We start from the raw sequence: 115343 nt of genomic DNA on the forward strand, positions 1-115343 counted from the left end.
GTGCGCTGTCCGATTCGCGTGCGCTGTCCGATTCGCGTGCGCTGTCCGATTCGCGTGCGCTGTCCGATTCGCGGCCCTCGCGCATGGCGGCCTCCAGGCTCGAGATGACGTGACGGTAGTGCTCGCTGTCGCGCAGGAGCTCGGAATGGGTTCCGACGCGGACGATGCGGCCGTCCTGCAGCACCGCGACGCGGTCGGCCAGCGCCACGGTAGACGGGCGGTGGGCGACGATCAGTGCCGTGGTGGTCGCGAGGACGCGCCGGAGCGCTGCCTCGACGAGGGCTTCGGTGTCGACGTCGAGCGCGCTGAGCGGGTCGTCGAGCACGAGCACCGCGGGCCGAGCGGCGACCGCCCGGGCAAGGGCCAGGCGCTGGCGCTGCCCGCCGGAGAGGCTGAGTCCTTCTTCGCCGACCGTCGTGTCGACGCCGTCGGGGAGCTCGTAGGCGAAGTGCGCCTGCGCGATCTCGAGCGATTCGTGCAGGACCGCGTCACCCTCGGGGCTCCGCGGATCGAGGTCGTCACGGCCGAGCAGCACGTTATCGCGCACGCTCGCCGAGAACAGCGTCGCGTCTTCGAACGCCATCGAGATGTGACGGCGCAGTTCGTCCAGCCGCAGGTCGCGCACGTCGATGCCGTCGATCTCGACCGAGCCCTCGGTCACGTCGTAGAGGCGTGTGGGCAGCGTCGTGAGGGTCGTCTTGCCCGATCCGGTGAGCCCTACCAGGGCCATCGTCTCGCCCGGGCGCAGCACCAGATCGATGCCGTCGAGGAGGTCGCGCTCGGTGGCCGCAGCATCCTGATACCGGAAGTGGGCGCCTCGGAACGCGAGCTCTCCGCGTGGCTCCGCGAGCTCGACGGGATTCTCGGGATCGACGATGTCGTTCTGCTCGTCGAGCACCTCGAAGATGCGATCGGTCGCGGTGCGGGTGTCGATGAGGAACGAGAACAGGAAGCCGAGCGATTCGATCGGCCAGCGCAGCGCCGTCGCCATCGCGAAGAAGGCGAACAGCTCGCCGACCGACAGCTGGTTCTGGGTGGCGAGCCAGATACCGGCGAGCAGGCACAGCGCGAACGCGACCATCGGCACGACCTCGAGCCAGAACCACAGCACGCCGACCTCGCGGGCCTTCTGCAGCTCGGTGCCGCGCAGGGTCTCGACCTGCGCGCGGAACTTCTGCAGGGCGTGCTTGCCGCGGCCGAAGGCCTTGAGCACGCGGATGCCGTGCACGCTCTCCTCGACCGCGGTGGCGAGGTCGCCGGCCTGGTCTTGGCTCATGCGCGCGAGGGTCCCGTAGGTGCGCTCGAACCGATAGCCGAACCACCACAGCGGAATCGACACGACGAGGAAGATCACCCCGAGCAGCCAGTTCCATTGGAACAGCAGCACCGAGCCGATGAGGATCGTGAGCACGTTGACCACGAGCAGGATGCTGCCGAATGCCAGCCAGCGGCGGATCAGGTTGATGTCCTGCATCATGCGGCTGAGGAGCTGCCCCGACTGCCACCGGTCGTGGAACGAGACCGGCAGGCGCTGGAGGCGCCGGTAGAACTGCTGACGGATCTCGTACTCCACGCCCGTGGCGGGGGTCAGCACGAAGGCGCGGCGCAGGTACACGAACAGCGCCTCGAGCACGCCGAGGAGGAGCACTCCCACCGAGGCCCACACGATCAGGGCGATGTCGCCCGTGGCGATCGGCCCGTCGACGACGGCCTGCAGCACGAGCGGAATCATCAGGGTGACGAGCGCCGCGCCGAGCGCCGAGAAGAAGCCGAGGATGAGGCGGCCCATCACCGGACGGGCGAAGGGGATCAGACGCGCGAGCGCCTTCGGTGTGGACAGACGCTCGGAAGCGGAGGCAGTGGAAGTCATGATCCTTGTGGGATGTCTGGCGCAGATGGTGCGGAGGTGGTGCGAGCGAGGTGCGATGCGCGCGCAGGGGCGCGATGGGCGACGAAGACGATGGGCCGTCTGAAGAACGAGAACGCTGCGGACGCCGGCGATATGCCGGCGGAACTCAAGAGTGGAGTGCGCGCGTCTTGATCGGGAGGGCGGCGGAGACCGGCATACGGGCGACGATCGTGTGCATGGCATCCTCCTCTGAATGGCCTGCCGCGGTGCGCGGCCGACAGCCCTCCAGGCTATGCCCGCCCCGCGGGATCGTGCAAGTCCGCCGTGTCAGCTTTCGCTGGTCAATTCGTCGCCGACTCGCGCGCGAGCAGGCTGCGCTTGACCTCGAGGCCCCACGCAAAGCCGCCGAGACTCCCGTCGCCGCGCAGCACCCGATGGCACGGGACGAACAGCGCGGGCGCGTTGCGTGCGCAGATGGATGCCGCGGCCCGCACCGCGCGCGGAGCTCCGAGCTGAGCCGCGAACTCGGTGTAGCTGAGCGGCGCGCCCGGCGTGATCGTGCGCAGGGCGTCCCACCCGGCGTGCTGCATCGCCGTGCCGGGCTGCCACACCGGCACGGTGTCGATCGCCGAGATGTCGCCGGCGTAGTAGGCCAGGGCGGCGGTCGCAGCATCCGTGCGCCCTTCGTGCACCTCGGTCGGACGAGCCGCGGCGGGGATGCGCGCGAGGGCGACCTCGAGGTCGGCGGTCCAGCCCGACGCGAGCACCCTGCCCTGGGCGTCGGAGACGATCGTGAAAGGGCCGTCGGGGGTGTCGATGGTCTGGACGGTCGCTGCGTTGGTCATGGGTACTCCTGCGGGGTGTGTCATAACTCCGCCTTCGGGCGGGGCGAGGGTCGGTGGGTCAGCGTGACTGCGGGGCGGTGTCGGCCGGCGGGCGCCGGCGAGGCGGAGTTGTGACACGCGGGGGCACCGCGCGCCAGAGATGTGCGGTGAGGTACGAGCGCCAGGGGGCCGTGCGGGCAGCCCAGGCGGTGAGGGTGGTGGGTGCGGAGGGGATGCCGGTGGCCGCCGCCCCCGCGCGCACGGCGACGTCGCCCGGCAGGAACACGTCGGGATCGCCGAGCACGCGCATGCGCACATAGTCGGCTGTCCACGGCCCCACACCGGGAAGCGCCAGGAGCGCGGCGCGCTGGTCGGCTCCGTCGTCGCCGGTCGTGAGGGTGAGCGAGCCGTCGGCGAGCGCGGCGGCAGCCCCCGTGACGGCGCGGATCCGGGCGGCCGGGCCGCGCAGGACCTCGTGGCCGCGCTCGGCGATCGCCGCCATCGTGGGGAACAGCCGGTCGTCGCCGTCCGACCCCTCGACCGTCTCGCCGAGCTCATCGGTGAGCCGGGTGAGCGCGGTGCGGGCCGCGGCCACCGTGATCTGCTGGCCGATCATCGCCCGGATGAGCATCTCGTGCGGGTCGGCGGCGCCGGGCACCCGGATTCCCGGGACCGCGCCGACGAGCAGTGCCAGTTCGGGATGCTGCGCCAGCGCCTCGTCGACGGCGATCGGGTCGGCATCCAGATCGAAGAGCCGACGTGCGCGTGACACGAGCGTCGTGAGGTCACCGAGGTGCGGGAGCCGTGCGCTCAGGCGAACGCGGCCGGCCTGATCGAGCCGCAGCCGGAACCACGCGGGGCCGCCGGGAAGCCGAAGCATGCGCGCGAAGGACGAAGGCGTGGCGGTCTCGACGCCGGGGATCGCCCGCGCCGCCATCCACGCGAAGAGACCTTCGGCATCGAGCGGGCCGCGGTGGGGCAGCACGAGATCGATCGCGCCGGGTGCGTGCGCCTCCAGAGCGCGCGTCTCAAGGGCATGCCGGCGCGCCCGCAGCGCGAGCGGCGTCATCCCGAACACCTCGCGGATCGTGTCGTTGAACTGACGCACGCTGGCGAAGCCGGCCGAGAAGGCGACATCGGCGGCCGGCAGGTCGGTGCCGACCAGCAGCATGCGGGCGGTGTGCGCGCGCTGCGCGCGGCTCAGCGCGAGCGGGCCTGCCCCCAGCTCGGACGTGAGCAGCCGGGTGAGATGGCGCGGCGAGTAGCCCAGGCGGGCGGCGAGCCCGGGGACGCCCTCGCGCTCGACCACGCCATCGGCGATGAGCCGCATCGCGCGGCCCGCCGTGTCGCTGCGCAGATTCCACTCCGGCGAGCCAGGCGCGGCCTCGGGGAGGCATCGTTTGCACGCGCGGTACCCGGCCTCGTGTGCCGCGGCGCTCGTGGGGTAGAACGTCACGTTCGCGGGCTTGGGGGTGCGGGCGGGGCAGCTCGGTCGGCAGTAGATGCCGGTGGAGCGCACGGCGGTGACGAACTGGCCGTCGAAGCGCGCGTCGCGCGAATCGATCGCGCGGTAGCGCTCATCGAACGACATCTGCATGCTCATGACCCCCAGCCTGACACGACCCTGCGATGGTGGCTCGCGGAAATCGGACATCGCTGGGGCGCGCGATGCGGTGATCGAGCGAGCTTGCGAGTCCCCCTGCGGTGATCGAGTAGCGAGCTTGCGAGCGTATCGAGATCAGCCGGACTGACGTAGTACGCGGGCCCTGATCTCGATACGGCGCTGGCGCGCCTACTCGATCACCGCCGGGTGAGCTGGCGCGCCTACTCGATCACCGCCGAGTGCGCTGGCGCGCCTACTCGATCACCGCCGGGTGAACTGGCGCGCCTACTCGATCACCGCCGCGTGCGCTGGCGCGGATCAGTGGAAGAAGTGACGCTCCCCGGTGAAGAACATCGTCACGCCCGCCGCGCGGGCGGCGGCGATCACTTCGTCGTCGCGCACGGAACCGCCGGGCTGGATGATCGTCGTGATGCCGGCATCCAGCAGCACCTGCGGGCCGTCCGCGAACGGGAAGAAGGCATCGGATGCTGCGGTCGACCCCGCGGCGCGATCCCCCGCCCGCTCGACCGCGAGCCGGCACGAATCGACCCTGTTCACCTGGCCCATGCCGATCCCGACGGTGGCCGAGCCCTTCGCCAGCACGATCGCGTTCGACTTGACGGCGCGACAGGCCTTCCACGCGAAGGTCAGGTTGATCATCTCGTCGTCCTGTGGGCGCTCCCCCGACACGAGCTGCCAGTCCCTGGCCACCGACTCGATGTCGTCCGGGAAGCGATCGGCGTCCTGCAGGAGCAGGCCCCCCGAGACGAGGCGCACGTCCATGCGCTCCTGGCGCCAGTCGCCGGGCAGCTGCAGCACACGCAGGTTCTTCTTCAGGGCGAAGACCTCCAGCGCCGCCGGCTCGAAGTCGGGGGCCACGATCACCTCGGTGAAGATGTCGCGGAGGTTTTCGGCCATCTTCAGCGTGACGGTCCGGTTCGCGGCGATCACGCCGCCGAACGCGGAGACCGGGTCGCACTCGTGCGCGCGCAGGTGGGCGCTGGCGATCGGGTCGAGGGCGTTGGGGGCGGCCACCGCGATGCCGCACGGATTCGCGTGCTTGATGATCGCGACGGCCGGCTTGACCATGTCGAAAGCGGCGCGGAGGGCCGCATCGGCGTCGACGTAGTTGTTGTACGACATCTCCTTGCCCTGCAGCTGCGTCGCCTGCGCGATGCCGTGACCGCCGAGCCGCGTGTAGATCGCCGCGCGCTGGTGCGAGTTCTCGCCGTATCGCAGGGTGGCGAGTCGCTCGGCCTTCATGGTGAGGTGCTGGGGCAGGTCGGCGTCGGCGGTCAAGGTTCCCTCGGTGAACCAGGTGGCGACCGCGCGGTCGTACTCGCACGTGTGCGCGAACGCGCGGGCGGCCAGCTGCTTGCGCTGCGCGAGACTGGTTCCTCCGCTGCCGAGCGCCTCGATGATCCCCGGATACGACTCGGGCGAGACCACGATCGCCACGTTGGCGTAGTTCTTCGCGGAGGCGCGCACCATCGCAGGGCCGCCGATGTCGATCTGCTCGACGACGTCGTCGCCCTGGGCTCCCGAGGCCACGGTCTCGACGAACGGGTACAGGTTCACCACGACGAGCTCGAAGGGCTGGATGTCGAGATCGGCCAGCTGGCGGGCGTGGTCCTCGAGTCGCAGGTCGGCGAGGAGTCCGGCGTGCACGCCGGGGTGCAGCGTCTTGACCCGGCCGTCGAGCGACTCGGGGAAGCCCGTGATCGCCGACACGTCGGTCACGGCGAAGCCGGCGTCGCGCAGCATCCGTGCCGATCCGCCCGTCGAGACGATCTCGACATCGCTCGCGACGAGCGCCTCGGCCAGGCGCAGCAGATCGGTCTTGTCGCTGACCGAGATCAGCGCACGCCGCACCGGGACGAGATCGCGGTGACGGTACAGAGAGGGATCGTGGCTCGGTCCGGCCATGGGGGGCTCCTCGGGGTTCGGTCAGGATGACGTCGATGTCGCGGCAGCGAGGTCGAGCTCGCCGGTCGCGATGCGCCGGACGACGTCGATCAGGAGTCGCCGTTCGACGGGCTTGATGCGTTCGTGCAGTGCGTGCTCGTCGTCGCCCGGGAGCACGGGCACGCGCTCCTGGGCCAGGATCGGCCCGTCGTCGATGCCGTCGTCCACGACGATGATGCTCGCACCGGTCTGCGTCGCCCCTGCCGCCAGCGCGTCGCGCACGCCGTGCGCGCCGGGGAACTCGGGCAGATAGGCCGGGTGGGTGTTGATGATCCGCGGCGACCACGCCTCGACCACGCCGTGCGGCAGCAGGCGCATCAGCCCGCTGAGCACGACCAGGTCGGGCTGCCACACCTCCAGCTGCGCGGCGAGTTCCCTGCCCCAGTCATCGCGCGAGTCGAACTCGCGCCACGGGACGAGGAAGGTGGGGATGCCGTAGGCCTCCGCGTGCGCGAACCCGTCGGCCTCGCGATCGGCCCCGACCACGATGACCCGGGCGGGGTAATCGGCGGCGGCCGCAGCATCCAGAAGCGCCCGCAGATTGGAGCCCGCGCCCGAGATGAGGACGGCGACCGTGAGCACGCCGTCAGTCTATCGGCGGCAGACCGACCGGACGACGGGGCGGCGGCCCTGGGTGCCTCGTTCGATAGGGGCGGTCTGCGCGTCCTGGGCCATGTCCGCCGTGAGGGCCGGAGCGGGCTCCGACACCGGCTGCTGCGCCTGGAGTGGCCGAGGGGCGGGGCGATGCGGCCGGGGCGAGAGCAGCAGGATGCCGGCACCCAGGAGCACCTCCAGCCCGACCGCGAGCGCGACGGGCCCCGGCTGCGGGCCCACCTCGGCGAGCCGCCCCGGGCCGAGGGCGCCGGAGGCGAGCACGGAGAGGAGGGCTGCGCCTGCCGCCGACAGTGCGGCGATCGCGACCGCGAGGGTGAGCCGCACGGTGATCGGCTCGGCGCGCTCGGCCGCGCCGCGGTCGGCCGTGCCGCGCTCCCCGGCCCGAACCAGACCGGGCCGAACCAGACGCGAGCGGACGATCCATCCCGCGAAGGCACCGAGCGCGACCGGGATCAGAGCCAGCAGCAGGAGCCACGACGACACCGTGTCGGGGATCGCGCCGAGCAGCGGGATGCCGGGGACCACGCCGAGCTGGGTGCCGGCCGGCGACACGGAGGTGCCGACGCCGAGCGAGAACCCGGGCCCGGCGACGAAGGAGAGTCCCCAGACGACGACCGTCGGCAGGTACGCGAGCTGCGCGAGCGTGGTCATGGTCGCCCCGAGGGCCTCCATGTTGCCCGATTCGAAGAGCGCGATCACCTCGCCGCCGCGGAGCATCAGCGACACGGCGACCACGAGCGCGCCCGCACCGATGAGGCCGACGAGGACGGCGGTCGCCCCGCGGACGGTGAGCCCGGGCACATCGCCCCAGCCGTCGGCGCGCGCCTCGATGCGATCGCGCAGGTGCGCGACCGGGCCCGCGCTCGCCTCGCGCCATTCGACCACCAGGGCGCCGATGAGCGCGGCGACCACGAACACGAGCGTGGGGAAGAGCACGGCTTGCCAGAGGTGGATCGCCGCGATCGACGTGCGCGCGCTGAGGGCGACGAGTGCGGCGAGGGCGCCGAACACCAGCCCCCCAGCCACGACGCCCGTGAGCCAGGCATCGGCGCGCGACGCCCGCGCACCCGAGCGCGCGGCGAAGATGGCGGTGAAGGCCGCGAATCCGAGCGGGGCGAGAGAGATCCAGAAGGATGCTGCGGCCGGATCGATCCCCGTCACGGCCAGGTAGTCCGGCGGCAACGTGATCAGGACCGGCACGAGGTTGCCGAACTGCCAGATCGTCGCGCTCGCCGGCCAGAGCGCCGACCAGTCGGCCTGACCCAGGCCGATCACCCACAGCACGGTCAGCGGCGCGAGCACGACGGCGAGGCCGACGGCGACCGCGAGCGCGGCGTCGAAGGCCGCGAGGAACGCGACGAGAACCCGATTCATGCCTCCACGACACTACCCAGCGAGCCTCGCCGATCCCCGCCCCCACGCCCGTGTGGGCAAGGCTCCCCGTCAGGCGATGGGCTCGAGTACGAAGACCGCGATCAGCCGGTCGGTCTTCTTCTGGTAGTCGTCGTAGGCCGGCCAGACCGCGGTGGCATGACCCCACCACTCCGCGCGCTCGTCGCCGGAGACCTCGCGCGCGAGGTAGTCGCGCGTGACGGCACCGTCTTGGAGTTCGACGTGCGGGTTCTTGCGCATGTTGCCGCCCCAGCGCGGTTCGTCGGGCGCCCCGCCCTTCGAGGCGACGACCGCGTAGCTTCCGTCGTGCTCGACGCGCATGAGGGCGGTCTTTCGCAGCGCGCCGGTCTTCGCACCGACGGTGGTGAGCACGATGATCGGTTTACCGCGCATCTCGTTCGCCTCGGCGCCGCCGGACGCCTCGTACTGCTCGGCCTGCACGCGGGCCCACTCGGCGGTGCTCGGCTTGTATTCTCCGGTCAATGGCATGACTTCACCTTACGACCGACTGAGAGGCTCAGACCCGGCGACGGCGGCGAGCCACGAGCATCCCGCCCGCTGCGAGCAGCAGGATCGCGAAGGCGATGAGCATGGCCATCTCCGCCCCGCTCGATCCGGTCGCCGCAAGCGTGTCCCCCGAGGAGCCGTTGCCCGCGGGCTGGGCTCCGCCATTGTCCGGCACCGGCGGCGCGGGCGGGACGGGGGGATTCGGCGGAGTCGGCTCGAACGGTGTGAGGTTGATGTAGACGTTGCGGACGGGTGCGTGGTCGTAGAGGGGGTCGTCGCTGGAGATGACGTGACTCACGGTCTGCACCACCATGCCGGGGCCGACCTCGGCGGTGGGGGCGAGGGCGAAGATCGAGAAGGCGAGCGGCTCGACGGTCGGGATGAGCCGCACGATGACGGTCTTGGGTCCGGTCTGGCCCGCCTCGAAGATCAGGATCACCTGGTCGTGGAAGGTGAGTCCGCCGTCGATCGAGATCTCGGCGTACGGAGTGCCGCCACCGAATGCGCTCGAGATCGTGATGTAGACGCGTTCGGTCGGCGGGGTCGCCAGCGCGATGGTGTAGCTGTCGGTCTCCTTGACGCCGGGCACGAGCGTCGTGGAGCCGTCGGACTCGACCACGACCACGATGCCGGCGCCGTCCAGGCGCGGGGGCACGGCGATCACGAGGGGAAGCGCCGGCGCGAGGGTGTCGGTCTGCAGCCCCGTCGGTGTCGCGGGCACGAACGGGGCGGAGACGATGGTCGGAGCCCCGATGTTGTAGAGGTCGATGTCGAGCCCCGCACCGATGACCAGCCCCGTGCGCGCTACCGCGTTGATCTGGACCGCGATGTCGGTCACAGGCCCCGCGGCGCGCACCTCGACGGTGGAGAGGTCGGCCCCGCCATCCAATGACAGCAGGCCGTCGACGCGGTACGTGGCGTCCAGGAGCCGGACCGCAAGGATGCGGAACACGTCGTTGCCTGTCGTGGCCTCCACGCGCAGCTCGGCCGAATGCCCGTTGATGAGGAAGAGGTCATCGCCCGCCCCTCCGTACAGGACGGTCGGGAGAGAGACACCGGGGCTCTCGTAGCCGAACTCGGTCTGGAGCGTCGTGAACGCGTCGCCGGGCTGCACGTCGGGCTCGATCCGGGGCGTGGCGAAGAACTGCCCGACGACGAAGGTGTCGTCGCCGTCGCCGCCGTAGACGGTCGTCAGAGCGGAGTTGTCGTCGAAGACGAACACGTCGTCGCCGTCGTAGCCGTTGACGGTCAGGCGGGAGTTGATGCCTTCGTCGTAGACGATGCGCTCGACGGTGCCCGCCCCCGCGTCGACCGAGGCGACGATCGCCGGGCGCTTCGCGTCGGGCTGCTCGGCGATGGCGGCGATCGCACGGAACAGGAACACGTCCGCCGCATCCGTCCCGTCGATCGTGAGGTTGTTCTGCCCGCCCTGACGCACGCCACCGCCTCGGACGACGATGACGTAGTCGTGGCCGTCGGGATCGGGGTCGCCGGCGCCCCACGTCTGAATGGAGAAGGTGTTGTCGCCGCCCTGGCCGAACAGCACGAGGGCGTCGCGGACCTCGGTGCCGTCGAAATCGTCTCCCGGTGCGGCGATGTGCGTGCCGGTCATCGTCTGCAGGCGCGACACGAAGAACGAATCGTCGCCGTCATCGCCGGACGATATCGCGGACGCTCCTCCGTAGACGAGGGTGTGTCCGCCGAGGTACGTCTCGACGAAGACGAAGGTGTCGTCACCGCGGCCGCCGTAGATCTCGGTCGGGTGTCCGGTGAGGAGCCCGGTGATGTAGACGAAGTCGTCGCCGTCGCCGGTGCCGATCTCGACCGAGTCGAGCGCCACCACGATCCCGAGCAGAACGAGGACGTCGTCGCCCGCGTCGGAGAAGATGTGGATCGACCCACCGAGCACGAGCCCGGTGAAGAGGTACCCGTCGTCGCCGACGCCGCTGTCGATCACGATCGACTCGCCCGCGAGGACGGCGCCGCCGAAGAACAGGCCAGAGCCGCCGTCGGACGCCGAGGTCTGACCGAACGACGCGTGGATCGTGACGGTCGTGCCGGCGATGACCGTGTGAAGCGGCGCGACCACGTCCTGGCCGACGAGGAGGGTCACGTCGCCTCCGGCGAAGACGAGGCCGTCATCGACGATCGACTGAAGCCCGTCGATCGTCTCGCCGTCCGTGATCACGAACAGCGACTCGTCGACGCCGCCGGCGACGAAGGGCACGGTCAGGCGCACATCACCGGTGGACGCGGTGGCGCGCAGCACCGACAGCGATCCCGTCGCCTCTGCCACGAACACGCCCGTGGGCGGGACGGAGAGCACGGCCGGCGCGGGACTCGATTCCGCGAACAGCCGGCCGTCGACCGCGGTGTCGATCACGAGGTCGGCCGAGCGGTCAGGACTGTCGGCGCCGATGGTGCCCCCCACCGCGATGAGGTCGATGTCGTGCCCGATCACGCGTGTGGCGCCGTTCTCGACGTCGTCGAGGATGCCGCCGGAGCGGGTGCGCAGCGCGACATTCTCGTCGAGGCTGGCGGCCAATCCGACGTACAGGTCACCGGCGACCTGATCCAGAAGCACGTTGCCGGCGGCGAGGGCGATGACCCGCCCGCGTCCGGACAGCGACGAGCGGATCTCGAGGAAGTCGGGAGTCGCATCCGCCCCGCCGATGCGACCGCTCACGAGACCGGCGAGCAGGATGATCGTGCGGCCGCCGACGCGGAACGTTCCGTCGTCGATCAGCCCCGTGTCGAGGATGGATGCTGTCGCCTGATCGACCGCAGGGGTGACGTCGAGGCTGACGTCGTCGGTGGTGGAGGTGATCGTGCCGACCCGCAGGTCGCCGATTCTCTCGTGGTCGACGATGAAGCCGTTGGTGTACTCGGTGATCTCTCCGTCGCCGTCGCTCACGGAGTAGGGCTGCGTCGGAAAGCGCAGGCTGAACAGCGTCGCATCGACGTCCGAGGTGACCGTGAACGAGATGAGCGTCCGCAGCTCGGTGTGCAGGACGATGATGTCGTCGCCGGCGCTGAGATCGGGGAACGTGTACGCGGTGACCGGGGCGAACGAGTTGAGCGTTCCCCACGCGACGAGGACGGGGTCGCTGAAGCCGCCCCACGGCGCCGGGTCCGGGTGGAAGTAGGTGTGGTACTGGCCCGACGCACCCACCAGGGTCACGAGGTCGGGCGGGATGACGACGTTGACCTGCACGAGGTAGGAGACCATCGGCGGCACGTCAGAGCCCCGCAGCGAGTCGTGCACGACGATGTCGATGTCGCGGCCGGCGTGGATGGGCCCCAGGACCGGGCGGAAGGCGTCGGCGGCGTACGGCGAACCGACGGGCTGGCGCGCACTGTACGTGAGATCGAGCACGACATCGTCACGGGCATCGGCGACGAGCCCGACCGGTCGCGTCGGGTCGAGGTCGTCCACGATGAAGTCGCTCTGGACCAGCACGATCGGGATCGGCAGGCGGAACGAGAAGCCGAAGAACGTGAACTTCTGGCCGATGGTGCCTCGGTTGGCGTGCAGCTCGGCGATGTTGGTGCGCATGCTGCCGGTGCCGGTGGCGAGGATGTCGCCGTGCTCGTTGATGATGCGGGTGGTGCCGATCGGGTTGTCGATGTAGCCGTTGAGCGTGATGTCGGGCAGACCCGCGCCATCCCAGTTCGCGATGTCGACGAACGTCGGAGCGAAGATCGGCGTGCCGATCCGGAAGCGGAAAGCGGTGGAGATCTCGGCCTGGACGTCGACCGTCGCGCCGACGTGGTCGAGGTTGACGACGCTGATGCCGTTCACCCTCAGATCGCGGCTCGAGTAGTTGTGGATCCGCACCGCATCGAACGTGTTCTGGACCTGCAGGGTGCCCTGGTCGCCCGTGAGGGTTCCCGGAGGCGCCGAGCCGGACGTGTTGTTGATGAAGTACGTCGCCCGCCCGCCGCCGGTGTTCTCGATCGGGTCGACGATGATCGCCTGGCCGACAGGGACCACGTCGTTGAGGTTGTAGATCACATTGTTCGTGTCGCGCACGGTGACGCCGTACTTCTTGACGATCTTTCCGGCGGCATCCACGATCAGCGTGGGATCGGGCGCATGGAGCACCACGTCGGCGTTCCACTCGATCGTGCGGTAGCGGTAGTTGCCCTCGCCGCTGTCACTGCCGCCGAAGTCGATGAAGCCGCCGTCGGTGGAGGCGTCGTGGACGGTGTTGATGAGCTCGTGCACGGCGCGGACGAGCAGCGTGGCGGTGCGGATGCGGACCCCGGCCTGCGCGGTGACGCTCGAGGTCGCGTCGTACAGCATGTAGGCGTCGGCGTCACTGTCTCCGCCGAAGCAGCCGCATGATGCCCGGGCGTACGCCTTCACTTCGATACCGCGGTGCTGCGCGGTGATCGTGACCGTCTGCCAGCCGACGATCTTCGCGTGATCGTTGAGTTGGACGTGCACGAAGGAGTGCAGCCGCGCGTCGGACGAGGCATCCGAGTCTTCGAAGGCGCCGTCGCCGTTGGAGCGGTTCTCATCCAGCAGGTTGGAGGAGACGAACTCGGCGGTGAGCGTCACATTGTCAGCCTCGAGGTAGGCGCCACCGCCGACGGTGAGGCTCGTCTCGTGGTTGGTCGCGTCGAGGTGGCACTCGGTGTTGCCGCACTCCCCCGACGACGAGCTGCCGGCGAACGATCCACCCGACGCCGACGCACGCAGCTGGGCCAGCATGCCGCTGGTGGCGGCGGCCTCGATGTCGTTCCAGGCGATGATCGTGCCATCGAGGATCGTCTTGGCCGTGACGTCGATGCGTCCGAACGTCTCGGAGTCGACGCCGTGGCCGAAGCCGCCCGCCTGCGAACGGGCCGTCGCGTTCCCACTGGCGACCGTCTTCGGAGTGATGCGGACGCTGCCACCCGTTGAGCGGATGTCGGACCCGGCCTTGAGCCAGACGGTGGCGTTCGAGGTGGCACGCACTTCGGCGTGCGCGGCGCCGATCCCGACGAAGCCGAGACCCGCGGAGGAGCCGTCGGTGAAGGCCGCGGCGACGGAGGAGGAGGAGATGGAGATGTCGCCGCCCGCGGTGATGTGCACGCCCTCGTCGACGGTGAGCTCGAGGTTCGCCACGTAGTTCGTCGTCGGGTAGCCCTTGTCGGAGGCGATGAACCCGACGCCCTCGCCGTAGACCTTCGCCTCGCTGTAGACGCCGCCGTCCGGCAGGGTCGGGGTGAGGGGCTGCGAATGCAGCTGCTGCGAGCCCGTGCCGGTCGAGGTCAGATCGATCACGAGCTTGTGCGGCAGGTTGAAGGTGTTCGAGCCGAGGTCGACGACCGCAGGGACGAAGTGGCTCGTGCCGAAGCTGCCGTTGCCGGTGAGCGGGAGCACGCCGAGCGGGGCGAGGAAGCCGCTGAACAGTGAGACCTGGAACGACGTGGGGTTCGCGTCGTACACGTAGACGCGCTGGCCGTTCTGGATGCCGGCGACCGGCTGCTGGCCCGGCACGTAGAGGCCGTGCTGCACGCTCAGGCCGCCCGCCGAGAGGTCGGGGGCCAGCTCGCGCGCCTTCACCGCGATGGCGAAGCCGGGGTTGCCCGGGTCGGGGCAGGTGCCGACGGCCTCGCAGTACGTCGCGGCCAGCTGGATCTCGTTCGGGCCCACGACGATCACCCAGTAGTGCGTGTCATTGCTCAGGCCGTTCATGGCCGAGCCGTTGGCGCGGTACACGACCTCCTGGCCGGTCGTGAACGTGTGGGCGCGCAGCGCGATCCTGTTGTTGTCCTGCGTCACGTAGGCCGAGCCGGTGCCGCCGACGCGTTCGGGGGTGCCGTCGGCGCTCAGCACGATGTCGACGCGGTTGCTCGCGAAGGTCGCCTTGGCGTCGGGGGCGACGTACTGGAGCAGCTGACCGTCGGTGTAGCTGTTGGCGACGACGACCCTGCCGCCGATGATCGACAGGCCGGTGAAGTCGACAGGCGCCTGCGGCGTCGTGGAGTCGATGAGTTGGATGCGGAACTCGTCCAGCACGCGGACGATGTAGGTGCGACCGCTGACGAGCCCGGCGGCGGCGCCCCCTGCCAGGGGCGAGTAGATGACGCGCTGTCCGTCGGCGAAGTTGTGCGGCAGTGCGGTGAAGTCGCCTCCCACGGTGCGGCCGAACGTGATGATGTCGCTGTCGACATCGATGTGCTGGCCCTCGAAGGTCGACCCGAGCTGGATCGTGTCGGCGTCCACGACGATCACGTTGTAGCGGGCGCCGTCGGCGAGCCCGCCCACGGCGGTGTTGCCGTCGCCCTTGGAGTAGGCGACGCTGCCGCCGGTGTCGAGGTTGTGCGCGCCGTTCACGGTGATCGTCTCGTTGCCGCCGTCGACCCCGGTGACGGCGTCGAAAACGATGCCGGGCGGGATGACGGGAGTGGCGGAATTCTGGCGAGCATCGAGGGTGACGGTGCCGCCGGCGCCGATCGTGGTGTTCGGCACGATCCGCAGGCGCACCGTCGGGGTGGTGGTGGCGGTGGCGTGGTTGGTGCTGATCGACAGCGCGCCACCCGAGAACGTGCGGGCGTACGAGCGCGAGACCGGCTGCTCCTCGACACCGACCCAGACGTTGCCGCGTACGTAGATCGGTGCGCCGTTGCCCACCAGCGTCTCGGTCGTGGTGGCCACCGTCGCCCGCGCGCGGCCGGTCTCGATCGAGATCGTGCCGCCGGTGTAGTTGACCAGCGATGCGTCCGCCGCGTCGGTCGAGCTGGCCTTGACGGTGAGCGCGGCGGCACCGGCCGAGCCGGCGACGGCGCCCTGGATCGCGGCCTGCATGTGGGCGAAGGTCGATGCGTCGATCTGGGCGAGCGGCTCGGTGTTGGTGGCCGCCAGAAGCAGCCCGACGTTGATGCCGCCGCCCGCGGCGGTTGCGGCGTTGTGCGCGGTGGCGGTGACCGTCACCGCGGCATCCGGCGCATCTATCGTGGCGCCGGGGAGGATGCGGGCCTGCGTGAGGGCGGCGGAGGTGATGCGCGCCTCACCCGACGAGTGCGCGACCCCGATGAGCGAGAACGAGATCGCCCCCGACGTGGTGTTCGCCGTGCGGGTCGCGTCGGCATGAACCGTGACGGCGTTCCCGCCGAACTGCCGCGCGGAGGAGTCTGCCGTGACGGCGGAGGCGATCGTCGAGCTCGGGACCGTGACGCCCACGACGATCGCACCGCCGGAGGCCATGTCGGTCTCGGCCGTCGCGATGTCCGTCGCTGACGCGCCGACCTCGACCGCCCCGCTCGTGACGAGGAAGCCCGCGCCATAGCGAGCGGTCACGGCCGCGGCATCCGTGATCGCAGCCCTGACCGCGCTGCCGCTGATGCTGAGGAGTCCGATCGACAGGGCGGAGAGGTGGGTGGTGACCGTGGCTCCGCCGGCAGCGACCACGGCGACGGATCCGGAGCTGGTGACCGAGCCGTCGAACGCTGCGGTGACCGCAGCGCCGGTGACGGAGGTGGCGCCGAACAGTCCGGCATCCAGAAGTGCTCCCCCCGCGCTGTCGATGTCGGTCCGCACATGCGTGCCCGCACGGTTCTCGGCGCGCACCGACACGGCGCCGGACGCCGCGAGGCTGACTCCGCCGCCGACGATCGCCGTCGTGGCCGCGGAGTTCTCGATCGTCGCGGTCGCGATCGTGCCGCGGATCCCGGCGATCGAGAGTGAGAAGAGCTTCGCGGTCGCGTCGACCCCGTTCAGGGAGGAGGCGGCGACGGTGAACGACCCCGACGACGCGGGCCCCGAGTCGAACGCGGCCGAAGTGGCGGCGGAGACCGTCGCGACCGGCAGCAGACCGCCGATGGTGAAGGCGGAGACCTCGGTTTTCACCATCGTGGAGGTGGCGGTGTTGGCGGAGGTGGCGGTGACTGAGACGGCGCCGGGCGCGGCGTACACCTGTGCGGAGCCGGTGGCGACGATCGCACGGATCGCGGCGGCGTCGAGCACGAGCGCGTTCGCCCCGCCGATGCCGCCACTGATGAATCCGACCGAGACGTAGTCGACCTTCGTGGTCGCCGCGTTCGACCCGCTCGCATCGACGGTGAGTCCATTGCCGACCAGACCCGCGCGCAGCTCTGCGATCGTGCCGGCCCCGATGACAGCGCTCGGAAGCGTGACCCCGACGTTGAGGAGACCGACCGACGCCGCATCCGTGGTCGCATCCGCGGTGTTCGAGGCGTGCGCGCGGATCGTGGTGGCGCCGCTCGACCAGACGGATCCGAAGATGGAGGCGCGGGTCTGCGCGGATTCGCTCACCTCGGCATCGACGACGGATGCCGAGACGGTGAAGAGTCCGACGGTGGCGGCGCGGGACTGCGCGGCAGCCGCCGAACGACTGTCGGCGGTGGCCTCGATGGACCCGGAGCCACCCACGGTGCTGGACAGCTCGGCGGTCGTGGCTCCCTCGAGCAGCGCGCTGGCGACGTAGCTGCCGACAGCGACGAGTCCACCCGCGAATGCCTCGATCTTGGCGGTGGCGATGTTGCCGCCCGCGCCGTCGAGCAGTGTCACGGCGCGGACGGCGACGAGGCCGCGACTGAACACCGTGCCGGTCTCGATGAACGCCCGCACCGATGCCGAGGGGGCGACCTGCGCGTCGACGTTCACACCCTGGCCCGTGCCGAGGATGCCGATGCTCGCGACCAGCGCGTGGGCGGTGGCGCGGTTCTGCCCCTGGGCTTCGACGACGAGCGAACCGCTGTCGGCGACGTTGCCGCCGAAACGCGCCTCGGTCGCTCCGGTGACGTGCGCCTCGGGGTCCATCAGGAGCGCGGCGACGCCCGCGAAGCTGCCACCGATCATGTCGGCGTCGACGTGGTTGTGCGAAGTGGAGCGGAGCCCGATGCCCCCGCCGCTGGAAATCCACGCGCCGGGGGTCACCAGCGCGGTCGTCGCGCGCGAGATGTTCGAACGGGCGAAGGTGATGCCGACCGTCACCGCGCCGGCCTGTGCGTTGGCCGTCTCGGTTTCGACGGTGTTGGTCGCGTCGGCGACGATCGAGACGGCGCCGGCAACCCGGGCGGTACCGGAGTACTCCGTCGCGGTGCGACCGGACACCGTCGCGGTGGCGGCGGCGCCGTTGAGCGCGCCGGCGACGCCGAGGGCGACGGAGAACACCAGGACCGGCACGACGATCGTGGAGGTTGCGGCGATCGAGATCCCGCCGACGGGGGTGACGGATCCGAGGTCGGCCGCGCCGATGCGGGCGACTGTGTCGCCGGTGACGTCGGCGAAGGCCATCGCAGCCCCGCCGGTCGCGATCGCGAGCGTGATGCCGAACGCGGTAGGGGTGACCCGGCGGTCGGCGCCCGCGATGACCGCGATGGTGCCGCCCGCTGCGGGGATCGACGAGCCGTCGTCGATGTGCGCGCGCTGACGGGAGTCGGTGTTCAGCACGATGATCTGGCCGCCGATGGCGACGCCGGCCGCCTGCCCCGAGAACGCCCACGTCTCGCTGCGCTCGCGCGCCTGAGCCGAGACGGTCACGCCGCCACCCGCGCGGATCACCGCACCGGATTCGATGCCGGCATCCACGACCGTGTGGAGGTTCGCGACGATGAGCGAGAGCCCCACCGCGCCGATGCCGCCGCTGCCGGAACCGGCGAGCCCGAAGAAGCTGTCCCGCGCGACGCCGGTGACCGCGACATCCCCTCCGGCGACGAGGACTGCGCCCGCGCCGACCCGGCTGGTGGTGCCGCGGACCGCAGGGACCGCGAGACGGGAGGTGACCACGCCGGCACCGGGGCGGGCGCCGGCGACGCCGGCCTGGGCGCCGGAGAGTCCCTGCTGCTTGCGGTTCGCCGTGTTCGTGCCCGAGCTGTCCTGTGCGCCGCCGAGGATGGAGGCGTAGCCCGTGGATCCGTCGCCGGATGCGTACTGATCAGCCTGGTTCTGCGCGGTGCTGCCGCTGCCGGAGAGGCCGTCCTTCGCGCCGCCGCCGTCGTCGTACGAGCCGCTCGGGGCGACGCCGACGCTCCAGACCGATACCGAGCCGGCGACCCCGACGACGCCGGCTCCGAAGCTGAGGGCAAAAGTCTGGATGCTGCGGATCGAGATCGCCTGCACGCGGATGTCGTCGCTCGCCCAGACCTGGGCGCGATCGCCGATACCGGCCGCCACCGCCACGTCGAGGACGCCGATGTCGATGCCGCCGGCGACCCCGACGAATCCCACGCCGAGCCCGCCGCCGAGCGTGAAGGTGTCGGTGCGGTCTGCGGCCGAGACCGAGACGCCCTGTGCGCTGCCCGCGCCGGCACGAGCGGCGTTGACGACCGCATCGGCTTCGATGGTCGCAGTCGTGTCGCCGGTGAGCAACGTGACGTTGACGGCACCCGCGACACCGACGAATCCGCCGCCGGCGGCGATCGCCATCCCGAAGACGTCCTGCGAACTCGTGGCGACGACGGCCAGACCTCTCTGGGTGCCGACGGGGAAGGCGGAATCGGTTGCGGTGCCGAGCGGCACCCCGCTGATCGGCAGGCCGCCGGCGGCCCGGGCGTCGAGGATGTTGCCGGCCCCCACTGTTGCCCGGGTGCTCTTGGTGAGGACCACCATCGCGACCCCTGCGCCGCCGCCGACGAAGCCGACGCCGATGCCGCCCGACACCGTCGTCACCGAGGTCGCGTCATCGGCGCGCACCAGCACGTTGTTACCCGCATCGATGCGGACGCCCGCACCCGTGGTGGCCCAGGTGTGACTGTTCACCACGATCGCGGCGACGGCGACGCCGACTCCGGCCAGGCCCGCACCCGCCGATGCGGAGGCCGCCACGACCTCTTCGGTGCCACGGGCGCTGAGGGCGACATCTCCCGCCGCCCGCACGATCGCGCCGTCCTGGATCGTCGCGTCGACGGTGAGGTTCACGACATCCACCGCCGCGTTCACACCGATGCCGGCCATGCCGCCGCCGAGCGCCGCGGAGACCATCAGCTGGCGGAAGTCTCCGGAGGCTGCGACCGTCACGGACTGCCACGGCGCCGCGCCCGTGTTCACGTCGTTGACGCGCGCCGCACGGCCGATGAACGCATCGGTGTGGGCGGTGACGACGTTGACGTTGCCCGCCACCCCGACTCCGGCGGTCGCCGCGACGGCCGCGCTCGCACCCACGGCGAGGATCTCGTCGCTGTTGTTGGCGATCACCGCCACCCCGAACACCGCGCCGGGCGCCTGCGAGAGCACGCGCTTGCCGGTGATGCGGGCGGGGTCTCCCGGGGGCTGCATGCCCTGGCGCACGAAGCTGTGCGCCCGGCCGTGGGCGATCGAGGGGTCGAGGTCGATGGTGGTGACGCCACCGGTGGTGCAGCCGCTCGCCATCGGGTCGGCGTCGCACTTGGTCGCGGCGAGGCGGAAGCTGTGCGCACCGGTGACGATGACGTAATAGGTGCCACCGTCGACGAGCCCGCCGATCGGGGTGTCGCCGCCCGCGGTGTAGACCACGGCGTCGCCGGTCGCAAGCGGCGTAGGACCGTCGCTCGAGCTGCTCGAATCCGAGTCGCCCGCGGGGATGTCGTACGGGAGGTTCACGATGTTCGCGCCGCCGTCGACATCGGCGAGGGGCGTGAAGTACGGCGCCGGGCGCCCCGGCACCGTGGCCTCGTCGGTCGGATAGATGCGGTGCGACTGGCCGGGGCGGGCGGGCGAGGCGAGCGCGATCGCCGGGCCGCCCGAGGTGAGCGAGAGACGCAGGCGGGTCGGAGCGGAGGAATCGACGATCGCGTAATAGGTCGCGCCGGGGGCGAGACCGATGATCGACTGACCGCCGCCGTCGTCGTACGAGACGGCCTGACCGTTCTCGATGCCGTGGACGTAGCCGAGCTCGAGCTGATTGCCGCCGACGATCGCGGTCTGCGGGTTGAAGCGCGTGTCGATGTACGAGATCTGGAAGGCGCCCGCCGCGGCGAGCCCCGACCCGCCCCCGAGCGCGGTGACCCTCGACAGGTCGCCGATGAAGGCGGTGGTCGTCTTGTGGAGCACCGGAACCGCGGCGGTGAGTCCGACCGACGCGGTGCCGGAGGCGGCGACCGAGCCCGAGATGATGTCCATCGTGAGGATCTCGTTCGCCGCCACGCGGGCGCTCCCGCCGGCGACGATGACGGCACGGGATGCCGCGCACGCCGCCTCCGTCGCCGGCCCGGAGCAGACCTCCCCGACGAACGCCTTCGTCACGATCGTGTAGACCGAGACGGCGGCATTGGCCGAGACGGCCGCCGTACCGCCGACGCTCGCGCCGGCCGCGACACTCGTGACATCCTCGCCGGAAGTCGCGTCGATCGTGACATCGCCGCTGACCGCGACGAGTGCTTCGGGGGCGATCCACGCCTGGGTCGTCTTGTTCACGACCTCGACGTCGGCGCCGAGCCCGACGCCGGCGGTGCCGCCGATGGCCAGCTGCCCGGCGATGCCGCGGAGGATCGTGGTGTCGGTCGCGGCGAGGCGTGCACCCGCACTCCCGCCTGCGGCGACTCCGTCCAGTGTGACGCCGCGGTCGAGGTGGGCCTGGGTCGTGTTGTTCTGCACGCCGATGGTGGCCGCTCCCGCGATACCGGCCGTACCGCCCACGCCGCCGCCGACGGCGACGAGCCACTCGTCCTCACTCTGCGCGGCGGTCGCCGAGAAGCCCGTCCCGCCGCGCGCCCACAGCTCGGCCCGCTCGCCGACGCGCGCGTCGACGATGCCGGTGCGGACGAACACGACGGACGAGATGCCGATGCCGGCGGTGCTCGCGGCGCCGATCGCCCCCGCGAAGAGGGTCATCGTCATCGGGTCGGCGGCGGCGAGGGTGACCGCGCCGAGCGCCCGGACCGAGGTCGGCGACTGCGCGGTGCTGTCGATGTAGGCCCGGGTTCCGGCATCCGATCCCTGGTTCACGACTAGCACCACGAACGAGCCCGCGATGCCGGCGTCCGAGGCGGCCGCCCCGCCCGCGACGACCTCGGTGAACTTCTCGCCCGCGGTGGAGATCAGCCAGACGGACCCGCCGAGGTCGGCGTCGACGCCGAGGCCGATCCAGGCGCGGACGTCCTTGTTGTGCACTCCGACGATGAGGGCGAAGCCGATGCCGGCGCTACCGGTCGACAGGCCCAGCGCCCCCGCGACGTCCACGAAGGTGGTCTGATCGCCGGCGGTGAAGGAGAGGTCCTGCCCTGCGGGGTGTGCGACCCCCTGGTTGATGGAGGCGCCGTCGCCGATGCCGGCGTGCGTGATGCGGTCGATGACGTTGACGATGACCGACCCGCCGACGGCGACGTCGCCGTTGCCCGCGGCTGCGCCGAGGGCGACGCCGGTGAAGTCGCCGAGGCTGCCCAGCAGCGGGATCTCGGGGGCGGCGAGCGGGACGAGGGATGCCGTAGCCCGGCCGATGATCGCACCCCCGGCCGTGATCACGGTGGGCGCCGAGAAAGTCGACTCGATCACGGCGCGCGTCGTGGAGGTGCTGTACTGCACGACGATGCCGGCGCCGACGGCGTTGCCGTCGAGGGTGAGCGCTCCGGAGGCGGCGATCGCCGACATCCCCATCGGGTTGCTCGCATCCAGCGAGATGCCGCCGGTGACCCGCAGCGTCGTGCCGGCGCCGATGATGGCCTCGTTGGTGAGGAGCAGCACCTGAACGGCGACGGAGCCGGCGACGGAAGTGTCGCTCGTGCCGCCCGCCGCAGCGATCCCCCACGCCTGGAAGTCGTTGCGGGTTCCGGAGGGGGTGAGTCCGGTGACCGCGACGGAGCCCGCCGTGATGTCGGCGCCCGCGCCGACCGAGCCGCGGTCGGTGACCTTCACGACGTTGAGCGCGACAGCGGCGCCGATGTTCGAGCCGTTCTGGATCTTCGCGGCCGATCCGGTCGCCCGGGCGGTCGCATCCGTCTCGTTCGAGGCGAGGGCGGCGAACACCCCCGTGACGATCACGGTGAGGTCAGGAGCGAGCGTGGCGCTGCTGACCACAGTGACCCAGTTGACGCTGATGACCGCGGCGACGCCGACTCCGTCGCTGGACTGCCCGGACTGACCGCCGGCGGTGGTGTTGCCGGAGTCGACGTTGTCACTCGCGGACGGAAGCGTCGAGGAGCTGCTGCTGGTGGAGGGAGTGCCGTCGAGCTGGTGCTGCGCCTGCTGATCGGAGTCGCTCGCTCCGCCGGTCTTGGTGGGATCCGCTCCGCCCGCGCTCGCCGTGCCGATCGCGCTCGTATGCAATTCGTCTGCTGCCACCAGCCACAGCGAGGCGGCGGTGACGTTGCGGGCGACCCCGGCGCGCACGCCCACGTCGACCACATTGATGACGATGATCGCTCCGACGGCGTCCTGCCCCGCGGCATCCGCGTTTGCGGTGACCGAGACCGAACCGGCGTGAGTCGCCCGCACGATGACATCGCCGGTGGCGACGAAGGCGCGGGGTCCGGGCGTACCGATGCGGGCGAGGACGACGGGCAGCACGATGTTGATGCCCACGGCGGGAGCGATCGCGGTGCCGCCCTTCGCGCCGGCGGTGACCTCGCCCACGACCGTGTCGGTGTGGTCTGCGGTGACGGTGACGTTCGCGCCGCCCGCGACATCCGCGCCGTCTTCGATCTCTGCACGCGTGATGTCGGAGGCGACGACGTTGATCGCCACCGACGCCCCCACGCCGGTGGACGATCCGCCGCCCTTCGCATCGGCCTTCGCCTTGGCGGTGTCGGTGCGGAGGTTCTGGGCCGCGATGCGCACGTCGCCGGTGCCGAAGTCGACGACGGCCGACGACGGGATCCACGCCTCGGTGCGATCGGTGACGATGTTCAGCGCGAGCGCTCCGGCGACACCCACGTCTTCGGAGCCGGCGCCCGCGTTCGCGATCGCGGAGAAGTCATGGGTCGTGTCGGCGCCGACCGTCGTCTGCAGCGCGGCGGCGGTGAAGCCGTTGCCGGCGACGACTGTGTCATCGCCGACCCAGGCGCGGTTGGAGAGGAAGACGAGGTTCAGCGCGACCGCGACGCCGACCCCGGCATCCTTCTTCGCCAGCGCCGTGCCGTCAGCCTGCACGATGCCGTCGACCTGCGCAGATGAGGTCAGCCACACGTGGCCACCTGCGGTCAGCGCGAGACCGTCGGGCAGCCAGGCCTCGAAGCGCGTGTCGGCGATGTTCAGCGCGACCGCGCCGGCGACGGCGACGCCGCCGTCACTGGTCGAGGCCGAGGGGCTGCCGCTGTTGCGCACACCCGCGCCGCCCTGATCCTTGTTCGCGGTGTCGGCATATCCGCGCTGCTCGGCGACCTGACCGTCGACGCCGCCGGCCGGGGCGTCTCCGCTGCTCTTGCCCGGAGCGCCGCTGGCGGAGGCCTTCGCGGTCGCGCCGTTCAGCGACGAGCCCACCGCGCTGAGCGAGATCCAGCCGGCGGCGGTGATGCTGCGCAACGTCGTGGCCGTGACCGTGTCGAACGCGAAGTTGAGGGCGATCGCGACGCCGACCGCAGCATCCTTGCCCTCGCTCGCCACCGCACCGGCCGTGGTGTGCGCTGCGGTGTGCTGGATCGCCGCGATCAGCACATTGCGGGTGGCGACGATGGGCCCCGAGGCGAGAGAGCCGATGGATGCTGTCGTGGTGGCGTTGGAGAGCGTGATGGCGATGGCCGGGGTAACGGTGACGTCGCCGCCCTTGGCCCCCATGCTCGCCTCCGTCGTGGTGCGGCTGATCGTGGACGCGGCGATCTGGATGTCGCGGGCACCGGTGAGCGAGACCTCGTCGTCGAGTCCGGCGTGCGTGTCGACGGTGATGAAGGCGAGAGCGAAGGATGCCCCGACCCCGGCGTCGCCGGTCGCGACGACCCCCTCGCCCGCCGCGAGCGCCTTGACGGTCGAGTCGACGGCGACTCCTGCGGCGATGGTGGCGTCACCTCCGGTGAGGACCACGGTTCCGCGGACGGCCGCGAGCGTGTCGAACCATACGAGACCGAGAGCGACCGAGCCGGCCACCGACACCTTGCCGCCCCCCGCACCCGAGGAGGCGATGGCGCTGACCGTCGAGACGGCATCGGCGCCGTACTCGGTGATCTTCGCCGACACATCGAGGTCGTGCGCGGTGATCGTGACGGTCGCCGGAACGAGCGCGCGGTTCTGGACATCGACATACGTGATGGCGATGCCGACGCCGATCGCCGCGTCGCCGCCCTTGGACGCCGAGCCGTCGCCGCCCGAGGCCGCATCGGTGTTCTGCGACGAGGCGAGGGTGACGGTGCCGCCGGCGACGATCGTCGTGACCACTGACTCGAGGATCGTCCGGGCGCGGATCGGGGCGATGACGATGCCGACCGCGGCCGCGACATTCACCGGGCCCGAGCTCGTCTCGGCCTTCGGGGTCGACGTGGTCCCCGAGTTCTCCGAGCCGCCCTTTCCACCGCTGCCCGGGTGCTCCCCCGCGACGGCGTCACCGAACCCCCGCTGCCCGGTGACCTGCTGATCGACGCCGGTGCCCGGTGCGCCCCCCTCGGTCGCGGGGTCGCCCGTCCCGGCATCCGTGTCGTTCTCGGGTGCTCCGGCGGCCGACGCAGTGGCGAGGCCGCTGGAGGACGACCAGCTGAACGCCTGCAGCGTGAGGTCGCCTCCGGCCGTGGTGTTGCGGCCGAGCGCAGCGGTGACGGTGTGGTTGGCGATGGTGAGCGCGAGTGCGATGCCGATGGCGGCGTCGTCGGTGGCGATGGCCGCGGCCGACGCGGTCGTGGCCGCAGAGGCATGCTGCGTCGCGCGGATGGTGACATCGCCCGTGACCACCAGCACGCCGCTGCCGATGCGGGCGAGAGTCGTGATGTTCGACAGCACGATGGCGATGGCCGGGGCCACGGCGACGCCGCCGCCCTTGGCGCCCATCTTCGCGTCGGTGGTGGTGGCATCGCTCGCGGCGGCTTCGAGCTTCAGGGTGCGGGCGCCGGTGAGCGAGACCCCGTCGGCGATGAGCGCGGTCGTGCGGTGCGTGTCGAGGGTGAGGGCGACGGATGCCCCGATCCCGGCGTCACCCGTGCCGCTCGCGCCGGCGCCGACCGGCAGCGCGCTGACGGTGCCGACAACCGCGCTCTGCGCGGTCAGGGTCACATCGCCGCCGGTGAGGACGAGCGTGCCGTACACGGCGGCGAGCGTGTCGGTGGTGACGATCGCGATCGCCACGGAACCTGCGACCGAGACGTTGCCGCCCGCCGCGCCCGAGGACGCGGCGGCCCCGAACGACGCGACCTCGTCGCCGCCGTCGACGGTGGTGAGCGCGGTCAGGGTCACCGTGTGCGCGGTGACGGTGAGCGTGGCGGGGATCACGGCGCGGTTGCTCACTGTGGCGAGCGTCAGCGCGACGCCGGCGCCGATCGTGGCGTCGCCCTCGGCAGCTGCAGATCCGTCGCCGCCTGAGCGGGCGTCGGTGTTCGCGCTGGTGGCGAGCGTGACCGCATCCGTCGCGACGATCGAGGTGACGAGCGGGTCGAGCACTGTTTCGGCCACGACCGAGGCCACCACGATGCCGACGGCGGCGGCGACGCTCACCGGACCGTCGCTGGTCTCGGCGCTCGGGTTCGCCTCGTCGCCGGAGTCCGCTCCGCCGTTCGCGGTCGAGACGCCGTCGGCGTTGGTGCGCTCGTGCTGCGCGAGCTGGTCGACACCGTCGCCGCTCCCACCGCCGGCGCTGTCGTTGTCCGGTGCCCCGGCGGCCGAAGCGGTGGCCTTGGCGCCGGACACCGAGATGCTCGATGCCCCCAGGGCCACGCTCCCACCGGCAGTGACGTTGCGCGCGAGCGTCGAGGTCACGACGTGGTTCGCGAGAGTGAGGGCCAGCGCGACGCCGATCGCGGCATCCGTCGCATCCAGGGTCGCCGAATCCGCCACGGTGTCGGCTGAGGCCTTCTGCGTGGCCGCGAGCACGAGCGAACCGGTGACCAGCAGGACGCCCGTGCCGATGAAGGTCGTCGTCGTGACGTTCGAGAGGGTGATCGCCACCGCCGGAGCGAGCGCGACATCGCCGCCCTTCGCGCCCATCTTCGCCTCGGTGACGGCGGCATCCGTCGCGGTCGCGGTGAGGGTGACGTTGTTCGCCCCGGTCAGCGAGACGCCGTTCGCGATCTCAGCACTCGTGCTATCGGTGATGAGGTTGAGGGCGACGGATGCCCCGACCCCGGCGTCGCCGGTGGCGATCACGCCGTCGCCGTGGGGAAGTGCCCGGACGGTGCTGGCGACCGGGCTGAGGGCGGTGAGGTCGACATTCCCGCCGGTGAGGACGACCGTGCCCAGGGTCGCGGCGCGCGTGGTGATCTTCACGACGGCGAGCGCGAACGACCCGGCGACCGAGATCTTGCCGCCGCCGGCACCGGCGATCGACTGCGCGCCGATCGTCGAGGTGGAATCGAGCCCGTCGTGAGTGGCGGTGGCCGAGAGCGTGAGGTCGTGAGCGGTGATCGTGAGCGTCGCCGGGACCACGGCGAGGTTCTCGACGTTCGCCAGCGTGATCGCGACCGCCGCACCGATCGTGGCGTCACCGCCACCCGCGCCGCCCGCAGCGGAGCCGTCTGCGGAGGATGCGGCATCCGTGTTCGCGCTGGTCGCGAGGGTGACGCGCCCGCCGGCGACGATCGTCGGAGCCTGGTCGGTGACGATCGCCTCGGCCCGCACCGTGGCGAGGGTGATCGCGATCGCAGCCGCCACGTTGACCGACCCAGAGCTGGATTGCGCCTTCGGCGTCTTCTGCCCGTTCGTGCCCTCGCCGCCGTTGTCGCCCGACACCTTGCCCGCGTGGGTCAGCTCGTCGTCGGCCAGCGTATTGACGCCCTCGCCGGGCGCGCCGCCGGGGTGGGCGGCATCCGCCGAGTCGGCGGTGTTCTCCGGGGCGCCGGCCGCAGACGCGGTCGCCGCCGAGGAGGAGGTCGAGATGCTCGATGCGCCGAGCGACACGTCCGCACCTGCCGTGGTCGCACGGGCGAGGGTCGAGGTGGTGGTGTGGTTCGCGATGCTGAGCGCGAGGGCGACGCCGATCGCAGCATCCGTCGCTCCGAGCGTGGAAGAGGACGCGGTGGTGGCGGCGGACGCCGTCTGGGTGGCCGCCAGCACGAGCGAGCCGGTGACCGTGAGGATGCCGGTGCCGACGAACGTCCACGTCGTGACGTTCGAGAGGGTGATCGCGACCGCGGGAGCGAGTGCGACATCTCCGCCTTTGGCCCCCATCCGCGCCTCGGTCACGGCCGCGTCGGCCGCGATCGCCGTCAGCGAGACGTTGCGTGCGCCCGTGAGCGAGACGCCGTCCGTGATCTCGGCGCTCGTGCGATCGGTGATGAGGTTGAGAGCGACGGATGCCCCGAACCCGAGGTCGCCGGTGGAGGTGACCCCCTCGCCGGCCGGAAGCGCCTTCACCGTGCTCGCGACGGCGCTCCCCGCCGTGATCGTCGCATCGCCGCCGGTGAGGACGATCGTTCCCAGGACAGCGGCACGGGCGGTGTGGTTCACGACGGCCATCGCGAACGACCCGGCGACCGAGACCTTGCCGCCGCCTGCGCCGGCGATCGACTGGGCGCTGATGGTGGACGTCTCATCGGCGCCGTCCTGGCTCACCGTCGCCGTGATGGTCAGGTCGTGCGCGGTGAGGGTGAGCGTCGCGGGGACGACGGCGAGGTTCTCGACATTGGCCAGAGTGAGCGCGACCGCCGCGCCGATCGTCGCGTCCGAACCCTGCGAGGCCGAGCCGTCGGCGGACGACGCCGCGTCGGTGTTGGTGCTCGCGGCGAGGGTCACGCGGCCGCCGGCCGTGATGGTCGGGATGCCCGGTTCGACGATCGTCGCAGCCCGCACGGTGGCGAGGGTGATCGCGACGGCGGCTGCGGCGTTGACCTTGCCGCCCGACGATTCGGCCGACGGGGTGGCCGTGCCCGCGCTCGAGCCTGCGCCGTCTCCGCCGTTGGCGGCCGAAGCGGCGTTCGCGTGGGTGCGCTCGGTCGCGACCTGCGTGTCGAGTCCGGTACCGCCGCTGCCGCCTGCGCCGGCGTTCTCAGGGGCGCCGGCCGCCGAGGCGGATGCGGAGGCGGAGGATGCCGAGATGCTCGATGCCTGGAGGGTGATGTCCCCACCTGCCGCGACGATGCGGGCCAGCTCCGAGGTGACGGTGTGGTTCGCGATGGTGAGCGCGAGCGAGAGGCCGATCGCGGCATCCGTGGCTCCCACCGTCGCGGACGACGCGGTGCTCGTCGCCGACGCCTTCTGCGTCGCGATCAGCGAGAGACTGCCGCTCACGCTGAGGGTGCCGGCGCTGCCCAGGCGCGTCCGCGTGGTGATGTTCGAGAGCGTGACGGCGACCGCCGGGGCGAGCGCGACGTCGCCGCCGGCCGCACCCATCCGCGCCTCGGTCACGGCGACGTCTGTCGCGTCGGCGGTGAGGATCGCGTCGTGCGCACCGCTCAGGGTCGCACCATCGCCGAGCTCGGCGGCCGTCTTGTCGGTGACGAGGTTGAGAGCCACGGATGCCCCGAACCCGAGGTCGCCGGCGTCGGTCACCCCTGCACCGGCGGGCAGCGCCTTGACCGTGCTCGCCACGGCGCTCCTGGCCGTGACCGTCGCGTCGCCCCCGGTGAGGATGACGGTGCCGTCGATCGCGGCGCGGGTGGTGTGGTTGACGACGGCCAGGGCGAACGACCCGGCCACCGAGACCTTGCCGCCGCCTGCTCCCGCGACCGACTGGGCGCCGAATGTCGCGGTGTGGTCGGCGGGGCCGTTCGGGGTGACGGTCGAGGAGGCGAGGAGATCGTGGGCGTTGACCGTGACCGTCGCCGGGACGACAGCGGCGTTCGTGACGTTCGCGAGGGTGATGGCGACCGCCGCGCCGATGGTGGCATCGGCGCCCTGCGACGCCGACCCGTCGGCGGAGGACGCGGCATCCGTGTTCGCCGATGTGGTCAGGGCGACGGTGCCGGCCGCGGTCGCGACGATTCCGCCCGCGAGCTGCGTCTCGGCGCGGACCGTGGAGAGGGTGACGGCCACGGCAGCGGCCGCGTTCACTTTGCCCTGCGACGACTCAGCGCTCGGGATGGCCGACGCGGCGTGAGGATCGCCGCCGCCGTTCGCGGCCGACGAGGCATTCGCGTGGGTGCGCTCTTTCGCGATGGCGCTGTCGGGGTCGGTGCCGCCACCGGCGCCGCTGTCCTGCGGGGCACCGGCGGCCGACGCCGACGCCGTCGAGGTCGCGGCCGAGATGCTCGAGGCGCTCAGCCGCACGTCGACGCCCGCCGTGACGCTGCGCGAGAGCACGGCGGTGACGGTGTGGTCCGCGATGGTGAGCGCGAGCGAGAGGCCGATCGCGGCATCCGATGCGCCGAGGCTCGACGAGGATCCGGTGGAGGTCGCCGCAGCCTGCTGCGTCGCCGCGAGATCGAGCGTGCCCGAGAGCGTCAGCGCGATGCCGACGGCCGCCTGCGTCGTGACGTGGGAGAGGGTGACCGCGACGGCCGGCGACAGGGCGACATCGCCGCCGGAGGCACCCATCCGCGCCTCGGTCTCCGCCGTGTCGCTCGCGGTCGCGTCGAGCGTGACGTTGTGCGCTCCGGTGAGGATCGCCCCGTCGGCGAGGGCCGCGCTGGTCTCGTCGCTGATGAGGTTGAGGGCGACGGATGCCCCGAACCCGAGGTCGCCGGTCGAGGTGACACCCACGCCGGCCGGAAGCGCCTTCACGGTGGTGGCGACGGAGCTGGCCGCCCTGAGGGTCGCCTCGCCGCCGCTGAGTGCGACGGTGCCGAGGAGCGATGCGGCCGTGCTGTGGTTCACGACCGCGAGCGCGAACGACCCGGCCACCGAGACCTTGCCGCCGCCCGCCCCGGCGATCGACTGCGCGCCGAACGTGGAGGTGGAGTCGGCGCCGTTCGGGGTGACCGTGGCCGAGACGAGGAGATCGTGGGCGTTCACGGTGACCGTCGCCGGGACGACGGCGGCATTCGTGACGTTCGCGAGCGTGATCGCGACCGCCGCGCCGATGGTGGCGTCGGCGCCCTGCGAGGCCGAGCCGTCGGCGGAGGACGCTGCGTCCGTGTTCGCCGAGGTCTTCAGGGCGGCGGTGCCGGCCGCCGTCACGGCTATGTCGCCCGCGAGCTGCGTTTCGGCGCGGACGGTGGAGAGGGTCACCGCCACCGCTGCGGCGACATTGACCTTGCCCTGCGACGACTCGGCGGAGGGTGTGGCTGCCGTGTCCGCCCCGACCCCCGAGCCACCGGCAGCGACGGAGGCGTTGTTCGCGTGGGTGCGCTGGTCTTGGATCTGCCCATCGAGACCCGTGCCGCCACTGCCCCCGGAACCGCTGTTCTCGGGTGCGCCCGCGGCCGAGGCGGTCGCGGTCGAGGACGACGTCGACATCGAGACGGCCTGGAGGGTGAGGTCGCCGCCGGCCTGGATGCTCCGGGCCAGGGCTGCGGTGACCTCGTGGTTCGCGATCGTCAGGGCGAGCCCCACGCCGATGCCGGCGCTCGAGGCCGCCAGCACGATCGCCCCGGCGGTCGATGTGGCCGTGGCGGTCTGCGTCGCGGACTCGGCGATCGTGCCGGAGAGGACGATCGTCGCTCCGGTGCCGATGCGGCTCGAGGTCGTGACGTTCGAGAGGGTGACCGCGACCGCGGGCGACAGCCCGACCTTGCCGCCCTTGGCCCCCATGCGGGCCTCGCTGGTGGCGGTGTCGACCGCGCTCGCGGTGAGCGTCAGGCTGCCGGTGCCACCCACGGTGGCCCCGTCGGCGACCGCGGCAGACGTGCGGTCGGTGATGAGGGCGAGTGCGACGGATGCTCCGAACCCGAGGTCGCCGGTCGAGGTCACTCCCGGGCCGGACGGGAGGGCGGTGACCGTCGTGGCGACCGCACTGGCGGCGTCCACCGCGGCCGTGCCCCCGGTGAGGGTGACCGCGCCGCCGATGACGGCCTCGGTGTCGTGCGTGACGACCGCGAGGGCGAACGAACCGGCGACCGAGATCTTGCCGCCGCCGGCGCCGGCGACCGAACGGGCGCCGAACGTCGAGGTCAGGTCTGCGCCGTTCGGCGTGACGCCGGCCGTGACGGCGAGGTCGTGGGCGTGCACCGCCGCTCCGGGCGCCACCGCAGCGCGGTTCAGGACGTTCGCGAGGGTGATCGCGACGGCCGCGCCGATGGTGGCGTCGGCGCCCTGCGAGGCCGACCCGTCGGCCGAGGACGCGGCATCCGTGTTCGCGCTCGAAGCGAGGGTGACCCCGCCGCCTGCGGTGACGATCGCGGGCGCGGCGACCTCGACCGAGGCGCGCACGGTGGCCAGCGTGATGGCGACCGCCGCGGCCGCGTTGATCTTGCCCTGCGACGACTCGGCGCTGGGGGCGTGCGTGGTCGGGCCGGCCGCTCCACCGTTCACCGCCGAGGTGTCGGAGGCGTTCTTGCGCTCCTTCTCGACCTTCTCATCGATGCCCGGTCCCTCTCCTCCGCCGGGGTTGGCTGCATCGCCGGAGTCGGCGCCGTTCTCCGGAGCACCTGCGGTGGAGGCCGTGGCCGACGAGGTCGAGGTCGAGATGCCGGAGGCGCGGAGCACGACATCCGTCCCCGCCGTCACCGAACGCCCGAGGAGTGTCGAGACCGTGTGGTCGCTGATCGTAAGGGCGAGGCCCACGCCGATGCCGGCGCTCGTGGCGGCGAGCACGATCGCCCCGGCAGTCGAGGTGGCGACGGCCTTCTGGGTCGCCGCGGCCGACAGAGTGCGTCCGACCTGCAGCACGCCGCCGGCGCCGATGGTCACGGTGGTCGTGACGCTGGAGAGCGTGACCGCGACGGCCGGGGCGAGCGCCACCTTGCCGCCCTTGGCACCCATGCGCGCCTCACTGGTGGCGAGCGTGTCGGAGGTCGCGGCGAGCGTCACATCGCGGGCACCGGCGATCGAGACCGCGTCGCCGAGACTTGCGGTGGCGATGACCGTGAAGAGGTTGAGGGCGACGGATGCCCCGATCCCGAGGTCACCGGTGCTGGTGACGCCCGCACCGGCAGGAAGCGCGGCGACGCTCGAGTGCACCGCGTCGGTGGCGGTGACGGCGATGTCCCTGCCGTCGGCCGGACCGCCGTCGAGGACGACGGCCCCGTCGATCGCTGCGCGGGTGAGGTGGGTGATGATCGCGAGGGCGAACGAACCGGCGACCGACACCTTGCCGCCACCGGCGCCGGCGACCGAACGAGCGCCGATCGTCGAGGTGGTGTCGGCGCCGTTCGGCGTGACGCCCGCGGTGACGACGAGGTCGTGGGCGTGGATCGTGACGCCGCCCTGAACGACGGCCTGGTTCGTCACCTTCGCGAGGGTGATCGCGACGGCCGCGCCGATCGTGGCATCGGCGCCCTGCGACGCCGAGCCGTCGGCCGACGAGGCGGCATCCGTGTTCGCGTTCGATGCGAGGGTCACGGTACCCGCCGCTGTCAGGGTGGTGTTCGGCCCGAAGACGGTTTCGGCGCGCACGGTCGCGAGGGTGATCGCCACGGCCGCCGCCGCGTTGATCTTGCCCTGAGACGAGGAGGCGCTCGGGGTGGCCGCTCCTCCGGTACCTGCGCCGTGGTGCGCCGTCGACGCGGCATCCGCGTGCGCCCGCTCCTTCGTCACGGCATGGTCGACGCCGTCGCCCTCGGCGCCTCCGGGGTTCGCGGCATCGGCGGAGTCTGCGCCGTTCTCGGGTGCTCCGGCGGCCGAGGCGGTGGCGGTGGAGGTCGAGGACGAGACGCTCGTCGCACGCAGGGTCACGTCCCCTGTGGAGGTGAGGCTTCGCAGCAGCTCGGCCGTGACGACGTGGTTCGAGATGGTGAGTGCGAGGCCGAGGCCGATGCCGGCGTCGCCCGCCGCGAGGGTCTGCGACGAGGCGGTCGCCGTGGCAGTCGCCGTCTGCGTCGCGACGGACGACAGCGAGGTCACGGTGATGAGCGGGCCGTCGCCGATGCGCGTGAACGTCGTGACGTTCGACAGCGTGACGGCCACCGCGGGCGAGAGTGCGACGTCGCCGCCCCGTGCACCCATCCGCGCTTCGCTCGTCGCGGAGGTGGTCGACGTGGCGGCGAGGTCGATCCCACCGCCGGACACGGCCGCGGTGGCGCCGATCTCGGCGCTCGTGGTCTCGGTGAAGAGGTTCAGGGCGACCGAGGCGCCGAAGCCGAGATCGCCGGCCGTCGTGACGCCGACTCCGGCAGGCAGAGCGGCAACGCTCGAGACGACGGATGCTGCGGCCCCCACCGTCGCGAGACCCCCGGTCAGGGCGACCTCGCCGTCGACGGCGGCGCGGGTGAGGTGGCCGACGATGGCGAGCGCGAGCGATCCGGCGACCGAGACCTTGCCCCCGCCGGCCCCGGCCACCGAGCGCGCACCGAAGGTCGCGGTCGAGTCGGCGCCGTTCGGCGCGACGGCAGCCGACACCGTGAGCGCCTGGGCATTCACCCGCGTTCCGGCCGCGACGGTCGCACGGTTCTCCACGTCTGCGAGCGTGATCGCGACGGCCGCGCCGATCGTGGCATCGGTGCCCTGCGATGCCGAGCCGTCGGCCTGGGACGCAGCATCCGTGTTCGCAGCGCTCGCGATCGAGGCGGCACCGGTCATGTTGAGGACGGCGCTCCCGGTCAAGGATGCCGCGACCCGCACGGTCGTGATCGTCACGGCGACCGCCGCCGCCGCGTTGACCTCACCGTCGGACGACTCGGCGCTCGGGGTGGCCGCGGCGCCGCTGCCGGCGGCTCCCGGGTGCTCCGCCGCGACGTCGTCCGCGTGAGCGCGTTGACCGATGACCGCGCTGTTCACGCCGCCCGGACCGCCACCGGACCCGCTGTCTTCCGGGGCGCCGGCGGCGGAGGCCGTGGCGACGGAAGACGATGTGGAGATGCCGGTGGCGCTGATCGTCGCCGAGGCCGCCGTGACGCTGCGGCCGAGGTCGGCCGTCACGGCGTGGTTCGCAACGGTCAGCGCCAGCGCGATCCCCACGCCCGCGGTCGTGGCGCCGAGCGCCTGCGACGAAGCCGTGGCGGTCGCGGACGCGGTCTGGGCGGCCGTGAGCGCGAGGGCCCCGCTGAGGGTGATCAGCGCTCCTGCCGCGATGCGGGCGGTCGTGTCGATGCTCGACAGGGTGACGGCGAATGTGGGGGCGAGGGCGGCCTTGCCGCCCTGCGCGCCCATGCGCGCCTCAGCGGTGACTGCCGAGACCGTCGTCGCCTCCACGTCAAGAGTCGTCCCGCCCGTGAAGGTCGCGCCGCCGGCGATCTCAGCGGTGACCGAATCGGTGACCAGAGCGAGTGCGACCGACGCCCCGAAGCCGAGGTCTCCCGCCGAGGTCACGCCGATCCCGGCGGGCAGCGCCGTGACGACCGTCGTGCTGTCGCTGTGCGCAGCGATCGCGGTGGCGCCGGTGATGTTCGCCGTGCCGTCGACCGCCGCCCGAGTGGTCTGCGTCACGATCGCGATCGCGAGGGATCCGGCGACCGAGACCTTGCCGCCGCCCGCTCCGGCGACCGAGCGGGCGCCGAACGACGATTGCGTGTCTGCACCGTCGGCCGCGACATCCGCCACCAGCGTCAGCGCGGCCGCCGAGACGACCACCGTCGCGGGGATCGCGGCTTCGTTGCGCACGTCGGCGAGGTTGAGTGCCACCGCCGCGCCGATCGTCGCGTCCGATCCCTGCGACGCCGAGCCGTCCGCCGACGACGACGCGTCCGTGCCGGCTGAGCTCGAGAGGGCGACCGCTCCGCTCGCAGTGAGGGTGATCCCGCCCGCGAGGACGGCGCCCGATCGCACGGTCGCGATGGTGACCGCGACGGCGGCCGCGGCGTTGACCTGGCCCTCCGACGATGCTGCGCTCGGCGTCGCCGTCGTGCCCGAGCCCGCGCCGCCGTGGGCGACGGAGGTGGCATCGGCGTTGGTTCGCGCGGCGCCCACCTGAGCGTCGACGCCTCCTCCGGGTGCGCCGCCGGGGCTGGCCGCGTCGCCCGAGTCGGCGCCGTTCTCCGGCGCGCCCGCGGCCGAGGCCGTGGCGGTCGAGGTGCTGGTGGAGAGGCTGGTCGCGGTGAGGGCGACGGATGCCGCGCCGAGGCTCCGCGCCAGGCCCGCGGTCGTCGTGTGGGTGGCGATGGTGAGCGCGAGCGCGAAGCCGACCCCGGCGGTACCTGCTCCCACCGTGATCGCCCCCGCAGTGCTGGCGGCAGCCGCACGCTGCGTGGCGGTGAGGGCGACCGCCCCGGTGATGGTCGTCGAGCCGACGGCCCCCTCGAGCGTCGCGGTCGTGGCGACGGTCGAGAGCGCGACGGCGATGGCGGGTGTGACGGCGACCTTGCCGCCGGCGGCGCCCATGCGCGCGGTGGCGGTCGTGACGCTGTCTGTGGCGGCGGCGAGGGTCAGTCCGGTCGCCGAGACGAGCGTCGCCCCGCCCGCGACGGTCGCGGCGGTGCGGATCGTCACGAGCGCCAGGGCGACGGATGCCCCGATCCCGAGGTCGCCGGCCGAGGTGACGCCCGCGCCGGCCGGAAGGGCGGTGGCCGTGGTCGTCGCGGCGCTCGTGGCTGTGAGGGCGACAGTTCCGCCTCCGGCGTTGCCGGCCAGGGTGGCGGACGTGTCGCGGCCGGTGAGAGCGAGGGCGAACGACCCGGCCGCAGAGACCTTGCCGCCGCCCGCGCCGGCGGTCGAGGTCGCGGTGACGACGGAGCGCGTATCGGCGCCGTCGGCGGCGGTGGTCGCCGACACCGCGAGCGCGGGCGCGGTCACGGTCGCGCCGGTGGCGACCACCGCGTTGTTCGCCACCGTCGAGGCGGCGATCGCGACGGCTGCGCCGATCGTGGCGTCGGCTCCCTGCGAAGCCGTTCCCTCCGCATCCGCGGCGACATCCGTGTTCTCCGTCGCGGCGAGGGTCACCGCGCCCCCCGCGGTGACGACCACCCCCGCCGCGATGGAGGCCAGGATCGTGGCGTCGGACAGCGCGATGGCGATCGCCGCCGCGACGTTGATCTTGCCCTGCGAACTCGATGCGCTCGGAGTGGAGGGCCCTGTGGCGGCACCGGTGCCGCCGCCCGCTGTGGCGAGGCCGCCTGCAGTGCCGCGAGTCGTGGCGACGGTGTGGTCGACGCCCGGGCCTTCGGCGCCACCGGGGTTCGCAGCATCCCCGGAGTCTGCCGCGTTCTCGGGAGCGCCTGCGGCCGACGCTTCGGCGGTGGCGGACGTCGCCGAGATGCCGGTCGCCTGCAGGGTCACCGCACCTGCGGCGGTGACGCTGCGGCCCAGCACGGCGGTGACCGACGGATCCGCGATGGTGAGCGCGAGGCCTGCTCCGACGGCGGTGCCACCCGTGGTCCCGGTCGCGGCCTTCGCCTCGGAGGCTGCGACCGCGCGCTGTTCGGCGGCGAGAAGGAGCCCTCCGGCGATGGAGAGCGCGGGGCCCGCGACGATCTCGGCGCGCGTGTGCGCGTGGGCGAGCGTCACTGCGGTGAACGGCGCGATCGCGGTGGAGCCGCCGCGGGCCGAACCCTGTGCCAGGCTGCGCGCAGCATCCGTCGTCTTCGCCGTCAGCGACAGCGCCGCCGCCCCGGTGAGCGAGGCACCGGTGTCCACAAGCGCAGTGGTCGTGTGGTCGACGCTCGTGAGAGCGAACGCGGCTCCGATGCCGGTCGTCGGGCTGCCGGCTCCGGTGTCGGACAGAAGCGCGGATGTCGCGGTCTCCGCCGCCGAGGACGCCTCGATGCTCACGGAGCGGCTCGCTCCGGCCAGAGTCACGATGGGCGGTACGGCGCCCGGTGCGGTGCCGGTGATCAGTCCCGCGCTGGTGGCGAGGACGATGATCGAGAGGGCGACGGATCCGGCGACCCCCAGGTCGCCGCCCGAGCCCTGACCGCCCGTTGCGGTCGTGGTGAAGCGGTGTGTGTCGTCGCTTGCCCCTGCGGCGTTGTGCGGGGCTACTCCGGCGACGAGGTGGAGGGCATCTGCGTTGATGCGGGTGGAGGGGCCGACCTCCGCGCGGATCGTGAGATCCGCCAGGTTGATCGCGACGGCCGCTGCGATCGTGGTGTCGCCGCTCGGGGGCCCGCGGTCCGACGGTGCCCCGGTCGCGGTCGATGCGGCCGTGACGTTCGCGCGGGCTTCGAGCGAGACCTTCGATGCGGTGATCGAGATGCCCGCGACCGACACGTCGGCGCTCGAGTGGTGGATGTTCAGGGCGAGGGCCGCGGCGACCGAGACCGTGCCCTGGGGCGTGCTCGGGACCGGGAACGGTGTCGAGCCGCTGCCGCCGGCGCCGCCGGTGCCGGCGCCTGCGGAGGGAGAGATCCCGTCGACGAAGGTGCGGGCATCGGTCGCACTGTCGCCCGGAGTCGGCTGTGCGGCGCCGCCGCTGCCGGCGGCTCCCGTCGCGGACGACGACGCGGTGGTCGCGGTCGAGACGGCGCCGGTGGCGGTGAGGGTGACATCGCCCGCGGCGGTGACGTCACGCAAGAGCAGCGCCCGGACGACGTGGTCGGCGAAGGTCAGCGCGAGCACGAGCCCGATCGCAGCCCCCGATGCGGCATCCACGTTGCCCGCGGCGATGGTGGTGACCGGGGCGCGCTGCGACGCGGTCGCGGTGAAGGCCCCGGTGAGCACGAGCGGCGAACCCGTGCCGAGCCGGGCGATGACGTGCGCGTTGGAGATCGTGGCCGCGAGCACGGTCGCGATCGCGACATCGTCCGAGGCGACGCCGCCCCGGGCCTCGGTGCTGGCCGGCGACGTGCCGTCCGCGGCGAGCACGAGGTCGTGGCCGCCGGTGACGGTGGCGTCGTCGCCGACCTCGGCGGTGGTGGTGTCGTTCACGATGTTGACGCCGACGCTCGCCCCGATGCCGGTCGTGGCTCCGGCCTGCGCGCCCGGGAGGGCCTTGACGGTGTTCGTGTTGTCGGCTCGGGCGGTGAAGGCGAGGTCGGTGCCCGGTGCCGTCACGACCACGCCGGAGTCGATGCCGGCGCGCGTGCGGAAGGTCGCGACGTTGACGGCGAGGGCACCGGCTGCCCCGACCAGGGTCGCCCCGCCGGCACCCGAGGTCGACTCGGCGCGGTAGTCGTTGACCTCCGCGGTGGTGCGCGGGGCGGCGGTCGCAGAGACGATGATGCCGGATGCCTCGAACGAGCCGTTGCCGACCCGCGCCTCGGTTTCGGAGTTCGCGATGTTCACGGAGACGCCGACCCCGACGCCGGTCGCCGATCCGGTGACGGCCGACGCGTCGGCGTGCGTCCCGGCCGATCCGGAAGAGACCGCCGTGACCGCGACACCCGTGCCCCCCGCGGCGATCGCCGACGGTGCCGGAGGGATGATCGCGGCGAGCGTGCGCTGGTCGAGGTCGGAGAAGGCGAGCGCTCCGGCGATGCCGACGGCACCGCCCGGGGCGGAGGCGTACCCGCCGGGCTGCGATGCCGTCGCAGTGGTCGCGCCGGGCGCCGTCCCGTTCCCCGTCGAGCCGCCGGGGCTCGCGATCGCCTCGGTGTGAATCGCGTGGGTGGAGTCGGCCAGCACGGTGAGGGCTCCCCCGACGGCGAGGCCCGCCGCCCCGATCGCGTCGACGATCGCCCGCGTGCCGATGGTGACCGACGAGGTGGCGATGCCGGCACCGGCGGTCGCCGCCGTGGCGTCGGCCTTGGTCGTGGCGGTGGTCGCCGTGCGGGCGACGAGGGCGAGTGCGCCGCCGGTCTGAACAGATGCCGCGCCGGTGAGCAGCGTCGCCGCGGTGTTGTCGATCGTGGTGTGAGCGACCGCGGCATCGACCGACGCGTCGGCGCCGGTGCCGGTGGACTGCGTGTCGACCGTGACGGTGGATGCCGAGGTGAGCGTCGCATCGCCGGTGGCGACCAGCCTGCTGTCACCGTCGACGATCACGCGCGCCGCCGACGTCGCGGCGCCGATCGCCAGGCCGAGCGTGGGTGCCGGGGCGACGGTCGAGGTGGAGGTGGCCGACAGCACGATGTTGCGGGCGGTGATCGCTGCACCGGTGAGGTGGACTTCGGCGAGCGCGGGGGTCGAATCGGTCGAGGTGCTCTCGGCGGCGAACGTGACGTCGCCGGCGCCGGCGTCGAGAACGTCGCCGGACTGGGCGACGATCTGTGCCGCGCGGAAGACGAACGTGACGCCGAGGAAGGTCAGGATGCCGACGATCCGGATCGTTGCGCCCTTTCCTGTGGTGTGGATCGTGAGCGAGACGAGCGGCTTGACCGAGTGGCTTTCGAAGAGCGAGCCGACGCTGCGGACCAACACGTTGCCGGCGTTCGCCGTGTCGTTGGCGACCTCGATCGTGTCGTTGTCGTCCGTCGCGTTCACGGTGTAGTCGTTCACCGCGGCGCTGACGATCGGCTCGAGGCCGGCGTAGGCGATGCTGCGTCCGTCGACCACGAGGCTGCCGGACTGCGGTCCGGTCGGCGACGAGTCGACCGACGCGCGGCCCCCCTCGAAGCGGAGCGTGTCCCACCCGCCCGCGCCGCCGTCGACCGCATCGATGTGGCCGCCCACCGCGACCACGAACTCGTCGCTGTTGCCGGCCGACCCGGCGAGGGTGTCGAAGCCGGAGAAGCGCTGGCCCGCGACCGTGCCGGATCCTTCGCCGGTGACGTGCCAGGTGGTGTCGCCGACCGGACCCTGCAAGCGCTGGCCGGCTCCGGCGGCGACGAGCTCTCCCACTCCGCTGAACGCGACGTCCGTCGCGCCGCTCACGTGACCGGCGCCTGCTCCGTCGGTGGTCCAGACGGACGCCGACCCCGAGACAGTCAGCGTCGCGGCGCTCGTGACGGTGACCGGGAGACCGAGATCCTCAGGGATCGTGACCGCACCGCCGGCGGAGATCGCCAGCGAGAGGACGGATGCGCGGTCGCGGCGCGACTCGGCGCCGTCCGCGACCACGACGATCTGAGTCCCCGAGACGGCGACCGTCACGGTTCCGCCGGCCGCGATCGTCCACACCTCGGGAGCCGCGGGTGCTACGGGGTCGGTGGGCGCGGCCGTCGGGTCGGTGGGCGCGACCGTCGGGTCGGTGGGCGCGGCCGTCGGGTCGGTGGGCGCGGCCGTCTCGCCGGGCGAGGCATCGGTGGCTTCGTCGGCCGGGGCCTCGGCGGGCTCGTCGGTCGCGGTCGGCGCAGGCGCCTCATCGGCCGGGGCCGACCCTTGCTCGTCGGTGGCTGGCACCATCGCCGGCTCGTCGGCAGAAGTGCCGTTCACCGGAGCGTCGGCCGCGGCGGTCGCGGCGGCATCCGCCGGCGTGGTCTCTTCGGGCGCAGGGCCGGTCGGTGCGTCGGCGACCGGCGCGTCGGTGACTTCGACCGGCACGAACGGGCGGGATGACAGCGCGGCGGCGTAGCCGATGACGCCCGTTCCCGACGCGCTCGGCGTACCGGTCGGGGTCGGGCCGACGGGGGCGGGACTCGGCACCGTCGGCGTCGGGGGCGTCGTCGGCGTCGGGGCCGGCGGCGTCGTCGGCGTCGGTGCCGGCGGCGTCGTCGGCTCGGGCGCCGGAGGGGCGGTCGGGGCAGGCGTCGGGGTCGGCAGACCCGGGATACTCGGGGTCGGCGCCGGGGTGGGCGCCGAGCCGACCGAGCCGGGATTCACCGTGCCAGGGCCGCAGGTCAAGCTCGTGCTGCTGGTGCTGGTGGTCGACGAGTTGGTCGAACCGCCGGAGGTGCCGGGCGTGTTTCCGTTGGAGGTCTGCACGCAGTTCGGGCCGAACGGCGAGGTCGGCGGGCTCGACGGAGTCGAACTCGGAATCGGCACCTGGATGACGACGATCGTCGTCGGCGGGGCGATGACACGGGGCTCTTCGAGCGTCGACGACTGCACCGGTTCGTCGCCGTCGGGAACCGCAACGACGTCCTGAGTCGGGACATCGCTGACCGCCGGCGCAGGCTCTCCGGGGGTTGGCGAGGTCCATTCCGCGGCGGGAATAGACCGTGCGGGTGCAGGCTCTGCGGCTGTCGCGGCGGGCAGGCCCCATGCCATCTGGCCGATCACGAGAGCGGCGCTCAGCAGAACGGCGACGGATCCGATGCGGGAAGCCCGGGAGGGCGCGATCGAGCGAGCACGGCCTGCGCCCCGCTCATCGCGTTGATCCTCCGCAAAGAGGGCTCTCCGAACCACGGGGCTCCTTTCGGCCCGTTCGTCGTGCTGAGATCCCCATCCCCCCACGCGCGCCGGAGCGGGCGTGTCCGATGGTGACTGTAGACCTCGCCACGATTCATCCACAAGTGCAGAGCGCGGAGATTTCCCGGAAATACATCTGGGCACGAGAAAAGGGCCCCGCAGAATGCGGGGCCCTTTTTCGTCGGGTGAAGCGAACCGGACGCTACAGCGCCGCGATGATCTCGCGCATCAGCGATGCCGTCTCGGACGGGGTCTTGCCGACCTTGACACCGGCGGCCTCGAGGGCTTCCTTCTTGGCCTGCGCCGTACCGGCCGAACCGGACACGATGGCTCCGGCGTGGCCCATCGTCTTGCCCTCGGGAGCGGTGAAGCCGGCCACATACCCCACGACGGGCTTGGTCACGTTCGCCTTGATGAAGTCGGCCGCGCGCTCTTCGGCGTCGCCGCCGATCTCGCCGATCATGACGATCGCCTTGGTGTCGGGATCGGCCTCGAACGCAGCGAGCGCATCGATATGCGTCGTGCCGATGATGGGGTCTCCACCGATTCCGATCGCTGACGAGAAGCCGATCTCGCGCAGCTCGTACATCATCTGGTACGTCAGCGTGCCCGACTTGGAAACGAGCCCGATCGGGCCTTTCCCGGTGATGTTCGCCGGCGTGATGCCCACGAGCGACTCGCCCGGCGTGATGATGCCGGGGCAGTTCGGACCGATGATGCGGGTCTTGTCACCGTTGGACTGCGTGTACGCCCACGCCTCGGCGGTGTCGCCGACGGGCACGCCCTCGGTGATCACCACGAGGAGCGGGATCTCGGCGTCGATGGCCTCGATCATCGCGTCCTTCGTGAAGGCGGGCGGCACGAAAGCGATCGAGACGTCGGCGCCGGTGGCGGCGATCGCCTCGGCGACCGAGGCGAAGACGGGCAGTTCGACGTCGGCGCCGTCCTTGTCCTTGTGCAGCACGGTGGTGCCGGCCTTGCGGGCGTTGACACCCCCGACGACCTGGGTTCCGGCCTTCAGCATGAGGGCGGTGTGCTTGGTGCCCTCGCCGCCGGTGATGCCCTGGACGATGACCTTGGAGTCCTTGTTGAGGAAGATCGACATGTTCTTCAGTCCTTTACGCGTTCGCAAGTTCGGCGGCCTTGTCGGCGCCTTCGTCCATGGTCGAGGCCAAGGTGACCAGGGGGTGCGCGGCGTCGCGGAGGATCGCACGGCCCTCCTCGACCTTGTTGCCGTCGAGGCGCACGACCAGCGGCTTCGAGGCACTGGCGCCCAGTTCGGCGAGGGCCCCGACGATGCCCTTGGCAACTGCGTCGCACGCGGTGATGCCGCCGAAGACGTTGACGAAAACGCTCTTGACCTGGGGATCCCCGAGGATCACGTCGAGGCCGGCGGCCATGACCTCCGCCGAGGCTCCGCCGCCGATGTCGAGGAAGTTGGCCGGCTTCACGCCGCCGTGCTTCTGGCCGGCGTAGGCGACGACATCGAGCGTCGACATGACGAGCCCCGCGCCGTTGCCGATCACGCCGACCTCACCGTCGAGCTTGACGTAGTTCAGATCGTTCGCCTTGGCCTTCGCCTCGAGCGGGTCGGCAGCATCCTTGTCTTCCAGTGCCGCATGTGCGGGATGCCGGAAGTCGGCGTTCTCGTCGAGCGAGACCTTGCCGTCCAGGGCGATGATGTCGCCCTCCTCGGTGAGCACGAGCGGGTTCACCTCGACCAGGGTCGCATCCTCGCCCTTGTAGACGTTGAAGAGCTTGACGAAGACGTCGGCCACCTTCGGAGCCAGCTCGTCGTCGAAACCGGCGGCCTTCGCGATCTCGAGCGCCTTGGCGTGGTCGATGCCGGTCAGCGGGTTCACCTCGACGCGGGCGAGGGCCTCTGGGCGCTCGACCGCGAGCTCTTCGATCTCCATGCCGCCTTCGACGCTGGACAGGCTCAGGTACGAGCGGTTGGCCCGGTCGAGCAGCACCGAGAAGTAGTACTCCTTGTCGATGCGGGCGCCCTGGGCGACCATCACGCGCTTGACGATGTGGCCCTTTATGTCGAGCCCGAAGATCGTCTTCGCGGCCTCGAATGCCTCATCCGGTGTCTTTGCGACCTTGACGCCGCCCACCTTTCCGCGGCCGCCGGCCTTGACCTGCGCCTTGACGACGACGACTCCGCCGATCTTCTCGGCTGCGGCCCGCACCTCCTCCGGCGTGTCCGCGACGATGCCGGCGAGCACCGGCACCTCGTACTTCTCGAAAAGGTCTCGTGCCTGGTACTCGTACAGATCCACAGTGCAGTCCTTCGCTGGGGGCGACTGGTCAGGGAGAGGCGCGAACAGCGCCGGAAATGTCTCGATATCGAGATATCGGACGGTCAACAAGCCTACTACCGGAAGATGACCGATCCTGACGCGGTCACCGACCGGAGGGCCCGGAAAGACGCCGCAGATCGCGCGATGCAGGACCCTCCAGCCGTGTTCCGTCGGCCGCGAAACGAGACGCGTGCAGGGGGCAGTCCCACGTGCACTCCGCGTCGTTCCACGAGAGGACCCCACCCAGGTGAGGGCACACCGCGCTCACCGCGCGTGTGCGTCCGCCGACCGTCGAGATCGCGACCGGCGCACCTGCTCTGTTCGCGACGATCCCCGCGCCTTCGGGCGGCTGGGGCACCGGCACTGTCGCACTCTCGGCTCCGATCCAGCCCCTCGCTGCCGCCGCGGCGACGCGCGCTGCCTCGGATGCGCCGCGTGAGAGATCTGCGGGCACCGTCATCCGGGTGCCGATCGTGCGCGCCCACGACGGCAGATCGCCCCGCGAGGTGCCGACGATCTCGGCAGCGATCCGGATGCCGGCAGCCGGCCCGTTGGTCAGCCCCCACTTGCCGAACCCGGTGGCGAAGCGGACACGGCCGAACCCGCGCGGCAGCGCGCCGACGAAGGGGATGAGATCGTGGGATTCGTAATCCTGCGCCGACCAGCGGTGGGTCGGGGTCGCATCGGGAAACCACTCCCGCGTCCACGTCACGAGCTCGTCGATGCGACCTGCTTCGGAGCCTCCGCGACCGACCGGGTGTCCGTTGCCGCCGACGATGAGTGCGGCGGCCGGGCCGTCTGCCACCGTCACCGAGCGGAGGGAGCGCGACGGCGCATCGACCGACAGGTACAGACCGTCGGGCACGGATGCGTCCGTGCGGAACGCGACGCAGTACGAGCGCAGCCCCCTGGTCTTGACGAAGGTCAGCCCGCGGTCGGCGATCGGCGTGCCCGTGGCCAGCACGACCTGATCGGCGAGGACCGGGCCTCGATCGGTCTGCACGCCGGTCGCCGCGAAGGCGCTGACGCGAGTGACGCGGGTGCCCGTGTGCAGCACGCCGCCCGCCGCCAGCAACGCCCGCGCGAGTGCCACCGCGACGGCCTGGGGGTCGATCGCCGCCTGGTCGTCGAGAGCGACGGCGGCCGTCATCGGGAATGCGGTGTCCTCCTCCGGCTCGCGGGTGCGACGGACGGACAGTCCTGCTTCGGCGGCGGCGGAGAATTCGTCCTCGACTGCGCGCTCACCGTCAGCCTGCGTGGCGAAGGAGTAGGCGGTGCGGCGGGTGTAGGGCACACCCGCCTCGTCGGCGAACCCGAGCAGCCAGTCGGCGCCCGCCCTGTTGGCCTCCACGTAAGCGCGGACGAAAGAGGCCGGATGGTGTCGTCGCAGCGTCGAAAGGACCGTGCCCTGCAGCAGCGACACTTTGCCGGTGTTGGATCCGGTGGCAAGCGAGCCGACCTCTCCCTGTTCGATGACAGCGACGCTGCGACCGGCGCGCGCCAGGATCAGGGCAGTCGACAGACCCGTGATGCCCGCGCCGACCACCACGACGTCGTAGTGCGCTCCCGCATCGAACGGGGTTCCTGCGACGAGGTCGCGGCCGGTTCTCCAGAGGGGAGTCATCGCTCCAGTGAAGTGTCCGCCGCCCGCTGGCCCAAGGGGTTGACAGCCTCGGACGGATGCTGGTGCCCGGTCTCGACCGCCACCGGATCCGGTGTTCCAGACGGCCGTGGACCCCGCACGACCGTGGCGAGCGCTGCGAGCAGGGCGGCGGCGAGCAGCCCGTTGCCGAGCGTGCGGTCGCCGAAATCCGTCAGCGCGGCGAGGTCGATCGGGCTGGACGGATCGCGGGCCAGCGCGGAAAAGGCGACGACCGTGAGCCCGAACAGGGCGTTGGCGAGGAACAGCAGAACGCGCGTGGCACGCGGGTAGCCGGGCGACGTTCCGTTCGCCCGCGCGGCACCGGTCAGCAGCGCCCAGACGAATCCGAAGAGGATGAACGCGAATCCGGTGAACCCGAACACGGCGCGGAGCGGATCCTCGACGAACGTGCGCTGGTCGAACAGGGCTGCCAGCAAGAGGGTGACGCCCAGCGCGGCGCCCCGCTCCACCGTGAGGCGGCGGCGCGTCGCGAGCCAGATCAGCAGCACCACCGCCGCCACCGTGACGGCGACCGTGACGCTCTGACCCGTCCAGCTCCACTGGCCCAGCCCGAGGAGCGCGAGGAGCGCCTGGCTGATGACGACGACGCCGATGGCGGCGAGCAGCTCGGGAACGACCTCGCGGCCACGACGGGCGAGCATCGCGCTCAGCACGACGACCCCGACTCCGACGATCAGTCGGGTGGCGGCGACCACGGTCTCCTGGGTGAACCAGTCGGCCATCCCGCTCAGCACCAGAGTGGGCCCGTCCGCGAAGGTATACGAATACACGACGCCGGATGCGATGTACAGGAGCGTTGCGGGGAACACGCCGATCGTGAGGGCGATCGCGAGCGGCTGGGCCACTGAGGCGAAACTCGCCTCGAGCTGCGCAGGCGCGGGGCGCGATGCGACCACCCTGATGCGGGCGAGCGCCGCCCAGCACAGGGCGACGACCGCGACGAGCACGACAGCGGCGACGAGCCCCTGCCACCTGCCGATGTCGCCGGCGATGATCGCCGCCGTGACCGCCCAGACGCGCCAGATCACGAGGGCCGCCAGCACTGCTGCGCCGACCCCCACGGGCAGGTGGCGCCGCATCGAGGTGACCGACTCGGTCGCCATCGAACACGAGAGCTGTGCCACGGCCGCCCCCGCCGCTACGGAGAGCGGCACGGCGAGCGAGGCGATGTTCTGCAGCGTCGAGGCCAGGGTGACGGGGCCGATCTCGAGTCCGTATGCGGCCGAGCTCTCGACGACCAGCCAGAACGGCACCGCGACGCCCGCGCTCATCGCCCCGAACACGATCGCGAACTCCCCCCACGCGTACGTTCGGCGCCGTCGCACGAACAGCAGCGCCCACAGGCACGCGGCGGCGATCCACGACATCACCCGGCCGATCGGGACGACGCCCTGGACGTCGTTGGCTCCGATCGAGACGAGCACGAGGGTGGAGAGGATCGTCGCGGTCACGGCGAGCCAGAGCGGCGCGTGAAGCGCTGCGGTCTGGGCGAGCGCGAGGGCCAGGACGACGAGCGCGAGGAGCGGACCCACCGCGATCTGCGGGAACGACAGGGCCGAGATCCCCGGTGTCGCGCTCACGACGGTCGCGGCGCGGAGCGCCCCGGCCGTGACGATGCTCACCGCCGCGACCGCGTACGCGATGAGCGCGATCACTCCGACGGGTGCGAGGCCCCGCGGCCAGCGGTCCGCGCGCAGGCGGCCAGTCCTGACGGGGTCGACGAGCACCAGCATCCCGAAATCAGCGATCACCCTCGGGATCGCGAGGAGCGCGGCCATCGCCCCAGACGACGTGCGGGCCGGCGGCGGGGGCGATGGGCCATCGGCCCGCGGCTCTTCGACGTTCCCGCTCACGGGCCGATCCTCTCGATTCCGCTGACCGTGTCGAAGATCCAGACCTGGTCGGCGAGCGCGGTGAGGTAGCGCGCGGCCGCCGCGCCCTCCGGCGTCACGGCCCATTCCTGCTGCGTGGCCCCGGTCGCATCGAGCAGGCGGGCGGGCCCCCGCCCTTCGACGATCATCGTGGTGCGGTCGGTCACCAGGCGGTCGGCGCCCGGTGCACGCCACGCGGGTTCCCCGGTCGCGGCGTCGAAAGCGATGAGGTCCTCCCAGCTGAGCACGACGACGACGCCCTCGACGATCGCGAGCTCGTCGACACCCGTTCCGGCCGTCGAGACCCACGTCGTGTGACCGTCGCCGGCATCCATACGCGCGACGCTCGTGTCGCTCCCCGCCGCGTAGACCGCCCCATCCGCCGCGGACAGCGCCGTTATGACGGGGCCCTCGACCGACCACTGCTGCGTCCCGTCCGTCACCGACACCGCGATGATGTGCCCCGACTGGTCGGCCACGATCGCGCGGCCTGCGTCGGAGGCGATCTGGGTGAGAGCGTCGGCCGAGACCGCCGTCTTCCATCGCTCGGCGCCGGTGACAGCATCCACATCCGCGAGGGTGCCGTCCACGCCCGCGATCAGGATGCCGCCTTCCCCGTCTCCGATCGGCCGAGCGAAGACGACGTCGTTCATCGCGCGCTCCCAACGGCGGGTGCCGTCCGGCGCGTAGGCGACGATGCGTCGGGCGGACGTCGCGGCGATCACCGTGTCACCGACCGCCGCGAGGGCGGTGACGTCGCCCCCGGGCCTGACGATGCGCCGCTCGACCAGCGCGCCGGCACCCGGCTCCAGGAACGAGACATCGCCGGTGTTGATGTCTGCCGCGACGATCGTGTCGCCGGCCGCGACCGGCTGCAGTGCCGGATCGAGCGAGCGGGGGGTGGACCCGAACGTCGGATCGGTCGAGGTGGGCGCGACGGGCTGAGCGGTCCACTGCTCAGGATCGCTCCACGCCTGGGCCTGGGCATGCACGCCCGACGACGATGGCGCCGGGGCTGATGCGGGGACGGTGCGCACCGGGTTGGCGCCAACGGTCGCGGTCGTGGCCGCGACGATGCCGAGCCCTGGGCACCACAGCGACACGTCGTCGATCGTGACAGGCGTCGACAGCGTCACCCCCGGGAGGGTGAAAACGAGGTGCGCCCCGACTTCGAGGCATCCATCGTGGCCTTCGGCGAATGCCCGCACCGCCTGATCGGCGGGCGCCCTCGCGCTGAACTGCGCCGAATAATCGAAGGTCACGCCCTGCGTGCCGTCGCCTCCAGGTACTGCCGAGTGCGCGGTGCCGTCACTGGTCCACGACGATCCCTCGCGCGCGTCGGAGGCCAGCACGCGAAGCGCCGGCGAATACACCAGACCCGTCTGCGTCCCGGTCGTCATCACGAGCGCGATGTCGCCTCCGACGAGCGAATAGAGGTCGCGGGGAGCCGCGGCCGGATCGATCCCCTCCCCCGACCAGAGCACCGACCAGAGCGGCACGGTCTGGATTCCGTCGGCGGGAAAGTCGCCCCACACCGTGAGCAGCGCCTGCTGCGGCAGCTCGAACAGGCTCGATGCCCCGACCGCCCGTGCATTCTCCCGTTGCCGCGAGAGGTGAGGATCGATCTGCACCCAGTCGGCCGACCCATCGGCCGGCACGAAAAGACCCGCCGCTCCGGACGGCGTCGGCGTGCGGACATCCGCGGCGGCCACGAGACCCGCCGTGCCCAGCGCGACGACCGACGCCACCGCCACGGCCGCAATCACCGGGCGCCGACGCCGACGAGCGGCCTCCCCCACCGGCATGGGCCCATGATAGGGCCGGGGCGGGGTGATCGAGCCAGTCCTTCTCGGCCGGACGGCTAGGCTCTCGCCATGAGCGACACCGCGACTTCGTCCGCCGCGCGCACCGCCGTCGCCACCACCGTCGCGGCTGCCGCGATCGACCTCTTCGCCGAGCAGGGGTTCGATCAGACCTCCGTCGAGCAGATCGCCCAGGCCGCCGGAGTCTCGCGCTCCACATTCTTCCGCCAGTTCGGCGGCAAGGACGACGTCGTCTTCGCCGATCACGAGCAGCTGCTCGCCCACCTCAGGGACTACCTCGACAAGCCGCACCGCAACCCCTGGGCGGCGGTGTGCGAAGCATCCGTCCTCGCCTTCCGCCACTTCGCAGCCGATCCGGAGCTGGCGCGTCGCCGCTATGTCGTCGTGCGGCAGGTGCCGGCGCTCCGCGACCGAGAGATCGTCACGGTGTTCCGCTACGAGCGCCTCTTCGACGAGTATCTGCGCCGGGCGATCCCCGACCTCGATCCGCTGGAGGCGGTGGGGTTCGCCGCCCTCGTCACCGCCGTGCACAACCATGTGCTGCGCCAGCTCATCCGCGGGCCGAAGAAGGTTCCGGCCTCGGTGCTGCGCCGCGCTCTCGACGAGGCGATGATCCGTTTCGGTGTGCACCCCGACGAGACATCGGCGCGCGACGACGACATCGCGATCGCGGTGTTCCCGAGACGGATGCCGGCGGCCGAGGTCGCCCGCCGGCTGCGCGAGCGCCTCGGCGGCTGACCGCAGCGGCGCCCCTTGCGGTGATCGAGTAGCGAGCTTGCGAGCGTATCGAGATCCCGAACCGACGTACCACGCAGGCTCAGCCGCGGTCTCGATACGGCGCTGGCGCGCCTACTCGACCCCCGTGGGGGCGCCGCTCGCGGGCAGCAAACCGACCATCCGGTATGCTGCCATCAGGACCGCCGAGTGCGACGCGCGTCGGCCGCAGAGAGGCGGATCGATGATGACCGAGGTTTCCGCGGAGGTTCCCGGGTTGGATGTCGCGGGGGCGACCGCGTGGCTCGCCGACGCGCATCCCGACCTGGCCGACGGCCCGCTCCGCGCCACCGTGATCGTCGGCGGCAAGTCCAATCTGACGTACCGTCTCGACGGCGCTGTCGTGCCGCTCGTGCTCCGGCGTCCCCCGCTCGGGCACGTTCTGCCCACCGCCCACGACATGCGGCGCGAGCATCGCGTCATCGCCGCGCTGCACGCCTCCCCCGTGCCGGTGCCGGAGGCCGTCGACATCGTCGACGACACCGATGTGCAGCGAGTGACCGGCACCCCGTTCTTCGTCATGCGGTTCGTCGAGGGCCGCGTGCTCGCGCATCGCGCGCAGAACGCGCGGTACACCCCGGCCGCACTGCGAGCGATCAGCATCGAACTGGCCGAGGTGCTCGCCGCCCTGCACTCGGTCGAGCCCGACCGCATCGGCCTGGCCGATTTCGGGCGCCACGACGGCTTCCTCGAACGCCAAGTTCGCACCTGGAGGCGGCAGCTCGACGCGTCGCGCTCGCGCGACGTGCCCGCCCTCGACCTTCTGCAGGAACGCCTGGCCGAGCGGCTCCCCGAAACCTCGCGCACGACGCTCGTACACGGCGACTACCGCCTCGACAACGCGATCATCGGTGCCGGAGACGATCCGCGCGTCGCTGCGGTGCTGGACTGGGAGATGTCGACGATCGGCGACCCGCTCGTCGACCTCGGCATCTTCGGCATGTACTGGAACATCGCCGACATCGCCGACATCGCCCACGACCCCCGCGTCATGCAGGCGGCGGTCGACTCCGCCGCGGGTTACCCCGGCTTCGACGAACTGGTCGACGCCTATGCCGCCCGAGCCGGCATCGCCGTGCCGGATCTGTCGTGGTACCGCGCGTTCGCGGCCTACAAGCTCGCGGTCATCGCCGAGGGCATCCACCTCCGCTACCGATCGGGGCAGACCGTCGGCGAGGGGTTCGACCACATCGGCGACCTCGTCGAGCCGTTATCGGCCGACGGCCTGACGCACCTGGGCCGTGGCATCCACCTCGCACAAGGACTCTGAAATGGACTTCGCACACGACGCCCGCACCGAGGAACTGATCGGGAAGGTGCGCGCCTTCGTCGACGATCGCGTGCTGCCCGCCGAGCGCATCCTCGACGAACAGCTCGCCGCCGCGCCCGACACCTGGGGCGCACCGCCGATCATCGCGGAACTGCAGGCGGAAGCCCGCGCCGAGGGCCTGTGGAATCTCTTCCTTCCCGGCGAGCATGGCGCAGGCCTCACTTCACTCCAGTACGCCCCGCTCGCCGAGATCACCGGCTGGAGCCCGCGGCTCGCGCCTGTCGCATTCAACTGCGCGGCGCCCGACACCGGCAACATGGAGCTGCTGCACGACTTCGGCAGCCCTGCGCAGAAAGAGCGGTGGTTGCGGCCGCTGCTGGATGGCAGCATTCGCTCATCGTTCTGCATGACCGAACCGGATGCGGCCTCATCGGACGCGACGAACATCGGCACCCGCATCCGTCGCGACAGGCACTCGCAAGGCGGCGACTCGTACGTGATCACGGGTCGCAAATGGTGGTCGACCGGGGCGATGAGCCCGGCGGCCCAGATCTTCATCGTGATGGGCAAGACCGATCCCGACGCCGAACGCCTACGGCAGCAATCGATGATCCTCGTGCCGCGCGACACCCCAGGGGTGCGGATCGTCCGGCCGCTCTCGGTGTTCGGCTACGACGACCGAGAGCACGGCGGGCATGCCGAGATCGCCTTCGACGACGTGCGGGTGCCGGCCGCGAACCTCATCGGCGACGAGGGGTCGGGGTTCGCCATCGCGCAGGCCCGCCTCGGTCCGGGCCGCATCCACCACTGCATGCGCGCTCTCGGCATGGGCGAGCGGGCGCTGGCCCTCCTCATCGCACGGGCCAATGCCCGCCATGCCTTCGGCCGGAGCCTCGCCGACCAGGGCGTCATCCGCGAGTGGGTGGCCGAGGCGCGCATCCAGCTCGAGTCGCTGCGCCTGCTCGTACTCAAGACCGCGTGGCTCATGGACACCCTCGGCAACCGCGCGGCGATGACCGAGATCCAGGCGATCAAGATCGCCGTGCCCCGTGCCGCGCAGACGATCATCGACCGCGCCATCCAGGTGCACGGCGGGGCCGGGGTGTCATCCGACACGCCGCTGGCCGAACTGTATGCGGGCATCCGGTCGCTCCGGATCGCCGACGGACCCGACGAAGTGCACCTCTCAAGCCTCGGCCGCGCCCAATTGCGCGGCTGACCACGCGCCAGGCGCGCATGTGGTCAGGCTGAGGCATCCGTCCTCCTGATGCTGGTCATGAACAGGTCGGTGAGCTGCTCGGCGACGACGGTCTTGCCTTCGGGCCCTGCGGGCGAATACCAGTGCGAGAGGTAGTGCACGTCGCTGAAGAAGTGCGCCACCAGCACGGCGACGGGGATGTCGGCGCGATACGCGCCTTCCGCCTGACCGCGCTCGATGAGCTCGGCGAACTCGTCGTGGTACGCCCGTCTGCGACGGGTGACCTCCTGGCGACGCGACTCGGACAGCATGTGCGCGCTGCGGAAGAACACCGTCCCCTCGGGCATGAACTCGATCGAGGTCTCGATCACGTCGACGCAGACCGCCCGCAGCACGTCGTCGACCGCGCCGCCGCGCGCGATGATCTCGTCCAGCCGCGACTTCTGCAGCGACAGCAGCGAGTCGTAGATGCCGAAGAGCAGATCGTCCTTCGACTCGAAGTAGTGGTACATCGCGCCCTTGGTGACGCCCGCCGCCTCGACGATCTGCTGCACGCTCGTGTGGGCGTAGCCCTGGGTGGCGAACAGTTCGACGGCGGCACGGGTCACGTCGTCCGCGACACGAGAGCCTCTCATGCACCCATCCTTCCGGGCCTCGTCGCCATCACAGGAAGGGACGGATGCCGGCGCCGCCGTCGATCGGCAGCGTCTGGCCCGTGATCCATGCGGCGTCATCGGAGAGCAGGAAGGCGACAGGACCGGCGACGTCGGCGGTCTCACCCAGCCGGCGCAATGGATACGCCTGGGACGCCTCTTCTTCGTGCCCCTCGTAGAGCGCACGGGCGAACGCCGTCTTGATGACCGCGGGCGCGACGGCGTTGACACGGATCGCGGGGGCAAGCTCGTAGGCGAGCTGCATCGTGAGGTTGATCAGCGCGGCTTTCGAGATGCCGTAGAACGCGATGCCCGGGCTCGCCCCGAGCCCGGCCACCGAGGCGATGTTGACGACGGAGCGCGAGAGTCCCGCGGCGATCGCAGACCTCGTCCACTCGAGCGTCGCGACGACGTTCACCTCGAGGATCTTCCGCGCGGCGTCGGCATCGGCGTCGGCGAGCGGTCCGTAGACCGGATTGATGCCGGTGTTGTTGACGAGATGATCGAGCCGGCCGTGGCGCTCGGCGATCTGCGCGAAGACGTCGGCGCGATGCTCCGCATCGTCTGCCCGGCCCGCCACGACCGACGCCGATGCTCCCAGCTGCGCGGCCGCAGCATCCAGCGATTCCTGCCGGCGGCCCGTGATGACGACCGAACCGCCCTCGTCGACGAGGCGCTGGGCGATCGCGAGGCCGATCCCTCGACTGGCTCCCGTGATCAGCGACACGGAATTCTCGAACCGCGCCGCGCCTGTGATTCGCGCTGTGCCTGTGGTGTCGGTCATGGCGCCTCCCGCTTCGCATACCGTCCAGTCGGTTTTGCGGTCGACACTAGCACGAGGGTACGGTCCTATCGGGTGGCGCATCGCGGGGCAAGTGCCCCGGGCATCCGGTGCCTGCGGCTTAGCCTCGATGCATGGCACTCTTCGGCAGAAATGAACCGCAGCGGGTGACGATCGAGGCATCGAGCGTCGAACTGGCGGCGACGCGAGCACCGTGGAGCCTCTGGGCTGACGGCTTCGGCCGGCTCGCGATCCGCGCGATTCAGATCATCGTCGTGCTGATCGTCGTCGCCGCTGTGATCTTCGGCATCCAGTCGCTGACGCTCGTGACGATTCCGCTCGTGCTCGCGCTGATCATCGCGTCCGCGTTCGCGCCGGTGATGCGGTGGATGCGGCGACGAGGCATTCCGTCGCTCCTGGCCACCGTCATCACGCTGCTGGGGATCGTGGTGCTGCTCGGTGGCATCACGTGGCTCATCGTATGGGCGGTCGAGAATCAGTGGGACGACCTGTACGCGCAGGCGCAGGACGGCTTCACCGAGCTGCTCGCCTGGGTGCAGACCCTCCCGTTCTCGCCGGATCAGGCCCAGCTCGACCAGTGGGGCCAGCAGCTGACCGGATTCCTCACGAGCTCGCAGTTCGGCTCGGGGGCGCTTGCGGGCGTCGGGGCGGTCGCGAACTTCGTCACCGGATTCGTCCTGCTGGTGACCGTGCTGTTCTTCTTCCTGAAGGACGGACCGCAGATGTGGGAGTTCGTCCTACGCCCCTTCCACGGCGACCACTACATGCGCGCCCGCCGCATCGGCGACAAGACGGTGACCGTGTTCGGGTCGTATCTGCGCGGCACCGCGGGTGTCGCGCTCGTGGATGCTGTCGGCATCCTGATCGGTCTGCTCATCCTCCAGGTGCCGTTGGCGATCCCGCTCGCGGTGCTGGTGTTCCTTCTCGCGTTCATCCCGATCGTCGGCGCGACCCTCGCCGGGATCCTGGCGGCGCTGGTCGCCCTGGTCGCGAACGGCTGGGTCAATGCGCTGTTCGTGGTCGGGGTCGTCGTCCTCGTCAACCAGCTCGAGGGCAACTTCCTCCAGCCCTTCCTCATGGGACGCTCGATGAAGCTGCACGCCTTCGTGATCCTGGTCGCGCTGACCATCGGCACGGTGCTCGGAGGCATCGTCGGGGCGGTGCTCGCGGTACCGATCACCGCCGCGGCGTGGGGTGTCATCCAGGTGTGGGACGGGCCCGACCGACCGGTCAGGTGGGCGCGACCGAAGCATCCGATCCAGGGGTAACCCCTCCACGACAGCCGCTCGACCATGTCCGGACGGCGGGCCAGGATGGACCCATGCCGTACGAGATCCCCGCGCCGATGCTGGCGAAGTCCGTGCCCGACATCCCCGATCCGGCGAAGACCCCCGGCGGGCTCAGCTACGAGCCGAAGTGGGACGGGTTCCGCGGTCTCGTTTCATGGGACGGCACGGACGTCGAGATCGGCAGCCGCGGCGCCAAGCCGCTCACCCGGTATTTCCCGGAGCTGGTGGCAGCCTTCTCGCGACTGCTGCCCGAACCCTGCCTGATCGACGGCGAAGTCGTCGTGCCCAAGGGCGAGTCGGGCGCGCAGCGCCTGGACTGGGAGTCGCTGACCCAGCGCATCCACCCGGCGGCCTCACGGGTGACGATGCTGTCCGAGACCACGCCGGCGATGTTCATCGCGTTCGATCTGCTCGCCCGCGGTGACCGCGACCTGCAGTCCGAGCCGTTCGAGGTGCGGCGCGCACAGCTGGTCGACCTGCTGGGCGGGCTCCCGCATCCGATCCACGTCACCCGCACGACCGACGACCCGGCCGTGGCGGAACGCTGGCTCGCCGAGTTCGAAGGCGCGGGCCTTGACGGCGTCGTCGCCAAGCCCCTCGCCCACCCGTATGCGCCGAACAAGCGCACGATGTTCAAGATCAAGCACGCGCGCACGGCCGATGTGGTCGCGCTCGGGTACCGGATCCACAAGAGCGGAGCCGGCGTCGGGTCGCTCTTGGTCGGCCTCTACAACGACGAAGGGCGACTGCACAACGTCGGGGCGGTCTCGGCCTGGACCGACAACCGACGCCTGGAGCTGGTCGACGAACTCGCTCCGCTCGTGCAGATGGATGCCTCGGGCGAGGCGCTCACCGGAGAGGGTGAGAAGTCGCGCTTCTCGGCAGCCGATCGCGACTCGTCGTTCGTCAAGCTGCGCCCTGAGCGTGTTCTCGAAGTGCGCTACGACCAGCTCGAGGGGTGGCGCTTCCGTCACACTGTGCAGTTCGACCGGTGGCGGCCCGATCGGGATCCGCTCTCGTGCACGTACGAGCAGCTCGAGTCTGTCTCGGCTTACGACGTCGGGGCGGTTCTGGACTGACGTGTTCCGGTCACGCCCAGTTGTCGGGGTTGAGGCGACTCGGCTGCACGCGCGGCGGCTCGCCGGGCATCTTCGGGAAGTCCGGCGGGAAGGGCAGCTCGCCCACCCCTTTCGACAGATCGCGCTCCCACCACTCCAGCAGAACGTCGATACGACCGGGCTTCGCCTGCAGGTCTGCCCACGGGTCGCCGACCTCCGCGAGCCGCTGGGGCACGGTGCGAATGGTGAGCGCCGTCGGGTCGACCTCGGCCAGTTCGTCCCACGTGATCGGCGTCGCGACCGTCGCCGCAGGCAGCGCCCGGGGGCTGTATGCACCTGCCATCGTGCGATCGCGGTTGGCCTGATTGAAGTCGATGAAGATGCGCTCGCCACGCTCTTCCTTCCACCAGTTCGTGGTGACCCTCTCGGGCATCCGCCGCTCCAGTTCACGCCCGGCGGCGATCACCGCATGCCGCACGTCGAGGAATTCGTGCGTCGGTTCGATCGGGCAGAAAAGGTGGATCCCGCGGTTCCCGCTGGTCTTGAGGAAGGCCGTCAGGCCGGCTTCGGCGAGCACTTCGCGGAGGGCAGGGGCGACGGCCGCAGCATCCGAGAAATCCGTCCCCGGCTGCGGGTCGAGGTCGATGCGCAGCTCGACGGGGTTGTCGGTGTCGCCGGCGAGAGACGCCCACGGGTGGAAGACGATCGTGTTCATCTGCGCGGCCCACACCACAGCGGCCGGCTCGGTGAGGACGAGTTGCGGATGCCGTCGCCCGCTGTTGTACGTCACCGTGACCGCCTCGACATAGTCGGGCGTGCCTTTCGGCGGGTTCTTGGAGAAGAAGCTGTCGCCACCGATCGCGTCGGGGAACCGCTCGAGCGAGACCGGACGGTTGCCGTTCGCGGCGAGGAACGGGCCCGACACGGCGATGAGATATTCGGCGAGCTCGCGCTTGGTGATGCCCGGCTCGGGCCAGATCACCCGGTTGGGGCTCGACAGCCGCACCTCGCGGTCGCCGGCCGGGCCCGGCACGGTCAGCATCGTGAACTCGCTCGCCATGCTCCGACCCTACGGGTGAGGTACGACGCGGCGACACCCCTGCGGCGCGGTCAGGGCGCGAGCGCGATGACGGGCATGAGTTCCGCGCGCACGACCCGCAGCCAGGGTCCGCCCGGGTCGAACAGCAGGCCGGTGATCGCCTCATCGGCGGCCAGTGCGGCGCCCAGCTGCGCGGCCTTGACCGGCACGGGGCTGTCACCGCGGCCGAGCGCGAGTACCTCGAGCGGTTGGGAGAACACCTCGATGAAGCGGTCGCCGTCCGGCGTTCGTGACTCGGCGATCCCCATCGGCTGGCCGTCACCCGCGCGGTTCGCCGCGATCCATAGTGGAGCGCCGATCATCGCATCCACGACCTGGTGGGCGGTCGCGTCCGTGCGCGGGGCCGAAAGGAGGGTCTTGATCGCGGCGTTCTCGTCGCCGTCGTCGACCGCGTGCTGCAGAAGGGCGCGCGGAAGCATGATCGGTGCGGGCGTCGATGCGGGGTCGACGATTAATCCCGCATAGGTGCCGGCCAGCACGAGCCGGATGACCGCGAGCGACGACTGACCCACTGCCGAGGTGTCGGTGTCGCCGTCTGCGCGAAGGCTGTCGCGCATCGCCGCGCCGCTGCTGTAGGTCAGCACGAACTGCGCATCACCCTGCCCCGCGACGGCGAGCGGCAGCTCGCGGCCGGCCGACAGCAGCGAGCGCGCATCGCCTTTGACGCGCAGGAAGACGTTGCCCTGCAGGAGCTGCCGGACGACGTTCAACAGGTCGCGTGGCTCGGGATTCTCGGGCAGGGTGGCCACCGCCTCGCGCAGCAGGACGTTGTCGCGGAGGCCAGGAATCGTCTCGCTGGCCGCGGGGGCCTCGGCTCGCGCAGGCGACTGCACTGGTGCAGGCGACTGCACTCGCGCAGGAGGCACGGGCTCTTCGACGCGCGGCGTCGGGGCTTCGCCGACACCCTGGAACGTCGCCATCGAGATGCCGACGGGCGAGATTGATTCGATGGGCGCGGCGGATGCCGCAGCGGCGGCTTCAGCATCCCGATCGGATGCTACGGCCACGACGTCCTGACTCGTTGCGCCGGGCTCGGACGTTCGTTTCGAGCGGGAGAACAGACCCATTCCTCGACCCTAACCGCTCACCCGGCGATCACGCCGAGGGGTCAGTCGGCGATCGCCTCGAGGATCCGCTGCCGCAGGTGGGGGACGGCGCGGCGGAGGTAGTCAGAGGTGCCGTGCACCGTTTGCGGCAGCTGCGCCTGCAGCTGCTCGATGCTCGCTCGCCACGGCGCGAACACCGTAGAGCGCGGGTTCGCTCCGAGCACGAAGTGCGCACTGATCAGCCCCGGCCAGACGGTGGGGCGCTTGGTCGACGATCGCGGATGCACCGGCACCAGCCGTTGGTTACCGAGGTCGGCCACCCCATCGACGAGCACGACGCTTCCGTGCTGGCGTCGCACCTTGTCGGCGTCGACCAGTGACGTCTTGACCTGGATCCCGGCGACGGTGCGCCTGGTCAGGTCGAGCACGAGCAGGTCGGCATTGCGCGCCGCTGACGACGACTCGAACTGCGGCGGGGCGGGCAGCACGACGAGGTCGGGCAGGTGGCGCACGATCTCGAGCACGACGACGAGCGCGTCGGTCTCGGTGAGCATGCCGTGCTGGACGGCGAGGATGGCCGCGACTCTCGAGTCGGGGCGGGGCGAGAGGGTGAGCAGCTCTTCCCGCCGGGTGATCATGTGCCCCGCGTGCACCGCCAGCAGGAGCTGTGCCACGCGCCGCTCGCGCACGTTCGCCGCCCGGCCAGCGCCCAGCACGGGCTTCCACATCGGCAAGAGGCAGTGCGCCATGGTGTGAAAATGCATGGCACGGACGCCCCGCGCGCCGCCATCGCGCCCCTGGATGGCACGCACGGTATCGACAAAGTGCTGCTGGTTCCACCGCGAATAGGTGGCGAGTTCACGCAGCGCGTCGGAGGGGCTGTGGAGGGATGCTGCGCCCGACAGGAAGTCGTGCAGTCGCTGCCCCAAGAGGTGGGCCCAGGATGCGGCATCCCTCGTGATGTCGTGCCGAGCGGCGTCGGCGTACCAGATCTCGCCGTAGTCGCGCGGGTAAGCGGACGCGAACTCTTCGAATCGCACCGGTCAGGCTGCCCACGTCACGCACATAAGCGCATGTATACATGCCTTTTCTGCTCGCCGCGCGAAGACGAGTTACGCATGTATGAATGCGTACAACGTCTTGCGTCTGATGTCCGTGAGTGCGAGCATCCCAGTCAGCACTCGGGCGCATGCCTGCGTGCGTGCGGAGGCGAATGTCGCAACCCCGGTGTTGGCTGGGATCGAGGTCGTGCCCACCTCTCCGTCCAACGACACCTCGACGCGGCAAGGGGCAGCACGATGACCGATGAGTCCACACCCGACGAACACGCTGCACCGACGCTCTGCGGGTTCGCGTGGTGCACGACCGAGCACGGTCGCACGGTCCACCCCGACGACGAAGACCACTTCAGCGACGGAATCCCGGTCGAGCTCGAGCTGCGGCGCATGGGCGATCCCGCCACCACCTTCACGACCACGGTCGAGGTCGGATTCACCCGCCGCGTGCACGACACCCAGACATGGCTGTCGATCGACGATGGTCGACGAGTGCGGGTGGACGTCGGGCTGTACAGCGCCCGGGCTGTGTTGAGGGCCGTACTGGCCGATCCCCTCCTCGCTGCCGAACTCCGACCCGACGCGTAACAAGTAGATGACGCATCTGTAGATGCGTCATGTACACGTGCGGTTCGGGCAGTGTCGAGACATGCCCGATCTCGACAGTACGCAGTGGCGCGAGTTCATCCGCCAGCTCGGTGAAAATGTGCGGGCACTGCGCCTGGAGCGCGGTCTCACGCAACGACAGGTCGGAGACGCGGCCGGCCTCTCGGAGTTCACCTACCGCAAGATCGAGAAGGGTGAGTCCAACGGAAAGATTCGCGGAAATCCGCTGCTGGCGAGCGTGATGGCCATCGCTGAAGTGCTCGAGGTACCGGCCTCGACCCTCATCCCGAACGACCCCGGCGGCTCGCTGTGGGCGCCGTGCCCCCGCCCGCGGCACGGTCACCCCGCGTGCGCAGAACGCGTCAGCGATGACGGATTGCGAGGTCGTACCGGTGGCGGACGTCCCAACCGAGCAACCGCATGTCTGAGTCGTCGGACGACGCGTGGGCTCGGTACACCGCCGCCCTCGGCATCGCGCTGGAGAGGGCGCGGCGACGCCGTCGGCTGTCGCAAGATGTCGTGGCGGCGGCCGCCGGCATCGCTTCCTTCACCTACCGCAAGCTGGAGAAGGGCGTGTCGAACCCCGGCACACCCGCCAACCCGCAGCTGCTGACTCTCGTGAAGCTCGCCGAAGTGCTCGACGTGCCGCTGGTCAGTCTGCTGCCCGCCGACCCGGGCGGGATCGCGCCGGGAATCGCCACCGAGCTCTGACGTCCCGCCGACGGTGGCGTAGATGCGAGGTGTCACCGGCCGGCCGGGCGCGGCCCCAGGCGCCGACCGGCCGGTGACGGTCGAAGGGTCAGCAGATTCCGGCGGAAGTGGTGCTGAGGCAGAAGCTGGTGCTGAACGTACTCGCGAACTGGCCGCGCTGCTCGTCGTCGCGCTGGTCGAGAACCTGGAGCGAAAGAAGGTAACCCATGTGATTCACCTCCTCTCACGTAAAGGTCAAGTTGTTCCCCACCGGGGCCGGTAGGGAGTCCGTCGGGACGCCTGAAGGAGTTGCCGTCGAGGCGAGCCCGCGCGATGACCCGGCGAGATGGTCCCGGTAGGCGGTCAATGCACTCAACACCCCCGCCGATCCGGTGGCGAGGTCGCACGAGAGCCGCATGAGGCCATTGCCCGGAAAGCCGAGACCTTCCGCGCGCCGCACGGCATGCAGCCGGAGCAGGCGAACGTGTCGTGCCAGCGCTTCCGCACTTTCGGGAGTGTCGTGACCCGCACGTGCGAGCGCGATCAGGAAGTGGATGAGGCCCGATCGCCCCTCCAGCAGCCCTGACTGTGCGACCAGCTCAACGCTAGCGGCCCGGCGTATTCCGTTCAGTGACTCGATATAGCGATCACGATGCATCGACATCGGTAGCAACTCGAGCAATGCGAGCCCGACTCCGGCCGAACCCGACCCGAGGTAGGGCATCGTGCGCCAGCCCTCGTCGAGCTGCAGCGAACCGTCCGGTAGCCACACGCAGACGGAGAGGTCGTCGTCGACCGCCTGTTCCGCTAAGCGCAGGTGCCGTTCGTCTCCCGTGACCGCGAACAGTTTGCTCGCGAATAGCGCGATGCCGGCTGTGCCGCGCAGCAGCCCTCCGCAGCCGGTGGCCGCGGTCGAGCGGCCGGGGCGCGCGCGCTCGTCGAACAGGTCGGCGACCCGCTCGGCAATCCGATCGACGAGTGGTCTCAGGCTGGCGTCGCTATGGCTCTCGGCGAGCAACACAAGTCCCAGCCCCGACAACCCGCTAGAGAGATCGGCCCCTTGCTCGTCTAGACTCGCGACGCGAAGTCGGTCCAACACTCTCGCCGCCGCCCCGTGCAATCCGAGGCGTCGCTGCGCCCACAGCACTCCCGCGAGCCCATCACACAGCCCGAGTCGAGGCAATGGGTCGGCGAGTTCGCGTTCCACGTCGCGCTGAAACCACTCCATTGCGCCGTCAGGCGCTGCGCCCCCGGCATCATGAAGGGCGACGAGGACCCCGCCTGCACCGTGAGCCAGCGCCGCAGCGGGTTCACCAAACTGCGCCGGATCTCCGGGCCACAATCGATCGCGACGGGCGAGGTCGGCATCGGTGGCGAGCGCTGCCGCAATGGCGGTAATCGAGCCGGCCAGGGCTCCGGATGCATCCGAGTCCCACTCCTCAATCGCATGCCCTGCTTCTACATGCGCCGCCCGATCGTTGCGAAAGAGGTCAAGATCGAGGATGACCCGCGCGGCCCAGCCCGAGTCGACCTCGAAGCGGCGCTCGACCCACCGACAGAGCTCACGCGCCTTGTCGCGATCGTGAGCGATGAGCGCTGTCAGCGGAGCGAAGATGAACAGCCGTATGCAGGCCAAGGCGTACCGGTCGAGACTCGTCCCACCACGCCCGTCGGGTGGGACAAAGCCCGGAGCCCCGATGATGGCAGGCACATTCTCGGTGAGCGGTCGGGCCATCTCGAAGTCGAGTAACACGACACCGTCGTCGGGGGTGACGAGGACGTTGCCGGGGTGAAGGTCGCCGTGAGAATACCCGGCGGCGTGCACGGCGCCCAGTGCGACCTCCACGCCACCGATGATGCGGAGCGCCCAGTCGCGGTAGTCGGCGATCTCGTCAGCCGTCGCTGAGGCCCGCACGAGCGGATGCCGCATCACGACCGCCTTGTTGAGGGCCACGCCGTCGACGCGGTCCATCACCAGGAAGCGGTGGCCGTGTGCCTCCACCGTCCGCCGCGCGCGCACGACCGACGGCGCATCGATGCATGAGAGGGCGCGCTCTTCATCGCGGAGGCGGGTTAGGGCATCACGACCGTCCGGGGTCAGACCCGCGTGCGGACGGGCTTCCTTGAGCACCACGACGGCACCATCGTGGTCGATCGCCTCGTACACTCCACCCGCGTTGGAGTGGTGGAGTGCCCCGGTCACCCGCGGGAGATCCCACGGCGGTTCGGTACCCAGCGCGTCGCGCTGGGCGACAAGTGCCGGTGGCAGAGATGCCCACTCCGGAACGACGAACTGCGTCGATCGCACATCCGCGACCAGCGTCCCGTCGGGCGCGCGCACCGCGGCGACGCGTCGGCCATCGATGTCGGCGAGTTGGCGCGTGAACGCGCCGTATCGGACCGATAGCGGGCCGGAGTTCCACCGGAGATCGGTGAGCACGTACGGCCCCGGCATCCCACCGACGAGTCCGTCCAGCCCGACGAGCGCATCGTGCAGCTGGGCCTCGTCGCTCGGGTAGATCGTGATGAACTTCCCCGACGCCGTGCGGTCAGCCTCCTTCCCGTTCACCGACCACAGGACGTGGCGGTGGACGAGGTGCTTGAAAGGCAACCGTCGAGAGTGGCAAAAAGTCGACACCGTGCGGAGGAGGTCGGCCGCCACGGTCGGCGTCGCGCTGGCATGGATCTTCCAGCCCTGATCTGGAAGGCGCGCATCGACCGGCCGCCAGAATCGCCAATGACCGTCGTCCGTGTCGTCCCACTCAGTCCACGCGACCTCGGCGTCCACTTCATAGCGCCCCAGTCGATCGACCACGCGTCGGCGGGGGTCGTCGTAGAACGACGGGTCGGTGGTCGCGAAGCGAGGGTAGATCGGGTCCACATCGCCTCCGGGTCTGCGAGCTGATGATGCGCCGCTCATACTCCGGCCTCGCGCCCCCAACGCTCATGCGGAATGGGGTTTCGTAGAGGCGACGGCGTGGGGCGCTCCGGATGACCGCACGATGAACAGGCGATGCCAGAGAGACCCGCAGTTCACCGTGACGCAAGCATCCAGGTAACACCGACCCTCGACATCACATGCACGCATGCGGTTGCGAGACCCACCGACACCGAAGCCGCACCCCGCGCCCGATCGACTTTCTTATCAAACTTCACTCAATCGGACTAAGACTCACGCAGGTCGAGGCGATTTCGGACACCCCAGAGGGCGAGCTGCGTGCGGTCGTCGAGGTCGAGCTTCTTGAGTGCCGATGTGATCTGGCTACGCACGGTGTGCACCGAAAGGGTGAGCTCTGCCGCGATCTCTTCGTTGCCGGTCGTGCCGCTGCTGAGCAGACGGACTACTCTGAGTTCTGCTGGCGTGAGCAGATGGATGGCCGTCCAGTCGAGTTCTTTCCCGCCCCGCAGGTCGCCGAGTTCCCGCACGAGTCGGGGTGTCAGCCGCGGCGAGATGGCGGTGTCGCCCTGAAGGGATCGACGCACTACTCCGACGAGTTGCTCGGTCTCGTGGTTCTTCAGCAGGTAGCCCACTGCTCCTGCCTCGATGGCATCGATGACGTAGTCATCGCTGAGTTCGCTGGTCATAATCAGGACCCGCGGAGGGTGGGCGGCCGCCGCCAAAATGGCGCGGGTCGCCTGTAACCCGTCCATCCGAGGCATATGCAGATCCATCAGGATCACATCGAGTCGCTCGACACGCGCGATCCGCACAGCATCCTCGCCGTTCGAGGCTTCGCCCACGACCACCATGTCGGTAGCGTGCTCCAGTCGCATGCGGATTCCGCGGCGCATCGTCTTGTTGTCGTCGACGATGAGCACGCGGATGAGTTTTGCCCTCGGCATCAGCCCACGAGAGCGCGCGGTGTATCGATGTCGAGCAGCGGCAGGTCGATGGTCACTCTCCAACCTCCCCCCGGGGTCGCGCCCGCATCGACGGTACCGGCCAGCAACGACACACGCTCGCGTAGCCCATCGAGCCCCCAGCCGAGGCCGACACCCTCCATCTCGGAACGTTCGCCCAACGGTCGGCCATTCTCCACGCTGATACGGAGTCGCTCATCATCAGTGGTGATCGCAACTCTCACCGTTGCACCCAGTGCATGCTTCGCGGCATTGGTCAGGGCCTCCTGCACACCGCGATATGCGCTCGTCGAGACGACAGCGGGAAGGTCGGAGAGCTCACCGAGCGTGGTGTACTCCAAAGTCATTCCGCGCTGCTGCCAGTAGGCCAAGAGTTCAGGCACGTCCCGCAGGTCGGGTGTGCGGTCGGCCCGCCTGCCGTCGACCGACCGCAGGTCTCGTAGCGCGGCATACAGGCTCGCCGAGGCGAATCGGCCCTCAACCCGCATGTCTTCGATGAGTTGCACGGCTCGAGCGAGGTCGCGGATGTCGGTGTCGATCGCGGCATCAGCTAGCGAAAGGAGACCGGCGATGTGTTGACTCGCGACATCGTGCAGTTCTTGCGCGATCCGCACCCGCTCCTGCGCGCGCGCCACCTCAATCCTCTCTTCCTGGTCGCGCTCTGCCTCTTCGATCTGCGCGTAGGCGCGCGCAACGCGACGCGATCGTACGCCCCACCAGATGCCGAGGGCCGTCGCCCCGGCGGCAGGCGCGAAGAAGGCGGCACCTCGATTGAGGACGAAAGCGGAGATGACCCCAGCGGGTGCACCAGCGAGGGCAGCCCACACAGCCAAAGAGGTGAGGACGACCACAGTAACCAACGCGAGCCAGGCGATCGCCACCGGGGTCGGGCCCCTGGCCGCAAGCAGGAACATCGCGATGGCCACCACGAACTCCATACCTTGCACCCAACCCGGCAAGTTGAGCAGAAAGATCATCGCGAGATAGCAGACGAGCGTGCCCAACACCGCCAACCAGGGCGACCGAACGCTCAAAAGGAGCGCGGCCGATTGCAGCGCGCAAATCAGGGTCACGATGACTGAGACAGCGAAGAGCGGGAGCGGATAGTCCCAGACGGCCGTCACGCCGAGGAGAGCGACTATCGGGTTGACGAGTACTTGGATCGCCGTCGCCACGAAGACGATGGTGGCGAAAGGGATCAATGCGCGCCGGCTGCCGAACACCCGGACGAAACGTGAATCGCCCCTTGTCTCGGCGGGGAGCCCGAACGTGGGCCTTGTGGTGCTGGACATGACCCCCGCCTTCTCGTCGTGCAAGAACATGCTCCCATCGCTCGACACCACCGCGGACACGCGCCGGCGTTGGCGAGAGCATCCCCGCTTCATCCATTTGAACGAAATCTTTGGGTTCGCCATCGAAACCCCGTCGGGTCACTGTCGTCAGCAGCGATCCCCGGAATTCCGCGGGTCCGGTGCTGCGTGCTCACAGCTCGCCGAATCATATGCGCCACATTCCGCGGCAGACAATGTTGAGCCGGATGCGTTCACCGACTGTTCGCTCTGAGGCTCCCCCACGTTCTCCGCAAGCGACGTCGCAACGTTGAGCGCGCACACGCCGTACACGCGCATGATTGCGTCCGGCCGGTGACTGCAACGGCCACCACCAGACCGGGGAATCTAGAGATGTCTCAGACGCGACAGCTACCGCCGAGCGATCAGCTCGACGGAGCCGCCGATAGTCCTCGCCACCTCACTCATCCGCGCGGCACCGCAGACAACGTCTTTCGTTTCGGAGCCCACGGCGGCGGGGTGATCGTTCTCGCGATCATGACGCTCGTCGGCGTCTTCCTTGCAGTGCGCGGCGCTCAGGCCATTGCTGTGGCGGGCCCGAGCTTTCTTACCGAGCAGGCGTGGGAGCCGAACTCCGGCCGCTTCGGCATCGCCGCCGTGCTGTTCGGCACGGTGACGATCGCTCTTATCGCGATCTCGGTCGCGATCCCCCTCGCCCTCGCGACGGCGACGTACATCTCGGAGTACGCCCCCGAGGCCATCCGCCGGTTTCTCGTGGGCATCGTCGACCTGATGGCCGCGATTCCCTCAGTCGTTTACGGCCTATGGGGGGCGTTCTGGCTCGAGGGCAGCATCCTGCCCGTCGCCCAGTGGATCTCCACATATCTCGGCTGGATTCCGATCTTCTCGGTGCCGCAGTTCGACCCGAACAACCCGTTGGCGACGCCCACGGTCTTCACCGCATCCGCATTTCTTGCCGGACTGGTCGTCTCGATGATGGTCGCGCCGATCGCCGCATCGATCATGCGTGAAGTGTTCAGCCAGGCGCCGGTCGTCGAGCGCGAGGGCGCGCTGGCGCTCGGCTCGAGCAAATGGGGCATGATCCGCACAGTCGTCTACCCCTTCGGGCTTGGCGGCATCATCGGTGGCACCATGCTCGGCCTCGGCCGCGCGCTCGGCGAGACGATCGCGGTCTACCTCGTGATCTCACCGATCTTCGTCATCAACTGGCACCTGCTGTCGACCGGCACCAACTCGATCTCCGCACTGATCGCACTGCGATACGGCGAAGCATCGCAGTTCGAACTCTCGGGTCTCATGGCCGCGGGGCTCATGCTGTTCGTCATCACCATGCTCGTCAACTTCGTTGCGGGCTTCATCATCCAGCGGTCCCGGTCCGGGGCCTCGAGCTGAGCACGGATATGACCCAACAGATCACTCTCACGAGCGAGCCGCGCGGTCGCACGCATCGGCGTGCGACGCTCGCCGGCCGCATCACGCGCACTCACGTGCCGGGTCGCGGTCGCATCTTGCACTCGAGCCGGCCCGAAGAGCGCCGCAACCTGTCGAAGGTGCGTCGCGACGACATCCTTCGTGTCGTCGGAGCCGCGGTCGCGGCGATAGGCGCGACCGCGTGGCTGTTCACGCAGATCCTGCCGTTCGAGGGTGCTCTGCCGTTCGTGCTCACCGCGTATGGCCTGTTCGTGCTGTTCTTCGTCGTGCTGATCAGCTTCGACGACGACAGAATAACCATCCGCGACCGCGTGGTCGCGGTACTGATCCACTCCGGCGCCTTCGTGCTGATGCTCGCCCTGGCCGTCGTCGTGATCTTCACGCTGCTGCGCGGATCCTCCGCGTTCCTCCAATGGAATTTCTGGGTGCAAGACCTCTCGCTTGCCGGCCCTCTTGATCCCCTCACCGTGGGCGGAATGGCGCATGCCGCGATCGGGACGCTCATCATGATCTCCATCGCCCTGGCCATCGCGATTCCGCTCGGGCTTCTGACCGCAGTATGCCTCGCCGAGTTTCCTTCACCGTTTACCCGGGTGGTGCGCACGGTCTGCGAAGCGATGACCGCGTTGCCCTCGATCATCTGCGGGCTGTTCATCTATGCGACCTACATCCTCATGTTCGGCTTCGAGAAGTCGGGTTTTGCCGCAGCCCTCGCTATCACGATCATGATCCTGCCCATCATCATCCGCTCGGCCGACGTCGTGCTGCGGCTCGTGCCCTCGACCCTCAAAGAGGCGTCGCTTGCGATGGGCGCCAGCCAATGGAGCACGATCTGGCATGTCGTCCTTCCGACGAGCAAGTCGGGTCTGATGACCGCCATCGTTCTCGGCACCGCCCGCGGCATCGGCGAGACGAGCCCTGTACTGCTCACTGCTGGGTACACCACTTTCTTCGCGCTGAACCCCTTCTCCGGCCCGATGGTGTCACTGCCACTGGCAACGTTCACTCTCGTGAAGAGCCCCGAGCCGACCCAGATCGCGCGGGGGTTCGGCGCCGCTGCGGTCCTTATGACCCTCGTCTTCATCCTCTTTTTGCTGGCGCGGGCGATCGGCGGTCGTGGCCCGGGTCAGCTCTCGACAGGAGCGCAGGCACGAGCCCGCGCCGCGTCGCAGCGCGATGCCGCGCGGTTCGCCGATCGTGACACGCATAGCGCCCGAGAGTTCCCGAGTGACGCGCCCGCAACCCCAGGAGGTGGGCGATGAGCGGTGTCCGCTGGTCGCTGACCCGAGCGGTCGTTGCGATCGTCGGTGTCACTCTGATGACGGTCGGAAGCGTACAGTTCGCCACCGCCGCCCAAGCCGCCGTCGGGTCAGTCCACGCTCCCGTCGTCGGGTCGGGCTCCACCTGGTCGGCGAATGCCTTACAGCAGTGGATCCGCAACGTGTGGGCGAACTATCAGTGGAAGCTGACGTACTCCGAGTCGGGGTCGACCCAGGGACGCAACGACTTTGCGAACGGCACCTCGGACTTCGGCGTGAGCGAGATCCCGTACGGGATCGCCAACAGTAACGAAGCTGATCAGCGGCCATCTCGCGGGTTCGCCTACATGCCGATCGTCGCGGGCGGTACGTCATTCATGTACAACCTCGAGATCGCGGGCAAGAAGGTCACGAACCTCCGATTGTCCGGCGACTCGGTGGCGAAGATCTTCGCTGGTGTCATCACGGTGTGGAATGACCCGCAGATCGTCGCCGACAACCCTCAGCTCGCCCTACCCGCCGTGCCGATCGTCCCCGTCGTCCGATCCGACGGCTCGGGCGCCACGGCGCAGTTCTCCATCTGGCTACGGCAGGAGCATCCGGACGTCTGGGACGCCTATTGTGCGAAGGTCGGACGCGAGTCCATCAACGGACATTGCGGGGTGACAAGCAACTATCCGGTCGTGCCGGGCAGCGGGTTCGTGGCGCGCGCCGGATCGAACGGCGTCGCGGGCTACGTTGCGCAGTCGCAATCGGTCGGTGCGATCACGTTCGTCGAGTACTCCTACGCGCTGAACGCCGGTTTCCCGGTGGTGAAGCTGCTCAACTCCGCCGGCTACTACACAGAGCCGACGGCACAGGCCGTCGCTGTGGGACTCCTTCAGGCACACATCAACGAGGACGAGAACTCGCCCGACTATCTGACCCAAGATCTGCGGGATGTCTACCTCAACGCCGACTCGCGCGCGTACCCGTTGTCGAGCTACAGCTACATCATCCTGCCGATCCGCAACGAGGCGAACTTCAGCGACGACAAAGGACTCACCCTTGCAGCGTTCGGATCGTACTTCCTCTGCGAAGGGCAGCAACAGGCCGAGACTCTCGGCTACTCTCCCCTACCGGTCAACCTCGTAGAGGGGGCGCAGAAGCAGATCAAGCGGGTTCCCGGAGGCGACCCGGCCGTCACCGGGTTCTCCGCGCGGGGGTCGTGCAACAACCCGACGCTCGACCCGTCTGACCCCAACGGCAACGCACTCGCCAAGACGGCGGCACTCCCTCCGGACTGTGACCGCCAGGGGCCCACGCAGTGCGCAACGGGAACTGGCGGTGCGAAGACAACGACGACAGCGTTGAAGGATGCAACTGCGGCAACGACCTCGACTGACACCACCAGCGCGGCGACGAACGGTGCGCAGAGCGCTGCTGCCGCCACAGGGCCGTCGGGCGCTGCTGCTGCAGCAGTGGACTCGGTCGATGGTGCCGCGAAGGGGCCGACCGTCTTGGCTGCAACGCCGCAGGCCCTTCCGGTCGCGTCGATCGGCCTACTGTCGCCCACCGTGCTTTTCGCGGCAGGCCTCGCCCTGATCGCCGCAACGCTGCTTCCGCCATGGCTTGGCCGACGGGCCCGCCGGCGGGGAAACACCCTGCCTGATCCCGCGATACGGAAGAAGGCGGCGTCATGAACCGCGGGCTCTCCGCCAGACGCCGCGGGGCTGCAGCAGCCGCCGTCGTCGCGATCACCGCGTCGGTGGTCGCCGCACTACCCACGTCGGCGTCCGCCCAGAGCGACGGCGACGCTTACAGCTCATCGGCCATCACGGTGAAGTGGGCAGGTGGTAACGCATCCGACGTGCAGAAATACCAACCCGATCACGCTGTGCTGACGAGCGACGGCCAGGGCAACGATGCCGGGTCGGGGCACTGGGACGACTTCAAGAACCTAGAGGTCACCGTGTCGAAGACGAAGGAGCTCGGCGACGAGTCCGTCCTCATTACAGCGAAGGGCATGGCACCGACCGGGATCGCCCCGTGGGGAACCGACTTCACCAACTTCTTGCAGGCGTTTCAGTGTTGGGGACCAGACCCCACCGCGGCCGACTTCAATGAGACGTGCGAGTTCGGTGGCTACTCCGACTCGTCGCGCGCGGATGGGAGCGTCAGTTCGTACGGTCGGCTCTTCAACGGCAGCGCTGCAGTTGGGACGACACTGAGCCGCTGGAGCGGGGCAGATATACCGTTCCGGACGGTGAGCGGGCAGGTCAGCGCTCCCGAACCGGTCGGGATCGGTGGCAACATCGCCGACGGCACGGCTCGCTTCTTCGCGCGCGAGAACACCAACGAGCTCCCGTTCATCCCGATCGACGCGAACGGCACGTCCCGCGAGCCGTTCACCGTGCAATCCGCGCCGACTCAGCCGTATCTGGGATGCGGAAACCGCTCTTCGACCACTGGTGGGCGATGCTGGCTCGTCATCGTGCCGCGAGGTGCACACGCGAACGCGCCGGCGGGTGGCGATGCGGCACCATGCAATGGTTTCGGCAGTGGTGAGCATGGCACGCGAGTGCAAGCTTCCCTCGGCTCGCCCCTCTCGCCCAAGTGCACCGCGTGGCAGGACCGCATCGCGGTGCCGCTCGATTTCTCCGATCCCTACCAGACGTGCCCCGCTAACGTCGCCGAGCGCCGAGTGGTCGGCAGCCAGTTGCTCTCGCAGGCATTCAGCTCATGGCAGGGCAAGCTGTGCGGCGGATCGGGAGCGAGCAACCTCGCGCTGACGACGAACGCCCCCGACCTGACCCGTGGGCAGCTGCTGACCGGGCAGGTCGGGATGGCGGCCGTGGCGAGCGCGATCACGCCCGCATCGATCGGCAGTGCCGATCCCGCTCTCCTCGCATCGGCGGACCTTGCCTACGCCCCGCTCGCGAACACCGCGCTCGCCATCGCTTTCGTCATCGAGGACGACGAAAGCGGAGAGCGCGGCACGGTACGCACGCAAATCCGCCTGACGCCCCGCCTGATCGCCAAGTTGCTGACTCAGTCGTACCTCATGGACATTCCCAAACTGGTGAGCACCTGGTCAGATACCGGCGTCTCGCGTGCCGCGCTGACGCGGACGGGGAACGCGGCCGCAGTATACGACGACCCGGAGTGGGAGGCCCTCGGCAACCCCAGCGCAGCGACCAATGCTTGGGGAACCTGGCTGGTATGGGGCCCCCAGGGCGACGATGCGATCGAGTTGCTCTGGCGATATGTGCAGGCGGATGCAGATGCCATCGCGTTCCTGCGCGGGAAACCCGACCCGTGGGGGCAGGTCGTCAACCCTTACTACGAATACGACCCGACCGGCACGAACGGCTCGACGACCGATCTGTCGACTACACCCCTCTCGAGCTTCGTGAAGGCCGACCGAACGACGACGCCGTCCACTGCCGAGGATCTGAAAACGACCCAAGGCAAGTTCGTCGATTCGACGGCCTACTCTCCCTACTCGGAGTCACCCCTCGCGAATGCCGCGCGGATCGCGACCGCCGACACGAAGCGCACGGCAGAGTGGTCGGGCGCCGTTGGCAATTTCATCGTCGACGAAAAGCGCCCACGGATGACAAATGGCGGCCGATTCGCGCTCGGCCCAACCGGGCTGTCAGCCGCCGCGACGTACAATCTCGCGACGGCGAGCATCGCGCTCCCACTGAGCTCGGCCACGGGAACCGAAGATGTCGCTACGGCGCGCAGCTTCGTCGCCCCGACCGACGAGGCGGTGAGCACCGCCCTCGCTGCCGCGCCAGTTGACGCAGCCACAGGTGTCGCTACCGTCGACCCGAAGACCACTCCGACGGGCGGGTATCCCCTCGCCATGACGATCAACGGCGCCGTCAATCTGACCGCGCTCGACGCCACCTCACGCAGTGACTATGCGCGACTCCTCGAATACGCGGCCGGAGACGGTAACGTTCCTGGCCCCGCGCGCGGCCAGCTACCCGAGGGCTACGTGCCTCTCACCACCAGCCAAGCCGCGGTCACCCAAGCGCTCGCAGAGCGCCTACGCCTGCCCGTCTCGGGGACGACAACGACCCCACACCCCGCACCAGCGAAGGGGGCACCCGCCGCCCCAATTGCGGCGGCCGCGGCGCCCGCGGCGCCGGTCGCCGCAAATACTCAGACCGGCGTCTCCGCCACACCAGCCCTCGCCGCGTCGACCACGCCTGGAGCCCCGCCGAATGTCACGCAAGCGGCTCTGGGAGCAGGGTTGCTGGCCGGACTGGCCGGGGCCGGGGCCGGGGCCGTGCTCCTCAGACGAAGGCGGCTCTGACGACCCAAAAGCTACCCAATGCGGTCATTGTGTTCCGGCCGAAAAGGGGAAGCCCCACGCGACGTACTCGGAAGGCGTGTCGCGCGGGGCCCAGTCCAGAAGGACAACAACAAAGGAACACTGTAACAGAAGGAAACAAGTCATGAATATCAGAAAAGCGACGGCGTTCGGCGCCATTGCTGCGCTCACGGTCGGCGTGCTCGCGCTCGGTGGTACGGCAGCCCAGGCCGACGTCACCAACCCGGGCACGACCTATCAGACGGTCGGTTCGGACACGACGCAAGACGTGCTCGCCGGACTCGCCACGCTTGTCCACACGGGCAACGCGGCGAGCCCACTCGCGCTCTCGACGTTCGACGCGACGCCCCAGCCCACCACGTTCACGAGCCAGACCGGCACCACGGTGCCGCGTTCGGACGGTTCGAGCCAGGGTCTCGCCGCGCTGAAAGCGGCCGAAACCGGTGCGATCTACACGCGAACCATTCCCACTCCGACCGGCAATGTCACTCAGAGCTCGAGCGCTGCTCTCACGACGAACGACGTGAAATTCTCGCGTTCGTCGAGCGGCCCGTCGTCGCCGTCAGCGACCGGCACCTACGCATGGGTGCCGTTCGCGGTTGACGGTGTCACGTTCGCGAAGAACTCTTCGAACACGATCACCAACCTCACGAAGGCCGACCTGAAGGCAATCTACGAGGCAGCGAACGGTGCGACGGTCACCCTGAGCATCGGCTCGAAGATCATTGGCACGCAGAGCAACGCCACTGCCGACATCGTGCCGTTCCTCCCGCAGTCGGGCTCGGGTACCCGCACCTTCTGGCTCACGACCATCGGCGTAACCACGCTCGGCAGTGCGGTTTCCGACACCTACACCGTCGGGGGCGCCGCCACGCAGATCCAGGAACACAACGGTGCGGTCCTCGCTGCCGTCCCAAAGGGCATCGTGCCCTTCTCGATCTCGCAGTGGCTGGGGCAGAGCCGCAATACCGACATCAACAAGTCGGTTGCGACGGGTGGCTACGGCCTCTCGATCGTCGACCGACGCAACGGCGCGGTTCTCGCCAACATCGATTCCACGTCGCCGACCACGACGAACGCCGCGGGCAAGCTCCTGCTGAACACCGGCTTCTCGGTGCTCCGTCCCGTGTTCAACGTCGTGAAATACGACCGAGTCACCTCGGGCACGGCTTCGTACGACTCTGTGCTCGCGGGTGTGTTGACCGGCACGTCGGCGAAGGTCGGCACTGCACCGGCACTGGTGCTCGCCGGAGCGACGGTTGTTGAGGACTTCGGCTTCGCGAAGCTGTCGACCAACCCGGCCAGCCCGACCGTCATCAACGGCACGGGATACGTCCTCGGTCAGACCACCATCCGCAGCAACTGATCCGCGCTGGAGTCGCAGCTCTCTGACGGGGCGCATTGAGCCCGGCTGGGCGGTGTCCGCACCGCCCAGCCGGGTCCGCAAACTTCTTCCTCCCTCCTACCGTTCATACCCGAAAGGACATCCATGCCCATCGCTCGCAAACGTCGACTCATGACACTCGTCACGATCGCCGCCATCGCCCTCGCCGGACTCACCAGCGTCCCTGTGGCTGCGCACGCCGCCGAATCTGACATTCCCCCGACCTGGGGTACGACGCTCGGCACCCTCCATCTGGAGCCTTCGAGTGGTTCTTTCTCTGAGAAGACGCTCTTCACGCGTGCGTGGACTGATAATGGGTTCTCGGCCTCGCAACGGGGCGGCGCCATGCTCGTCGTCAGCCAGATCTATCCGCAGGACAGCGACCTCGTCGCGCGGCGTGGCTTCCTCGCGGACATCAACGTCATCGACGAGAACGTCGACATGACCGGGCCGTTCAGCTGGACCCGATTCCAACGCAGCCTTGGCGACGCCAGCCTCGGGCTTCCGCTCACTGACGGTAAGGGCTCGACGTTCACGATTCTGCTCGCAGGCTTCCGCAACGGCAACAGCTTCTTCGTTCCCTCGCAAGAGAACTACGTCGCGCACGGCGTCATCGAGGGCGACACCTGGCGGATCGTTGACGTCGCCGGCCCAACTAAAACCGCGACCACCACGACACTCGCCTCATCGGAAGTCACGCAGACCGGCGCGACACTCACCGCAACCGTCGCACCCAATGAGGCGACCGGTACCGTCCAGTTCAAGAAGGACGGCTCCGCGATCGGCACGCCCGCCGCGGTCTCGGGCGGTATCGCCACGACCACCCTCACCGACCTCACCGCGGCCACGGCCTACGCGTTCACCGCCGAGTATTCGGGCGACGCCACGCACGAGGCATCCGCCGGCTCGGTGGGTGTGACCACGCAGGCGGTCCCGTCTGTTGACACGTCAGAGTCCACCGTCGGCGTCACTGTCCCGACGGCCGCCACCCCCACCCCGACAGGTCTCAAGATCTCCGTCAAGCCGCAGGCGATCACGTTGACCGGTTCGACTCAGCGCACAGTCGGCCAGACCTGGGAGGCGAGCGGTGAGCTCGGCACGGTCGAGGTGAAAGACGACCGCCAGATCACATCGGGATCGTGGACGCTCAACGGCCGCGTGTCGGCCCTGTCGAACGGTGACAGCTCTATCTCGGCGAGCAACGTGGGCTGGACGCCGACGAAGGTCTCGGGTGCAGGCACGGCGGGCGCCGCGGTCACGGCCGGCGAGAACGGCGGCCTCACGGGCGACAAGCCGCTCGCAACCGGAACCGCCTCCACCACACCGAACGTCACCACGCAGATCGGTGCGGGCATCACGCTGAAGACTCCAGCCGACGCTCCCGCCGGCAACTACACCGGAACGATCACGCTGACGCTCATCTGAGCCGACTCCTGACCGGGTGGTCCGTCGCGTCGGCGAGGCGCGACGGACCACCATGCCGATTTCACCCGCAGCTTTCCACCCGAGCAGGAACACAATGACGCTCCGCCCCCTCATCACACGCGCCATCGCCGTCGTCGCGCTCATCGGTGCGGTCGGCGGTCTCGCCGTGCAGTCCGCGGCGGCCGACGACGGCGACATCACGTGGGGCATCCACCCCTCGACCCCGACCGGACCCGACGGTCGCAACGAGTTCTCGTTCCAGGTGGCCCCCGGCACGGCGATCACCGACTGGGTAGGCGTGGTCAACGACTCGTCGGTCGCCGCCACCTTCCGCGTCTATGCCGCCGATGCGACGACCGACTACGACACCGCCGCGTTCACCCTGATCGGCTCCGACCAGGGGTCGGCCGGCCTCGGCGCCTGGACCTCGATCGACAACGGCCCCGCCGTGTGCTCCGACACCAACGACGCCGCCGAAACCGCGTGCGCGGCGGCTCTCGGGGTCTCGGTGACCCTCGACCCCGGCGCGTCCAAGAACATCCCCTTCACGATCGTCGTGCCGCAAGACGCCACCCCCGGCGACCACTCCGCCGGCATCGTCGCGTCGTACGCGACCACGGGCGGCGGTGACGGCACGACCATCCGCCGCGAAGACCGTGTCGGCACCCGCATCTACCTGCGGGTCGACGGGCCGCTCTCGCCCGGCATCGGCGTGCAAGGCGCCGTGGCCGGCTTCGACGCCTCCCTCAACCCGATCGGCGGCGGCACCGCCCGCGCCGGCTTCGACATCAGCAACCTCGGCAACAGCCGCGTCTCGGTGCAGCCCGAAGTGCGGTTGACCGGGCCATTCGGAATCGCGCTCGGCACCGTCACGCTCCCCCCGGTGCAGAACATCGTGCCCGGCGGCGTCGCACACGTCGAAGCCGAGCTGCCTGGCACTCCTCCCTTGCTGCTCGTAACCGCGAACATCGCCCTCACCGCGATCCCCGCGGGCGGCATCGCCGCGGCCGACCCCCTGCCCGCATCGGTCACCACCTCGGCGGTCGCGTGGGCAGTGCCCTGGATGCTGCTCCTCATCGTCGTCGTCGTGATCGCCGCCATTGCGCTCATCGTGTGGCGGCGCCGCCGCTCTCGACAGCTCCTGGCGGAAGACCTTGCCGCGTACGCCGACGAGATCCGCGAACAAGAGCGCGCCGCGGCATCCACCGCTGCTGCCGTCCCCACTCAGCCCGAAAGCGAGACCGTCCGATGAGCTCCCGAATCCTCCGCGTGGCCGCTTCCGCCGTCATCGCCGCAGCGTTGTGGGCAGGGCCTGTCGACGCGAGTCGAGCCGCCGACCCCGCGCCCGACGCCACCAGCAGCAGCACCGTGTCAGTCTCGGTTCCGACCGCGACACCGGCGCCCTCGACCCCCGCCACGACGATCCCTCCGCTGACGAGCGGCTCGGGCGGCGCTCCGGCTTCGGTCACCACCACGACCACTCGATCGAGTGCCGGTGGCGGCTCCGCCCCGGTGAGCGCGGCGGGAACCACTTCGACAGCCTGCGTCCCGAAGCAGCCCGCCGTGCCGACCGTTCCGGCCACCGGTGGCACACCGGCATCCGTCGACAAGCCGATCTACGCCGCCGGCGACACCGTCAACGCGACGGCGACCGGGTTCGGCGCCGCCGAGCAGGTGCAGCTCGTCTTCTTCGATGACCCGACCCTCGTGGGCAGCTTCACGGCCGACGCCGCCGGCGCCGTCACGGCGCAGTTCTCGCTGGCCGCCGACACCCTCGCCGGCACGCACGCGCTGCAGTTCACCGGATGGTGCGGCGTGACCTCGACGGCCGAGCTTCTCATCGGCACGACGAACGGCGCCGCGAGCGCCGGGCCCCAGGGCGTCCCACCGTGGCTGTGGTGGATCGGGGGCGGGCTGGGCGCGATTCTCCTCGCCCTCGGCGCGTGGTGGGCGATCCGCACGATGCGCGCCCCCCTGCCCGTTGAGGCGGCCGCCGCGTGAGCACCGACACCGAGTCGGCCGCAGTCGACGCCACCGAGGTCACTGAGGTAATCCGCAGGGAGCCCGCTCCTCGACAGCCGCGCCGGCCGGCGCCGGCCCGCCCTCCGCGCACACCCCGCCGACCGCGCTCGCGGCTGCCCGCACCCGCCCCCCGTACCCCGGCACCGCGCGACGGGCGCTGGTGGCTCGGGGCGGCCATCCTCACCGCATCCCTCCTTCTGCTGTCGTTCGTCGCGCACGTTGCCGTGTTGTCGACGGCGCAGCACTATCGCGCCCAGACGATCGCCTACTCCGCGCTCCGCGAGGGGCTCGCGAAGGCCGAGACGCCCGTCGGGCAGCTCGTCGGCGAGGAAGACATGACGCCGATCGGCACCCCCGTCGGCCTGCTCGAAGCCCCCTCGATCGGGCTGTCGGAGGTCATGCTCGAAGGCTCGAGCTCGGAGGTGCTGCGCTCAGGAATCGGTCATCGCCGTGACAGTGTCATGCCGGGCCAGGCAGGGACCGCTGTCGTGCTCGGTCGCCAACTGGCCTACGGCGGCCCCTTCTCGCAGGTGAACCGTCTGGTGCCCGGCGATGAGATCACCGTCACCACCGGCCAGGGCACCAACACCTTCCGCGTCGTGAGCCTGCGGCGCGCGGGCGACCCGATGCCTCAAGCCCTCGGGCGCGGTGAAGGGCGACTAGAGCTGCAGACGGCCGACGGTCTCGCCCTGTTCCCCTCGGGGGTGCTCCACGTCGATGCCGACCTGGTGTCGAAAGCGCAGCAGACGCCGTCGAGAGTCATGAGCTACCCGGCCCTCCCCCCAGACGAACGCGCGATGGGCCAGAACGGGGCCGCATGGTTCAGCGCCTTCTTCGCGTTCGTCTTCTTCGCAGCGGCGGGGATCGGCATGTGGTGGCTCTGGCGATCATGGGGGCGCTGGCACGCCTGGCTGGTAGGCGTCCCCGTGCTCATCGTCCTGGGTGTCACCACGAGCGATCTCGTGATGAACGCTCTCCCGAATCTTCTCTGACCTCGACCCGAAAGATTAGCGCGCAAAATGACCGAACCAGACGACATCACCATCGTCCACCCCTCCCTCTCGTCGGCCGAGGCAGAGTTGATCGCTGCTCGCGTTTCGATGGACGATGTGGCCACCTCGCGGCCGCTGCCCACCGATGATCGCGACGTGACGACGGTACTGCCGGCGCCGGCCGCTGAGACCGAGCGCGACGCCGACGCCGAGATCGCGCAGGCGTGGGCCCAGCAGCCGCCGCAGCGACCGCTGTCGTCTCTGGACGCACGTGAGGTCTCGGCGTGGTTCGGCACGCACAAGGTGCTCGAACGGGTGTCTCTCACGATGCCTGCCGGCGCGGTCACAGCTCTCATCGGGCCGTCCGGATGCGGCAAATCCACGTTCCTGCGCATCCTCAACCGCATGCACGAGCTCGTGCCCTCGGCATCTCTCGCCGGCGAAGTCGTGCTCGACGGCGAAGACATCTACGACCGCAAGAAGAAGCTGCAGGATGCCCGCAAGCACATCGGAATGGTGTTCCAGAAGCCCAACCCGTTCCCGGCGATGTCGATCTACGACAACGTCATCGCGGGGCTCAAACTCACCGGCATCCGCGCCTCGCGCGACGAGAAAGACGAACTGGTCGAGCGGTCGCTGACCTCGGCCGGCCTGTGGAAAGAGGTCAAAGACCGCCTACGCGCGCCCGGCGGCGGCCTATCCGGCGGCCAGCAGCAGCGACTCTGCATCGCGCGATCGCTCGCGGTCAAACCCAAAGTGCTGCTGATGGACGAGCCCTGCTCGGCCCTTGACCCCACCTCGACCCGCGTGATCGAAGAGACCATGGGCGAATTGCAGAAGGAAGTGACGATCGTGATCGTCACCCACAACATGCAGCAGGCGCAGCGCGTGTCGCAGCAATGCGCGTTCTTCCTCGCCTCTCAGGGAACCCCCGGGGCGATCGTCGAGTACGGCGACACCGACGCGATGTTCTCCGAACCGCAGGACGAGCGCACCTACGACTACGTCAACGGCCGGTTCGGATGATGTGCAGCGCACGCCGGGCGCTCGGGCTCCGTGCCGCGCGCTGCTACCTCAGGGCGAGTCGAGGGGTCGGGCCCTCGAGCCGGGCGATCGCGACCTTGACCTCGGTCAGCTCGACCCGGACGTCGGTCAACCCGGCCCTGAGGTCGGTCAGCTCGGCCTCGACGCGATCGAACCGGGCGTCGACGCGAGCCGCCTCCTTGTCGAACCGCGCATCGATCTTCGACATCTGCCCTCGGAGAAGCGCACTCAGGCCACCGAACAGCCCGCCCGCCGCGACCGCGATCGCGACGATGACGCCGATCACCTCGGGAGTCACTGACATACCCTCCATTCTGCCCGCAGCCAAGGACACCTGCCAAGCACGCTACCGACGACGCCATCTCGGATGGCGCTGCGAGGGCGCATCTGTGCACGCGCTGTCACCGGTTCCTCCTGTGGAGGAAACCCCCCGATGACGGATGCCGCAGACGGACTCATCGCCGGGCGCTATGCACTCGGCGAACTGCTCGGCGTGGGCGGCACCGGGTCGGTGTTCGCCGCGATCGACGTCGGTGCGCCGCACCCCGGCAAATCGGTCGCGGTGAAGCTACTGCATCCGCATCTCTGCGTCGACGAGGCCTCGCGCGTCGCGTTTCTGCGCGAAGCGGAGCACGTCATGGCCCTCCATCACCCCAACGTGGTGCGGGTGCGGGGCGCGGGCCTTCACGACGCAGCCGGAGTGACGATGCCCTGGATCGCGCTCGACCTGCTGAACGGACCCACGCTGCGCGAGTGGGTCGACGCGACCGGGCGGCTCTCGCCTGCCGACGCCGTCGCCGTCGCAGAGGGGATGCTGTCGGCCCTGGCCGCCGCGCACGCCGCGGGCATCATCCACCGCGACATCTCGCCGCAGAACATCGTCTTGGACGGCGTCGGCGACCGCGCCGCGGGCGCTCCCCTGGCCCCCGACATGGTGCGCCTGCTCGACTTCGGCCTGGCCGATATCACCGGGCGCTCGACGATCGGCGTGGACGTGCTGCTGGCCGGATCGTCGGAGGAGTGGGTGCCGACGGGGGCCGGCGTCGTGGGCAACGCGGCGTTCATGTCTCCCGAGCAGGCGCAGGGCCTCGCGGTCCGCGCAGTGTCGGATCTCTATCAGGCCGGCGCGGTGCTGTACTTCGCTCTCACCGGACGTGCGCCGTTTCCGCGCGCCACCACCGAGCAGGTGCTGCAGGCGCACGTCGCTGCGCCCCCGCCGGTGCCGTCGGCTCTTGCACCGGCCGCCCGCCCGCTCGACCGGCTGGTCACGCGGGCGATGGCCAAGACGCCCGCCCATCGCTTCCGCGACGCCGGCGAGTTCCTCACCGCGGTGCAGGCAGCCGCGGTGCCGGTGGCAGGTGAGGCGAGTGCGAGCGGGGCGGGTGCGCGTGGCGGCGCGAATCTCGCCGCCGGCGAACCGCGGTCGACCCAGGCCACCCGCATCTTTGCATCGGCCGGCGAGGTGAGCGATCTCGGCTATCTCTCGCCCGCCCCGGTCGGCGAGGTGGCGCCCACGGTCGCCCGCAGCGGCACCGGGCTCGCCGTGGGAGTCGCAGGCGCGGTGATCCTCGCCCTGGCCGGCTGGGCCGCCGTCGCATCTGCGACGACGCCGGCCTCACCCGCGCCGGCACCCACCTCCGCCACATCTGAGAGCGCGTCGGCCCCGCCGTCCGACGCACCCGTCGCGTCCGCCGCGCCACCTGCGCCGGCGGAATCTGCGCCGCCGACACCGGAGGCCGTCGTAATCCCCGCACTGTACGGCAGCCTCGCCGACGCCGAGGCGGCCCTGCGAGGAGCCGGACTCGTGCTCGGCACCGTCACGCGGATCGAGTCGGCTGAAGCCGCCGATCGCGTGTTGTCGCAGCATCCCTCCGCCGGTCAGTCGGTCGGCGTCGGCGATTCCGTCACGGTCACCATCGCCTCCGGCAACAACGTCGTGCCCCAGGTTTCAGGCATGAGCTATGCCGCGGCGGCCGCTCTCATCGAGTCAGCAGGGTTCGCTGTCGCCGCCGACCGGACGGCCAGCGCCGGGTCGACCGTGAGCGTCAGCCAACCCGGAGCAGGCACAGTGCTGCGCGTCGGTGTCACGGTCGCGCTGGCGCTGTCGGCGCCCTCGACTCCGTCCCCGCGCCCCACCACCCCCTCACCCGGCCCCACCGAGGAGACCCCATGACTTCGCTCGCGCCCGCACAGCCGCGGGAACCTCTCGCGATGCCGCGCCCTCTGCCCATCGAGGTATTCGACCGATCCGTCGACGCCGCCCGCCACGCCGGGCGCAGCGCCGTCCGCCGCGAAGTGCTGGCGATGATGCCGGTGGACGGCCGCGAAGCACTGCTGCCCGGACCGATCGACAGTGTCGCCGAGCCGGGCGGACTCTTCTGGGCGCTCCGCGCGCGCAACGACCTCACCATCGCTCTGCGAACCGCATCATTTCCCACCGCTCGCGCCGCCCGCAACGATGCCATCGAGCTGCTCGCACACGCGCACCGTTTCGACCTCATCGACGTGCGTTCTCCCACGAGGGGCATCCACTCTCACTGGATCGCGCTGGACGATCGCGTGATACTCGTCGCCGGACAAGCATGGCGCGGAGCCGGCGCGTCGGCGGCGCGTGCGTTGCGCGAAACGCTCGCCCTGCTCCCCGCGAACCCCGCCGGCGAGACCGCGCAACGGAGCGCCCGAGGGCGGTGAGCTAAAGCTTCTCGATGGGCGCGATCTTGATGAGGAGCTTCTTGGCCCCGATCTTGTCGAACCGCACGTGCGCGACCCGCTTCGCGCCCTCGCCGGTGACGGCATCGACGCGCCCTTCACCGAAATCCTCGTGACGGATGCGGTCGCCCGCGCCCAGCACCATGTCGCCGTTGTCGCGCACCCGCGCAGGGATGCGGTTGGGGAAGCGATCGAGAGCGGTCGAGCGCGGCACGAGGTCGTCGCCGAACCGGCGCGCAGGCGCCGCTCCCCCGGACCCACCGCCCGAACCGCCCGGACGCCGCGCGTTGAGCGCACGCGACTGCATGCCGCCGCGGGAATTCACGTCGCCCGGCGACTGCCGCCAGTCGATCAGGTCGGCGGGGATCTCCTGCAGGAACCTGCTCGGCATCGCGACGGTGACCTCGCCGAACTGGGCGCGGGTCATCGCGAGCGACATGTAGAGGCGCTTGCGAGCCCGCGTGATGCCGACGTAGAAAAGGCGTCGCTCCTCCTGCGGGCCGCCGGGCTCGCCGGCCGAGATGCGGTGCGGGATGAGGTCTTCCTCGACACCGGTGACGAACACGGCGTCGTACTCGAGGCCCTTCGCGGTGTGCAGGGTCATGAGCGAGACCGAGCCCGAGGCATCCTCCAGATCGTCCGCATCGGAGACGAGCGCGACCTCGGTGAGGAAATCGATCACGGTGCCCTCGGGGTTGTTGCGCGCGAACTCGCGGGTGACCGCGATGAGCTCGTCGAGGTTCTCCAGTCGCGCTTCGTCCTGCGGGTCTTTGCTCTGACGCAGCGCCGACATGTAGCCGCTCTTCTGGAGCAGTAGCGTCAGCCCCTCCGCGACCGCGGTGGGGGGCGCGAGCTCGCCCGATGCGGGCAGCATGATCTCGGCCGCTTCGACGAGCACGGCATCCAGCTGCGCGATCGCCGCCTGGATCTTGGGGCCGACGCCGAGGGCCGACGAGTTCGCGAGAGCATCGCGGAACGTGATCTGCTGGTCGGCCGCGTATCGGGCGATCGAGGTCTCGGTGACGTCGCCGATGCCGCGGCGCGGTTTGTTCAGGATGCGGCGCACCGCCATCTCGTCGGCGGGGTTCGCGATCGCGACGAGGTAGGCCATGGCGTCTTTGATCTCGGCGCGCTCGTAGAACTTCGTACCGCCCATGATCTTGTACGGGATCGCCGAGCGGATGAAGATCTCCTCCAGCGCGCGCGACTGCGAGTTCGTGCGGTAGAACACCGCCATCTGCGAGTAGTCGACATTCGTGCGATGAAGCGCCTCGACCTCGTCGGCGACGAACTGGGCCTCGTCGTGCTGCGAGTAGCCGGTGAAACCGACGATCTTCTCGCCGGCGCCGACGTCGGTCCACAGCTTCTTGTCTTTGCGGTCGAAGTTGTTGCCGATCACCGAGTTGGCCGCGGTCAGGATGTTCTGCGTCGAGCGGTAGTTCTGCTCGAGCAGCACGACCTTGGCTCCGGGGTAGTCGCGCTCGAACTCGGTGATGTTGCGGATGTCTGCGCCCCGGAACGCGTAGATCGACTGGTCGGAGTCTCCGACGACGGTGAGGGATGCGGCATCCGTATCGGAACCGGGCTCGGGGGTCGCCTCGAAGATCATCATTCCGCCGGAGCCCTCGAAGGGCTGGGCGTCCGAGCCCACGGGCCGCGTGAGCTCGTTGATCAGGGCGTACTGGGCGTGGTTGGTGTCTTGGTACTCGTCGACGAGGATGTGCCGGAAGCGGCGCCGGTACGTGTCGGCGATCTTCGGGAACGCGCGGAAGAGGAAGACCGTCTGGCCGATGAGGTCGTCGAAGTCGAACGCGTTCGCGCGCTGCAGCGCGCGCTGGTAGTCGCCGAACACCTCGACGAACACGCGTTCGGCAGGGTCTGACATGTTCGCCGACCGGGCGTAGGACTCGGCATCCGACAGCTCGTTCTTGAGCTTCGAGATCTTGCTCATGACCGAGCCGGGGGTCAGGCCGAATGCGTCGGCCTCGTGCTCTTTCACGAGGCGCTTGAGGAGGGCCCGGGTATCGCCCGAGTCGTAGATCGTGAACGACTTCGTGAACCCGAACGCCTCGGCCTCGCGGCGGAGGATGCGCACGCAGGCCGAGTGGAACGTCGAGATCCACATGCCCTGCGCGCGGTCGCCGACCAGCTGGGCGACGCGTTCGCGCATCTCGCCCGCGGCCTTGTTCGTGAAGGTGATGGCGAGGATCTGGCTGGGCCACGCCTCTCGGTTGCGCAGAAGCGACGCGATGCGACGCGTGAGCACGCTGGTCTTGCCCGATCCCGCGCCGGCGACGATGAGAAGCGCCTGCCCGCGATAGATCACGGCTTCGCGCTGCGGGGGGTTGAGGCCCTCGAGCAGGTCGGCGTCGGGGCGGGCGCCTGCGGCACCACCTTGCGGACCGGTGTCGCCGCCGACGATGACGGGGATGGATGCGTCGGTCATGGCCGTTCCAGTGTAGGCGCGGGCGCCGACACCCCTCCCGCAATGCACCCTCGATCGGAGTCGAGGGTGCATTCCGAAGATCGAGGGTGCATTGCGGGCGTTCAGGGTGCATTGCGCGGGGCGTGGAGCGAGGTGCGACGCGAGAGTGCACGACGGACGATCGGGCGCAAAGACATCGTCTCGACCCGTGGCACTTCGCCGGGCGCGAGCGCCCCGCCGATCTACGCCCGCTGAGCCACCGGGCGCGCGGCGCGGGAGCGCCACGGGACGGCGAGCAGGATGCCGATCACGAGCAGGATCGCGCCGAACGCCGCGGCCCACCACGCAGTGTCGGCCGGGATATCGAGGTACACCGTGATGCCGAGGATGCGTGCGAGCCCCCAGGGCAGCAGCCCGAGCTGATCGTTCCACGCGGTCAGCGCCGTCTCGAGTCCGATCGCCGCGACGATCGCCGAGGGCACCGCGAGCGCCGCCCCGACCGCGGCCAGCACGATCCCGGTCGCGCGACGCGCGCCGACCTGGCTCGCGAGCGCCCAGCCGGCCGCGACGAACACCCAGACGAACAGGGCGAACGCGATCGAGATGTAGATCGTGCGGCGCACCGGGTCGGTCCAGAACGCGAACCAGTACCCACCGGGACCCGACAGCGACAGGGCCGCGAGCGCCACGATGCACCGCAGCATGATCACGCCACCGACCGCCGTGATCACGGGCCAGGGCGATCGCCTGCCGAGGAGCAGCCGCACCACGGCGAGGAACACGAGCCACGCCCCGAGCGTCACGGCGAGCTGGACCGGCGCGAGCAACGACGTCTGCACCGCGCGCGTCGCGACCAACAGCAGCCCGGGAACCGTGAGGAGCAGCCAACGGTCGAGCGGCAGCATCCCGAGAGTCGATTCCCGTGCGCGCCACGGACGCAACGACGAGATCCACGTCGCCCTCGCGGCGGCCGCACCCGGACGCCCGACGAGCCGGGTGCGGGCGGCGAGCATGCCGATCACGACCCACGCCAGCGCGAGCAGCAGGAGGACCCGCGCCATCCACGCCATCGCCAGATCGCGGTCGGCGCGCTGTACGCCCAGCTCGGCGGCCGCGAGGTTCCACGAGGGGTAGAAGACGTCGCCTTCGTAGCGCGCGACGTGCGCCGCGGCGAGGGCCTCGAAGGCATCGCGATCCGACGACCACGCGGTGTACGCGTCAGCGGAGAGGGTGTCGTGCCACTCCGCCTGGTGCAGCACCATCGCGCGGTAGGCCGACAGCATCCGCAAGACGTCGACCTGGTAGTCCATCGTGCCCACGAACTCGTCGTGAATCGCCGTGCCGTGCCAGGTCGCCGCATCGGTCGACCCGATGAGTGCGCGCATCTGCTCGGCATCCGTCACCGCCTGCCGGCCCCCGGCGATCGCGGCATCGATGTCTCCGCCGGTCGCGTCGCGTGCGATTGCGTAGATGACATCCAGCGCGGCGGAGTCGCCGGTGAGGATGTCCCACTCGAAGATCCACATCATCGGAGGCGGCTCGAGACCGATCGCGAACACCTTCTGCTCGGCGTACGGCTGGATGTAGAGCCCCTGCTCGACCGCGCTCCGCGACAGCGCCATGGCGTCGGCGATCGCGGTGACGGTGGCCGGGTCGTCCGAGAACCAGCGCCGCGCCCAGTCGACCGTGATCTCGCCGACGTCGGCGCCGGGATCGCGGGCGAGGGATGCGGCGAGCTGCGTGTCGAGTTCGTACAGCTGCCAGAACCCCGACTTCAGATACAGCGACATGGGTCCTGCGCGCCAGGGTCCGCCGTCCTGCGTCCAGTTCCAGATGCCTTCGATCTTGGGATTCGCGGCCAGCAGCTTCTGGATCGCCCACTGGTACTGCGGCCCGAGGTCGTTGGGGAACGAGCCGAACGCCTCGAACTCGCGGCGCGCCTGGAATTCGATGATCCGCCGCTGCGAGCCCTGTTCGAGGGTGTCGTTCAGCGGCACCCAGCTGTAGAAGTCGCCGAGGGTGTACTTCGTCGAGACGATGAGTGCAGGCGAATCGATGCCCGCAAGCACGGCCTCGTACGAGACGGGGTTCGTGTGCATGTCACCGACCGCGCCGACTCCGACGCTCCAGCTGCGGAAGATCACTTCATGCTGGGATGCCTCGGCCTGCGCGGTGAGGGTCTGCAGCATCGTCCGCACGGCGTCGACGCTGGTGACCGCCAGCGCCGAGTAGTAGTCCCAGCCCGGAACGTCGTACACGCGGCCGGCCTCGCCGATGCGGATGAGCACGCCCGACAGCGCCGGCTCGGCCGCGTAGAGCTCGTCCAGGCCGGCGGCGTACACGTCCCAGAGCCCGGAATTCTCAGTGTCGAGCGATCCGAATCGGCGCTCGAGGTACTGCTGCAGCGGAGTCGTGAGGGTGAGCATGTCGGTGCGGAGGTACACCTTCATGCCGAGGTCTGCCGCGTGGGCCCAGAAGGGTCCGAACGCGTCGCGCAGGGCGAGCGCTTTGGCGGCGTGATCGTCGCCCTCGCCGTAGACGGGGCCTTCGGGCGCGTCCGCGAAGGTGAGGTATTCCACGAGTCCGGGGAAGGCCACCGCGTTGTAGCCGTTCGCGAGCGAATGCCGCAGGAACACGTCGAAGTCGGCGTAGGCCGCGGCGAGCGCGGTCTGATCGATGTAGGGCGCGTCGGGCAGGAGTACATCCGCGAACGCCTTCGACGCGTGGGAATAGTCGGTCCCCGGCGCCCATTGGGCGGGGTCCGGCGTGACGCCGACCGCGCCGAGATCCACCATCCGGAACGGCAGGCGCGAGGTGACCTGCTCCCCCAGGTGCTCAGCCACCGAGTGGCCGCCTCTGATCGCCGCGGCCAGATCGTAGATGCCGCGCACGGCGCCGGTCTGGCTGGCTGCCTCCACGCGCAGCGCGGCAGGCGCCCCGGTGAGCCGGTACGTGTCGTCTGCCTCGTCGCCGCCCCCGGCCACGACGGTGAGGGTCGCTTCACCGACACGAACGGGGGCGGCGGCCACAGCATCCGCCAACTCTTCCATCGCGACGTCGACGCGCTGCGTGTCGGGAGCATCCACCGTCGTGAACACCGGCGGCGGGACGACGGCCGACACGGCGGGCACAACGGGCGGGGCGGAATCCATCTGCGCGGCGGGTGCGGAGCGGATGCCGAGCGCATCGCCGACGACGGCTCCGATGCCCGCGCCCAGCGCGAGCAGGACGATGACGGTGACGATCGCTTTGACGCCGGCGAGGATCCCCCGCCGTGTTGCCTTCGTCATGCGACAACGCTAGTGGAGGCGCTGAGGTCTCGCGATTCGCGGGGGGTGCGTCTCCGGCTCGGCCAGCCAGACTCTCGACGCGCTCGGACAACGCGCAGGTGTGCGGGCTATCGTGTAGGCGATCCGAGGAGCCGACATGAACCGAACCGCGATGGCGCTCGCCGGCGCCGTACTGCTCCTGTCGCTGACCGCATGCACAGGAGGAACGATGGCCGATCCGCCCGCCTCGTCGAGCACGCGTCCCCCGTTCCAGACCACGACGCCCGGCCCGATCCCCACCGCCACCGGCGCTCCGGCGGAGCTGCCCACGGCGAAGTGGAGCGCGATCGTCGCCGATCTGGCCGCCCGAGGCGTCACCGGTTCACCGCCGCAGATCGTCTCGGCGACGGCGAACACGTGGCAGAACGGCGCATTGGGGTGCCCGCAGCCCGGACAGAGCTATACGCAGGCGCTGATCGACGGCATGCAGGTGATCATCTCGGTCGACGGCACGAACTACGACTACCGCTTCGGGGCGGATGACACCCCCGTGCTCTGCGAACGCTGAGCCTGCCGGAAACGCCGCGTGGCGTCCCCCCGCAGGAGAACGCCACGCGCGATCGCGGTCAGTCGGTCACTTCGCCTTGATCAGGATGGCTTCGCCCGGTCCTGACGCGTTGTCCAGCACCACGCTCATCACGCCGAGCGGGTGCTGCGCGGCGAATGCGGCGGCGTTTATCGCGACATCCACGTTCACCGAGCCGTTGCGCGGCACCTCAACGAACTGACCGTTCGAGAGCGCAGGCGACCAGGGGTTGTAGACCGCCGGGCCCGCCATGCTGTCCGACCCGCCGTCGACCACGCCGAAGCTCTCGACGGAGTAGCTGAACGTGCCGGCGTCGGCGGTCAGGCCGAGGTCGCTCGCGTTCACCGGCAGGATGATCGTGCTGCTGTCGGTCGGGGCCGTGGCGAGGTAGCCCGCCGCGAGCGTGGCGCCGGTGGCGTGATCGAAGGCGAACACTTCGCTCACCCCGTCCGCCGTCCCGGTCCGGACCGCACCGCTGTCGGCGGAGAACACCGTCCAGTCGGTCGTGCCGTCGCCGTTCGTGTCGACGTTCACGTCGTACTCGTTCGAGGCCGCGTTCGACCAGCGCTTGTGCGTATTGACCGCGAAAGCGAGGAGCTTGCCGTCGGGCGCGTCGAAGGACTGGACTCCTGCGGCACGCAGGTCATAGCCCGAGTCGGTGAGCGTCTTGGGCACGTCCTTGTCATCGCTCAGGCCCCAGGTGTAGAAGTCGGCCGCCCCCGCGAGCGCGCCGAGGGGGTTGCGCAGCGTGACCTTCTTCGTCTGGTCTTTCACCGTCGCGTTCGGCCGGAACCACGGGCCTGTGCTCGACGCGGTCACGCGGCTGGTCGACCGCGGCACGAGCAGGTACGGCACGCGGAGGGTCGAGTCCGCCGACGACAGCACGACATCGCCGGAGAACTCGTAGAACGCGAACTGGTCGGTGGTGCTCAGCGACGAGCCGATCTTGCTCGCGGCTGCGCCGAGGGCGACGATGATCGTTCCCTTGCCACCCGCAGGCACCGTGATCGAATTGCGACTCAGGAAGACCTTCGCCTCGGCGGACTGGGGCGTCGGCGCCGATGAGACCTTGTAGGTGACCGCGTGATCCCCCTTGTTCTGCACCGTGATCGTCTTCACCCCCGCGAAGCCGAGAGCGGATTCCTGGAAGCCGAAGCTCAGGGCCGACTCGCGGAGCCATCCACTGTCGGTGCGGAACGCGTCGCCGGTGGCGGTCACCTGGGTGGACACCGCCTGGGCGGCGTCGACCAGGCCCAGACCGCCGAGCGTCGGATCGACGTTCGCGATCCCCTCCGGGTCGGCGGTCGAGACGATCGCGGCCGAGACCTGTGCGGCCTTCCAGCCCGGGTGGGCCTGCACCGTCAGTGCGGCGACACCGGCGACGTGCGGAGCCGCCATCGACGTGCCCGAGAGCACCTCGCTGCCGGCGCCGGTTCCTACCGCGGTCGAACGGATCGAGACGCCTGGGGCCGCGACATCCGGCGAGATCGCGCTGTCGCCACTGCGCGGTCCGCTCGAGGTGAAGCTCGCGTAGCCGCGGAAGCCGGGGTTCTGGATCTCCTTCGGGGTGATCGTGAGCGACTGGCCGGCGGCGGCCGTCAGCGCCACCCCGGTCGAGCTCGTGACGCCGAGGAACGGAATCGTGACCGTGTACGGCGTGCCGTCGTCGGGGTTCGAGGTGATCGCCCCTTCGAACGGGGGCAGGCTGTCGACGTTGTTGGCCATGATCACGGCCGCCGCTCCCGCCTGCTGGCCGAAGATCGCCTTGGCCGCGCGCGCACACGTCCCGCGGTCGGCGACCGCCACCTGGTTCTGCCCCGGCACGATGCCCGCTGCGGTGAACGCCGCTGCGGAGCATCCGAGCGCATTCGGACCCGTGAGCCGCACGATCGTGAGCGGAGGGATGCTGGAGAGGTCGGCGCCGTTCGCGTTGATCGCGTCGGCCGTGGTGCCGGCGAACGAGATGCTCGCGCCGGGGAACTCGGCCGTGCTGTCCATTGCGGCGACCGAGATCACGCCGTCACCGGATGCCGGTGACCCGGTGATGTATGGGCTCGAACCTGCGTTGCCCGACGAGGCGACGACGACCACGCCTGCGCCGATCGCGTTGGCGGCAGCGACGGCGTCGGGGGTGTTGCCGCGGCCGAAGTCGGAGCCGAGCGACATGTTGATGACGTCCATGCCGTTCGCAACGGCCCAGTCGATCGCGGGCACGACGACGTTGGTCGAGCCCGTGCAGCCGAAGACGCGGATCGCGTAGAGGTCTGCCTGCGGCGCGACGCCGGGGCCGATGTCGAAGCTGTGTGAGGGCGTCGATGCGTCGTAAGGACCCGTGTAGGACGTGCCGCCCGCGGAGACGCCACCGCCTGCAGCCGTGCCGGCAACGTGGCTGCCGTGGCCTTCGCAGTCGAGCGGATTCGGGTCGGGCTGCGGCGTATTGGTGCCGATGTAGTCGTCGCCGACGAGGTCGGTCCCGCCCTTGACGCGGGGCGCCGTCGGCCCGAAGAGCGCAGGGTCGGCGGGCTGGGTCGATACGGCCTTGGCTGCGTCGAACGCGGCGACGGTGCCGGGGCCGGAGAAGTTCGCGTGCGTGTAGTCGATGCCGGTGTCGATGATGCCGACCTTGACGTTCTGGCCCGTGTAGCCGGTGTTCTGCCACACCTGCGGCACCCCGAGGAACGGCACGGAGGTGGCGTTCTCGATCGTGTGGTTCGCGGCGGCGTGTACCGCGACGACGTTCGGCTGGCTCGCCACGGCATCGACCTTGTCGGCGGGGAGGGATGCCTGGATGCCGTTGTAGGCCGACTGCATCGTCGCCTCGACAGTGCCGCCCTCATTCGTGATCGTCTCGGCCACCGGCGCCTGCGCCTGCGCGAGATCGTCCTTGATGGACGCCTTCTCGTCGTCACTGAGGTCGCGGCCCTGCTGCGCCTCCACGACGGCTACGGGGTCGCCCGCCATCTCGACGACGACACTGACGGTGCCGTCCGGATCGACGCTCAGCGGGGTGGTGGCCGGGTAGACCTGACCGCGCGAGGGGGCGGCTTCGAAGCGGGACGAGGGGTCGGCATCCGGCGCGGCGGCGAACGCCGCCGAAGCCGGGATCATGAGCGCCACCGCGCTCACGACGGCAAGAAGACGACGATACACAGCTACCTCTTTCGGGGGATGTGACAGCACCGCTCCGGGGGAGGTGTGGCGACGCCCGTCGGGGCGACGCTAAAAGAACTTTCATCGATCGTCAATAGGGTTGCATAGGAGCTTCCCAGCGCCTGCAAACGGAATTGCCAGCAATGCGCCAAATTGCGCAGACGCGACGGGATGCTGCGCTCAGCCCCGCAGAGTCGCCCGCACGATCCCGGCTTCCGCGAGCGCCTGTGCGGCGAGCTTGCGCTTGAGCTCGATCGACTCGCCGATCTCGGCGGCCAGCCGCGGTCGAGAGCGGACGAGCTGGTCGACCGTAGCGAGCGGGACGGCGAGCACGGTGAGGACCTCGGCGGCCACCGCGGTGGTCAGCGTGCGCTCGCGCGTGAGCGCCGTCTGGCCGATGTAGTCGCCGGGCTCAGCGGTCGCGAACTCGATCCTGCCGCCGCCGGCCTCGACGGCCAGTCGCACATGGCCCTGCACGATGAAGCGGATCTCGCTGGGGATGACGCCGGTGGGCATGACGATCTCGCCCGCACCGTAACGCTCGAGATGCGAGCTCGCGAGCACCATGGCGCGATCGGCCTCGCCCAGGTGGAGCGTCGGACCGACAGCATCCAGCGCCTCTTCTAGCCGGCCCGGCTCGGCGATCGGGTCGGTCGAATCCCCGTCGAGGGCCAGGCCCCTGCGACGCGCCGCGTACCAGAGCCATGCCAGGTACAGGCTCAACGCCCGCTGCAGCTCGGAGGGCCCGGCGATCGGCAGCGTCACGGTGTACGCGCCCGAACCGCCGTATTCGGCCGAGGCCCGCTCGCCGGGGATGCGCATGGGGAGCGAATCGGCGACCTCGACGAGCAGCGTGATCACCTCGTGCGGCGGGTCATCGGTGGTGAACTTCACCGCCGTCTCGGCGTAGAACGGGCCGGTGGGCTGACTCATATTCGTGAACGAGGCGGCGGACAGCGTCGAGTTGGGCACGATCTGGATGCCGGAGCCGGTGTCGATGTGGCACGCGCGCCAGTTCACCTCGACGACGCGGCCTTTCACGCTCCCGACCTCGAGCCAATCGCCGATCTTGAATGGCTGCTCGAAGAGCAGCAGGAGCCCCGAGATCACGCCGCCGACCGCGTTCTGCAGCGCGAGACCGATCACGATGGATGTCACGCCGAGCGCCGTGATGAGGCCCCCGACATCGGCATCCCACACCCACGAGAACAGCAATGCGAGGCCGACCACCACCAGGACGAGTCGGGCGATCTCGACGAAGATCGACGGGATCCGATCCCGCCACGACCCCGCCTTGGCATTGGCGAACAGCGCGACGTTGAACGCCGACAGGATGAGCAGGATGACGAGGAACCCGAGGATCGTCGCCACGACACGCGTCCAGACCATGTCGGCCGGTGACTGCAGAGCGAACACGAGGAGAGCGAAGAGGGCTCCGACCGGCACGACCCAGTTGCGCAGCAGCTTGACCGGACCGGCGGCGGGGTTGCCGCGGCGGGTGAGTGCTCCGAGGATCTCGGTGAGGACGACCAGCAGCACCGGTACCCCGATGCCGATGATGATCGCCCAGGTGACCCAGGTGTCCGACAGACCTGACATGGCTAAGCCACCCTCCACACCGTCTGCGTCTTGCCCTGCAACTCGACCGTGCCCGCCTCCGTGAAGACGGTGGAGTCCTGCAGCCGCTCGCGCACCGAATCGCTGACGTAGATGCCGGGCTCACCGGTCACGCTGCGCACCCGGTAGGCGAGGCTGACAGCATCCCCCCACAGGTCGTACGCGAGACTCGTCCGAGCCACCAGGCCGCTAGTCACCGTGCCGGTGTCGACTCCTGCCCGCAGATCGATCTCGGCGTTGTGCTGTGCGTTGAAGCGTTCGACGACGGCGCGCATCTCTTTTGCGAAGTCGACCGCGCGCCGCACATTGTCGACGCGCGGGATGATCAGGCCGGATGAGGCGAGATACCCGCCGCGCAGGGCGCGCACCTTTTCGACGCCCGCCCTGGTCGCCGCTTCGTCGAACCCGCGCATGAGGGTGTTCAGCTGCACCGTCTCCTGCTCGCCGGTCAGGTCACGCGAGTGCTCGTCGAACCCGACGAGCTCGGCGAAGACCACCGAAACGTTGTCATGCTCCTCCGAGATCGTCTCCTCGCCGCTGCGGTAGCGGTCGGCGACCGTCTCGGGCATGAGGGTGTGCATGAGCTTCTCGTTCTCGATCTGCTGCTCGTCGATGAGGTCCTGTTTGATGCGCAGGCTCGACGCCATGTCGTTGAACGCCAGACCGAGGTCGCCGATCTCGTCGCGCGACCCGCTCGGCACCTGCACGGCCAGATCTCCGCCCGCGACGCGGCGCACAGCATCCACGAGCTTCTTGATCGGGCGGGTGAACACCTGGGCGAGCAGGAGCGAGAGCAGGCTCACCGCAAGCACGATCGCCAGCAGCGAAAGCAGCAGCGTGCGGGTGAAGTCCGCGACCGGCTCAAAGGCCTCCGCCGTATCGATGCGGGCGACCGCCACCCAATTCAAGCCGTCGATGTCGACCGGACTGTACGCGGTGATGTTCTCGTCGCCGAGATAGCCGGTGGATATCGAGGTGCCCGTCTCGCCCTTCAACGCGTTCTCGACCGAGACCGTGTTGATCGGTTGCAGCAGCACGGTGCCGTTGACCTGGACGACCCGCGCGGCCACGTCAGGCGGTGTGCCGTTCGCAACGGCGCGCTTCTCGTAGTCCTCCGGGTCTTCGACGAGGGTCCTGGAAATGCTGCGCATCAGATGATCGGGTCCGACGAGGTACACCTCACCTGTGTCTCCGAGTCCCTGCTCTTTCCATCGCTCGCCGCCGGTCATCACGGCATTGATCTTCGCGATCGGAATCTGTGCGGCGAGCACCCCGGTGATGGTCGTGTCATTTCCGACCGGAGACAGCACCCACAGTGCGGGAGCGTTGAGCGACGGGATGTAGCGCTCGAAATCGGTCGTGACGACGGTCGAGGTGCTGTTGGTCGCGATCGCCTCGCGATACGCGTCCGCCAGCGCCGAGTCGCGGAACGGCCCGTCGTTGAGGTTCGTCCCGAGGTCGATGCCCTTGTAGGCGGAAAAGACGACATCCCCCTGCAGATTGAGCAGCAGGAGGTCGTCGTACCCGACCTGGCCGACGAGTCGCGTCAGATAGTCGCCGTACTGCCCCGTCGCCTGGGAGTAGGGGGTGCCGTCGTTGCCGTCGTTGACGGTCAGCGCCTGATCGAAATCCGTGACCTGCGTCGTGAAGTGGTACTGCGCCCACTTGCCGGCGTTCGACGAGGGGATGAAGGCGGTCGGGCTGTAGGTGTTGCCCGTCCGCGCTTCGAGCTCGGGGTTGAACTTGTCGGAGTAATAGGAGTCGAGCTTCGCCTGCTCCTCAGCGGTCAGCTGGCGACTCTGCAGATCGTCCCACCCGGCGTTGATCGCCTTGGATGCGGTCTGCGCGCTGAGATTGCGCGAGTCCAGGGCGACACCGTCCTGAATGCCCTTCATCACCGACTCGAGTTCGCCGACGCGCAGCTCGCGGATGGTGGTGAGCTGATCGATCGCTGACGCCTGCAGCGATTCGCGGCCGTTGACGTAGCCGATCACGCCGACGATCACCGACGAGATGAGGCTCACCGAGAGCAGCATGATCAGCAGCTTCGATTGGATGCTCAGCCCCCCGCGACGTCGCTTCTTCGGCGCTTTCGCCGACGGGCTTTCTGCCCGCGGCACCTCCGTCGTCGTCTGAATGACGCTCATCAATGCAACCCCCCGCGTTCATGGTCTCGCGCGTCACTCTAGCCACACCCGTCGCACGGTGGGTAGCGCGGGCGTGACGAATCGACGCCGACGACGCGCGTCACACCCCGTCGTGCGGTGAAATGCGCCGAAACAGCGGTGCGGAATGTATCGCCGCGGGCTACCGTCAAACCATCGCGGCGATCCGGGCGGTCCCGGGCTCCGGTTCATACCCGGGAGCGTTGCGGGTTCGACTCCCGCCGTCGCGTCCATTCCATCAGCGAAGGGCTCAGGCGCCGCGAGCCGTCTACGCGGATACGGGCTCAGTAGTTCGCCGGGCGAGCCGCAGCCAGGTCTCCACGACGGTGTCAGGGTTGAGCGACATGGATTCGATGCCTTGCTCGACAAGCCATTCGGCGAGGTCGGGGTGGTCGCTGGGGCCCTGGCCGCAGATGCCGATGTACTTGCCCGCACGCCGCGCGGCGTCGATCGCCATCGACAGCATCTTCAATACGGCCGGGTCGCGTTCGTCGAAGGTCGCGGCGACCAGGCCGGAGTCACGGTCGAGGCCGAGGGTGAGCTGGGTCATGTCGTTGGAGCCGATCGAGAATCCGTCGAAGTATTCGAGGAACTCGTCGGCGAGCACGGCGTTGGAGGGCAGTTCGCACATCATGATGACGCGCAGTCCGTTCTCGCCGCGGCGCAGGCCGTTCTCGGCAAGGAGCTCGATGACTGCGTGCGCCTCACCTACCGTGCGGACGAAGGGCACCATGATCTCGACGTTCGTGAGCCCCATCTCGTCGCGCACGAACTTCAGCGCCTCGCATTCCATGTCGAAGCACTCCCGGAAGTCCTTCGAGATGTATCGCGAGGCGCCCCGGTAGCCGATCATGGGGTTCTCCTCGTGCGGCTCGTACAGCTTGCCGCCGATGAGGTTCGCGTACTCGTTCGACTTGAAGTCCGACAGGCGCACGATCACCTTCTCCGGCGCGAACGCTGCACCGAGCATCGACACGCCCTCTGCCACCCGCTGCACGAAGTAGTCGCGGGGCGAGGGGTACGCGGCGATCCGCTCGGCGATCTCGGCCTTCAGCACCGGCTCGAGAGTGTCGAAGTCGAGCAGCGCACGCGGGTGGATGCCGATCTGCCGGTTGATCACGAACTCGAGGCGCGCGAGCCCGACGCCCTTGTTCGGAAGCTTCGAGAACGCGAACGCCTGGTCGGGCGTGCCGACGTTGAGCATGATCTTCGTCGGCGACTCGGGCATCTCGTCGAGCTTCGTAATCACCTCGTCGAATCGGAGGATGCCCTCGTAGACGAACCCGTTATCGCCTTCCGCACACGACACGGTGACATCGCGGCCGTTCGCGAGGATGCTGGTCGCGTCGCCGGTGCCGACCACGGCGGGAATACCGAGCTCGCGCGCGATGATCGCGGCATGACAGGTGCGGCCGCCCCGGTTGGTGACGATGGCCGATGCGAGTTTCATGATCGGCTCCCAATCGGGATCCGTCATGTCCGCGACGAGGACGTCGCCCTGGCGGAACTGACCCATCTGCGCGAGGGAGCTCATCACCCTCACCGGCCCCGCCCCGATCTTCTGACCGATCGCCCGCCCTATCGTTATCGCCGTACCCAGCTCCTCCAGCACGAACCGGCGCGTGACGTTGCCGTCCGCACGTGAGACAACCGTCTCAGGCCGAGCCTGGAGGATGTACAGCTTCCCGTCGACGCCGTCCTTACCCCACTCGATGTCCATCGGGCGGCCGTAGTGGTCCTCGATGACGAGGGCCTGGCGGCCGAGCTCTTCGACCTCGGCGTCGGTGATGCTGAACTGCGCCCGATCGGAGAGCGCCACGTCGGTGAACACCGTGCTCCCCCCGACATAGCGGCCGCTGGCGTACACCATCTTGACGGCCTTCTCGCCGACCGACCGCTTCACGATCGCGGGGCGTCCCTGACGGAGGGCGGGCTTGTACACGTAGAACTCGTCCGGATTCACTGCACCCTGCACGACGGCTTCGCCGAGACCGTAGGAGCTGGTGATGAAGACCGCCCGGTCGAAACCCGACTCGGTGTCGACCGTGAAGAGGACGCCGGAGGCTCCGACATCCGATCGCACCATCCGCTGAACGCCTGCGGACAGCGCGACGTCGTGGTGATCGAACCCGTGATGCACGCGGTAGGCGATCGCCCGGTCGTTGTACAGCGAGGCGAAGACGCTGCGGATCGCCGAGAGGACGTTCTCGATCCCGCTGATGTTCAGGAACGTCTCCTGCTGGCCGGCGAACGACGCGTCGGGGAGGTCTTCCGCCGTCGCGCTCGACCGCACCGCCCACGACACCCATTCGGGTTGCGGGTCGCTGGCCACCATCGACGCGTAGGCGGCGCGGATGTCGGACTCGAACGACGCCGGCAGAGGCTGCTGCTCGATCCATTCGCGCACGTTGGCCCCGACGCGGGCGAGCTCCGCGACGTCGGTCACGTCGAGCGCCTCGACAGTCGCGCGGATCCGGGCGTAGAGACCGTTCGCCGCGAGGAACTCGCGGTACGCATCGGCAGTGGTGGCGAAGCCGCCGGGAACGCTCACCCCGGCATCCGACAGATTGCTCACCATCTCGCCGAGCGAAGCGTTCTTGCCGCCGACCTGGGCGACATCGGCCATGCCGATCTCCGTGAACCAGAGGATGTTCGTCATGTGGGTCTCCTGAAGGGTGAGTGCGTCGTGGGCGGTACGGATCGGGGGTTCAACTGCGCAGTCGCATGGACTGCATGATCACGGCCGACATCTCTTCCACGGATTTCGTGGAGGAGTTGAGGAACGGCACGCGGTTCCGGCGGTACAGGTCTTCTGCCCGCCGGAGTTCGAGGGTGCATTGCGCGAGGCTGGAGTAGGTCGAGTTCGGGCGTCGCTCGTGCCGCACCTGGCTGAGGCGCAGGGGGGTGGTCGTGAGCCCGAAGCACTTGTCGACGTAACCCGCGACCGTGCGGGGCAGCCCGTCGGAGGGGAAGTCGTCGTCGGTGAGCGGATAGTTCGCCACCAGCAGTCCGTACTGGAGCGCGAGGTACATCGTCGTCGGCGTCTTGCCGCACCGCGATGGCGCGACGATGATCACGTCCGCGATGTCGAGCGCCCGCATGCTCTGCCCGTCGTCGTGCTCGATCGCGTACTCGACCGCCCGCATCCGCGCGAAGTACCGCTCGATGTCGCCCACGCCGTGGTACTGACCCAGCTGCTCGGATGCGGTACTGCCCAGCGCCGCCTCGAGTTCGCGGAGATGACCGCCGAGCAGGTCGATCACCACGGCGCCCGAGCTGGTCAACTCGCCGAGGATCTCGTCCGACTTGACGGTCGCGAACACGATCGGCTCGATGCCGTCGGCGGCCGCCGCCCGGATGTCGCCGACCACGTTGCGCGCACCGGCAACCGTGTCGACGAACGGGATCGTGTGACGCTGGAACACCACGCCGGGAAAGTTCGCGATCAAGGCGCTGCCAAGAGTCTCCGCCGTGATGCCGGTGCTGTCGGAGACGAAGTAGGCCGCGCGAGCGCCCGGCCGCAGGACCGGGACGATCTGGCTGGCGCGTGCGGATGCGGTCAAGTCAGCGGGCCCTTCCTGGTGCGAACGTGACTCCAGGCTAGGTTGAGGAATCCCGCTTCCTCGGACGGATCCAGTGGATAAGTTGCGTCGAATTTATCGATGAGCAAAGAAGGAGTATCGAGCACTCCCTTCCGTGCGCGAGCGACCTTGTTGCGATGACGAATTCAGGTTAGTTTCAATGGACATGAATTCTCGTAGGTATTCGATGACCAATCGGAACGTTTCCGCTGAGCAGACGCGGTCTGCGGTCTTGGGCGCGACCCTCGAGCTGTTGGGTGAGAAGTCCAGTCTCGAGATCGTCCTGGCGGATGTGAGCGATCGTTCCGGGGTGACGGTGAAGACCGTGCTTCGGCACTTCGGGAGCAGGGACGGTCTGTTCGATGCGGTGTCGGAGTTCGCCGAGAACGAGATCATCGAGGAGCGGGTGGCGCCGGTCGGTGATCTGGATGCCGCGATCTCGACGATCGTCGATCACTACGAGCATCGCGGTGATTGGGTGGTGCGCCTCCTCGGGCAGGAGCAGACGGATGCTCGGATCGCCCGTGCGGTGGGGCGTGCGCGCGACATCCATAGGGCGTGGGTGAAGACCGTCTTCGCGTCTGATCTTGCCGCGGCGGCCGAGAGCAGTGATGAGCGCGCCGACCTCCTCGTGGTCGCGACGGACGTCTATACGTGGAAGCTGCTGCGCCGCGACTTCGGCCGAAGTCGCGCGGTCACCGAGGCGTCGATGCGAGCGCTGGCGGCAGGGGTGCTCGCATCACATCAAGGGGGCGTGCTGTGAAAACTGTACTTTTCGTGACCTGGGATGGCGGGGGAAACGTGCCGCCGATCGTTCTGATGGCTCGCGAGGTCGTGCGGCGCGGAGACTCCGCGCGAGTGATCGGCCATCCGGCGCAACGGGCCGCGATCGAGGAGGCAGGCCTCGACTTCGAGGAATATCGGCAGGCGAAGCGCTGGTCCGTGCTCGCGCCGAAGGCCGGTCTGCGCGCCGATCTCGAATATGCCGCCGTCTTCTCCGACCGCGGCATGGGACGGGATGTCATCGACTCGCTCCGGCGCCGGCCGGCCGACCGGGTCGTCGTCGACGGTCTGCTGATCGGGGTGCTGGGGTCTCTCGACCGCGCCGACATCCCATACACGATTCTGATCCACACCCTGCGATCGGTGATGTTCGGGGCGCTGGTCAGCGGTCCCCTCGGGATGATCATGCGGCTCAGGGGCTTCCGGCCGCGTGAGCTCTATGCGGCCGCGGAAGCCGAGGTAGTTGCAACCGAAGCGAGCCTCGACCCGGGATCCGGCCGCTTGCCGTCATCCATCCGCTACACCGGTCCGATCCTTCCGCCCATCGTCGCTGCAGCTCACGCGTCCACCCCTCCGACAGTCCTCGTGAGCCTCAGCACCACGTTCGTCGCCGGGCAGGTCGATCTCCTTCAGCGAGTCATCGATACGCTCGCTCCCCTCGACGTCCAGGCGGTGGTCACCACAGGACCGGCGATCGACACGCTCGCACTGCGTGCGTCCGAGAACACCCTCGTCCACGCGTTCCTTCCGCATGCCGACGTCATGTCACGAGCCTCGCTGGTCGTCGGTCACGGGGGACATGCCACCACGATGCTGGCGCTGGCTCACGGCATCCCTCTGCTCATCATTCCCACCAATCCCTCTTTCGACCAGCCGGCGGTGGCACGGATGATCACGTCACACGGGCTCGGCCTCAACCTGCCGAAACGCGCGTCAGCGGCGCAGATTCATGCCGCGATCATCGAGTTGCTCAGCAACCCCGCGTACTCAGCTGCGGCCGCGCAGCTCGGCGCCCAGATGCGTTCACGGTCCAGCGTGCACGACGCCGTGGACATACTCACCAGCTCGCCCGGAGCCGAGCACGTTCTGCCCTGACGGGATCGGTCCACGCGACGGGTTTCCGCGTAATTAACCGGGGCATCCGCTGCTGATCTACCGCGTGGCGTCATGGATAACGCGATTCATGGTTCGATACCTGAAGCGCGCAGCAATCCTGCTGCCTCTGGGCGCGTTCTTGATCTTCCCTCCGCCAGGCGACCTGGGCGCGAAGTTCGCCGGAATCGTGGTGATCCTGCTTGCCCTGCTTATCGCGCAGCTCACCGAACTGGCAGTCGTGCTCCGAAACAGAAGTCGATCCGACGTCACATCAAGCCGGACTGGGGTGAAAGCGACTCCGGGAACGCGACGCCACCACCGTGGCCGTCAGCCATCTGATTCAGATGGAGCCGATAGCACTTGCAAGTGGTGCCCGCAATCGTTCACTGTTGAAGCGTCGAAACTGACCAGTTTCAAGCGTCGCCGACGAGTGTCCGGCTTCACCTCGGATTGACGGAGGATAACGTTGTGGGAACTGACGGGAACAAGCGCAGATTGCCCGCTCCCTGGATCACGCTGATTCTCGCCGCTGTATTGGCTACGGTTGCGCTCGTTGTCCGTGTGGTTTCGCAGTTGAGGGAGGCGGACGCGCCCAGCGAGGGCTTGCGCGCTGAGATGGTGGTGTTTTCACTTCTCATCGCCGTACTGCTCACGATCGTGATGGCCGGTGGAATTGTGGGCTACTTTCGCGCCCGAATGGTGGGTGGGGTGCGCCGTCTTCGCGCCAAATTTCCAGGTGCGGTCGTCACTGTCGTCGTCGTCTATCAGTCAGAGCGTCCAGCGCTGGAGTACCACGCTCTTCGCTTGGAAGAGGTGCCGCGACTCCCAGCGAACCTTGTTCTGGTCGTCGACGATGAACAGGTCACCATGTGGCTCGGCCGGAAACCTCGCCAGGTTGCTCAGTTCCACCCGCCATTGGTTTTCCGCGCGAGTGAGGTCGCCGGGCCAACGCGAACTGTGAGTGGCGCGAGCCTCGAGTACTCGGCGTACAAGGATCCCCGCAGAATCGCCTTCATCCCGATTCGTGAGATAGATGGCCTTGTGCCAAAGCAGTTCACCGCCGACGGGCTAACGAATCTCATCGAGACTCTGAATCACCGAGTCGGCACGTCGACACGACGATCGATCTGACTCGAAAGCCGCTCTGTTGACGATCACAAGCTAAACGTGGGCAACGCGCTGCAGTCTCAAATGCCAGGGGCGGAGCGAGGTTGCCGCTACCTTTCCGTTAGACCTCGCGAATGGCGGAATGGAAATGGCCGAAGAGAACCCGTGGAATGCTGCACGTCTGATTCCGACGTCAGGGATCAATGGTGCTGAGGAGCAGGAGCGGCGAGCAACGTCCGCGCTGCTCGCGGTGATGAGTTCGGTGAAGGAGTATGGGCGCGTCCTCACCGGCCGCATGGGTGCGCCGGCGGGGGTGCTCGAGACGTTCATCGAAGTGCCGTTTCTGCTCGGCGACAAGAAGGTCTTTCCGGATGGTCTGATCCGGGTCAGGCGGGGGAGCAAGGTGTGGACTGCGCTCGTAGAGGTGAAGACTGGCAGCAACGAACTACAGCGCGAACAGTTGGAGAACTATCTCGATGTCGCGCGAGGGCACCACTTCGATGCACTGCTGACGATCTCCAACGAGATCTCCCCGGCAGCGGGAGTCCATCCGACGGTCGTCGACAAGCGCAAGTTGAAGTACGTTCCGATGCACCATATGTCGTGGACGGAAGTCCTCACTGCGGCGGTCATGCAAAAGGAGTTTCGCGGCGTCGCGGACCCCGATCAGGCATGGATCCTGGGCGAACTCATTCGGTACCTTGAACACCCGAAGTCTGGCGCAGTCGAGTTCACGGACATGGGTCCCAGCTGGGTCCCGCTTCGCGAATCAGTCTCGAGCGGAACGCTTCGCAAAAGCGACAAGGATGCGGCGCAGGTCGCGGGCCGATTCGATGCGCTGCTTCGCTATGGCGCGCTCAAGCTGGGTCAGCGACTCGGCGCAGACGTCACTCAGGTCTTGTCGAAGGCTGAGGTGGCAGACCCAGCGTTGCGCATCGCGGCCGTGACGGAGATGTTGGTGAACGAGGGCAAGATGTCGGGCGCGATTCGCATTCCCAATGCGGTGTCGCCGCTTACCGTGACTGTCGATATCCGCGCGGCCCAGATAGCGTGCTCGTTCTCTACCGGCGCTCCCGCGGAGGGCCGGCCGACCACGAGGATTAACTGGCTTCTGCGTCAGTTGAAGGATGCACCTGAGACGCTTCGGGTCGAAGCATTCGCCACACGCCAGCGAGGAGGAACAGCAGAACTTCTGAAGACGGCGCGCGAGGATCCTGGCGTGCTTGTCGCCGACCCCACGAAGGAGATCAAGTCCTTCGCCGTCACGTACCTCGGGAAGATGGGTGGCGCGCGACTGGCGGGCAGGTCCGGCTTCATTGATTCAGTGATGGACGCGATCCTGGTTACCTACGACGTGGTGGGCCAGCGACTCAAGGATTGGTCCGCCGCCCCTCCCCGGCTGCGCAAGCCTGAAGACGTCGTGGTGGACGAGAAGGTGTCGGAGGACATCCCTTCGGCCGCGCTGTCCTCTCAGGACGACGAGCTCCCGCACTCGGTGGCCCCTGACGCGCAGTAGGAGCACCGATGCGACATGCGCCGAGTAGGGCCCGGCGCAAATCAGCCGGTGAAAGCGGGTCGCGTCGGCCCGCTCGCCCGCAAGCCGGTCCTCCGTCGGATGCAAGCGAGTCGCTCGGGCTACCCTCCGCGCAAGAGTGTGTGTGGCGTCGAGAAGTCTCGACCTTGTCGAGCTCAGAGCGTGTGCGTGAGCTTCGACGTGACTGCGGCACGCGCGGCTCTCGCGGACGCGAGGGCTCGCAGTGGCTAGCGGAGATGCTTGTAGTGTTTGGCGAAGGCTCAGGGATTGGTGGCGCGTGGAGACAGTCGATTCCTCGACGATCATCCCGAATGGGGTCGTTGGTGTCATCGTCATCGTGGTGGGCATTCTCATTGTCATCTACCGGCGACCTCTGACGACGCTCACCATGCGCAGCCAGAAAGCGATGCTGCCAAGAGGGATCAGTCGCATGATGCAACGCGCCCCGTATCCCGTCTTCGCGGTGGGCGCGGTAGGAGTATTGGCGATCGCCATGGGAGCGTTCGCTATTGCAAATGCAGTCACCGCGTTCAATCAGATCAGCGGCGGGTGAGGCATGTTCTGGGCCACCGCGCCATGGATCGGCGTTCTGTTCGTGATCACCGGCATCAGCATCCTGTTAGCCCGTAACCGTCTCACGCGCCTTCTCGTAAGACGACTCGGCTCCCTCAACGAGCCTGACGCGACAAGTGCGCGCACACAGATGACTTGGATGGTGCGCATCAACGGCTTGGTCGCTGTCGGCCTCGGGATGGCGGCGATCGTGCTGACCTTCACTCATTCGTAAGATCACCCCGCTCGACCTCCTGACCGGAGCAGCAATCCAGACCGCCGTGACCGGCCGTTCACCGGGTCTTCTCAGTGATGAGTGGATGAATCAAGCGACTTAAGGTAGCGGTCGGTCATTCGGGCCTGCACCAGTCGAGCTATCGGGCCGCCCAATCGGGCGCTCCTCCTGTGCCGTTGGTCGCCGCGCGCGTGCAGCTTGGCGCTGACATCGGTGTGGAGGATGCGCGTGCCGCCGGCAAGAAGCCTTCGTAGAGCGAGAGCACTCGGGCGGGTCGGGTCATCGTGGCGCCTCTCGGGAGGGGAGGGTCCTGGTGGCGGAGTGGGCCCCGCCCGGCGACGATGCCGAATCCCTCCGTGCTCGGGGATGGAACACCTCGAGCAAGTGAATGGGGGATGAGGGCATCGTGAACGACTGAGCTCGCGCACGCGTGAATCCCGTGCCGTCGGGGGGCTGGGCTTAGTCCCGACATCTTCTGCTCAGACACTGTTCACCCAACCGATACAGCGCGTTACTCGCTGCTCCTAACCTCCTCACATCCCGAACTTCCGACGTGCTTCAACGCGCATCGAAGGGTCACCCGAGAGGAACAGCACATGTCTCACAACCACCGTCCCGTCCGGCTTGCCGGAGCGGGCATCGCAATGTTCGCCACCGCGGCATTCATCCTGACAGGCTGCGCGAGCGGCGCAGCATCCACCCTTGCCGCGGGCACCGTCGACGCAGCGACAGCCACGAGCGTCTCCGACTTCGGCACCCTGGCCGACCTGGAGGCCGCTGCCAAGGCGGAAGGTGCGCTCAACGTCATCGCCCTCCCTCGCGACTGGGCGAACTACGGCGAGATCCTCGACCTGTTCGCCCAGAAGTACCCCGAGATCACGATCGACGAGCAGTCTCCCGATGTGTCGAGCGCCGAAGAGATCCAGGCCGCCAAGACGAACTCGGGGCTGGACACCGCCCCCGATGTCTTCGACATCGGTCTGACTGTCGCCCTGCAGAACACCGCGGTCTTCGCGCCGTACCAGGTCGCAACCTGGGCCGACATCCCGGATGTGCTCAAGGAGTCCACGGGCCTGTTCGTGGGCGACTACGGCGGATACATGTCGATCGGCTACGACTCGTCGAAGTTCGATGCCCCGGCGGCCCTCGACGACCTGCTCGATCCCGCGTACAAGTCGGCAGTCGCCATCAACGGCGACCCGACCCAGGCCGGCGCCGCGTTCGCCGCCGTGGGCCTGGCGACCGTGCAGAGCGACGGCACGCTGGATGACTTCCAGCCCGGCATCGACTTCTTCTCCGACCTGAACAAGGCGGGAAACATGCTCAAGGTCGACGTCACCACCGCGACCGTCGCCAGTGGCGAGACCCCCGTCGTGTTCGACTGGGATTACCTGAACGCGTCACACGCCACCGACAACAAGAACTGGAAGGTCGTCGTGCTTCCGGGAACCGGCTACGCGGGCTACTACAACCAGGCGATCAACAAGGAGGCCCCGCACCCGGCTGCCGCTCGCCTGTGGCAGGAGTTCCTCTTCAGCGACGAGGTGCAGAACCTCTGGCTCAAGGGTGGCGCCCGACCGGCGCGCATGGAGGCCATGACCACGGCCGGAACGATCGACGCCGCCCTGGCCGCCGCGCTCCCGAAGGTCCCTGCAGAGACCGTCGTGCCGACCGAGGCGCAGAGCAAGACCGCCGGCGACCTGCTCGGCCAAGAGTGGGCAGCGGCGATCCAGTGACATCGCCCGATCTCGTCGCGGGGTCCGCGTTGGACCGTGTGACAAGCCCCGCCGTGCCGGAACGCAGTGCCCCCACGGGCCAGCGCGCTCCGGCACGGCGCGGTGCCGTCCGTGTGGGATGGGCGTGGCTCGGCTTCGTCCCTTTCGCAGCGTATGTGGTCCTGTTCCTCGCGCTGCCGACGATCCTCGCGATCGGCTCCGGGCTGTTCGACGGCGATGGCACGTTCACGCTGGCGAACATCGTCGCCCTCGGTGACCCCGTTATCGTCACCACGTTCTGGAACTCCGCATGGTTGTCGCTCTTGACCGCGGTGCTCGGCGCAATCGTCGGCGCGGTCGTGTGCTACGCCCTGCTGGGGCTGCCCGAGATCGGGGCGATCCGCACCATGGTGGATGCCGCGGCCGGCGTCCTCGCACAGTTCGGCGGCGTCATGCTCGCGTTCGCCTTCATCGCGACCATCGGTCTGCAGGGGCTCGTGACCGTGTTCCTCCAGGACGCCTTCGGCATCGATATCTTCGCCAACGGGCCGTGGATCTACGAACTGCCGGGACTGATCCTCCCCTACATCTACTTCCAGGTGCCGCTCATGGTCATCACCTTCATGCCCGCGCTCTCCGCGCTCAAGCCGCAGTGGGCCGAGGCGAACCTGACTCTCGGCGGCACCGCCGGTGGATTCTGGCGACATGTCGGCATCCCCGTTCTCATGCCCTCCTTCCTCGCGAGCCTGCTCCTGCTGTTCGCGAACGCCTTCTCGTCGTATGCGACCGCCGCAGCCCTCGCGAGCCAGGGCTCGCAGATCGTGCCGCTGCAGATTCGCACCGCGCTGACGAGCGAGACTCTGCTCGGTCGTGAGAACCTGGCGGGCTCGCTCGCCTTCGGCATGATCGTCGTGGTCGCCCTGGTGATGTGGGCGTACTCGCTCATCCAGCGGCGCGCATCCCGGTGGCAGTCGTGAAGGGGCTCGCTCCCGGGCGCGTCACGCGCTGGGTCATCGGCATCGTCGTGGGCGTCCTGTTCGCGCTGCCTCTGGTCTCAACGCTCCTGTTCACACTGCAGGACCGCGACGGCGGCGGCTATTCGTTCGTGCACTGGGCGAGCCTGTTCGATCCGGCCGAGGCATCCGTCTACAAGCCGATCTGGACCGGGCTGGGCAACTCGCTGATCCTGGCCATCATCACGGTGCTCATCGTCCTGTTCCTGCTCGCGCCAACGATGCTCCTCGTGGCGCTGCGATTCCCGACCCTGCGCCGGCCGTTCGAGTTCCTGGTGCTCCTGCCGATCACGATTCCCGCGATCGTGTTGGTCGTCGGTCTCGCCCCGATCTACCAGCAGATCGGGCGCACCCTAGGCACGGGAGCCTGGACCCTCGCGTTCGCCTACGGCATCACGGTGCTGCCCTTCGCGTACCGCTCGATCCAGGCATCCATCGACGCGATCGACGTCCGCACGCTCTCGGAGGCCGCCCGCTCGCTCGGGTCCGGCTGGTTCACCGTCGTCGTCAAGGTGCTCGCACCGAACCTGCGACCTGGGCTGCTCGCGGCATCCCTCATCTCGGTCGCCGTCGTGCTCGGCGAATTCACGATCGCCTCGCTGCTCAATCGTCAGGTACTGCAGACCGCACTCGTCGTGGTGAACAAAGTGGATGCCTATGCCGCCGCCATGTTCACCCTGATGGCGCTCGCCTTCGCCTTCCTCCTGCTCCTCGTCATCGGACGGGCCGGTCGCGCCCCCTCCGGAAAGAAGTCGTCATGACCACTCCTCGTAGTCTTCCCCGCACCGCCGACAACCTTCTGCTCGCCGGGGCCGGTGACGGAACCCGCGTGGAATTCCGCCGCGTCGTCAAGGACTACGGCTCGCATCGCGTGCTGCACGGGGTGGACCTGGATGTCGCGCCGGGCGAGTTCGTCTCGCTCCTCGGCCCATCGGGGTGCGGCAAGACGACCGCTCTGCGGGTGCTCGCGGGCCTCGAGCAGGCGAACGAGGGCGCCGTGTATCTCGGCGGACGCGACGTCTCGCGAGTGCCGACGAACAAGCGCGACATCGGCATGGTCTTCCAGTCGTACTCGCTGTTCCCGCATCTGCGCGTGCTCGAGAATACGGCCTTCGGGCTGCGGCGCCGGGGCATCCGTCCGACCGAGGCGAAGCGGCGCGCAGGCGACGCCCTCGAACTCGTCGGGCTCGGGCATCTAGGCGACCGATTCGCGCACGAGCTGTCGGGCGGGCAGCAGCAGCGGGTGGCGCTGGCCCGCGCCCTCGTCACCGAGCCGCGGGTACTGCTCCTGGACGAGCCGCTCTCGGCCCTCGACGCGAAGGTCCGCGTGCAGCTGAGGGACGAGATCCGTCGCATCCAACTGCGACTCGGTATCACGACGGTGTTCGTAACCCATGACCAGGAAGAAGCGCTCGCAGTCTCGGATCGCATCGCCGTAATGAACGCGGGCACCATTCAGCAGATCGGAACGCCGGAGGATCTCTACCTGCGCCCGGCGACTCCCGACGTGGCCGCGTTCATCGGACTGTCCAGCCTCGTGCCGGGCGTCGTCAGCGGCGGAACCGCGACGGTGTGGGGACAGCGCCTGCCAGTGCAGGGATCGGCGGACGACGGAGCCGTGGAGGTGTTCCTGCGTCCCGAGAACCTCCGCTTCATCGAGCGTGGAGAACCCGGGATCGGAGCGAGCGTGCACGAGAGTACGTTCCTCGGCAGCTTCCGCCGGACCGTGGTGCGCACGGACGACGGGCATCTCGTGCGGCTCCAGCATCCCGCGACCGACCACGTGGCCTTCGGCGATCAGACGCGCATCGGAATCGTCCCCGCACCGGTCGCCGTGCGGCCCGCCGTTTCGGCGACCCACACCACCGTGACCTAATGAGGGCGGCCGCGTCGGCTGAGAGTCGAGCCCTCAGCGGTCCCAAGACCCGTCGGGGTAGTGCACGGGCAGTTCCAGCCCGGAGATCAACAGATCGGTGATGGTGTCGAGCACATCGTCGTCGACGAGCTGCGCGAAGAGACCGTCGATCCGCCACGCGCGATGTGCGCGGGTGATGATGGTGCTGAGCAAGTAGATGCGCAGGCGAACTTCTTCTCGGCGCTCGGCGCCCCAGCGCGACAGCAGTTCGGGCATGGAGTCCGACTGCACCTGGTCGAGGCCGCCGTGACCGAAGCCGCCCGTCGCGAGAATCTGCTCGAGCGCGAGCACCGCGCCGCGATTGTCGTCCCACCAGGCCCACGCGATGCGAACCCACTCGCGCACGTTCGCTCGCAGACGGGTGGAGATCGCCTCATCGAGCTGGGCGAACGCCTCGGCGCTCTGCGGCACCATGAGCTCGAACACCGCGTGCGCGACTTCGTCCTTGTTCTTGAAATGCACGTAGAACGTGGCACGGCTCGAACCGGCCTCGGCCGCGATGTCGTCGACTGTGGCGCCGGAGAACCCCTTCACTTCGAAGGTGCGCACCGCCGCTTCCACGAACTTCGTGCGGGCGAAGGTTTTCTGTTCCGCGCGGAGGGATGGCCTCCCGCGCTCTCGACGCACGGAGTCGGTGCGCTCTGGTGTCGACATGATGCCCTTCGTCGCCGGATGCTCCCATCGTGCCATACACGCAGGAATTCAGACACTGTATCTATTTATCTGACACTGTGTATATACTTCCGACAACCAGTCTCCTACCCGTCGGAGTCACCATGTCGCCCGCCTCCCCGCTCGACCTCGCCGCATGGCGCATCCGCCTGGATCACGGCGAGCCGACTCATCCGAAGCGCGCGAGCATCGAGCAGGCGAACAGCTCGTTGCAATCGCACCGCGCGTTCATCTCGGTCGCCCCCGGCACGCGCGAAGAAGCCGCCTCAGGCCCGCTCGCCGGCATCCCGTTCGCGGTCAAGGACAACATCTACACCGTCGATCTGCCCACGACGGGGGGATGCCGCGCTCTGGCGAGCTGGCACGCCAACATCGATGCACCCGTCGTGGCCGCCCTCCGAGAGGCGGGAGCGTGGGTAGTTGGCAAGACCAACCTTCACGAGCTCGCGCTCGGGGTGACCTCCAACAACGCCGCATACGGCGCCGTGCGCAACCCCATCGATTCCACCCGCTCAGCGGGCGGTTCCAGTGGAGGAAGCGCAGTGGCCGTCGCGCTGGGCGTGGTTCCGTTCGCGTTGGGCACCGACACCGGCGGGTCGATGACCATCCCCGCCGCCGCGTGCGGAGTGGTGGGCTATCGGCCCAGTGCACGACGCTATTCACCGGATGGCGTCATCCATATCTCTCAGACGCGCGACGAAATCGGCGTGTTCGCGAACACGGTGCACGACGTGCAGGTCATCGACGGCATCCTTCGCCGAGAATCCGTCCCGACGAACCCGGCCGGCGTCACTCGCCTAGGGGTGCCGGATCGCTACTTCTACGACCTCGACGACCAGACTGAGCTGGCGGTCGCCCGCGCGCTGGAGACCCTGCGATCGCAGGACGTCGAGCTTCATCCCGTGTCGATCGACGATGTCGTCGACGGCGCGCACGAGCATGGATTCTCGATCGTGGGAGTCGAAGCCCTCGCAGACCTGGATGCCTTCCTCGGCAGCGCGGGATCGGGACTCGGGCTCGACCTCGACACGCTGGTCTCGCGGATCCTCTCGCCGGATGTGCGACTGCTCCTGACCGCACTTCTGGAGAATCCGATCTCCGAACAGACGTACCGCCGCGCACTCGCGGAGCGAGCGCGCCTGCGGGCGAGGATGTCGGAGTTGTTCGTACGGGAGCGCCTCGACGCGCTGGTCTACCCGACGACCCCCGTGCTTCCGCCGCTCCTCGGCGAGGATGTCGTTCGTTCGCCCCGTGGCGACCTCGCCGTCTTTCCGACGCTCACGCGGCACACCGAGGCCGGCAGCGTCATCGGCGCTCCGTCGATCAGCATCCCCGTCGCCGCGCCGGGGGAACCCGCAGTGGGTCTCACGCTCGAAGGCGCACCGGATGCAGACATCGCCCTGCTGCACCTCGCGGCGGAGGTATCGCACCTGCTGGAGCCGTCGCGGAGGCCGTCTCCCCTCTCCTCAGAAAGGGTCCGCCCGTGAGCGCCGCTGATCCCCAGATCTTCACCCTCGGCGACTTCGAGCTGGAGAGCGGCCGCGTGCTCCACGACGCGCGGATCGTGTTCCAGACGCACGGCACTCTGGACGCCGATGGGAGCAACGCCATCCTGTACCCCACCTGGTTCATGGGCACCCACTCGGACAATGAGTGGCTCATCGGCCAGGGTCGACCCCTTGATCCGCTCCGGTACTTCATCGTGGTGCCGAACATCCTGGGCAATGGCCTCTCGACCTCGCCGTCGAACGCGGTATCCACCGATTCGGGGGCCGATTTTCCCCTCATCACCGTGCGCGATCAGGTGAGGGCGCAGCGCGAGCTCGTCCGATCGTTGGGCATCGCCCGACTGCAGGCGGTGATCGGCTGGTCTCTTGCGGCGTGCCAGGCATTTCAATGGGCGGTCAGCTTTCCCGAACTCGTCGAGCGGATCATGCCGTTCTGCGGATCGGCGCGCACCAGCGAACACAATCACGTCTTCCTCGACGGCGTCGCGGCAGCGATCCGGGCCGACGGCGCCTTCGCCGACGGTCGGTACAGCGAGCAGCCGCTGAAGGGTCTCGCGGCCGCCGGGACCGTCTACGCAGGGTGGGGGTTCAGCCAGACGTTCTACCGCCAGCATCTCTATCGCGAACTCGGATTCGCCACGCGCGACGCCTTCGTGTCGGACTTCTGGGTGCAGATGTTCACCGCCGGCCGCGACGCGAACGACATCCTGTCGATGATCGCCACATGGAAGAGCGCCGACATCGGGATGACGCCGGGCATCGACGGCGGCACCGAGGCGGCACTGGGCGCCATCACGGCCCGCTCGGTGGTGCTGTCGGCCGAGCAGGACCTGTACTTCTGCGTCGACGACGAGATCATCGAGACGGCCTTCATCCCCGGATGCGACTTCCGCGTGATTCCCGGGGTGTGGGGTCATTCGGCGGGCGTGGGCGCGCATGCGCCCGATACCGCGTTCATCGACGCGGCTCTGGCCGATCTGCTGGCGAGCTGACGATGGATGCCGTCGCCCCCGCTCCCTACCTCACCGAGATCACCGGCGCGGGCGCCCTGCAGTGGCGGAACGCTGTTTCGCGGCTGCTCGTGGACATCGAGATGTCGAGCGTGGACGCGCCCGCCTTCGAGGGCCACCTGCGATTGCGTGCCGTGTGGGGACTGCGCTTCGCGGATGTGACGGCCAGCCCGAGCAGATCGCGATCGGTGCGACGAGCCGAGATCGATCGGCCGGCATACATCCTCTGCTATCAGTTGACCGGCACCGGAACCGTCAGTCAGGACTCGCGTTCGGCAGAGCTGCACCCCGGCGAATTGACGCTCTATGCGACGGATCGGCACGCGGAGCTGGAGTTCGGACCCGACTTCCGGGCGCTCTCGCTGCGCGTACCGGTCGACCTGGTCGATGTCCCGCGCTCCCGCATCGATCCACTCCTGGCGAGGGTACTCCCCTCCGACGGACTCGCGCCGGTGATGGGCGGCTACCTGGAGCGCGCGGGAGCCCTGCTGGATGCAGGATCACCTGCGAGCCGCCTCCAGGCTGCCCGCACGAGCGTCGAACTGTTCACGACTTTCGTGCGGTCGAGCCTCGAGGATGCCGGCTCCGACGCCACGGGCACACTGAGCGCGATTCGCATCGTCGAATACATCGATGCGAACCTCGGCGACCACGAACTCGCCCCCGCCACGATCGCCGCGGCCCTGCACATCTCCGTGCGGCAGCTCTACAAGCTCTTCACCGCCGACGACACGGTGGCCACCTACATCCGTCGACGGCGACTCGCCATGTGTGAACGCGACCTCGCCGACCCTGCACGGGCGGCGGAGCCCATCGCGACGATCGCGCGTCGGTGGGGCTTTGAAAGCGCGTCGCATTTCGGTCAGCTCTTCCGCGAGCACAGCGGATTCAGCCCCGCCGCCTATCGGCGCGATCTGTTCCAGGTGCAGCGCGCGGCCTGAGCGCGCACCATCTCGGGCCTGCTCTGGAGACCGTGCGCACTCTCGATAGGGATGTACGCGAATCCGAGACTGCGCCCCCCAACCCGAAACCTAGTCTCTCCACAAGCGCACAATCTGCGCCCCTAGCGAAGGAGCTATGACCGTGACCGAACCCGCTTCACCCGCTGTCGTCACCGTCCAGGGGCATGCTCACGGCGACTTCGCGGAAGTCGCCGACGCATTCGCGCGAAGCATCGCGCGACAGGGTCGTGGTGGCGCCGGGCTCGCGGTTCACGTCGACGGTGAACTCGTCGTCGATCTCGTGGGCGGAGAAGTCGGACCCGGTTCGCTCGTTCAGGTCTTCTCGGTCTCCAAAGCCCTCGTCGCCGTTGCGGCGGCACACGCGGTCTCGGCGGGACGCCTCGACATCGATCGTCCGCTGGCCGATTTCTGGCCGGCCTTCGACCGTGCGGCAACCGCGGCGATCACGACGCGGATGATTCTCTCTCACACGTCGGGAATCTCGGCGATCAGCCGGCCGCTCTCGCTCGACGAGCTTCTCAGCGGCGGCCTCGACGAGGCGGTCGCGACCGAGGATCCGCTCTGGACTCCCGGCACCCGCCTCGGCTACGGCGCGTTCACCTTCGGCGCTCTCGTCGACGGCGTCTTCCGCAACGCGCTCGGGACCACAGTCGCCCAGTATGTCGACGAGCACCTCACCACCCCGGTCAGCGCAGAGTTCTGGTTCGGGGCGCCGCAGTCAGAGCTCGCGCGGGTTGCGCCGCTGCGGTTCACCCCGTCGGCTCTCACGCCTGCCGAGGCGAACGCGCAGGAGAGCGGAGCGGCGATCCCGGATGGCAGTTTCGCCGCGGTCGCCGCCGATCCCCCCGCCTTCTTCACCGACCCCCGGGTCATCGGCGCCGGATGGCCGTCGATGTCGGGTGTGTCCTCGGCGCGAGCTTTGAGCCGCGTGTTCGCCGCGACGGTAGGACCCGTCGACGGCGTGCGACTGCTCGACGACTCGGTCGTGGCGAACATCACCCTCGAACACAGCGGTGGCACCGACGCGCTGATGCATCACGGGACGCGGTTCGGCCTCGGGGTGGAGCTGCCGCATGCGCAGTTCCCGCTCCTCGGGGCGGGCTCGTTCGGACACGAGGGCGCCGGCGGCTCGGCCGTGGCGATCGACCCCGCCCGCAGGGTCTCGATCGCGTACGTCACCACCGCCTTCCCCGCCACCCTCGGCGCCAGCGACGGCGCACTGACTCTCATCAACTCCCTGCGCTTCTGCCTGGACGCGCGCTGAAACCCCTCGGAAAGACGACATGATGGCCATCGATTCCACCTACGCTCCCTCGGAGCTGCCGACCCGCTACTGCATCATCGGCGCAGGGCCGGCCGGGCTCATCGCCGGACGGTCGTTCCTGCGCGCCGGCATCCAGTTCGACATCCTCGAGCGCTACACCGAGGTCGGCGGGATCTGGAACATCGACCAGCCCGGCTCTCCCATGTACGAGTCGTGCAACTTCATCGCCAGCAAGAAGCGCGGCGGTTTCATCGGCTACCCGATGCCGGAGGAGTACCCGGACTTCCCCACGTGGTCGCAGATCCGCGACTACATCCACGCGATGGCGGCGGACTACGGGCTCATCGAGCACGTGCAGTTCGAGACCGAGGTGACCGCCGCTGAGCCGCTCACGACCGACGG

At 69.4% G+C, this 115343-nt stretch carries 66 protein-coding genes, 1 tRNA gene and 1 pseudogene (1 of these 68 cut by a window edge); 38 read left to right on the forward strand and 30 right to left on the reverse strand.

Features of this window, described 5'->3' with window-relative positions; all coding sequences use genetic code 11:
* The 8 genes from ACFE6Z_RS08975 to ACFE6Z_RS09010 all read right to left on the reverse strand — a co-directional run.
* A partial coding sequence (locus ACFE6Z_RS08975) for an ABC transporter ATP-binding protein (protein WP_375385392.1) occupies positions 1 to 1870 on the reverse strand: 1870 nt, incomplete at its 3' end.
* Between the two features lie 320 nt (positions 1871 to 2190).
* The gene (locus tag ACFE6Z_RS08980) at positions 2191 to 2694 is read right to left on the reverse strand and encodes a methylated-DNA--[protein]-cysteine S-methyltransferase (protein ID WP_375385393.1); all 504 of its coding nucleotides are present in this window, start codon (positions 2692 to 2694) and stop codon (positions 2191 to 2193) included.
* A gap of 58 nt (positions 2695 to 2752) precedes the next feature.
* Positions 2753 to 4276, reverse strand: coding sequence for a DNA-3-methyladenine glycosylase 2 family protein (locus ACFE6Z_RS08985; RefSeq protein WP_375385394.1), 1524 nt, complete (start codon positions 4274 to 4276; stop codon positions 2753 to 2755).
* A gap of 318 nt (positions 4277 to 4594) precedes the next feature.
* Complete coding sequence (gene purH, locus ACFE6Z_RS08990) at positions 4595 to 6202, reverse strand: bifunctional phosphoribosylaminoimidazolecarboxamide formyltransferase/IMP cyclohydrolase (RefSeq protein WP_375385395.1); 1608 nt, start codon at positions 6200 to 6202, stop codon at positions 4595 to 4597.
* A gap of 21 nt (positions 6203 to 6223) precedes the next feature.
* Positions 6224 to 6823 (reverse strand): phosphoribosylglycinamide formyltransferase, encoded by a 600-nt coding sequence (gene purN, locus ACFE6Z_RS08995; RefSeq protein WP_375385396.1) that lies wholly within the window; start codon positions 6821 to 6823, stop codon positions 6224 to 6226.
* Positions 6824 to 6832: 9 nt separating this feature from the next.
* Positions 6833 to 8230 (reverse strand): DUF6350 family protein, encoded by a 1398-nt coding sequence (locus ACFE6Z_RS09000; RefSeq protein ID WP_375385397.1) that lies wholly within the window; start codon positions 8228 to 8230, stop codon positions 6833 to 6835.
* A 69-nt stretch (positions 8231 to 8299) separates the two neighbouring features.
* Positions 8300 to 8737, reverse strand: a complete 438-nt coding sequence (locus ACFE6Z_RS09005) for a nitroreductase family deazaflavin-dependent oxidoreductase (RefSeq protein WP_375385398.1) — start codon at positions 8735 to 8737, stop codon at positions 8300 to 8302.
* Positions 8738 to 8765: 28 nt separating this feature from the next.
* Entirely contained in the window at positions 8766 to 41015 is a 32250-nt protein-coding gene (locus tag ACFE6Z_RS09010; protein ID WP_375385399.1) for a hypothetical protein, read from the reverse strand.
* Between the two features lie 34 nt (positions 41016 to 41049).
* Here ACFE6Z_RS09010 and ACFE6Z_RS09015 point away from each other — a divergent pair, with 34 nt between their 5' ends.
* Positions 41050 to 41559 carry a hypothetical protein gene (locus ACFE6Z_RS09015; RefSeq protein ID WP_375385400.1) on the forward strand — a complete coding sequence of 170 codons (510 nt, stop codon included), beginning with the start codon at positions 41050 to 41052 and terminating at the stop codon, positions 41557 to 41559.
* 465 nt (positions 41560 to 42024) lie between these two features.
* On the opposite strand, the gene sucD is transcribed toward ACFE6Z_RS09015, so the two are convergent.
* The 5 genes from sucD to ACFE6Z_RS09040 form a co-directional block, all read right to left on the reverse strand.
* The gene (sucD, locus tag ACFE6Z_RS09020) at positions 42025 to 42927 is read right to left on the reverse strand and encodes a succinate--CoA ligase subunit alpha (RefSeq protein WP_375385401.1); all 903 of its coding nucleotides are present in this window, start codon (positions 42925 to 42927) and stop codon (positions 42025 to 42027) included.
* Between the two features lie 13 nt (positions 42928 to 42940).
* Positions 42941 to 44104 carry an ADP-forming succinate--CoA ligase subunit beta gene (gene sucC / locus ACFE6Z_RS09025; protein WP_375385402.1) on the reverse strand — a complete coding sequence of 388 codons (1164 nt, stop codon included), beginning with the start codon at positions 44102 to 44104 and terminating at the stop codon, positions 42941 to 42943.
* Between the two features lie 124 nt (positions 44105 to 44228).
* The gene (locus ACFE6Z_RS09030) at positions 44229 to 45749 is read right to left on the reverse strand and encodes an FAD-dependent oxidoreductase (RefSeq protein WP_375385403.1); all 1521 of its coding nucleotides are present in this window, start codon (positions 45747 to 45749) and stop codon (positions 44229 to 44231) included.
* Positions 45746 to 47641 carry a hypothetical protein gene (locus tag ACFE6Z_RS09035; protein WP_375385404.1) on the reverse strand — a complete coding sequence of 632 codons (1896 nt, stop codon included), beginning with the start codon at positions 47639 to 47641 and terminating at the stop codon, positions 45746 to 45748. The genes ACFE6Z_RS09030 and ACFE6Z_RS09035 overlap by 4 nt, the downstream gene beginning before the upstream one ends.
* A complete protein-coding gene (locus ACFE6Z_RS09040) occupies positions 47638 to 49464 on the reverse strand; it encodes a PQQ-binding-like beta-propeller repeat protein (RefSeq protein ID WP_375385405.1) in 1827 nt (608 codons plus the stop codon). Before ACFE6Z_RS09040 ends, ACFE6Z_RS09035 begins: the two co-directional genes overlap by 4 nt.
* 69 nt (positions 49465 to 49533) lie before the next feature.
* On the opposite strand from ACFE6Z_RS09040, the gene ACFE6Z_RS09045 reads away from it, so the two are divergent.
* The 3 genes from ACFE6Z_RS09045 (at position 49534) to ACFE6Z_RS09055 (ending at position 52745) form a co-directional block, all read left to right on the forward strand.
* Entirely contained in the window at positions 49534 to 50220 is a 687-nt protein-coding gene (locus tag ACFE6Z_RS09045) for a TetR family transcriptional regulator (RefSeq protein WP_375385406.1), read from the forward strand.
* A gap of 223 nt (positions 50221 to 50443) precedes the next feature.
* The gene (locus tag ACFE6Z_RS09050) at positions 50444 to 51526 is read left to right on the forward strand and encodes a phosphotransferase family protein (protein WP_375385407.1); all 1083 of its coding nucleotides are present in this window, start codon (positions 50444 to 50446) and stop codon (positions 51524 to 51526) included.
* 1 nt (position 51527) lies between these two features.
* A complete protein-coding gene (locus ACFE6Z_RS09055; protein ID WP_375385408.1) occupies positions 51528 to 52745 on the forward strand; it encodes an acyl-CoA dehydrogenase family protein in 1218 nt (405 codons plus the stop codon).
* 23 nt (positions 52746 to 52768) lie between these two features.
* Here the strand turns inward: ACFE6Z_RS09055 and ACFE6Z_RS09060 are convergent, their stop codons facing one another.
* Together ACFE6Z_RS09060 and ACFE6Z_RS09065 are read right to left on the reverse strand one after the other, a co-directional pair.
* A complete protein-coding gene (locus tag ACFE6Z_RS09060; protein ID WP_375385409.1) occupies positions 52769 to 53359 on the reverse strand; it encodes a TetR/AcrR family transcriptional regulator in 591 nt (196 codons plus the stop codon).
* A 28-nt stretch (positions 53360 to 53387) separates the two neighbouring features.
* A complete protein-coding gene (locus ACFE6Z_RS09065; RefSeq protein WP_375385410.1) occupies positions 53388 to 54161 on the reverse strand; it encodes an SDR family oxidoreductase in 774 nt (257 codons plus the stop codon).
* 131 nt (positions 54162 to 54292) lie between these two features.
* On the opposite strand from ACFE6Z_RS09065, the gene ACFE6Z_RS09070 reads away from it, so the two are divergent.
* Positions 54293 to 55447, forward strand: coding sequence for an AI-2E family transporter (locus ACFE6Z_RS09070; RefSeq protein ID WP_375385411.1), 1155 nt, complete (start codon positions 54293 to 54295; stop codon positions 55445 to 55447).
* Positions 55448 to 55500: 53 nt separating this feature from the next.
* Entirely contained in the window at positions 55501 to 56547 is a 1047-nt protein-coding gene (locus tag ACFE6Z_RS09075; RefSeq protein ID WP_375385412.1) for an ATP-dependent DNA ligase, read from the forward strand.
* A 10-nt stretch (positions 56548 to 56557) separates the two neighbouring features.
* On the opposite strand, the gene ligD is transcribed toward ACFE6Z_RS09075, so the two are convergent.
* The 3 genes from ligD to ACFE6Z_RS09090 are packed head-to-tail and all read right to left on the reverse strand — an operon-like array spanning position 56558 to position 59711.
* Positions 56558 to 57586: a non-homologous end-joining DNA ligase gene (gene ligD / locus ACFE6Z_RS09080; RefSeq protein ID WP_375385413.1), complete on the reverse strand. Its 1029-nt coding sequence runs from the start codon at positions 57584 to 57586 to the stop codon at positions 56558 to 56560.
* Positions 57587 to 57636: 50 nt separating this feature from the next.
* Positions 57637 to 58692: an SseB family protein gene (locus ACFE6Z_RS09085; protein WP_375385414.1), complete on the reverse strand. Its 1056-nt coding sequence runs from the start codon at positions 58690 to 58692 to the stop codon at positions 57637 to 57639.
* A gap of 41 nt (positions 58693 to 58733) precedes the next feature.
* Positions 58734 to 59711 (reverse strand): hypothetical protein, encoded by a 978-nt coding sequence (locus tag ACFE6Z_RS09090; RefSeq protein ID WP_375385415.1) that lies wholly within the window; start codon positions 59709 to 59711, stop codon positions 58734 to 58736.
* Positions 59712 to 59969: 258 nt separating this feature from the next.
* On the opposite strand from ACFE6Z_RS09090, the gene ACFE6Z_RS09095 reads away from it, so the two are divergent.
* The 3 genes and pseudogenes from ACFE6Z_RS09095 to ACFE6Z_RS09105 all read left to right on the forward strand — a co-directional run bounded on the left by ACFE6Z_RS09095 (position 59970) and on the right by ACFE6Z_RS09105 (position 61043).
* On the forward strand, positions 59970 to 60314 hold the full coding sequence (locus tag ACFE6Z_RS09095) for a hypothetical protein (RefSeq protein WP_375385416.1): 345 nt from the start codon (positions 59970 to 59972) through the stop codon (positions 60312 to 60314).
* Between the two features lie 61 nt (positions 60315 to 60375).
* Positions 60376 to 60594 (forward strand): annotated as a pseudogene (locus ACFE6Z_RS09100) (helix-turn-helix domain-containing protein); the annotation flags it as partial.
* A gap of 158 nt (positions 60595 to 60752) precedes the next feature.
* A complete protein-coding gene (locus tag ACFE6Z_RS09105; protein WP_375385417.1) occupies positions 60753 to 61043 on the forward strand; it encodes a helix-turn-helix domain-containing protein in 291 nt (96 codons plus the stop codon).
* A 223-nt stretch (positions 61044 to 61266) separates the two neighbouring features.
* On the opposite strand, the gene lanKC is transcribed toward ACFE6Z_RS09105, so the two are convergent.
* From lanKC to ACFE6Z_RS09120, 3 genes are all read right to left on the reverse strand, one after another.
* A complete protein-coding gene (lanKC, locus tag ACFE6Z_RS09110; protein ID WP_375385418.1) occupies positions 61267 to 63903 on the reverse strand; it encodes a class III lanthionine synthetase LanKC in 2637 nt (878 codons plus the stop codon).
* A 284-nt stretch (positions 63904 to 64187) separates the two neighbouring features.
* Positions 64188 to 64865: a response regulator gene (locus ACFE6Z_RS09115; protein ID WP_375385419.1), complete on the reverse strand. Its 678-nt coding sequence runs from the start codon at positions 64863 to 64865 to the stop codon at positions 64188 to 64190.
* Entirely contained in the window at positions 64865 to 66175 is a 1311-nt protein-coding gene (locus ACFE6Z_RS09120; RefSeq protein ID WP_375385420.1) for a sensor histidine kinase, read from the reverse strand. The genes ACFE6Z_RS09115 and ACFE6Z_RS09120 overlap by 1 nt, the downstream gene beginning before the upstream one ends.
* Positions 66176 to 66565: 390 nt before the next feature.
* On the opposite strand from ACFE6Z_RS09120, the gene pstC reads away from it, so the two are divergent.
* From pstC to pstB, 10 genes are all read left to right on the forward strand, one after another.
* The gene (gene pstC, locus ACFE6Z_RS09125; RefSeq protein WP_375385421.1) at positions 66566 to 67585 is read left to right on the forward strand and encodes a phosphate ABC transporter permease subunit PstC; all 1020 of its coding nucleotides are present in this window, start codon (positions 66566 to 66568) and stop codon (positions 67583 to 67585) included.
* 8 nt (positions 67586 to 67593) lie between these two features.
* The gene (gene pstA, locus ACFE6Z_RS09130) at positions 67594 to 68886 is read left to right on the forward strand and encodes a phosphate ABC transporter permease PstA (protein ID WP_375385422.1); all 1293 of its coding nucleotides are present in this window, start codon (positions 67594 to 67596) and stop codon (positions 68884 to 68886) included.
* A complete protein-coding gene (locus tag ACFE6Z_RS09135; protein WP_375385423.1) occupies positions 68883 to 70565 on the forward strand; it encodes a phosphate ABC transporter substrate-binding protein PstS in 1683 nt (560 codons plus the stop codon). The genes pstA and ACFE6Z_RS09135 overlap by 4 nt, the downstream gene beginning before the upstream one ends.
* A complete protein-coding gene (locus ACFE6Z_RS09140; RefSeq protein WP_375385424.1) occupies positions 70562 to 73189 on the forward strand; it encodes a hypothetical protein in 2628 nt (875 codons plus the stop codon). Before ACFE6Z_RS09135 ends, ACFE6Z_RS09140 begins: the two co-directional genes overlap by 4 nt.
* 142 nt (positions 73190 to 73331) lie before the next feature.
* A complete protein-coding gene (locus ACFE6Z_RS09145) occupies positions 73332 to 74573 on the forward strand; it encodes a substrate-binding domain-containing protein (RefSeq protein WP_375385425.1) in 1242 nt (413 codons plus the stop codon).
* Between the two features lie 150 nt (positions 74574 to 74723).
* Complete coding sequence (locus tag ACFE6Z_RS09150; RefSeq protein WP_375385426.1) at positions 74724 to 76016, forward strand: Ig-like domain repeat protein; 1293 nt, start codon at positions 74724 to 74726, stop codon at positions 76014 to 76016.
* A gap of 94 nt (positions 76017 to 76110) precedes the next feature.
* Positions 76111 to 77268, forward strand: coding sequence for a hypothetical protein (locus ACFE6Z_RS09155; protein WP_375385427.1), 1158 nt, complete (start codon positions 76111 to 76113; stop codon positions 77266 to 77268).
* Positions 77265 to 78017: a hypothetical protein gene (locus tag ACFE6Z_RS09160; protein WP_375385428.1), complete on the forward strand. Its 753-nt coding sequence runs from the start codon at positions 77265 to 77267 to the stop codon at positions 78015 to 78017. Before ACFE6Z_RS09155 ends, ACFE6Z_RS09160 begins: the two co-directional genes overlap by 4 nt.
* The gene (locus ACFE6Z_RS09165) at positions 78014 to 79030 is read left to right on the forward strand and encodes a sortase (RefSeq protein WP_375385429.1); all 1017 of its coding nucleotides are present in this window, start codon (positions 78014 to 78016) and stop codon (positions 79028 to 79030) included. The genes ACFE6Z_RS09160 and ACFE6Z_RS09165 overlap by 4 nt, the downstream gene beginning before the upstream one ends.
* A gap of 27 nt (positions 79031 to 79057) precedes the next feature.
* Positions 79058 to 80056 (forward strand): phosphate ABC transporter ATP-binding protein PstB, encoded by a 999-nt coding sequence (gene pstB / locus ACFE6Z_RS09170; protein WP_375385430.1) that lies wholly within the window; start codon positions 79058 to 79060, stop codon positions 80054 to 80056.
* A gap of 43 nt (positions 80057 to 80099) precedes the next feature.
* Here the strand turns inward: pstB and ACFE6Z_RS09175 are convergent, their stop codons facing one another.
* Positions 80100 to 80372: a hypothetical protein gene (locus ACFE6Z_RS09175; protein ID WP_375385431.1), complete on the reverse strand. Its 273-nt coding sequence runs from the start codon at positions 80370 to 80372 to the stop codon at positions 80100 to 80102.
* Positions 80373 to 80507: 135 nt separating this feature from the next.
* Between ACFE6Z_RS09175 and ACFE6Z_RS09180 the strand changes: the two genes are divergently transcribed.
* Positions 80508 to 82247 carry a serine/threonine protein kinase gene (locus ACFE6Z_RS09180; RefSeq protein ID WP_375385432.1) on the forward strand — a complete coding sequence of 580 codons (1740 nt, stop codon included), beginning with the start codon at positions 80508 to 80510 and terminating at the stop codon, positions 82245 to 82247.
* Positions 82244 to 82765 (forward strand): hypothetical protein, encoded by a 522-nt coding sequence (locus ACFE6Z_RS09185; protein WP_375385433.1) that lies wholly within the window; start codon positions 82244 to 82246, stop codon positions 82763 to 82765. Before ACFE6Z_RS09180 ends, ACFE6Z_RS09185 begins: the two co-directional genes overlap by 4 nt.
* 1 nt (position 82766) lies before the next feature.
* Here the strand turns inward: ACFE6Z_RS09185 and ACFE6Z_RS09190 are convergent, their stop codons facing one another.
* Complete coding sequence (locus tag ACFE6Z_RS09190; protein WP_375385434.1) at positions 82767 to 85229, reverse strand: ATP-dependent helicase; 2463 nt, start codon at positions 85227 to 85229, stop codon at positions 82767 to 82769.
* 221 nt (positions 85230 to 85450) lie between these two features.
* The gene (locus ACFE6Z_RS09195) at positions 85451 to 88498 is read right to left on the reverse strand and encodes a hypothetical protein (RefSeq protein WP_375385435.1); all 3048 of its coding nucleotides are present in this window, start codon (positions 88496 to 88498) and stop codon (positions 85451 to 85453) included.
* A gap of 136 nt (positions 88499 to 88634) precedes the next feature.
* Here ACFE6Z_RS09195 and ACFE6Z_RS09200 point away from each other — a divergent pair, with 136 nt between their 5' ends.
* Positions 88635 to 89045 carry a hypothetical protein gene (locus ACFE6Z_RS09200; RefSeq protein WP_375385436.1) on the forward strand — a complete coding sequence of 137 codons (411 nt, stop codon included), beginning with the start codon at positions 88635 to 88637 and terminating at the stop codon, positions 89043 to 89045.
* A gap of 66 nt (positions 89046 to 89111) precedes the next feature.
* Here ACFE6Z_RS09200 and ACFE6Z_RS09205 read toward each other — a convergent pair whose 3' ends face one another.
* From ACFE6Z_RS09205 to ACFE6Z_RS09215, 3 genes are all read right to left on the reverse strand, one after another.
* Positions 89112 to 92213, reverse strand: a complete 3102-nt coding sequence (locus tag ACFE6Z_RS09205) for a S8 family serine peptidase (RefSeq protein ID WP_375385437.1) — start codon at positions 92211 to 92213, stop codon at positions 89112 to 89114.
* A gap of 180 nt (positions 92214 to 92393) precedes the next feature.
* Positions 92394 to 93812, reverse strand: coding sequence for a mechanosensitive ion channel domain-containing protein (locus tag ACFE6Z_RS09210; protein ID WP_375385438.1), 1419 nt, complete (start codon positions 93810 to 93812; stop codon positions 92394 to 92396).
* A 2-nt stretch (positions 93813 to 93814) separates the two neighbouring features.
* Positions 93815 to 95977, reverse strand: a complete 2163-nt coding sequence (locus tag ACFE6Z_RS09215) for an adenylate/guanylate cyclase domain-containing protein (protein ID WP_375385439.1) — start codon at positions 95975 to 95977, stop codon at positions 93815 to 93817.
* A gap of 175 nt (positions 95978 to 96152) precedes the next feature.
* Between ACFE6Z_RS09215 and ACFE6Z_RS09220 the strand changes: the two genes are divergently transcribed.
* Positions 96153 to 96228: transfer RNA gene (locus ACFE6Z_RS09220), tRNA-Met, on the forward strand.
* Between the two features lie 35 nt (positions 96229 to 96263).
* Here the strand turns inward: ACFE6Z_RS09220 and ppsA are convergent.
* Both ppsA and ACFE6Z_RS09230 read right to left on the reverse strand, forming a co-directional pair.
* On the reverse strand, positions 96264 to 98654 hold the full coding sequence (gene ppsA / locus ACFE6Z_RS09225; RefSeq protein WP_375385440.1) for a phosphoenolpyruvate synthase: 2391 nt from the start codon (positions 98652 to 98654) through the stop codon (positions 96264 to 96266).
* A gap of 49 nt (positions 98655 to 98703) precedes the next feature.
* The gene (locus ACFE6Z_RS09230; RefSeq protein WP_375385441.1) at positions 98704 to 99558 is read right to left on the reverse strand and encodes a pyruvate, water dikinase regulatory protein; all 855 of its coding nucleotides are present in this window, start codon (positions 99556 to 99558) and stop codon (positions 98704 to 98706) included.
* Between the two features lie 205 nt (positions 99559 to 99763).
* Between ACFE6Z_RS09230 and ACFE6Z_RS09235 the strand changes: the two genes are divergently transcribed.
* The 10 genes from ACFE6Z_RS09235 (at position 99764) to ACFE6Z_RS09280 (ending at position 109486) form a co-directional block, all read left to right on the forward strand.
* Complete coding sequence (locus tag ACFE6Z_RS09235) at positions 99764 to 100339, forward strand: TetR/AcrR family transcriptional regulator (RefSeq protein ID WP_375385442.1); 576 nt, start codon at positions 99764 to 99766, stop codon at positions 100337 to 100339.
* Positions 100336 to 101454 carry a glycosyltransferase gene (locus ACFE6Z_RS09240; protein WP_375385443.1) on the forward strand — a complete coding sequence of 373 codons (1119 nt, stop codon included), beginning with the start codon at positions 100336 to 100338 and terminating at the stop codon, positions 101452 to 101454. Before ACFE6Z_RS09235 ends, ACFE6Z_RS09240 begins: the two co-directional genes overlap by 4 nt.
* Positions 101455 to 101922: 468 nt before the next feature.
* Positions 101923 to 102585, forward strand: a complete 663-nt coding sequence (locus ACFE6Z_RS09245) for a hypothetical protein (protein WP_375385444.1) — start codon at positions 101923 to 101925, stop codon at positions 102583 to 102585.
* A gap of 124 nt (positions 102586 to 102709) precedes the next feature.
* The gene (locus ACFE6Z_RS09250) at positions 102710 to 104077 is read left to right on the forward strand and encodes a hypothetical protein (protein ID WP_375385445.1); all 1368 of its coding nucleotides are present in this window, start codon (positions 102710 to 102712) and stop codon (positions 104075 to 104077) included.
* A 295-nt stretch (positions 104078 to 104372) separates the two neighbouring features.
* Positions 104373 to 104648, forward strand: coding sequence for a hypothetical protein (locus ACFE6Z_RS09255; protein WP_375385446.1), 276 nt, complete (start codon positions 104373 to 104375; stop codon positions 104646 to 104648).
* A gap of 3 nt (positions 104649 to 104651) precedes the next feature.
* Positions 104652 to 104882 carry a hypothetical protein gene (locus tag ACFE6Z_RS09260; protein WP_375385447.1) on the forward strand — a complete coding sequence of 77 codons (231 nt, stop codon included), beginning with the start codon at positions 104652 to 104654 and terminating at the stop codon, positions 104880 to 104882.
* 596 nt (positions 104883 to 105478) lie between these two features.
* A complete protein-coding gene (locus ACFE6Z_RS09265; RefSeq protein WP_375385448.1) occupies positions 105479 to 106618 on the forward strand; it encodes an ABC transporter substrate-binding protein in 1140 nt (379 codons plus the stop codon).
* A gap of 53 nt (positions 106619 to 106671) precedes the next feature.
* Complete coding sequence (locus ACFE6Z_RS09270) at positions 106672 to 107574, forward strand: ABC transporter permease (RefSeq protein ID WP_375385449.1); 903 nt, start codon at positions 106672 to 106674, stop codon at positions 107572 to 107574.
* Positions 107562 to 108371: an ABC transporter permease gene (locus tag ACFE6Z_RS09275; protein WP_375385450.1), complete on the forward strand. Its 810-nt coding sequence runs from the start codon at positions 107562 to 107564 to the stop codon at positions 108369 to 108371. The genes ACFE6Z_RS09270 and ACFE6Z_RS09275 overlap by 13 nt, the downstream gene beginning before the upstream one ends.
* On the forward strand, positions 108368 to 109486 hold the full coding sequence (locus ACFE6Z_RS09280; protein ID WP_375385451.1) for an ABC transporter ATP-binding protein: 1119 nt from the start codon (positions 108368 to 108370) through the stop codon (positions 109484 to 109486). The genes ACFE6Z_RS09275 and ACFE6Z_RS09280 overlap by 4 nt, the downstream gene beginning before the upstream one ends.
* Positions 109487 to 109519: 33 nt before the next feature.
* Here ACFE6Z_RS09280 and ACFE6Z_RS09285 read toward each other — a convergent pair whose 3' ends face one another.
* Positions 109520 to 110215: a TetR/AcrR family transcriptional regulator gene (locus ACFE6Z_RS09285; protein WP_375385452.1), complete on the reverse strand. Its 696-nt coding sequence runs from the start codon at positions 110213 to 110215 to the stop codon at positions 109520 to 109522.
* 86 nt (positions 110216 to 110301) lie between these two features.
* Between ACFE6Z_RS09285 and ACFE6Z_RS09290 the strand changes: the two genes are divergently transcribed.
* The 5 genes from ACFE6Z_RS09290 to ACFE6Z_RS09310 form a co-directional block, all read left to right on the forward strand.
* Complete coding sequence (locus ACFE6Z_RS09290; RefSeq protein ID WP_375385453.1) at positions 110302 to 111684, forward strand: amidase family protein; 1383 nt, start codon at positions 110302 to 110304, stop codon at positions 111682 to 111684.
* Positions 111681 to 112697 carry an alpha/beta fold hydrolase gene (locus ACFE6Z_RS09295; protein ID WP_375385454.1) on the forward strand — a complete coding sequence of 339 codons (1017 nt, stop codon included), beginning with the start codon at positions 111681 to 111683 and terminating at the stop codon, positions 112695 to 112697. The genes ACFE6Z_RS09290 and ACFE6Z_RS09295 overlap by 4 nt, the downstream gene beginning before the upstream one ends.
* A gap of 2 nt (positions 112698 to 112699) precedes the next feature.
* A complete protein-coding gene (locus ACFE6Z_RS09300) occupies positions 112700 to 113656 on the forward strand; it encodes a helix-turn-helix domain-containing protein (protein WP_375385455.1) in 957 nt (318 codons plus the stop codon).
* Positions 113657 to 113798: 142 nt separating this feature from the next.
* Positions 113799 to 114941, forward strand: coding sequence for a serine hydrolase domain-containing protein (locus ACFE6Z_RS09305; RefSeq protein ID WP_375385456.1), 1143 nt, complete (start codon positions 113799 to 113801; stop codon positions 114939 to 114941).
* Positions 114942 to 114963: 22 nt separating this feature from the next.
* Positions 114964 to 115343 carry the 5' end (the start) of a flavin-containing monooxygenase gene (locus ACFE6Z_RS09310; RefSeq protein ID WP_375385457.1) on the forward strand. It continues 1042 nt past the right edge of the window, so the window shows 380 of its 1422 coding nt (coding positions 1-380); the start codon lies at positions 114964 to 114966; the stop codon falls past the right edge of the window.

Origin of the sequence: uncultured Microbacterium sp. (assembly GCF_964244775.1) — a bacterium.
GTDB lineage: Bacteria > Actinomycetota > Actinomycetes > Actinomycetales > Microbacteriaceae > Microbacterium.

Excerpts from the sequence above, each read along its gene's own strand:
- ACFE6Z_RS08980 (WP_375385393.1), bottom strand. The coding sequence starts at position 2,694 with ATGACCAACGCAGCGACCGTCCAGACCATCGACACCCCCGACGGCCCT.
- ACFE6Z_RS08985 (WP_375385394.1), bottom strand. The coding sequence starts at position 4,276 with ATGAGCATGCAGATGTCGTTCGATGAGCGCTACCGCGCGATCGATTCG.
- purH (WP_375385395.1), bottom strand. The coding sequence starts at position 6,202 with ATGGCCGGACCGAGCCACGATCCCTCTCTGTACCGTCACCGCGATCTC.
- ACFE6Z_RS09000 (WP_375385397.1), bottom strand. The coding sequence starts at position 8,230 with ATGAATCGGGTTCTCGTCGCGTTCCTCGCGGCCTTCGACGCCGCGCTC.
- ACFE6Z_RS09005 (WP_375385398.1), bottom strand. The coding sequence starts at position 8,737 with ATGCCATTGACCGGAGAATACAAGCCGAGCACCGCCGAGTGGGCCCGC.
- ACFE6Z_RS09015 (WP_375385400.1), top strand. The coding sequence starts at position 41,050 with ATGACGCCCGTTCCCGACGCGCTCGGCGTACCGGTCGGGGTCGGGCCG.
- sucD (WP_375385401.1), bottom strand. The coding sequence starts at position 42,927 with ATGTCGATCTTCCTCAACAAGGACTCCAAGGTCATCGTCCAGGGCATC.
- ACFE6Z_RS09030 (WP_375385403.1), bottom strand. The coding sequence starts at position 45,749 with ATGACTCCCCTCTGGAGAACCGGCCGCGACCTCGTCGCAGGAACCCCG.
- ACFE6Z_RS09040 (WP_375385405.1), bottom strand. The coding sequence starts at position 49,464 with ATGCCGGTGGGGGAGGCCGCTCGTCGGCGTCGGCGCCCGGTGATTGCG.
- ACFE6Z_RS09045 (WP_375385406.1), top strand. The coding sequence starts at position 49,534 with ATGAGCGACACCGCGACTTCGTCCGCCGCGCGCACCGCCGTCGCCACC.
- ACFE6Z_RS09050 (WP_375385407.1), top strand. The coding sequence starts at position 50,444 with ATGACCGAGGTTTCCGCGGAGGTTCCCGGGTTGGATGTCGCGGGGGCG.
- ACFE6Z_RS09055 (WP_375385408.1), top strand. The coding sequence starts at position 51,528 with ATGGACTTCGCACACGACGCCCGCACCGAGGAACTGATCGGGAAGGTG.
- ACFE6Z_RS09060 (WP_375385409.1), bottom strand. The coding sequence starts at position 53,359 with ATGAGAGGCTCTCGTGTCGCGGACGACGTGACCCGTGCCGCCGTCGAA.
- ACFE6Z_RS09065 (WP_375385410.1), bottom strand. The coding sequence starts at position 54,161 with ATGACCGACACCACAGGCACAGCGCGAATCACAGGCGCGGCGCGGTTC.
- ACFE6Z_RS09070 (WP_375385411.1), top strand. The coding sequence starts at position 54,293 with ATGGCACTCTTCGGCAGAAATGAACCGCAGCGGGTGACGATCGAGGCA.
- ACFE6Z_RS09075 (WP_375385412.1), top strand. The coding sequence starts at position 55,501 with ATGCCGTACGAGATCCCCGCGCCGATGCTGGCGAAGTCCGTGCCCGAC.
- ligD (WP_375385413.1), bottom strand. The coding sequence starts at position 57,586 with ATGGCGAGCGAGTTCACGATGCTGACCGTGCCGGGCCCGGCCGGCGAC.
- ACFE6Z_RS09085 (WP_375385414.1), bottom strand. The coding sequence starts at position 58,692 with ATGGGTCTGTTCTCCCGCTCGAAACGAACGTCCGAGCCCGGCGCAACG.
- ACFE6Z_RS09095 (WP_375385416.1), top strand. The coding sequence starts at position 59,970 with ATGACCGATGAGTCCACACCCGACGAACACGCTGCACCGACGCTCTGC.
- ACFE6Z_RS09105 (WP_375385417.1), top strand. The coding sequence starts at position 60,753 with ATGTCTGAGTCGTCGGACGACGCGTGGGCTCGGTACACCGCCGCCCTC.
- ACFE6Z_RS09115 (WP_375385419.1), bottom strand. The coding sequence starts at position 64,865 with ATGCCGAGGGCAAAACTCATCCGCGTGCTCATCGTCGACGACAACAAG.
- ACFE6Z_RS09120 (WP_375385420.1), bottom strand. The coding sequence starts at position 66,175 with ATGTCCAGCACCACAAGGCCCACGTTCGGGCTCCCCGCCGAGACAAGG.
- pstC (WP_375385421.1), top strand. The coding sequence starts at position 66,566 with ATGTCTCAGACGCGACAGCTACCGCCGAGCGATCAGCTCGACGGAGCC.
- pstA (WP_375385422.1), top strand. The coding sequence starts at position 67,594 with ATGACCCAACAGATCACTCTCACGAGCGAGCCGCGCGGTCGCACGCAT.
- ACFE6Z_RS09135 (WP_375385423.1), top strand. The coding sequence starts at position 68,883 with ATGAGCGGTGTCCGCTGGTCGCTGACCCGAGCGGTCGTTGCGATCGTC.
- ACFE6Z_RS09140 (WP_375385424.1), top strand. The coding sequence starts at position 70,562 with ATGAACCGCGGGCTCTCCGCCAGACGCCGCGGGGCTGCAGCAGCCGCC.
- ACFE6Z_RS09145 (WP_375385425.1), top strand. The coding sequence starts at position 73,332 with ATGAATATCAGAAAAGCGACGGCGTTCGGCGCCATTGCTGCGCTCACG.
- ACFE6Z_RS09150 (WP_375385426.1), top strand. The coding sequence starts at position 74,724 with ATGACACTCGTCACGATCGCCGCCATCGCCCTCGCCGGACTCACCAGC.
- ACFE6Z_RS09155 (WP_375385427.1), top strand. The coding sequence starts at position 76,111 with ATGACGCTCCGCCCCCTCATCACACGCGCCATCGCCGTCGTCGCGCTC.
- ACFE6Z_RS09160 (WP_375385428.1), top strand. The coding sequence starts at position 77,265 with ATGAGCTCCCGAATCCTCCGCGTGGCCGCTTCCGCCGTCATCGCCGCA.
- pstB (WP_375385430.1), top strand. The coding sequence starts at position 79,058 with ATGACCGAACCAGACGACATCACCATCGTCCACCCCTCCCTCTCGTCG.
- ACFE6Z_RS09180 (WP_375385432.1), top strand. The coding sequence starts at position 80,508 with ATGACGGATGCCGCAGACGGACTCATCGCCGGGCGCTATGCACTCGGC.
- ACFE6Z_RS09185 (WP_375385433.1), top strand. The coding sequence starts at position 82,244 with ATGACTTCGCTCGCGCCCGCACAGCCGCGGGAACCTCTCGCGATGCCG.
- ACFE6Z_RS09190 (WP_375385434.1), bottom strand. The coding sequence starts at position 85,229 with ATGACCGACGCATCCATCCCCGTCATCGTCGGCGGCGACACCGGTCCG.
- ACFE6Z_RS09195 (WP_375385435.1), bottom strand. The coding sequence starts at position 88,498 with ATGACGAAGGCAACACGGCGGGGGATCCTCGCCGGCGTCAAAGCGATC.
- ACFE6Z_RS09200 (WP_375385436.1), top strand. The coding sequence starts at position 88,635 with ATGAACCGAACCGCGATGGCGCTCGCCGGCGCCGTACTGCTCCTGTCG.
- ACFE6Z_RS09210 (WP_375385438.1), bottom strand. The coding sequence starts at position 93,812 with ATGTCAGGTCTGTCGGACACCTGGGTCACCTGGGCGATCATCATCGGC.
- ACFE6Z_RS09215 (WP_375385439.1), bottom strand. The coding sequence starts at position 95,977 with ATGAGCGTCATTCAGACGACGACGGAGGTGCCGCGGGCAGAAAGCCCG.
- ppsA (WP_375385440.1), bottom strand. The coding sequence starts at position 98,654 with ATGACGAACATCCTCTGGTTCACGGAGATCGGCATGGCCGATGTCGCC.
- ACFE6Z_RS09235 (WP_375385442.1), top strand. The coding sequence starts at position 99,764 with ATGACCAATCGGAACGTTTCCGCTGAGCAGACGCGGTCTGCGGTCTTG.
- ACFE6Z_RS09250 (WP_375385445.1), top strand. The coding sequence starts at position 102,710 with ATGGCCGAAGAGAACCCGTGGAATGCTGCACGTCTGATTCCGACGTCA.
- ACFE6Z_RS09260 (WP_375385447.1), top strand. The coding sequence starts at position 104,652 with ATGTTCTGGGCCACCGCGCCATGGATCGGCGTTCTGTTCGTGATCACC.
- ACFE6Z_RS09265 (WP_375385448.1), top strand. The coding sequence starts at position 105,479 with ATGTCTCACAACCACCGTCCCGTCCGGCTTGCCGGAGCGGGCATCGCA.
- ACFE6Z_RS09280 (WP_375385451.1), top strand. The coding sequence starts at position 108,368 with ATGACCACTCCTCGTAGTCTTCCCCGCACCGCCGACAACCTTCTGCTC.
- ACFE6Z_RS09285 (WP_375385452.1), bottom strand. The coding sequence starts at position 110,215 with ATGGCACGATGGGAGCATCCGGCGACGAAGGGCATCATGTCGACACCA.
- ACFE6Z_RS09290 (WP_375385453.1), top strand. The coding sequence starts at position 110,302 with ATGTCGCCCGCCTCCCCGCTCGACCTCGCCGCATGGCGCATCCGCCTG.
- ACFE6Z_RS09300 (WP_375385455.1), top strand. The coding sequence starts at position 112,700 with ATGGATGCCGTCGCCCCCGCTCCCTACCTCACCGAGATCACCGGCGCG.